This is a genomic window from Bacillus sp. F9_6S_D1_P_5 (assembly GCF_054823925.1).
The window spans coordinates 1-103,999 of the sequence record NZ_JBTREW010000018.1 but is presented as its reverse complement, the minus strand read 5'-3'; the positions used below and the strand labels follow the sequence as shown (position 1 = coordinate 103,999).

The window sequence follows — 103,999 nt, the reverse complement described above, 5'->3', positions numbered from 1 at the left end:
TTTTTTTCATGTTTATGATTTTATATGGTTTTCTTTCATTAAAATCATAAATATTCCAGAGTGTTGGGAACCCTAAAGGGTTTCCCAACACTCTGGAAAAGCCCATATGTAACATATGGGCTTTCTTTTACATTTCTTATTATTTCAAATTTGGTCAGGTCTCTACAGATCGCGTACATTCCAAACAATCTCACCGCGTTCACCAAACGTACTGTGATGCCGCTTAAATCCTATCTTCTCTAATACCCGGAAAGATGCAGTATTCCAAGCACCTACAGTTGACCAAAGTCTTTGGCGTCCCGTAGCAATCGCAGCCTCTAGCACCGCTGATGCTGCCTCTGTCGCATATCCCATGCGATGAGCACTGCGGAACAACTCGTATGCAATCTCCGGCTCTTCAAGCGTAGAACGACCGATAATTAAGCCACAGTAACCGATGAAATCGCCTTCGTCTCGTCTACGAATAGTGAGAAGAGAAATACCATTTTCAGCTGCTTTCTTGCGCTTCTCAATAAGATCGTTACGAACAGATTCAACGGTTGGCATTTCCACTCCACGTTCACCAATTAGTTCTCTAAGCCAGACTGCATCGGATTCCTCCCACATATTCAGGTCGAGTCGTTCCGTTCTCAGCTGGAACGCCATATCTTTAAATACAGATGTCATAGCGGTAACCTCCTATTTATATCACTGTACTGCACTATTCAATTTCTCTTATTGATTGCTATCGAGCTTTCTTACCATCTTTATAGTCAAGACAAGACACTTCAATTAATAACCCATTAAACATTGAAAAATAAAAACCATAACTACTACCTCTCATCCCATACGGTTCCTTGTCTATTTCAATACCGCCAGCTACTAAACGATTATATGCTTGATCAACTTCATTTGAAGTATCCACTAAAAAACCAATATGAAAAGCTTCTGGATACGTAACTTCCTTATTCCCCTTAAATGCTTTTGGATCGCTCAGCACAAGTATAAATCCACTTTCGTCACTCATCACTACTAGTGCCTTTCCCTTTTGCTCCAAAAATTGAAAATCAAAAAATGTTTCAAAGAAATGTCTCGCTTCTGATAAATCATCTACACATAAATTTAAATGATTTAACTTCATTCACTCATCTCCTTTTAATCAGAGGGTATGTAGACTCATTTTCATAACACTTAAATATGTAAGGTAAGATATTCAAGCGTTCCGTCTAAGACTATGCTTTATAGTCTAATACTTTTCTTCATAGCCTAGAACGTTTTTTATGACTGTAATTACATCAACCGTTCGACGTGAAATATTAATTTACCTATATAAAATAGCCTCATTATTTAGTTGTCATATTGTGTAAAACCCACTCAATCAGGAAATTTGCTGAAGGGATGCGCTCTGTTGTATTTCCTAAAAATAGTTTATTAAGTAACTCATCTAAATGAATTGGCTTATTCGGTAACGTTTGAATATACCTTAAAACAGACCCGGCTGGCGGTACTGGCTTACTATTAACAGCCCATATCCCTTCTAACAATGTCCAAGTTGAAGTTTGAACTATGTATGAAGCTTTTAACTCATCATTTACTTTCAAAGCAGATTGAATTTTAATTAACGAACTATGCAACCAATGAGAAATGCCTTTCACTTTTTCGCTAGAAACACGATAGTTTTCAAATTCATATGTAGCTATTTCCTTTAACTTTTTCAACTCACCACTTTTATCAAACAAAATTTTCCCTTCTAGAAATGAGTATAGTTCCATCGGATTGTTTTTAAAGTTTACTTGAATTTGATTAAAATCTGCACCCTTATATTCAACTAAAATATCTTCTCTCGTTTCAGAATGAAATTTCTTCTTTTGTCCTTCTTCTAAAAGAATATAAAAATCTAAATCCGAATCAGGATATGCGTCACCTCTTGCGACAGATCCGATAAGCATGAATCCATTTACCTTTTCCTTACATAAGGTTTCCGCTACTATTGTTTGCACTAATTTTTTATGTTTTTTATGTTTAATAAATATTTGTGCTTCTAACATTTGTAACCTCCACACACATTATTATAGAGTTATCCGTTACCTATATATATTACTTCTCTTATCCCTTTAATCTTCTACATACTTATTCAACAATTGTCAGTTCATATACAATTGCGTCTTTACTGCTTTTTGTTTTATCTTGAATGGTTACAATGTCTCCAACTTTTATTTTCGAAGAGTTCACTATTTTTACCATCTCTGGTGGAACACCCCCTCCATCGTTCTCTTTATTTAGCGGTAACCACTTTACTGATTTATTAGTTGCTTCTAAAATTTTATATTTAATTGTACCATCATACTTTATTTCACCAACAAGATCTTTTACTAATGTAGGTGTGTATTTGCCCTCCTCTTTTTCCAAAGAGATATAATCACCTATATCTGGGATACCGTTTCTTACAGGTGCCTTCCATTTTGTTGGATTTAAATCACTTAAACTTACTTTCACACTATCTTCTTTATTTGAGCTAGCATCTTTTAGAAATATTTCATAATAATTCTTATCAATAACGATATACTACTTCTGCTCTACTATTTTTGCACTGCTTTCACGTTTTTCTTCCTGATTGTTAGATACTTCTTCTTTCACATTATTATTACTACACGCTGATAATAATGTCGTTACTAAAGCTGCCATTATTAATATTCTTTTCACTTCATTTACCTCCATTTATAACTAAACAAATAAACATATATCACATCCATATTTTACTATAAATCAAAAAAAGAGGATATTTGTTTATTAATAAACAAATATCCTCTACCTTTACATATATATTACGACTGCTGATAAGCCGCTTTGGATGATTTCACATAATAAACCGCATGATCCACATTAATAATATGATCTGGTTTTGGTTTACCACGGCTTGCTCTATGTCCAGCTAAGTGTTCTTCACTAGTTTCCCAGTTTTTCCAAGCCTCTTCCGATTCCCAGCGAATCATAACGACTACTTCTTCGTCGCCGCGTCTTACTTTTTTCACAAGAACACTTAAATCGATAAAGCCTTCAAATTTTTCAATAATTCCTTCTCCAGTGAAACGTTCTACAACTATATTTGATGTACCTTCTTTTACTGTAAATGTCTTCGTTTCAATAAACATATAATCCACTCCCTCTTTGTAATACGAATACTAGTATTCTTCTATTATAGTTGATTATGATAATTATTTTCAATTATAAAGTTTTAATTTTTTGAATTAGGCTGATTTCTCTTCTATCACTTGATCTAAAAATTTGAAATACGGAAGTAATATTCCTATTAAAGAAGTAACACATATAATCGCACCGATGATCAAGTATAGTGCTCTCACTCCCCACATTTCACTCAGTATGCCTCCTAATAACACCCCTAACGGCATAGCGGATCGTATGAAAAATAATCGCACTGAAAATACTTGCCCTATCATATTGTTTGGTACTGTTTGTTGGCATATTGTTGTGTTATGAACATTAAAAAAGGCAATGCAAATACCGGCAACTACTTCAATTAACACCGCAATTACTATACTATGATTGAATCCTAGAGAAATGTAGGTGAGTCCTCCTAAAAACAATCCTCCAAGCATAAGCATACGCCGGCTTTTATATGTTACTTTGCCAACTAGTATAGATCCAACTACATAACCAAGCGGGAAACCGGCCATAAAATAACCAAACTCCGCATAGCCTGCGGACAACTCGTCTTTTATATAAGGAAGATTTGTAACCATCGTTACCCCAACTCCAAATTGCACGAAAGTAAGAAATAGACCGAGCCAAACGATAACTGGTTTTGTGAAAAAGTATGTAAAACCATGAATAAATTGTTCTAGCCACGTTTTTCTTATATCTGTTGTAGTTCTCTTTTCTTTTATATAAAGTAAGAAAGCGCCACTAACAAATAGACACATACATACGAAAGATAATGTAAGTTCTGTTCCAATTAAATGAATGACTCCTCCGCCTAATACAGGCGCAAGAAACATCATAAGACGAGTCATTCCATCAATATATGCATTTGCGTCTTGAAGTTGTTCTTTGCTTACAATACTCGGTGTAATTGATTGACTTGCAGGTGTATAAAGCGGTGTAATAAGTCCCACTACAATTTGAACAACATAAATGTGCCAAACTTCTATATTACCTGTAACTAGCATCGCCAAAGGTAATAAAAATACAGACGCGCGCACCCATTGCGAAAAAATCATAATCCACTTCCGGCTCCATTTATCAATAAATGGAGCGCTTATAAGTTGCAAAATGAGTGACGGGATAAAATATAGTAACCACATACTACTTAACGCTGTTTTTGACCCTGTTAATTCGTAAACAAGAATCGAATTACATAACGTTCCGAAGCTCCCGCCCAATTCTGAAATCGCGCTACCAATCCACATAAAAAAGAATGAACGATTTTTCAATACACTCTTCATATAGCCCACCAACTTTTCTATTAAATTCCTCCCTTTATGTGCATTCTAGTTGGATATTATCTATTTAAAAACGCATCCAATTCTTTCGCTAGCGACTGTACTGCTTTCTTTCTTAATACATATTTCCCTTCATGTATATCTACTAACTTCGCTGCACGTAACAATTTCAAATGGTGATGTACAGTCGATTTACCAAGTTGTAGCCTTTCCGTGATTTCCTGCAAGGTCCGTTCTTTTTCAAACAACATTTTTACAATACGTAACCTCGCTTCATCCCCAAGAGCTTTATGTTTTTGAACTAAAAAATAATTCGGTTCATACAGATCTTCAGGATGGATACTTTCGTTTGCGACTGGGTAATGAAATACTTTCGTATCTTCAATATCGGCCTCAATATTCCATGGTCTGTACGTCATTTGTGGGATAAGAAGTACATTATGAACACTTGGTTCTGGCATATAATTCACACCGCCAGTCGCCCATTCGATGAACTCTTCTGGTTTCATCTTTTTATTCATTTCATTTTTCGCTTCATAATCTCTTTGTAATATAGAAAGTATTTGCTCTTCCTCTTTCTGAATAACACTCTCATACCAACCTGTCATAACAGAAATCAAATGAGATTTTAGCACTTGCACATGAACATCACATATGAAACGAATATACGTAGAGAAAAACTGATGATCTTGTGTCAGTTCCTCTAGTTCATGTATTGCAGTTACGTCTCCAATTGCTGCTAAATGTCTTTTCTTTTCATGCTTCTCGCTTAAAAACGGTAAACATATATATTTCAAATCTTCTTCTGAAAGCGAATCGATTTTAGCGTGAAACTGTGATAAGTTCTGAAAATCCTCTGTATACAATAACTGAAGTAACGCTTTCCACGTATTATGTTCTTCTACAAACTGTAAGTGCTCTCTCATTTCTTCTGTTAATGATTCTTTAATTTCTTCCCATTCATTTTGACTCTTTTCAAGAGTATCGATTAACCTTTTATGAGTAATTGCCGCAATGCCAAGTGCGCATTCGAAAAGTATCGAATATTTCACTTGAACGTTATAAGTTTCCCTCTTTCTACTCGTTATGTGATAGACCTCCATTTTTATCCCCTCCTTGTTTGCTATATATTAAATTCTATTTTTATCGAATTTACCCTTCTATTTTTTTAGAATTTATAAAATATGAGTTGAAATACATTCATTCTAAATTAAGAAGAATAGGAGCTTTTTTATATACAAATAATAACTTTCAAGGAGTTGTTGACATGTATTTCATATTAAATATGTTAGGGATTTTCGTTGTTATATTAATCGTTTTCCTCTGTTCGCCTAATAAAAAACAAATAAAATGGAGACCAATCGTAATTCTAATCATATTGGAGCTCTTTATTACGTGGTTTATGTTAGGCACGAAGCTCGGCAGTATTATCATTAATAAAATTGCGTCATTTTTCAGTTGGCTACTAGCATGTGCGAATGAAGGGATTCGATTTGCATTTCCTTCTGCTATGGAAAACCAAACCGTTGATTTCTTCTTTAGCGCATTACTTCCTATCATTTTCGTTATCACGTTCTTTGATATTCTTTCTTACTTTGGAATCTTAACTTGGATTATTGACAAAGTAGGTGCAGTTATTTCAAAGATTTCTCGTTTACCAAAGTTAGAAAGTTTCTTTTCGATTCAAATGATGTTTTTAGGGAACACTGAAGCACTTGCAGTTGTTCGTGATCAATTATCTGTTTTAAAAGAAAATCGCTTATTAACTTTTGGAATTATGAGTATGAGTAGTGTCAGTGGATCCATTCTTGGCGCATATTTATCAATGGTACCAGCTACATATATTTTCAGTGCAATCCCTTTAAACTGTATTAACGCCTTAATTTTAGCCAATGTATTAAATCCTGTGGAAGTTACGAAAGAAGAAGATGTCGTATATACACCTTCAAAACATGAAAAAAAAGATTTCTTTTCTACTATTTCAAACAGTATGTTAGTCGGTATGAATATGGTTATCGTTATTTTGGCTATGGTAATTGGTTACGTAGCATTAACTGCATGTTTAAACGGGATTTTAAGTTTTTTCGTAACAGGTTTAACAATTCAAAAAATCTTCTCTATTATCTTTAGTCCCTTTGCTTTTTTACTCGGTTTATCGGGCAGCGATGCTATGTATGTAGCTGAATTAATGGGAATTAAAATAACGACGAATGAATTCGTTGCAATGATGGATTTAAAATCGAATTTAAAGTCGTTACAACCACATACGATTGCAGTTGCAACTACATTTCTAGCTTCTTTTGCTAACTTTAGTACAGTAGGTATGATTTACGGAACTTACAATTCATTATTTGGCGGAGAGAAATCAGCCATAATCGGTAAAAATGTGTGGAAGCTTCTTGTTAGCGGAATGGCTGTTTCCTTATTAAGCGCTATGCTTGTTGGGCTATTTGTATGGTAAAAACTCTTTAAAATAAAAGACACTCAAACGAATTGAGTGTCTTTTATTATTATTTTCGAATTTGTCCATTTCCACGAATCACGTATTTAGTAGAAGTTAATGCAGGTAGTCCCATTGGTCCCCTTACGTGTAACTTTTGTGTACTGATGCCAATTTCAGCGCCGAATCCGAATTCAGATCCATCAGTAAATCGAGTTGATGCATTATGATACAGTGCAGCCGCATCTACAGCTGTGAAGAATTTGCTGACGTTTTCCTCGTTTTCTGAAATAATCGCTTCGGAATGCATAGAACCATACTTATTTATGTGATGAATCGCTTCTTCTATAGAAGAAACTACTTTCACTGCCAGCGTGAGTGATAAAAATTCTGTACCCCAGTCTTCTTCTGAAGCAAGTACAATTGAAGAATCAATTGCCAATGCTTTCTGATCACCACGTAGCTCCACATCTTTTTCCTTCAAAGTAGAAAACAGTTCGCTACCAAATTGCTGCGCCCACTTCTCATGAAGTATAATCGTTTCAATGGCATTACATACAGATGGCCGCTGCGTTTTTGCATTTATAATAATATCAATTGCCATTTGTTTATCCGCTGTTTCATCAATGAAAATATGACAATTTCCCGCACCCGTTTCAAGTACTGGAACAGACGCTTCTCTCACTACAGTATCAATTAATTGTTTACCGCCTCTTGGAATAAGAACGTCTAGGTAATCATTCATTGTAAATAACTGCTTTGCGCTATCACGCGTTGTATCTTCTATAAGCTGTACACTTTCTGGAGGCAAGCTTGTTTCTTTGAGCGCCTCGTGAATAACAGCAACGATAGCTTTGTTAGAATGGATAGCAGAAGAACTACCACGTAATATAACTGCGTTTCCTGTTTTTAAACAAATTGTAGCAGCATCTACCGTTACATTTGGCCTTGCCTCATAAATCATTCCAACAACACCAAGTGGTACACGCATCTCCTGAATAAATAGTCCATTTGGCCGTTCCCATTCACTTACACATTCTCCAACAGGATCACATAATTCGATTAACTGCTTAATCCCCTCTGTCATATCAACAATTCGTTGTTCAGTTAGCATTAGTCGATCAAGGAGTGAATCAGAAAATCCTTTTGCCTTACCTTCTTCTATATCCCGTTTGTTTTCCTCTAAAATATAAGCTGCTTCTACTATTAACTGTTCAGCAATGGCAGCAAGTGCTTCATTTTTTTGACTTGTAGATTTTAGTACAAGTTCTCTAGCAATTTCTTTCGCTTTTTTTCCCTTTACCAACACTTCATTCATTTTTGTTTCCTCCTTTTTAACATCACTATTCTTAAAGTGAAACCCAATAATCTCTATGAATGACTTCATAATTATGTCTTTCGCCTCTTGCTTGAATATGTTGGCTTTGCATACCTTTTATCTCTCTTAATTCCTCTGCGCTATATGTGCATTGTCCTTTTCCTACTACGCGTCCTTGTTGCGTCATTACTTCTACGACATCGCCAACTTTAAAAAATCCTGAAACATTTGTAACGCCAGCAGGAAGAAGACTTTTACCATGCTGAATAATAGCTATAGCTGCTCCAGCGTCTATTTCAATTCGGCCGCTAACAAGTGAATGCAACGCAATCCATTGCTTGTTCATCTTCATTTCTTTTTGAGGAGCATTTCCGACATATGTTCCATCACCTTTTCCCTTCAAAACATCTACAAATTTCTCTTGTCCACGCCCTGTTCCGATAAATACACTCACCCCAAGAGAAAGTGCCGTCTTCGCAGCATCAATTTTTGATTTCATACCGCCAGTCCCAATTTTGGAACCAGCATCTCCTGCAAGAGAAGCAATCTCTTCTGTAACTTCAGGGAGGAAATAATATTTTTTCGCATCCGCATTTTTCTGAGGATTTTTATCATATAGACCGTTCACATCTGTAAAAATCATAAGCATATCTGCCGAAACAAGTCCGCTTACTAAAGCTGATAGCATATCATTATCACCGAACGTTAGCTCTTCTAATGAGATGGAATCATTTTCATTAATGATTGGAAGAGCAGAACGGTTTAGTAACTCTCCTAAAGTAGCGTAAGCGTTACTATATTGTTCTTTTCTAGAAAAGTCACTTCTCGTCAGCAATAGTTGCGCAGTAACGATGCCATATTTACGAAACTCCTCCGTATACGCCTGCATTAACAAACTTTGTCCGACAGCCGCAGCAGCCTGTTTTCCTTTAATTGTCACAGGTCTACTAGGATACCCTAAAGCTGAATAACCTGCAGCGACGGCCCCAGATGTAATTAACAAAACTTCATGCCCTTCCTCTTTCAATCGAGCCAATGCGGCAACGTGATCTGAAAGTTGTTCTTTAGAAATGCCTCCGTGACTATCTGCCAAGGAACTGCTACCAATCTTTACAACAATTCGTTGTTTTTTCACTTTTGTATCCCCCAAGTCTAAAATCAAAGTTTTTTATAAATTACACTTTTATTCATTCGGCTTGCAGCGATTTCCATTCTTATTAGTGCTGCCCCTAGCCTATTTAAGAGCAAAATAAAAATGACCGCTTCGCCCTTAATAAAATAAAAAGGACGAAACGGTCATTGTTCCGCGGTACCACCTTAATTGATATACATAGATATCCACTTGGCGCCTATAACGCAGGCGAACGCCTAAACTTTCATTTAAGACTCAGGGATAGGTTCGATATATTCTATACGAGGAATCTTTCAGCCGGTGAATTCCACTCTCTGTCGCAAGAAGACATATGTACTATTTCCCTTCAACGATTTACGGTTTAATTTTTTTATATTATGCGATATAGTTCGATTTGGTGTCAAGAGGTATTTTTAAAAATAAATAGAGCGGAAAGTAACTTGTATGAAATTAACCCCCTACTGAATGAAAATACAAATCGATATAAGATTAACTCATGTACATAAATATAAGCTCTTAAATTATAGTGTATATATTTACAGAATGTCGAATATAATTCATTTTTATCTTTTACTGTTGCAAAAAAGAATATATTCTCTTAGAATGTTTCCTTATATTGCACAGAGATGTTATTGTTATTTTAAGATAACAATTTCGAAATAATATAATTTATTAAAAAGGAGCAAGATTGAGTTATTATGGATAAACAAATTGGATTCATCGGATGCGGAAATATGGGAATGGCTATCATTGGCGGGATGCTCAACAAAAAGGTAGTGTCTGCAAATCATGTTATTTGTTCGGATTTAAACACTACGAATTTAAAACATGCTAACGAAAAATATGGGCTAACTACAACTACTGACAACAATGAAGTAGCTAAAAATGCTGATATTTTAATTTTATCAATTAAACCAGACCTATACGCATCAATCATTAACGAAATAAAAGAAGTAATCAAAAACGATGTTATCGTCGTAACGATCGCTGCCGGGAAAAGCATTAAAAGTACTGAAGAAGCTTTTGATAAAAAATTAAAAGTTGTAAGAGTAATGCCTAATACCCCTGCTCTTGTTGGAGAAGGAATGTCTGCATTATGCCCTAATGAAATGGTGACAGAAAAAGATTTAGAAGATGTGCTAAACATTTTCAATAGCTTTGGTCAATCAGAGATCGTAAGTGAAAAATTAATGGATGTTGTAACATCTGTAAGTGGTTCTTCACCAGCATACGTATATATGATTATAGAGGCGATGGCAGATGCTGCTGTACTAGATGGTATGCCTAGAAATCAAGCATATAAATTCGCTGCTCAAGCTGTGTTAGGGTCTGCAAAAATGGTACTAGAAACAGGAATACATCCAGGTGAATTGAAAGATATGGTTTGTTCTCCTGGCGGAACAACGATAGAAGCTGTAGCAACATTAGAGGAAAAAGGCTTACGCACAGCCATCATTTCAGCTATGCAGCGCTGTACGCAAAAATCTATTGAACTGTCTGGTCAAACAAAAAAATAAAACGATAAAAGAGATCACGGTTGCTATGAATTTAATTAGAAAATGGTGGATTACATACTTTCTCGCTTTCACTAAATGATAAACGGACAAACTCATATATACTTGAGTTGTCCGTTCTTTTGATTATACTGAAATAATTTTATTTAAATCCTCTTTTGATATTTTAGTTTTAACTCTTCTCTATTCCCTACTATGATTGTGTAATTTTATTAGAAACAAGTAATTTTTCAATGCATTTCGGCAACATATCTAATAACGTTTCAAAAGCGTAATTTACATCTAAACGTTCTGTCCATTGATGTGCATCTTTGCCTACCGGCCCCATATTTAATACTGGAACGTCAAACTCTTCTAATTCCTGAAGTGGGATCGAGTAACCTTTATCCCATAATGGCATATTGTCTACAAGTGAACTCATTGAATCTAGTGGATTCTGTAAGCCCACATAGCTCAAATCTGAAATTCCTCCAAAATAGTTTTGGTTTTCAAATGTAATGTTATGATTGTAATGTGCATACTTTTCCATTTCTGTAACTACTTCTTTAATTAACGGATTGTTGCGTGAACTTACAGCTGGATAATATGGTGGAGCAAAGAAAAGTACAATCATCGGCGCCATTTCTTTACATAAAATAGCTAGTTTATCTACTAAATCAATTGTTACCGCACGATCATCTTTCTCTTCTCTATTTTTTATTATACTAGATTGAATATCATCTATTTTCTCTTGCCCATGTTGTTCAACTGCATAAGCGATAAGCTCTTCATACGTTAATACATTTACTTTCAGATTAGGCGGTATAAACGGATTATATTTAGAAAAACGATATGCTTGCTTTTCATATTTCTCTTCTATTTTCTCTGCTACTTTCGTTACTTTTTGACGTAACAATGAAACGACATCTGTCATTGATTTTTCTAATAAAAACAAATTAAATAATGTGACGGCACGATGCGGAATTTGGACAGAATAATCCTCCTTTAAGTCCCGTTGAAGTAAGTTAGTTGGCGGAGGACTCGCTTCCCCTTCTACAATATCACAAAGGTCTGTATTCAACTCTAATTCTGCTGTGATTAATGACGCCATATAACTACCATTTAAGCCCGCAAAAGGTTCACCTACATGTGTTTCTTTACCATAGCAAAGAAAACCAGGTAATACTTTACCAATAGAACCAGTGTAAATATACTTATTTTGGTCACCAGGGTGTCTTGCAAACATAGGCTCTGAATTTAGAACTGTTTTATAATTTAAATCATGTTCTCTTGCTAACTCAAGTAATCTTGGAACAGCAGCCCTCATCCCCACCGAATTTACTTCTTCATCTGGAACGGCTAATAAAAGAACATTTCCATCAAATCTTCCTTCACAGGCCTGCTCAATCATTGCCATTTGTAACGTGAGGCCGCATTTCATGTCCATTGTTCCTCTACCAAATAGCCAATCTCCTTGTTCTATATCTTCACGTACATGGCCTGGTAGTTCATCTTTATGAGAATAAAACATAGACGTTAACTTTTTAGGATTGAATGCATCCTCTTTCCACACTCCGTAATCTTGTACATCTACAACATCAAAGTGACTAACTAGAATTACGGTATTTTTTGTACAATCGCTTTTCTTTACGAGCGCTGTAACAAAATATCGTCCGTCCCCCGTCGGATTTTTTTGCAAATGATGCGGGTTTTCTTTGAAGTACTGTAAATCAGATAATTGTTCCACAACAAAGTCTGGCAATATTACTTCAGCTTCTGTACCTGTAATACTAGGAATTTCAACTAGACTACTTAATAATTGAATCAATTGTTCTTTTGATTGCCACTTTGACATATAAATCCCCCTATTTTTCCGCATTATGAAAATGAATTCCAGTATATGAATAAAAAATGACGACAGTTATCAAAATTATAGTTCTGATGTACTGCCGATTTTTATTGATATTTCATGAGCTGCTTGTTTTACCTTACTAATAAGAAAAGATAGTCGATCATCATTAATGCGATGACTAATTAACCCAACACTTAATGCTCCTACTACTTTATGATTAAATCCGATAATTGGTGCAGCGACTGAAGCCGTCCCTTCTGTTTTTTCACCATAACTTACCGCATATCCTTCATTTCTTATATGCTTTATTTGCTCTAAAAGAATGCGCTTTTGTTCTGGTAAAGAAGAAAGCAACTGTTCTACAATATGTTCCATTTCATTCGTTTTCATATTGGCAAGCATTGTTTTATTTGCAGCACCAATTGAAAGTGGAATCTGTTCTCCTAGATTATCGATAACTCGAATTGTTAAAGGACTATCAATCCTTTCAATAATAATAGAATGTGTTCCATTTGGAATATTCAAATACACACTTTCTTCTACTTCAGTAGCCAAACGTTTCATCACTTCTCTTGCAACTGATCTGTAGTCTACTTTCTCCAATTGTCGTAATCCTATTTCCATCCACATTGGCCCAATTTTGTACTGCTTCGTTTCTGAAATTTGCGTAACTAACCCATGCTCGATTAGAGAATTAAGTAATCTATGTACTGTACTAACTGGGAGATGTGTTCTGTCCGCTATATCAGAAATAGCCCAATACTCTTTTTCATTAGTAGAATTTAACAACTTTATTATACTTATCGCTCGATCAATGGACTGTACCATAACTCACCTCAACTTGACTTGTAATATGCTAGTACGCTCAATTACCTATCAATTTATCAAAAATTCAAAATGAAATCAATCTATTTATTCAATTTTCTAAAAATAAAAATATGTTGCTAATAATAAATTGAAAGCGCGAACAAAAAAATATTGACTTTTCCTTTTAATTATCTGAAAATTATAACAAGATTTCACATCACGGAATATATTCCACAATACGGAAAAACATCAAACTTTATTCTATCAACTACGAAAGTGAGGAAAACAATGTCGCAAGTAAGCAATACAAACAATGAATTAAAACGTACGATGAAAAGTAGACACTTATTCATGATTGCACTCGGTGGTGTGATTGGAACGGGGTTATTTAACGGATCTGGCTTTATTATAAGTCAAGCTGGACCTGGTGGATCCGTACTTGCCTTTATGGCTGGTGGATTATTAATGTATTTCGTTATGCTTTGTCTTGGTGAACTTGCTGTAGCTATGCCTGTTTCAGGTTCTTTTCAGGAATATGCAACTAAGTTCATCAATCCTGCAACTGGATTTACAATCGGATGGTTATATTGGTTAAGCTGGGCAAATACGACCGGTCTTGAATTTACAACGGCCGGCATTACAATGCAGCGCTGGTTCCCTGATATTCCTGTTTGGGTTTGGTGTTTAATATTTGGTGTTACAATCTTCACTATTAACGCATTATCTGCTCGTAGTTATGCAGAAACAGAATTTTGGTTTTCAAGCATAAAAGTATCTGCCATTATAGCTTTTATTATCCTTGGTGGCGCCGCTATGTTCGGTTTTATTGATTTAAAAGGCGACGAACCAGCCCCATTATTATCAAATTTCGTAAATCATGGCGGTTTATTCCCAAATGGGCTTGCAGCTATTCTATTAACTATGGTTACAGTTAATTATTCCTTCCAAGGTACTGAACTTGTCGGTATCGCAGCAGGTGAAAGTGAAGATCCAGCAAAAACTTTACCTCGTTCTATTAGAAATATTATATGGCGCACGATGTTTTTCTTCGTCTTAGCAATCTTTGTACTCGTTGCTTTAATTCCTTGGGAAGAAGCAGGATTAACAAAAAGCCCGTTCGTTGCTGTTTTTGATAATATTGGTATTCCATATGCAGCTGATATTATGAACTTTGTTATTCTTACAGCTGTTCTTTCTGTTGCAAACTCTGGACTGTACGCTGCAACCCGCATGCTTTGGTCATTATCAAAAAATGAAATGGCTCCAGCCTTTTTAAAGAAATTGTCATCGCGCGGAATACCTTTAAACGCTTTAATTATGACGATCGCTATTTCTGCTTTTTCTCTTTTGACAAGCGTTGTAGCTGCTGAAACGGTTTACTTATGGTTAATTTCCATTTCTGGCGTCATTACAATCATCGTTTGGATGTCAATTTGTGTCTCTCAATTCTTTTTCCGTAAACATTATTTAGCAGACGGTGGAAGATTAGAAGACTTAAAATTTAAAACTCCACTTTATCCACTTGTACCTATTCTTGGTTTTGGATTGTATGGCATTATATTAATCAGTCTTATCTTTATTCCTGAACAACGACTTGGAATCTATTGCACTGTACCATTTATCATCTTCTGCTACACATACTATCACTTTAAAGTTAAGAAAAGAATTGCTACTAACACTCGTAGTGAAAGTAAAATTAGCGAGACTATGTAATACTATACTTATATATAAAAGACCGCACATGACTTTCACTTCATGTGCGGTCTTCTATCATTCTAATTCGCTTTAAAATTATATAATGGCTTAATAATGTGCTTTATATCTATTGTTTCTTTCGTATTTTCGATAATTTCATCCATTGGCTTATATACCATTGGTGCCTCATCAATTGTGCTCTCTACCACCGATGTAGTCCACACCTCTGTCATCGTATTTTGAAATCCCTCTAGACTCAATGATTCTTTAGCCTTCTTACGACTCATAATACGTCCTGCCCCGTGCGGACCTGAAAAGTTCCAGTCTGGATTACCTTTACCAAATGCAATAATTGAACCATCTCTCATGTTAATTGGAATAATGACTCGTTTATCTTTCTGAGCTGAAATAGCACCTTTTCGTAGAATCATATTTTCCATGTCAATATAGTTATGTATTGTAGTAAATTGATCCGTAATTTTCCAGTCCATTTTCGTAACAATTTCATTAATCATTGCTTTACGATTTAACGCAGCATACTTTTGGGCAATATTCATGTCATTCATATAATCTTTGAATCCTTCTCCTTCTAAATAAGCTAGTTCTTTACGAATATTAGGCTTCTGAATTCCTCGTAAAGTTTCTTGTATTTCTTTTGCTCTCCCTTCTTCAGTTAATCTCTTAATAATCTCAGCCTTCATTGATGTAACATCAATGAGTTGTTCATATGCGAAGTTTTGGTAATACTCTGCTATTTGTTTACCTAAATTACGTGAACCACTATGAATGACAATATATACTTTACCTTTATCGTCCTCATTCAATTCGACAAAATGATTTCCTCCCCCAAGTGTACCAATACTTTTTTGAGCGCGTTGTAATGTAAATGGAGCTCTCACATCATCAAAATCAATCATTTTTGAGAATCGATGTTCTTTATCTCGTATACGAAAACCACTTGGAACGAATTTACGAATTGTTTCGTCTAAACAATCGAAATTAATTTCTTCTTTTTTCTTATCAATCACAACAACTTCCATCCCACACCCAATGTCTACCCCTACAAGATTAGGAACAATTTTATCTTGTATTGTCATTGTTGTCCCAATCGTACAACCTGCTCCTGCATGTGTATCTGGCATAATACGAATTTGACTATCCTTTACGAATTCTTGGTTACAAAGATCAATAATCTGCCTAGTCGCAGTCTCATCAACGTTATTCGTAAATACTTTCGCTTCATTGTATTTTCCTTGTAATTTCATCATCTTTCATGTCCCCTTCCTTTTGAAAGAATTATTTTATTACGTTATTTCTGTTCTAATAATTTCTATCGTCCACCTTCTGCTTACCATTATATATGTACGATATCCTTCACAATAATAAAAAATTATGATGATTTATCTTGTTTACATAATATAATTACCGTATCCTTAAATTTATACGTACACATCGTCCTCGATATCAGTTATATATAACAAAAACTCCCCTTACATCAAAAATGATTAAGGGGAGTTTTATAGCCGATGAAATTATAGTTCCGATTTCACCCGAACAGAAACATTATTTTTAATTATATTTTTGACATCTTTAAAGCTAACAAAATTGTTATTTTTCTCATCCCAAAGACGGAAGCGAAGTGAACGTAAGCTTGTAGCAAGAGTAATTGTTGGTACATTTTTTAACGGAAGCGTATTATTGTGTGCCTCTTCTAATTTATAGTTAGGTACTCTTGGACTTAGATGGTGAACATGATGGAATCCAATATTACCAGTTAAGAATTGCAAGATTTTTGGAAGTTTATAAAATGAACTTCCTTCCACGGCCGCTTTCACATATTCCCAATCTTTATCTTCTTCAAAGTAAGAATCCTCGAATGTGTGCTGTACGTAAAACAGCCAAATCCCTACTGAACCTGCTATTAAGAATATCGTACCATGTACTAACAGAAACGATTGCCACCCAATTGCCCAGCAAAGTATAGCTACTACAGCAACGATTATTATATTCGTCAAATAAGTATTCATACGTTCTTTCTGTCTAGCACCTTTTCGGTTAAATCTATTTTTAAGCAAGAAAACATAAATCGGGCCTAATCCAAACATAACGAATGGATTGCGATATAAACGATATGCTAAACGAAGTCTAAATGGCGCAGCTACATATTCATCCACTGTAAGCGTCCAAATATCTCCTGTACCTCGCTTATCCAAATTACCACTTGTAGCGTGATGAATAGCATGCTCATGTCCCCATTGATCAAATGGGAATAATGTTAACACACCCATACATGTCCCTACTATTCTATTGGCAGGTCGACTTTTAAAGAATGAATAATGGGTACAATCATGAAAAATTATGAAAATTCGCGTCATAAAACCAGCAGCTAACAGAGATGGAACTAATGCTAACAAATAAGAAACAGACAAACTTTTATAAGCAAGGTACCATAAAATAATAAATGGCACGACTGTGTTAATAAGTTGCCACACACTTTTTTTAATCGTTGATTTTTCATAAGGAGCAACTTGTTTTTTTAAATTTTTAGTATTTTCTAATGTCATTGTTTTAATTCCTTTCCTTTTTGTTGCTAATTCATATTATAGCACACTATTAGTATCAGGTGTTAAAAGTAGATATAATAAATATTTTATACTATAAAAATCTCTTTTTTCTTACTCATTACTTACAAATTACTTACGTCTAAGATAGTTTTTATATAGACAAGTTTAATCCAAACAAAAAATTGCCAACTACTTACCCTAACTATGGTAAGTGGTTAGCAATTTTTTAACGAGAATGTTTTCTAAATAGATGAATTGCTTCTTCTGGTACATAAACCTTTCCATTACTCTTTACTACAACGCTTCCTAATTCATACTCTTTACCATTGATACGAATAATATTTTTATTAACAAATAATTTAGCTTCTACGTTTTTTCGCTTTACTACAAGCACTGGATTTGCTATATCCGTATTATCTATTGTTACTGTTGCTCCTTTTCGTTTAAAAGCTGATTCACTCTCTACAAATAACTTATTTGTTACTTCTTCTAAATTAAAACCCATTGCTTTCGCCATCGTCTTCGCAACGTCTGTGTTTTGGATCAAACCGTATGGCTTTTTAGGACCGTAAGAATATAAAAATACATCCTCACCTGTATGCCCTCCTGTCGTGAAGCCAATATTTGCACGGTTAGCTAGTAATGTAGTAAGTATTGGACCAATATCCGTTTTCTTTTGTACAACTTTCAATTTTTCCTTTTCACCTTCAGTTAAGTTATTTAAACCGTAAAGTGCAGCTACTTCTTCTTTATTAGATAAATCATTTTTTAGTTTTTCTGTAGCACCTTCGAGTGTCATTTTCGCTTTTTTTAATGGTTCTATGTAAGCATGCACTGGTTTTGTTTTATACCCTTTTGTCGTATTCGTATTTCCAATAGAAATCCCGCTATTACCATGGTCAGTTAAAGCGATAAGCAGTGTATTCTCATCATTTTTTGCAAATTTTAATGCTTCTGCAACTGCATTATCAAATGCTAATACATCACTAATCATCCCTATTGGATCATTCACATGAGCTGCCCAGTCTGGCTTACTTCCCTCTACAAACAAAAAGAAACCATCTTTATCTTTTGATAACACTTGAATTGCTTTTTCAGTCATTTGAGAAAGTGTTGGTTGCTTTGGATTTGTTGCTTCACGATCCATATCAAACGCTAAGGCATTATGTGAAAAGGATCCCCAAATTTTATTAGATTTAGAGTTCAATAATGCATCTTTCGTTTCAACAAAATCATATCCTTTCTCTTGAATCACCTTTACTAAATCTTCACTATCTTTTCTTTTTTTAGGTAGCAGTGCCGCGTTTCCCCCGCCTAATACGACATCTATATTTTGATACACTTGTTGCTCCGCAATTACGTCAAAATGCTTGCGGTTTACATGGTGAGCGGAGAATCCAGCAGGAGTAGCATGCTGAATTTCAGCTGTAGCAACAATTCCAGTTGCGCGGCCAGTACGTTTGGCGCCTTCTAAAACATTGGCAACTGGCCGTAACTTGTCCTCTTCTTTTATTGATTTTAAGCCAGGTGAACTTACAATTGAAGGTAATACACCTACATATCCAGAATTCGATTTATTCCCCGTCGCTAAAGCTGTAGCTGCTGGGGCTGAGTCTGTTATAGCTGATTCAGCCGAATATGTACGAACACCTCCTGTTACCATTTCGTCTAATGCAAGTGGTTTCCCTTTATACAAGCGAGCTAATGTAGTTGCTGAAGAACTCGTTCCGTCCATAACCATTATGATTACATTTTTCGGTTGACGTTCTACTTTTTTCACTTTAGCTTCCACTGTATGATAATTCACCAAACTTTCAGTACATAACATACTTATTGTGATTGTTCCTAATAACAACAATCTCTTCATCTTTAAAGCTAATTCCGACATTATTGCGCCTCCATTTATTTCACATTCATTTACATACAAAGGTCTGATTTTCCTTTACTTTTCACAACCTACATATGTTTTATTAGTTCCCAATTCTTATAAAGCTAACAATCGTAACTTTCTCATTCATTACATGTCGTTATAGTTCATCTATCTTAATAAAGAAGATTTTTCATTATTAACTTGTTTAACAATAAATCCCCAACTGAAATAAATAAAAATTTATTGTTAAACAATAAATTTCATGGTAAATTAATAAGATATTAAATAAATGAGGTGCTTTTTATGAAACAAGGATCAACACTCTTCCTAAAGACAGCTGTGATTCTAATGGGTATCCCTGTTCTTGCTATGTGCATTTTTTTAGTCCCTAAAATAGGAAATTTCGCTGCAGAACTATATCCTGATATTGCATATATTAAATATCTTGTATTTATCAACTTATACGCAACAGCAATACCTTATTATTTTGCGTTGTATCAAACATTTAAGCTTTTAAACTATATTGATAAGAACAACGCATTCTCAGAGTTATCTGTTAAAGCTTTAAAAAATATTAAGTACAGTGCACTAGCAATTAGTGTATTATATGTATTAGGTTTGCCACTTTTCTATCTTGTGGCAGAGAGAGATGACGCCCCTGGCATTATTATTATTGGAATGATTATGATTTTTGCTTCAATGGTAATCGCGGTCTTTGCTGCCGTTCTCCAAAGACTATTAAAAGATGCGATAGATATAAAATCAGAAAATGATTTAACGGTCTGAGGTGAATAATATGGCAATTATTATTAATATTGATGTAATGTTAGCGAAAAGAAAAATGAGCGTAACAGAGCTTTCGGAGAAGGTTGGAATTACAATGGCTAACCTTTCTATTTTGAAAAACGGAAAAGCAAAAGCAGTTCGTTTTTCAACTTTAGAAGCCATTTGTAAAGCATTAGAATGCCAACCAGGCGATATTTTAGAATATCAACCAGAAGAAAGTGAATAAAAAGAGTCCTTCTCGTATGAAGGACTCTTTTTTTCGCTATTACGGCGCAAAACTAACTCGACCAGTCAAAACTAAAATAATCGCAATGATCCAAAATATAAAGAATGATAAGGACAGTATGAATGAAAGAATAGCAATTCCCTTCTTCTCGTTTTTTTCGTCATCGTAATGACAGAAAGTATAATACCTGCTACTGTGAGGGCAACTGTAATATAATCTCCCACTATATTACCTGCATTCGCTATCCTTGTCGGGGTAATAAAAACGAACAAAAAACATAAAATGCCGATGAGTAAAGATATATAACTTATTATACTGTACTTCCTTTTAGGAACTATTTCAGTTTTCATACTAACCCACCCCTCTCTATAGCTATGTGTTTATATTAGCATGAATAACCATAATTTGGTTAAAACAAAAAAACAGATACAGCGGAGACTTCCACTGTATCTGTTTTTATTTAATAAATAAACCTGCTATTTCTTCTTTGTCATTATAAGTTATAATATATGTCCGTTGTTCCTTACTATATTTCGCTACAAGAATCACAGTGTATAAACCATCTTTTTCTTCAATCGATTTTTTCTCAATTTTTTCGAACGTACCGGCTTTCTCTATTACAGGTGTAAGATCTTTCATTTTTTCTTCTGGTAATCCGGCTTTCATTTTACTATCAAATTTTTCATGCACTTCTTTATACTTCGCTTCATTTAATAATGATACAATCTCTTCCGCCTTTGGAATAAACTTTTTTGACGTACTTTCATCTACTTTATTACCGGTACATGCTGCGAGTGCGAACGCCGCAATGGCACTTATCATAATAAGTAACATTCTTCTCATTTTAATACACCCTTTCTTTTTAAAATGAAACTATAACTAAAAACGAGTAAAGCACAAATTGCTATTGAAACTTCTGACATAATGATCCCGCTTTTCCCTTGTACATATAGCGATATAATGACAGCTAATGCATTTGCAGTCCCATGGATGAGAATTGCATATACAACATAACGAAATTTCTTTTGGACGACAGCTTGCAATACAATGAAGGAAAGCCCAATATGCAATATCATCGCAAACATGCGCTCAATACCTCCGAAATAATAACTGTCACCATTTTGAATGACTGTTTGTGACAATAATAGGGATATTACCGGGATGCCAACTATTAACACTGCCTCAATACCACCATGCCCTGCTCCAAATAAAAAACCAGACTGCCAATCTCGTTGCTTCATAAAATAACGCATTGCGATAAAACGAGCTATTTCTTCAAATATTCCAGCTGATAAACTAAGCAAAAGTACAAATAGGACAGGCTGCATAACAGAAAACATTTGAAAATCAGTGCTAGTTCCATTTACATAATTCAGTATTGGTATGCGAATCAATATTTGTGATACAACAAAAGCCAATACACCTAACATATATGGAATAGAGCGTTTCTTCCAAACAGCATATAAAAGTGCTACAAGCGGTAAACCAAAGCTAATCATTGTTGTAAAAATAAGACCATTCATCTCGCTTCACCTCTTACTTAAAGTGTATATAAACGAGTGAAGGAAGTATGTAGTTCTTTCCTATTCGGTTTCATTTTCATCATAGATGGTCATTTCATCTCTTTTAATATGAATGTTTGCGTGAAATAAGGACTTACATAAGTTGTTTCTAACGTCGCGTTATTTGTTTTATCCATAATCCGTTTTAATGAGAATAGCCCGTATCCTCTCGCTCCTTCTTTACTTGAATGGTTTTTCTCATAAATTTTTTGCAAATCAATCTCTTCACTCTTTGAACTATTACGCACAATAAAATATTGTCGTGCGTCCATTTCAAAGAATGCGATTTGCAATATCTTTTCCTCACTATGCACCGCTTCTTCAATTGCATTGTCTACTAAAACTGAAATGATGCGAATAAATGAAATAATCGTCATCGAAACACTTTCAATGTTCTCCGGTATATCAAGCATTACTTTAATTTGTTGCTGCTGGGCAGTGCCAACTTTCGCCCTTAATACACTTCTCACTTCAGGAATATGTATGCGAGATAATTTCGCAATATCAAGTTCATGATCATTTATTGTTTTTAACGTAGGAGCTATAACGTCATAATACACTTGCTCAATTTCCTTCACATTTTTTGTACGTATGCCCTCTTCTAACGATAGTAATACATTCATATAATCATGACGGAAACTAGCAAGCTCATCGTGCATATCCTCTAATTTCTCTACATAATCTAATAACTCTTTATCTAAACGTTTTTCATGCTCTTCTCGTAACTTTTCTTTTGATAAGTGTGAGCTTATTAGCATAATGATTAGTAATAATAAAAATATAATAATCGCTGAAATATAACTTACTTCACTGTATTGTTGATTTAATTGTGCTAATAGCGCAGAAGATGGTTGAGTTAAGATTAGTTCAATAATAAATCCGGCAATTAATAATATATAAGTTACATAGTATAGCGGACTACCTACTATATATTGAGCAATTTTTCGGATTCTTTTGCGAGCTACAAAAATACCTATAAAAGTAATTGTCGATACGATAAGATGAATTATGCTACCCGTCCATAAATATAAATTAAATGGCGTTAACATAAAGATTTTCATTCCTAAATCGAAAAGCAACATCTTTACTAACGTTATAATAACCATGCTCACTAGTGCAAAATATACATTATGCTTAAGTTTTAGTTCATTTTGCATTAGTCCTAAACTTATTAAAAATAACACAATCGTACTATTCAATTCTGGATATCTCGTTACTGTTACGACAATCGCAAGTAAAATAATAAATACCGCACTTAAAGCTATTAACATTCTATATGACAATCTATTGTACCGGATTAATTGAATGTATAAAAACGTATGGCTCATACTAGTAAGCAGTATTGCAAATAAATCATAAATATACATTACATCTCACCCTTTAACATGTTACGTACTTTACTCACTAAACGCCGTGATACTGGAATGCGTTTCCCACTTTTTAAAACTATCATTTTCTGCTTCGCATCATAAGCAGACATTTGCTTCGTATTCACGATATATGATTGATGACAACGAAATAAACGTTCATCTATTATTTCAATTTCTTTTAAAGTCCCGTAAAAAGAAACGATTCGATCTAACGTCACTAATGCTAAACGGTGTGGTTCATCGGTCATAACATATTCAACTTCATGAAAAGGAACCCGTACAGTCGCATTACTATTTTCAACGATAAAATCATCAGATGGAATGATGTGCTTATTACGCGCTTCATATTGGAGTAAACATTGTTCAAAAACGTTACGCCTCTCCTCGTATGGCAACCCTTTATCAATAAAAGTTAAAGCTGATACCATGTATTGATATGAAATAGGTGCAAATTCAGAATGCGTCGTTACAAAAACAATAATTCCTTGCGTATCATACTTTCGTATCTCTTGTGCCACTTGTAACCCTTTACGCTCTTCTCTTTTTATCTCTATATCTAAAAAATAGATTGGAACATACTTCGCCTTAGGAATGTTAGTAATGATGTTTTCACTTTTACTAGTCACCTCTATAAAATCAAAAGGCAACATATATTTCTCGCAAATCTCTTCAACTAGCCGCTTTATTTGCTGCGCTTGTATGACATCATCTTCTAAAATAAAAATACTCATGTGATCACTCGCTTTATAGAAATCTTCTTATTTATAAATTTATCTATAAACATATATTTCAAATCATTATGCCAAGCTCCTTCTAAATTCTTGAAAGTATTTAATTTATTTTCTTTCGTTTTTATTAAGCATAGAAAACAACCTCTACTTTTCTCTTGAAAGTAGAGGTTTTATTTAATTTTTTTATAAAATAACCTCTCTATCCATCACTATCTTAAAAAATTCCGAGTAATGTGATAAAGAATAATCCGCTACATCACAATTCCCTTGAAACATACATGTTGAAATACCTAATTCTTTTGCAGGTATTAAATCTAACTCCCTGTCTCCAATAGCTAGATGAATACTGTGCTTTTTATGCAAATAATCATAAGATAAAGCGTTCGGTTTTCGGGGGAAACCATCGTCAATTGTAACCATGTCTACGAAGTATTTGTCCCATCCGTAATGATTTAATATAGATAATACCCCAGCTCTATCTTTATGAGTCATAATTACATTTTTATCGGCAAACTTTAAAACCTCTTCCACTTTTTCAAATGGTTTTATATCTTCTATCATAATGCGACTCTCTAATACATCAATTTCACTCAATTGTTTTTTAGTTATTTCATAATAATTAATTGCATGTGAAAATGAAATCTTTAACTTTGCATAGATTTCTTCTTCACTTATTTCCTTCCCTAAAACTTGAGAAAAAATCTTTGTATAAACTGGATACGTATCAAATAACGTACCATCAAAATCCCATAAAATATTCATTCTGTTCACCTTCTAATTTCCAATCATTGTATGATTAAATCCGCTTGCTCCTTCGGTAATTCCGTTTCTAAGTAATAATCCTCTGCTTTCCAATACCTATTTTGAAACTTCGAAAGTTTCTGTTGAGTCTCTTCGCTTTCCCGCAGAAACCGTGTCTCTCTTGGACAATCCAAGTACACTATATAATGAAAGAAATCTCTCCATTCTTTTCGTTGTAAAAAAACACCTTCAATTACAATTACACCTACTATGGGAATCTGTACTTTTTTCATTTGGCATGAATCTGCCACATCATTATAGAACGGTAAATTCAGTTTTGTTTCGGTTTGTAACTTTTGAAAAAACTTCTGCTGAAGCCACTCAATATCCCATTGTAAATAATAATACTCATGCCATTCTTCAAATCCTGTGTCATAGCGTTTATTACGCTCTACTATGTGATCATCCATATGGAAAATATGAAACGGAACGCTTTCTTGTTTCATATTTTCCTTTAAGTTTGTTACAAATGTTGTTTTTCCTGATCGACTTAAGCCATCTATACCTAAAATGAACCTATTTTCTTTATGTTTCTTCATGACATTTATAATTTCACTCGTACTCATTATTTCTTCCACTCTTCTTTTAATAACGAGTATAAAATCGTATCATGAGCAATTCTATTTTGAATCATATGTTTTCGAAGTAAACCTTCTTCTTGAAACCCTGCTTTACTTAATAATTTTTGAGAAGCTTTATTTTCTACATATACAACAGCAGCAATTCTTATAAGTTGCAATGTTTCAAATCCGTAAGTTAAAATCGCCTGTAACGCTTCCGTTGCATACCCTTGTCCCCAAAATGTATCGTCTAATTCATAACCGATTTCAGCTCGCTTATGATGCCTGTTTACTAAATGAAATCCGCACGTTCCGATTAATTGGCCCGTCCCTTTTTTCTCTATTCCCCAGCGAAATACACTGCCCTCTTCATAACGATTTTTAAACGTTTGAATCGTCGTTTTCGCTTGCTCAATATTTTCGAAAGAATCCATTCCGAAATAACGTATAACAGATTCTTTTGAAAAATAACGGAACATCGTTTCTGCATCTAACAGTGTTAGTTCTCTTAATTGTAAACGTTCTGTTTCTAGTTTCGGAAACCCCATCACTTTTTCTCCTTCTATTCTAATGAACTGCAAATTTCAATATAATTCCCATCTGGATCGGCAATGTATGCAATTGTTTGTCCCCACGGTTTCACAATTGGTTCAACTAAAATCTTAATTCCTTGCTCTCTAAATTGCTCAATTGTTTCTTGTACATTTTCGACAACGAATCCCAATTCAAAATGAGAAGATTGTAACTCGCCTTCTGTAAGTGGTAATCCTGTTAATTCTTTTACGTCTTGCCGGGTATTCATCGCTAATATGGTAGTTCCCGTATTAAATTCAATATATGTACCATGCTCTGCTTTTATAGGTAACTGTAAAATATCTTTATAAAACTTTAAACATTCTTCAAACTTTTCTACATATAAAATGATATACTTCATTTTTAAATTCATTTTACATCCCCCTTTATATCCATCCCTAAAATTTCGACAAAAGTCTCATAAAAACCTTGTTTCCTATAGTAACGAGCACAAAAAAATGAGGCCGATTTCTCGGCCTCCCAGCTTATTGGCATAAAACAGGAGATTTGGTTTGGACATAACCAGTTCGTACTCTTATTATATTTTATTTTTTCTGAATTTTAAATACATTAAATACCTATTTATATTGAGAAAGTTTTTTGCTTGCATAAAATTAAAGAATTTAAGAAATGCTACAAATGGAGGTGTATACATATGGAACCAATGCTATGTCCAAGTTGTAAAACGAACCGTACTCGCTTTAATATTCTTGAGCAACAAGTAAAACCAGTCAAGTTAAATCCACAAACTGGTCAAGTAGAAGAAGAATACACAAATGAAAATATGAATACTTTTCATATGGCCTATCAAGGACCAACTTACCGCGTCCAATGCGCTGTATGCGGACTTGTTGAAAACCCGGAGCAATTTATTAAACCTGCGCAAAATCAATCTTTTTCTTAAATATTATTATTACCCCCTACCGATTTTTTGTAGGGGGTTTATCGATTTAATATGGTAATCATAAAATGTTTTTCTTTCTTATTATAAATTACACCCCACACCTTCTTTGTCATCTTTTATTTTTTGATCCTCAATATGGATCGTTTTTTCTTCATTTATTATTTTTGGGTTATGTGTGTCTTCATAACTGTTACTTCTGTGCCTTTATACAGATTTTTATTATATAAAAAAGAGTGAACAAAAATACAATTATATAGAATCAAAAGAAGTTGATCCTGGATTTCCCTACAACATCAACTTCTTTTTAACTCTACTTTTTATTATAATATTTCACTTTTTAATTCCTTAATTTTCCAAGAGATTCTTATAAAGAAGTATATCCACATACAACCTGTAAGACCCGTCATAGCTTTCGCCCACATTGGCACTCTTGATTCCATCGGGCTTAAAAATAGGTTATAAGTTGATGGTAATATACTTGCTGATATAATAACAAGGAATAGTAATAACTCATTTAGTTTTTGTATCCTCGTCTCCTTTTCTGAGTAAATATCAGGCAATTCATTTACTTCTTCTACTTCTTTACAAAAATAATTCCATCTTGTGAAACTTGTTACGCGTTTCCAACCTGACATTTCGTATATTTCGAAATACTCTTGTCGTTGTTCTTTCGAATCTCTATAAACTAATCTAAAATCAGCTTTGTATATTACATCTTTTGGCTCAGTTTTCTTAAACGTATACATTAAATTATATTTTTGTAATGCCCAACCTTGTTGATGCATCTTTCGTAAAAAAGCTTCTTCTTTTTCTAAATTCCATGCCGTAAAAAACTTAAATACCCTTTTTGTCTCCATCTTCCATTCACTCCCCTAATATACTATTCCCATTCCTTACAGATCTCTGCAACCTGTTATACTCTAGCTCTAACACTTCTCTACCAAGTGGCGTTAACTCATAACACTTCTTTCTATCTGTAGAGGCAACTTCAACAATTATTTTTTCTTTTAATAACTTCGTCGTATTCCCGTATAAAGTACCTGGACCGAGCTTTACTTCTCCATTTGTCATCTCTTCTACCATTTGCATAATTCCGTAACCATGCATTGGTTTCACTAGTGATAACAATATGTAATATGTCGCCTCTGTTAACGGAATATATTTTTTCGCTTTCGCATTCATTATAACCACCTCCGATACATCGCTTCCTGATATATCCACTCGCGATACATCGTATATCGATATTGTATAACTACATTCCAAAATATGCAAGTATAATTTAATAACCGGATATTTATTTCTTTGAATTGAAAAATCATATAAATTTTCTGAATAATTTGTTAAAATATAGAAATATCCGTTTATATTTTGAAAGGAATGATACATATGATAAATAAATTGAAAGAAAACATAGGATCAGTTTTTGTCGGTAAAGAAAATGTTATAGATTTATTACTCGTTTCATTGCTTGCTGATGGACATGTACTGCTTGAGGATGTGCCTGGTACGGGGAAAACGTTACTTGCGAAAACACTATCTAAAAGTATAGGTGGTAATTTTTCTCGCGTCCAATTTACACCGGATGTACTTCCGAGTGATGTAACAGGTATTGAATATTTTAATCCGAAAACGAGTGGATTTGAGTTAAGACTTGGACCAGTTATGACCAATATATTACTTGCAGATGAAATTAACCGCGCTATGCCGAGAACACAGTCTAGTTTATTAGAAGCTATGGAGGAACGACAAGTAACACTTGAAAAACAGTCTACTCTTCTTCCAAAACCGTTCTTTGTTATTGCGACGCAAAATCCAATTGAATCACAAGGAACGTTTCCTCTTCCAGATGCACAGCTTGATCGTTTTTTAATGACCATTTCAATTGGTTATCCTGATCCCGAAGATGAGTTAAAAATGATGCGTCGTTTCCGCAACGATACGCCGTTAGAAAGCGTCAAATCTGTTATTTCTTTAGAAGACATTTTAGAAGCACAGAAGCGTGTAAAAGAAATTTTCGTATCTGAACCGTTAGAACATTACATTATTAAACTTGCTCATGCTACAAGAAATCATAATTACATCGCTAACGGTGTAAGTCCACGTGCTACACTTTCCTTAGTGCGTGCAGTTCAAGCGTTAGCCTTTTTACGCGGAAGAGAATATTGCACGCCTGAAGATATACAATTTTTAGTTCCTTCCGTTTGGAAGCACCGCATTGTCTTATCAATGGAAGGCGCATTACGTACGACAAAAAATGAAATTATGCAGAGGATTTTAAAAGAAGTTGACGTACCAGTGGAGATTGAGCAAGCATGAATGGACAGCGCGTTGTAACTGTACCGTTATTTTTCCAACTCCATATTATTCAACTAACTGTCCCAGGCGCTATACTATTTACATTTTTTATGCCGCAACGAATTATTATGTTTCTCTTTTTCATCTACTATTTATTTGCGATTTTCATTTATAAATATGTCGCTTACATAGAGAAAAAGTTTCAAGTGATAAACGAGAAACAAACAACTCGGCTTTTTCCTGATGAACCTGGACAGTTTTTCATTCATTTAAAAAACGGAGCAAATATACCACTCGTTAACGGTGTTTGTTATTTTCATTTAAATCCGTCCCTTCTCCCACAAAAAGATCAAGGGATTGAACAAATATCAAAAACGCTATTTTCTTTCCCGTTTTCACAACCTGCACATTCAGCGCAAAAGTGGGATTTAACATTAATCGCAACGAAGCGTGGTGTGTTTCAAATTGAACAGTTCGAATGTGTCTTGAAAGATCCTTTTCACCTTTTAACTGTACATTTACCCATTTTTGATAAATTACGGACTGAAATTATTGTGTACCCTTCTCCTAAAGAAGTAGCAGGTTTACAAGAACTTCAGCAACTTTTAAACGGATCTTATCGAACGAATTTTTCTTTTTACAATGATGAAACATCTATTATTGGAGTTAAACGATATGAACGTGAGTCTTTCCGTTCTATCCATTGGAAAGCATCTGCTAAAATGCAGGAATTACAGGCGAAGCAATATGAACCTGTTAAAAATTATAGTTGGACAATTTGTCTTTCATTAGCTGCTGATCGCGGATTTGGTTGGAAAGATAATATAGAAGACCTTATTTCATTTGCTACATACATTTGTCAATACGCAACGAAGCATCAAATACCGTTTGAATTATTTATTAGTGTATTAGCAGAAGGTGGTCCTCTGCATTTACCATTAAACGAAGGGCAAACACATTATGGAATATCTTTAGAGGAATTAGCACGTATTTCAGATGATAGTACGTTGCTTCCGAAACAAGGGTTCCTTCATTATGTAGAGAGAAAAAGAGAACGATCGTCTACAATGATATACATTGGTTTACAGAGAAATGAACTCCCTCTTCTCTCTCAGCCTACGTTTCTCATTACTAACGAAGGGATGGTGGAAAAGCTTGAAAACTTGGCTCTATCACGTTAATGACTTTATTCTGCTGCTCCTCCTTTCGTTATTAACGGAAAGAGATGAGCTTGTTGCTGTTGCTATATTTTTAGCAACGGGCTATATTGGTGTATTTCTAATCCATACATTCATGAAGAAAAAAACAACAGGTTTTGTCATGCTATTAATGACTCAAATAATTGGTTGTTTTATCTTTCTCCCTTTTTCGCTATTTAGCACAATTATGTTACCGCTTTTCTTCTTTATCGTACATGTAGTCGGGCCTGGATATCCAGTTCAAAAATCGTTAGGCGGCATAGTTTGGTTTGGTATTTCAGCTATATTTTATGCGCCCTTTCCGCCTTTGTGGAAACTATTACTTTTAGTTTTACACATTATGATTACTTTTTGGTTAACTGGGGCTAATCGTAATCAACAATTATTACGTTTCGCTTCTATTATTACAATTGTTGTAATGAGTACCATACTTGTTCTAGTTTTCCCTTTTATTCGTCTTATTTTTAGTCTTATGACAGAAGTAGTCGCATTAGGGGTCGGTTATGTTATAAATCCATTTCTCATAGCAGCTGAATTGAAAGATACTGAGGGAGTTTGGGCAAGTAAAGGGCATCTCTTAAAACCACAAATTGAAGATGGGAAAACACCTCCTGATTTTGATCCAACTCTTATAAATAGCATGACCATAATAGCTTGTGCTGCTATTGCTATTTACGTCGTTTGGAAAATAATAAAAAGACGAAAACAATTCAGTTTACCAAATATGCCTGTCTTCGAATCTACTATCATTACTGATAAAGAAGGAATGAGCCAAAAACGTTTGAAACGAAACAAACCGCCACAAAACGAAATTCGAAAAGAGATTTTTAAACTGGAGAGTAAATTAATTCCTCCTTTAAATAGAAACCGAGGAGAACCTATTGAAGCATGGTTAGAAAGAATAAATAGTGAAGAAGATGTAAATATTGAGAGTCATATTATTATAGATGCTTATAATACAGTGCGTTATTCAAATGAGGAAAATACCGTACAGTTACATGAATTTAAGGAAGAGATCAATAAGCTCTATGCATATCAGAAGAGTTTGAAGAAAAGAAAGAAATAACACAATAAAAAGACTCCTATTTTCATAGGAGTCTTTTTGTACTTCTACGTTACTTTTTAAATTGAAGCGTTTTTCCCTGCTTCAATTTCTAATGACTCTTCATGCCACCAAAGTGTTTCTTCAGGGTCTTCTTTAGCAATTTGGTGTGCTTCTTTTTTCGTTTCTACTGTAGGATATGAACCTTTTAGCGCACGTCCTGATGTTGTAACGAATAGTACACTAAACACAACTAATCCAATAATACTTACACCCGCTAAATAAAATGCCGGTGCAAGCGGGTTACCGGTTGCATGAACTAAGTATGAACATACGAGTGGTGTTGTTCCACCGAATATTGATACAGAAATATTAAATGAGATCGAAAGTGCTCGATAACGTACATCGGTGAAAAATAGTGATGGTAATAACGAAGGTAATGTTCCTTCGTACACACTTAAGAAGAAACCTAATACGAAAATACCTGCAAATATAGCTGCAATATGTCCGTTACCTATTAGTAAAAATGCTGGGATTGCAAATACAGTTAAACCGAGTAAGCCGATTTGCACGACGCGTTTATTACCAATTTTATCACTTAATTTACCGAAATAAAGTGCTAGTGGAATCATAAGTGCCATCGTAATAGAAATAATTAATAAGCCAGTTGTTTCTTTGACTTTAAGTACTTGAGTTAGATAAGAAGGAATATACGAAAGAATCATATAGTTCGTAATATTAAAGAAGGCGACAATTACTGTGCTTAATAAGAAGTCTTTTTTGTGATATTTCATAATATCCATAAATGAAAATTGTTCATTGTCTTCAGATTCTTCTTGTGCTTTTTCCATCTCTTCAAAGATTGGAGATTCATCTAGATGACGACGTAAATATAAACCGACCAAACCAATTGGTGCAGCTACTAAGAAAGGAATACGCCAGCCCCAGCTGAGCATTTGCTCATCTGTTAACAATAACGTCAAAATGGTAACAATTACCGATGCAGCAATGTAACCTGAGAGTGTTCCAATTTCAAGACCACTACCGAGTATACCACGCTTTTTATCTGGAGAAGATTCTGCGATATAAACCATTGCACCTGAATATTCGCCGCCTGTAGAGAAGCCTTGAATCATTCGGGCAACTAAAAGTAGTATTGGTGCCCATACACCAATTTGTTCATAGGTTGGTAGTAATGCGATGAATAATGTAGAAAGTGCCATTAAAATAATAGTAGTACTTAACACGATTTTTCGGCCGTACTTATCTCCTATTCTACCAAAGAATACACCTCCGATTGGTCGAACGAGAAAGGCTGCTGCAAATGTACCGAATGTAAGTACAAGTTGCAATCCACTATTATCAACACCTGAGAAGAATAACTGACTTAAGATAACCGCTAAATACGCGTATAATCCGAAGTCAAACCACTCCATTGCATTCCCTATACCAGTAGCAATTACTGCTTTCCTGGCTTGCTTAGGATTGACAATATTAACGTCTTGAGGTTCAAAATTTAAATCATTATTTTGTTGCATATAATAAAACAGCTCCTTTTTTAATTTAACTTCTTTAAGCACACCTTCTCTTATTGAATAAAATTAATTCGAAGCACTTAAGGAAAAGCAACGTCTCCTTTTCTATTATTATTATTTCACATAATTAATTATTTGTCCAATTAAATGCTCTTTTTGTATAAATTTACACCCTATTTAACTTTTTATAAAATGAAGTTTAGGCTATATAATATATATCTTTACACTACAAATGAACCTTTCATTTATTTATATTTATAACGTTTCTATAATTGATTTCTCTAACTTAGAAATCAGTAACTTTTACTTAAGATTTGCATATATTTAAAAAGTGAACTCATTAGCTCGAATTCTGTTTTATTACATTTAACTATAATATTATTATAGTTTTAAAGGAGGCTCTTTTATGTTGGAAATAATACTTTTACTTACTACTGTTTCTTTTCTCTTAATTATTTCTGGATTTTTCATTACCTTAAAACAATATAAAGAAATTAAAAATATAAAGACTATATTAGCTACAAAAAAAGAAAATGAGAAAACTCCATCCGAAAATTCCATCCCTATGCAATTAGACCTTAGTGTTCTCAATAATTTACTCGCTTCTGGAATAAATAAAAACTCTAATTCAAGTAATGAAAATTGTGAATCTGATAAAAACAAATGATTGTTATGCTTATAACAAAAAGAAAATATATCTCCTATTTTATCTAATCTTATTAACAACTACCTCTGATTAAAAAGGAGACTGCTTATGTGTAAAAATTCAATTTCTATTATTATCCCCATACAACATAAAATAAAAAATTTACCTAAAATTTTGGAAGCATGTGAACAACTACAGCCTTTAGAAATTATCCTTACTATTAACGGACATACTCAGGATTCAATTGAGAGTGCAGATTCCTACAATTTTGAAATTATTACACTAGAAGAACCGATAGAACCTACTAATTTTTATGTAATTGGCGCAAAAAAAGCAAAGGGGCAGTACCTCTTATTTTTAGATGAAAATTACATGATTCCCCCCTCCTCACTTATACAATTTCTTCAACCATTACGAAATGGATCTGCTGACGTCGTATTAAATAATTTAGATGATTTTTTTTATCAAAAACAACAGCCAAATATAGCAATGATTTGGCAGCAAGTTACGAATCATTTTTTTCATCGCCCAGATTTAAATATTAACTCCTTATTATTTCCTCCCTATGCAATGACAATAGAAGTGCTTGAGGTAATTACTCCAGATAGTTTATCAAATCCAATATTGGCCCAAATGAAAATTATTGAACATAATTTTCGGATTTGCGATCAATTAAACATTCCTATCCCTCAAGTTCCCTTTTTTCCTTCAACTCAACTCATTCATTATCATCTTGAAGCCATTGCAAATTGGATCAATATATTGCGAGATCAAAGAGGAAACTATACCGATAGTAATCGAAAGCGGGATATTATTTTAGGGCTTCAAAACAGTGAACAAAGTTCTATTCCAAAAATAATTACAGGTAAAGAGTTTTATTCAAATACTTATGGAGATAAACAATTATCAATTATTATCCCTGTTCAAAATGAAGAAAAAACGATAGAATCTGTCATTTTTGAGGTACTGAAATTAAAACCTTTAGAAATTATCGTTATTGTTAATGGATCAACAGATAAAACAGAGGAATTGGCGAAGGGTTGCGGTGCAACAGTTATTAGTTACGAAGAAGCACTTGGAAATGATACGGGACGTGCTGTTGGTGCCTTTTTTGCAAAGGGTGACATATTATTATTTATAGATGGAGATTTTTTAATTTCTAGTTATGATTTATTACCATTTGTACAATCTATTCAAAATGGTACGGACTTAGCTTTAAATAAACTAGAGTACTACTATATGTATCGTCTCCCCTATTCTATCGTCACCGCATGTAAATATGCTATCAACTTAGCATGTAATCGAAAAGATCTAGGGATGGGTTCCACAATTGCTGTCCCTCATGCTTTTAGTCGAAAATGCATTCATACAATTGGGTTTGATTCCCTTCTTTCACCAACCTTAAGTCAAGTTAAAACACTTTTAGCAGGCTTCCATGTGCAAAATGTCCATTCTGTCGACGTTGATAAAATGAATCGTGTTCGACCAGAAAAACACTTCTCTGAGAAAGGTTACCTTTCATTAGCAACACAACAAATCATTGGTGATCATATAGAAGCAATTTCTTACCTGATCGAACAAAAAGAGTACTTTTAATTATACATCCTGCCTACTAAATGATATGTTATCCCATTTTTAATATATGACAGAATAAAAAAGATGGTTTGTAACCATCTTTTTTATTTTTACATCAGTTCAAAAGAAAAGTAGAAGGCAGGCTTTTCATTTCTGTATCTTCTTACGAAGTTTGAAAAGAGAGGCTTGTTAATGAAGATACAACACTTAAATCATCATTTAGTGTAATTGAGAAACATGCAACTAATGGTAAAGTAATAACAATTGATCCACTAGGACTAATTACAATCGTAGGACTTGTCCCACATGCGCCCCCACAATCCACTACTGCATCAATTCCACTACCAGGGGTAATTGTAATTTTAAGACACACATCTAAACAAACATTATTCGTAGTACATGCCATAACTCTCCCTCCTTTCTTGTAACAATATATGCAGTTAGTTAAATTTGGACACGACTCTCTTACTAAATTTTATAAATTATATATTATTTTAATATTAGATTTTTAGAAAATTAACGTTTTATTAAACTATCTAAATCAACTAAAAAACTCAAATCATCCTTTACTGAAATAGAAACACATGCAATAAATGGTATTACATTAAAATTAGATGAACATTCATCATTGCACCTTACGAATATTTCTGCTCCACCATTTGGATTGACTTTAGTTTCTAAACAAATGTTAAAACAACTTTTATTGATGCAAGACAAAGTATTCCCTCCTTTCTTGTACCTAATATTAATTTATGTAAAAATAAAAATATCGTTACCGCTTTATTTACTCTTTACTTTATATACTTAAAATAAATTGAAATAAAAAAAGTAAAAACCTCTTCATGTATTTGAAGAAGCTTTTACTTTTCACTTACACCTGAACCAAAAAAGTAATTTTTTAAATTTTGTTTTCATTCCAATACGTAACTCATACTCTATTCATTGCTATTTCAAGCTGATTAATAAAGTAGCTTCAAAATTAAAATAAATCTTTAAAATCCCTATTTTTTAGTAAATAAGAAAGCCCTTCTACATGATCGCCGGTAATTCTCAATACAGCTGGTGGATGTCCTACTGTTGCAAAGTGCTCATTTGGACGAATACGATTTGGTTTCATTACATCTACAAAATGGACACATTCGACTTTATACCCGTCTAATATTGCCTTTACTTGCGCAACACACGCTGTGTGAAGAGTGTCCCATCCGATTCCCTCTAAACATTTTCTACTAATAGCATGGGGAACAGCAATTGTAGATCCTACCCCTAAATCTCTACGATTACAAGCAATATTCAACATATATTTATATAAATTTACAATATATAGAGGAAATCTAAGATTTAAATTTAAATCGTTTAAAACCATATCAACCCCATCCGCAACAGCCTGCGTTAACGGATGAAGATCTTTTGCTGGAATAGCAAAATCAGCATCAATAAAGAGAAGTATATCCCCTGTGGCTTCCTTTGCACCAATTGCCCGTCCTACATCATGCCCTAATGTTTCTTCATAAACAATTACGGTTGCTCCTAATTGCTTAGCGATTACTTCTGTCTGATCTGTTGACCCATTAATGACAACAATTATTTCTTTCGGTTCAACTTTTCTTGCTTCAAGAATAACTTCTTTAATCGTCGCTTCTTCATTTTGTGCTGGTATAATTATTGATAACTGTTTTCCATTATAAATTGATGAATTCATTCCCCACCCTTTATGGAAACGCGAATTATTCTTTTGCTTTTTTAGTTGCTCTATAATTTCTCTTTTTCTTCCTCCATCTGTATAGTTCCCTCTATCATCTTTTCGTTGTAACCAACTTTCCAAAGCTTTTACATTCTCTTTAATCTCACATACTTCTAATTTAGTTAATTCATTTTTATAGAAAGAGGTTTTATTTGCGGGTATATTATTCAAAGAGGTGTTAGTGATAGCTGACGAGGATTGTAGTCGCCACCCTTTCTCAATAAGAGATATTTGAGATAGAACCGGATTATGCAAGGTGTCATATCCAATGTCTTCAATTGCTTTTTTAGTAATAGCATATGGCATAGATAACATCGAATCATATTTTAAATCCATACGTCCCAATACATCGTTTACTATTTTTCTATACACCATAGCAATACTTGGCCATTCTACTCTCATCTTTTCAAAACATACGGAGTCTATGTTATTTAAGATTACATCCTGTTCCTTTTTTAGTAGTGGTTCTATAAATCGTTCTAATTCTACCGAAAAGATAATATCTTCTCCATCTAAAAATAAAACTACATCTCCACTGGCAATTTTCGCCCCATGAACTGGTGCTTTCCACTTATTTTTCTCCTCAATCACAACAACGTTACTTTCAACAAATCTAGGTATACATTGTATAGCACTCATTCTATCATCAGCTACAATAATAATTTCTAGTGGTTTTATATGCTGCACTTTGCTTAAAATTTGATTCAATTTCGATTTTTCTTCTCCTAAAACTATAACGACTGACAAATCCACTTCTTCTTGTTCTTCTTTCATAGTCGGATTAGGCCTTACTTTTTTTATATATTCAATTGTTTCATACTTTCCTACAGCTGCATGCCCTGCTTTTTTATCGAAATATAAATCTATTACAATTTGATTTATTTCCGTATCTTTATCCAGTTGTTCTAACTCAGAAATGAATGGTAGTAAATGATTTTGCACATCAAATTCACATGCGAAATTTTGCAAAAAATAAATATTCGGTACATATTTAATGTGATTAAAAAATTTCACAACATTAATTCTTTCCCCAAATTTCTCCTCAACTTCTTCTCTTGATAAACCTGGATAAGACAAATCGAAAACTAGATTTATTGGTACAGGTATCCATTTTAATAAATTTGTTTGAGGATTATTAATGAAAGCTGTGGAGCCCTTAACGAATCCAGCTAAAATTAAAGACATAAACCCTCCCCCGGAACTGCCATAAAACAACACATTTTTCGAATCAATTTTTAACTTTGTAAATACTATTTCTAAAATATTTGCTATATCTTGCAAGTAAAATCTATCTAACTCCCCCTGCCCCCAACCTAAAGATAATTTTCCGAGATATAATGTAGGATCATTATAATATATAACAGTATCTTCAAATTCATCCATCCATGAATGTCGATGAAAAATAGGCGGACCAATTGGCTGTTCTTGAAATCCACCTGCTCCAGATCCAAAAACAATAGTGTTGGAAGCATTAGGCTTAATACGAATTAAAAATTCATACGTTACTTTATCCCAATCAACCTTGAGTATAAATGGTTCCGTAGTTTGAAAATCTAATTGCCATAATTCTTCATATGAAATGTTAATTTTTTTGTACTGCTCTAACAGTTTAATCACCCTTTCCATCCATTTTAAGATGTTCTATTAAGTAAGAGAGAGCTTCAACGTGATCACCAATTATTCTTAATACCGCTGGAGGATGTCCATTGTGACTTACATTCTCCATTAAACGAATTCTATTCGGTTTTACAACATCAACGTAATGTACACATTCTACTCTATACCCTTGTAATATAGCTTTTACTTGTGCAAGACTAGGGCATAGTAAACTTTCCCACCCTATTGCATCTAAGCATGATCTACTCATAGCATGTGGAATTGCTACTAATGAGCCATTACTTAATTCTGGACGATTATATGCTAAATTAAGCATATATTTTACGATGTCTACAACATAAAACGGAGGATGTAACATCGGATTTAAATCATTTAATGCTATGTCTACACCAGCTGAAACTGCTTTTGTGAAGTGATGCAAATTACTTCCTGAAACACTGAAATCACCATCAATAAATAAAAGAATATCTCCTGTAGCTTCAAGCGCTCCAATAGCACGTCCAACATTATGACCAAGTCGTTCGTTATATTTAATAATAGTAGCACCAAGTCTTTTAGCGATATTGGCCGTTTGATCTGTCGAACCATTTACAACGACAATTATTTCTAGCGGTTCTATTTTTCTTGCCTCAAGTATTACTTGTTCTATAGTTTCTTCTTCATTTTGCACTGGTATAATGACAGAAAGTTGCTTCCCGTCATAAATTGATGAATTCATACCCCACCCTCGATGATAAGAAGGATATCGCTTGCATTCACCTAACTTTTGAATAATATCTCTTCTTTTTCCTGCATCAGTAAACCCTACTCTTTTTCCCTTTTTCTCTATCCATTTAGAAATACCGATTAAATATTTTCCCAATTTCCCCTTTTCATTTTCTGACAATTCTTTTTTAACTAAATAACCTTCCTCTTTTAACGTTTCATCTCTAGATAACGTTTTTATTGCATATTGATCGTTAATCCGCCAGCCTTGATCCACTATGTTCATATGAGCTAGAACGATATTTTTCATATAATCAAAGCCGATATTTACTACTACTTCCTTCGCAAGTGCATATGGTAATGAAAGTATTGAATTGCTTTTTAAATCTGGTCGACTTAAAATTTCATTTAACATTTTTCTCCATACAATATCCATATTTGGACATTTACCAACTTCTACAAATTTATCTATTTTGTTTAATACTACATCAGCCTGATTTGTAACAACTGGTTCAATAAATTTCTTTATCTCATTTGTAGATATTGAAAAATTACTATCTACAAATAACAAAACATCTCCTTTTGCTTCCTTTACAGAAGCTTCATACCCCCCATAATACGTACTATATTTATCTATCAAAACAATATGGCATTTATTTTTCTTTGCTATTTCATACAAATTACTTCTATCGTTAGGAACTAAAATTATAATTTCAAGAGGATTTAGCTTCCATATAGATTGAATTGACTCTTCTAATATTTGCTCTCTTTCACTATACAAAATAATAACCGTTAACGATTTCATTACACGCCCCCTTTACACATCATGTGACATAAAGTGAAACTTTAATCAGTGGGGGTTTTCTTCATCCCCCCCACTGATTATTAGCCCTCACCAATCGGACTTTAATGGGCAGCCCGACCCCCACCTAAATTCTTTGCTTTCGCTGAATTTTGAGGTGGGGTTTTACTGCCCATAAAAGCGGGATAAAATATTAAGTATTACCATTTCCTTTGAATTTGCTACTTTATTAACATATTCAAAAGTGAATTATACTGTGTAAAAACAACCGTCTATTTTTGAAAATATAAGTTCTACACTCGTTCCCTTCCTCTTATCATTATTTGTTACAACTCTCACCATTTAAAAACAAAAAAAGCCCTAATTTCTTTAGGACTGTTTTAAACTAATTTATTTACATTATTAATTTTATATACTACCTTTTTCCATGTTATACCTCTATCTATTGTAGTAAATATTTCTTTTTTATTACACGCCCAACCTTTACGCCGATTAAAAAAATGCAAACAGAATACATTTTTCAACAATGGATTACTTGATACTTTTATCCATTTTGATCCTTTTTTTATTATTTGATATACACTTCCATTTTCACTATTTATAACCCAGCCATAATAGGAACTAAAAAACGAAACAGCCACTTTACTAGTATTTATTGTTTTGTTTGAAGTATGCCATGAATTCCCTTTATCAAATGAGTAATTCATTAAAAATACATCATCATTCAGTTTAATTGGTATTACTAATAAATTATTTTTATAGATTGCTTTATAAGCCATAGTAGTCCCATTATTAATTCCTTCAAGACTTGGAATATCTTTTATAGGATGCCAACTTTCCCCACCATTTATTGTTTTAAATACCGTTGATGTTTCATAATGTTTTTGTAATGAAATAAACCCAATTAGATCGTTTATAAATGTTATCCCTGAAATACTATCACTAATACTTATATTTTTTATTACTTTCCAAGCTTTCCCTTTCGTTTTCAAATAGTATAAATTATGTTCAAATTTATTTGATGCAAGCTTTCTAGATAATACAATCCATATACTGTCCATATTCGTAGCATGCAATTGCACTTGAACATCAGTCGATTTCTCCCAATCTTCTTCAACCGGTAAAATAAACTCACTCCATCTTTCTCCTCTATTAACTGTATAAAATATAGCTGGCAATAAATCCTCATTCGTTTTTGTTAAACCATATGCCCAAGAGCTTCGAGCATCTAATGGATATGCAAATAATACAATTGAATTTAGAGGATTAACAACATCCCATTCTACTCCTCCGTTTCGAGTATATAAGATGGCCTGCTTTTTATTTGTATATTGAATACCAGCCCAACCATATTTATCCGTTCTCATTTGTAAAGAAGTAAATTGAATATCATTATTTTCCAATATATCACCTCATTCTTATTATTTATATATTCGTATGCTACTATTTTCAAAACGTTCTATCATTAGTTGTTAGTACCACTCGTTTATCTACTATCTTTATATTTACTTTCTCTTTTCTTCAACAGTAAAATATCATTCAATCATGTATCAAATCTAATAAAATCCATTCTAATTCTTGCTATTATTATTTAATAACAACTGTATTTTATAAAGTGAAACTTTAATCAGTGGGGGTTTTCTTCATCCCCCACTGATTATTAGTTGAACCAATCGGACTTTTATGGGCAGTTGATCCCCCACCTAAATTCTTTGCTTTCGCTGCATTTTGAGGTGGGGGTCTTACTGCCCGTTAAAGCGGGATAAAATTCAATTATAAAAAATGCACCCCAATTGCAAAACTATTTTTAACAATTAGGGTGCACTTTATATAAAATATAGCTTTTAATTTTTAAGCACTTACTACAGCTGCAACTTTATCCATACAAGAAATAAATTGATTAATAAATGCATCAATTTCTTCTTTTGTAATTATATATGGAGGAAGTAAACGAATGATGTTCCCTTGTGTAACATCAACTAATATCCCATTCTCCATTAGCTCTACCTGTAATTTCTTCACATTTTCATTTGTATCATTCAAACTAATTCCAAACATCATGCCAGCATGACGTACTTCCTGAATATAATAAGGATTTTCTTTCTGAATTTCTTGCAATTTATCATTTAAATATAGTGACGTTTCATACGCTTCTTGCATTAAATCATCGTCAATTAATGTGTTTAATACCGTTAATCCTAACGCCGTTCCCATTGATGAATGAGCAAATGTTGTGCCGTGATCTCCTGGTGCAAATACATCACATAACTTTTCACCAACAATAATTCCACCTAGTGGTATCCCGCCTCCTGCTCCTTTACCAATTTGAATAATATCCGGTGTAATATTGAAATTTTGATAAGCAAATAGTTTACCAGTTCTCCCCATACCACTTTGAACTTCATCGACGATAAGTAGTACATTATATTTCTCACATAAGTTTTGAACACCATGTAAATATTCACTTGATAAAGGGTATATCCCCCCGCTACCTAATACAGGCTCTAGCATAATCGCAATTGGATTTTCATGAATAATCGTTTCTTCTAATTGCTCTATATTCTCGCGCTCTACTTCATATACAGGAATCGATGTTTTAGGGAAATTTTGATATACACTTTCTTGTCTCGTAAAATGAAGTGCTCCCAACGTACGCCCGTGGAAACTGTTCTTCAGCACTATAATTCCTTCACGTTTTTCATTCGTATTAAATCTATATTTATCAATTAATTTCAACGTCGTTTCTGTCGCTTCCGTACCTGAGTTTGTAAAAAAGACCTTTCCGTTTTTTAATGAGCAATCCACTAATTTCTTTGCATACTCAATCGCAACTGGATTTAAAAAATGAAACGGTAGATGCAACGATTTTGTAACTTGTTCCATTGTCGTTTGCACAATTTTCGGATGATTATACCCTAATACGTTCACTCCGACACCAGAAAATAAGTCTATATACTCTTTACCATTCACATCATAAAGCTTGCATCCTTCTCCTCTTTCTATTGCAACTTTCGTACGACAATACGTAGACATCATATATTCTTTATCTAATTGAAACCAATCCGACATTTTAAATTCCTCCTAGTTATTTTCCCTGTTTATTTATGTTTATTCTCTATAAAGTCATGTATAAATTCATTTTTAAGATTGTAATTTTAATAGTAATTTTCTTCTCGATATCCATTTTTCCATAATTTCTTCTATTTCAACAGGTCCACTACATGTGCGTTTTTTTCATCTAGCGGTCTGTTACTACTTTGCATATCATACATAATCAAGGCTATGAAATCATATTTAGTAACAATGGACAAAAAAGATTTGGAGGCTATATCGATGAATGAAAACTATGATAAACAGGGGCAATCTTTACTAGGCAAAGGCTTTAATGTAAATGAAGAACGTAATGAGCAAGCTCCACTTCACTCTCAAACAGTTGGTTCGCGTGGACCTGTTCTAGAGCAAGATAGTGCACTTCACGAGACGTTACAAGAATTTATTCACGAAAAAATTTTAGAAAGACCTGTTCATGTAAAAGGATTTGGTGCGTTCGGTTATTTTCAAACGATTTATCCCATGTCTGAACATACGAAACTAAGCTTTCTACAACATTCTAATGAGAAAGTTCCCGTTATGGTACGATTTTCATTAGCTGTTAGTACGAAAGGCACACCTGATACTTCTAGAAATGTACGCGGTTTTTCTACAAAGTTTTATACAAAGGAAGGCATTTTCGATCTTTTATGCAATCACATCCCTGTCTTTTCCGTTCGTGATCCAATGCGCTTCCCAGAAACGATTCACGCGTTGTTACCTTCGCCTAAAAATAACTTAATAGATCCTAATAGGTTTTGGAGCTTTGTCGCTAGAGCACCTGAATCCATTCATTTCGTTGTCCATTTATATTCTGATGCTGGTACGGCCAAAAGTCTTCGCCACATCCCAGGACATAGTGTAAATACATATGTTTGGAGAAATACAGAAGGTAACCAAAAGTATGTAAAGTATCATTGGTACCCATTTGAAGGTGTACAATACATTACTAATGAGGAAGCGAATAAACTGGCTGCCGAAAACCCTGATTATAGCGGGAAAGATTTATATGATGCAATTGCAAATGGTAAACCAGTAGAATACGGATTATATGTCCAGCTCATGGACCCGAAAGATGAAGCACATCTTGCTTATGACCCTTTAGATGATACAAAAGTATGGGATGAAAAGGTGTATCCTCTTATACCAATAGGCAAAATGGTATTAAATAAAAATCCTGAAAATTATATGGAAGAAGTAGAAAAAGTCGCCTTCTCCCCTTCTAATTTGCTAGACGGTGCAGAACTATCAGATGATAAAATGCTGCAAGGGCGAGCTAACATTTATAGTGATTCTCAAAGGAGAAGAATTGGACCTGAATTCCGCAAATTAACGATTAACCAACAACGAAATTGGACAACTGCTAATCAAATAACGAGCGGTGACGGAAGATACGTTGAAGGTACACTTGAAAGAACTTCTATAACGAAACAAGATGACTTTACGCAGCCTAGTGAATTTTATGCGAAGTTAAAACCGATACAAAAAGAACATCTTGCTGAAAATTTAGCTGGTGATTTGAAAGTTATCTCCGATGATATTAGAAAGATCGTTTTAGGGTATTTTCATAAAGTGTCAGCTGATTTGGTGAAGAGGATTGAAAGTGCGATGCAAAAGCTTTAAGTATATAAAAAACGTCATTTTTAAAATAAAAAATGACGTTTTTTATGGCGAAATCACTAGAAATTTCTACCACTTCATTTACAATTATTAACGAATTTTTCCACACTTAAAATTCCGTTATTTCATTTTAGATTATGGTACTCATTTCTCTTTTTCATATAATCTTTTTCACATTGCAACGGCTTGAATTTTACTTTTTTCCCTTTCTTCTTTTTCGTTTTTATAACGAGCCATTCCCCTTTTTCAACATCTAGTTTTAGGCGTTTCATTACATTGATATTATCTTTTTCTTTATAAAGTAAAAATGCTTCTTGAGCCCTCACAAATAAGCTAGGCTGCTCGCTAAATCCACCACTATCATAAATTTTAGTTAGCGAATTATAATAAGAATCATTTTCTCTTCCACCATACATCAAATGGGCCGCATCCAGGTCTCTTTTACTTACTTCCCAAAAACTATGTTCATCAATTTTTAAATTAAATGTGGATTTAATATCACTTATTATATTCTTCACATGCTTGTCATCTCGAATTTTCCTTTTTTCAAGACAATCAGAAGATAATTCTGGTGCATCTGTTTGAGAATGTACAACTTGTTGAATAGATACACATAATATAAATACAGTTAAAATATACAATATTTTTTTCATACTTATGTTTCACCTCAAGTAATTTAGATACTTATATTATTTGAGGCTCACAATATTCTTATGCTAACAATGTAAAAGGCCCTATAAATTGGACTTTTATAGAGCCTTTCATTTTAATATTGCTTTATCAACTTCACTGGTAAGTTCAGTACCTTACTACTTTTTACGTCATATAGTCCTATAGGCGTTACCCGTATAAAAGGTAAGTGCGTCGCAGAAAAGAATAAAATGGTAAATGCCGGATCGTCATACGCGTAACCACGCTCTTGGAGTAGTTTCACCATCTGTTTCTCTTCCTGTATTAAATCACTCATTTTTAAATTAGACATAATCCCGAGCAATGGTAATGCGATTTCGTGTAATACTTCATTCTTTTCAGCTAATACCATTCCCCCGCCAAGCTCTTTTACTCTATGAAAAGCTGTTAGCATATCTTCTTTATTCTTCCCAATAAGAATGATGTCACCGGTACCAGAATATGAGCTAGCAAGCCCACCAAGTTCTTTCGCAAAACCTTTGACAACTGTATTCACTCGCCACGTACCGTCACGAGCAATCATCATAAGAAAACACTCATCATGATTTAGAGAAAGTTCATCACTGTTTAAATCAATATGAGTCGTGTATGGTTTTGTTATAACGTTATTTAATAATTGTATTCCTATTTTATTAGCAAAAACCATATCCTCTTTTTCTATAGACCAGTCTAATAATAATGGAGTTACTTTGAATTTACTCCATTCTATAAGTAAGGATTCATTTTTATTTATTCTGTCACGCTTCACCCATTTCCCCTTTGCAATTACACTTATTGGAACCGGGTTTTCTTTACTTTCCAAAATATTAATATTAGCAATTCTACCTGTCGCAATTGAACCATGTAGATGTTCCATATTGTAATAACGAGCGATATTATAGCTTGCCATATGATAAGCATCTATTACTGGCACTCCTTGTTTTATCGCGGTAGATATCATTACGTTTGTCATTCCATTTTCATAAAACGAAGGATGTGAGCCGTCTGTCGTAAGAATAAATCTATCAAACTGCTTTACTCCTACTTCCAACAATTCTTTCAGTAACACTTCTAAATCTGGACGGATTGAAGAATTCCTAAGAGAAACTGTGTAACCTTGCATAAGACGGGCAAAAGCTTCCTGCCCTGTCATCGCTTCATGATCACAATCTGTACCTAAAAGCTTTAACTTTGCTAAAGTCGTTTCAGATGCTCCTGGAAAATGCCCTTCTACTTTTTTATGTAATCGTTTCGTTTCCTGTACCCAATGTAACATTTCATCATCGCCATGTAATAACTTTGGCCACGCTGTTAGCTCGCCGCCTTGAAGAACTGCGTCACGCTTAAGCCACTCTATTATTTCTTCACGATTAAATAAAGATTCCCCGTTTTGCAATTCAGTTTGTCCATCAAAACGACACCACCAATACATACTTGATGGAATCTTTTCAAATTCATCTAATAAACGAAATGCTTCTTCACGTTGTAATGTGAAAAATAAAGTTAAATTATCATTAATAAAAGTCGTTGTCCCAAACTGCATCGCATAATTCGCTAAAGTTTCAGGATTATATAATTGATATGGATGTGCATGCGGTTCTATGTAACTTGGAACTACATACTTTCCATCACAATCAATAACTTCACATTCATGCAGTTGCGCTGGCAATTTTTCGCCTACATATACAATCCGGTCATCGTAGATCCAAATATTTGCTTGCACCCACTCGCGCATATAGGAATTTAAATAAGTTGCATTCTTACATAAAATATGCGGACTTCTTTTGCCATCTATTACTTCAACATGTTCTCTTAATTGCTTGTTACTCCATCTAAACTGATTTTCTCCCAATGAATTTCACTCCACATCTAGTTACTATTATTTATTAAAATAAAAATAATCAACAAACTAAAGTATTATCCATTCATAACTCCCCTGTATAACCCCTATCCCCTTCATTATATGGAATGATTTTAAAAATAACAATTTTCAGAATAAAAATACACCTCTTTGCTCAACAATAAAAAAGGATGTCGTGTAACTGACATCCTTTTTTATTGTTGAATTACACTTGATGTCATACTAGGAATGCTAATACTGTCCTATACAACAGAATGCCATTCGCTTTCTTTTCATCTATTTCTTAAATTCAATTTGCATCATTTTATTAAATTGTGGAACAATATCGATCCCACCTATAGAGTTAACACTGATAGCCAATGTATGTTTGCCTCCCATTACTCCACTAGCAAAAGTTGTAAATCCAGGAATTCCTCCTCCGTGCCCCCAAACTGATACACCGTTAGGAAGTTTAGTCTCATAGATACCAAGGCCATATCCATCCCCAACCTCTTTTCCTTCTACAGGAACTGTAGTAAGCATTTCTTTTAGCTCGCGTTGCTTTAGTAACTTACCACCGAGTAAAGATGAAAAGAACTTATTTAAATCGTCCGCATTAGAAATCATATCTCCAGCTGCATTAGCTAAACTCGGATTATAATCAGTCATGTCTTTCAACTTACTTTCCCCGTCAATTTTCACATATCCCCGAGCATGATTCTTTCCTGGGATGACGGGTGAATTACCTGGTAAAAACGTATTTGATAGGTCCAAAGGCTCAATAATGCGCTTTTCAATTTCTTCTGCATAACTATTACCAGTTATTTTTTCAATTAGCATTCCTAGTATTACGTATCCTGTGTTTGAATACGACCAACCTTTACCTGGCGAAAAATCTGGAGGTAGAGCGAGTCCTATCTTTACTATTTCTTCTGCTACATACGTTTTCTTCGAATTCATTATGTCAGCGTCTTTTGATTTTAAGTATTCAGCTATACCACTCGTATGATTCAAAAGTTGACGTATCGTAATTTGATTGCCATCATACCCATTTCCTTGAATGAGGCCTGGCAGCCACTTTTCAATTGAATCGTCAAGTTGCAAACGATTTTCACCTACTAATTGAAGAACAGTCGTAGCAGTAAAAGTCTTCGTCACACTACCAATCCGAAAGCGATAGTCCGATTTCATCGGTTTCTTTGTACTTAAATCTGCAACGCCAGCAGTGTAACTACTAGTTTTTCCGTTATTATACGCCTTAGCTAGTATCCCTGTAGCGCCAAGCTGTACTGTTTCCTCCATTACTCGTTTCAAACTATTTCGATTCTTTTGATTATGCACTTGTGATGGACTAGAAATATTTTGAGCTGAATCTGCCTTCAAAGTAAAACCAGGTGCGAATATAGTAGTACCCGCTAATAAAACTGTCAAACTCGCTAACTTAATTGAATTACATTTTTTCATGATCTTCTCTCCTCTATTCATATCGTATTGATTCAAGTTATACTTTCATCCTAAATGATAAAACTCTCTTTTTTCTTATCCATTCCTTACGAAATACTTACTTTCAAAATTTGGCGACCAGATGAGAAAAAATTATGTATGGAAATAAAAAAAGAACGTGTTTTCATTTATAAACACGTTCTTTTAAGCACTCTATTAACTTTTACCATCCTGCACTAGCGTTCATACCATTTCCTATAATAGTAAGAAGTAGTGGCCACAGTACTGGTACTAACGTAAGAAATAGATTAAACAGTATAAGTATTCTATATCTTCCAGGAATATTATAATTTTTACGATTAACAAATAATACAAAAACTAATAATATTATAGTCGTTACAAACAAAAGTAACACTAACAACCAATACCAAACCATTAAACTGAGACTCCATGGCTGTAATAGCTCGTGTACAATGCCAAAGGTGATTCCCAATACTGCAAAACTAAAAGTAGTAACTGTTGCTTTGGTTAACTACCCCCACTGAGATGAAACGTTTCAGTGGGGGCTTGAGTTAGAACGCTAGGTCTTTTCGTCTATCACTAGACAGTTGACGCTCTAGCATTCATGCCACCTTATGGTAACACCCCAAGTATGTTTTTGGTTGGTACTGGCAACGAACGATTGCTTTCCCACTTGCACCACCCTTTCGAAAAAGAGCAGTTCTTCCTTATGAAAGAAGCCACCACTCAGATGACTCCGGCGTGTGCTACAAGCCCCGACAAGTCGAGTACACATGGATGGTTGACGCACCCACTAAGCTATGCGCGAAGCAACAGCCTTACGTTTTTGCACTTCTAATAGAATCGGCGTTTTCACTTTAAGATTCTCTTCCAATTCTATAACTTTTGATTTTTTCAAGGTATTCAATGCACCGTTAATATCCGCATGAATACACCTTCCTGCTTTACTTTGGTACAGACCACGAGTCATTCGTTTGCCACTAAAGTGATAATACGTCTTATCATCCTTAGTCCAAACTGGAACCGGATCTTTATCAAGAAAACTAGCTTTTGAAGTATAGCTTTCTTCTTGTTTGAAAAATCGGATACCTTCTTTTATACATTTATTCTCAATCGCTGCAATCAGTTTATAAAACGGGATTTGAACAAATTTTTGGTTATTCTTTTTTCCCATATTAGATTTTTGTTTCCAACCAGTGTTATACCCTACGACAACCGTATCTATATTACATGCGTTCACTTTTTTAAATAACAGGCCTACCGTTTGTGAAATGTAACCATTTATTTGTCGTTCCCGTTTATGCCAAAGTGCAGCCATTTGATTCGTTACAACTCGTTTTGAAATTCCGTTTTCAATATTTTTCTGCTGGAGATTACATATCATTTTGTTGAAGTACTGGTTAATGGATTTTAGTTTTTTTCCATCAATTAAAAATGCATCACCTGTATTTGTCACGCAACTTACTAATCTATCTACACCTAAATCGCAACTCAAAGCGTTACTCGTAGTCGTGGATGGTTTCTTCATTTGAGAAACGTGCATCTCATATGTATAATGCACCTCAAAGAACCGACCTTTTTGCTTCGGTACAATCTCAATGTAAGAGATTTTTTTATGTCTTAAGTTTTTTGGCATACGTATTTTAATGGAACCAAATTTTTTTCTAAATGCCACATTCATCGGAATCATCCAATACCCGTTATTATCCACTTTTGGCACTTGATAGATTTCAATGATTCGTTTGTCAGTTGAACGAGAATAATTCGGAAACTTAGGACGCCCTGTGAACTTCTCAGGATTTTTCTTCCACTGTTCCAAGGCTTTAAAAAAGCTCTTTACTTCTGCATACAAGGCTCTACGAATGGCTTGGACAGAGTTTGATTGAATGCCCCAGTAGTTCATATCGACTTGCATGGCGGTGTCTATTTCTTTTACAGTGGCAATTTTATTATGGGTCAAATAACTTTGTTTCATCGTGTACAATCCAACATTTCGCAATGCTTTTGAACTATGTGACATACGCTGAAGTAAACGAAATTCTTTTGCAGTCAAGCAAGCTCGCCCAACATTCTGTTTCTGCGTGAATCGTTTCATAGTTTCTCTTTTCTTTTGTTTGCGTAATACTTTCACTGCTTTCTTTCTAGCCATTGTTTTCACCACCTTTCTTAGAGAGTTCATTAAAATTACTTTTCAATCAAGTAACCAAATGATTATATTATCCAATTTCGTTGTCCTACGATATATTCCCTCCTTATCCAGGGGCAGCAGATTGCATCGCAAGACAAAAGAAACAAATATTCGCCCTGGTAAATTTATTATGAACGAAACAAAAGTGTTCAGCCTACCTTCTGACGGCAATTCATCTCCACCTGAATTGCCGAAAAGGATAAAAAAAGATGACCCTAGTACTATAAGCTAAAGTCATCTTTTTCATCAAATTATTTTACTAAATCTCCATTGTAAGCTTTTATATCTAGAGGAGCAGTTAAAAACTGTTTTACTTTACTAACGAAAGATGTAAAGTGTTCACTCGTATTATGACTCGCAACTGCCTCTGCATCTTTCCATACTTCTACCATCGTATACACATTTTCTTTTTCTGTATCTTTATAAAGGTCATAAGATACATTTCCACTTTCTTCTCTTGAACTATGAATGAGCGGACGAATGTCTTCTAAAAATGATTGTTGTTTTGCTGGATCTACTTGAAATATTGCGTGAATAATAATCATGGTGTTTCCCCTCTCATATTCCACTTATTTCTTTGAAATTACTTCCACTCTGCAACTTTTTCAATTGGAAGACGAACTGATTGGTAACCACTGTCAGCAGCTTTTCCGATTGAAATTAACATAACTGGTACGTGACGTTCTTTATCTAATCCAAAAGCTTCTGCGATTTGGTCTTTTTCAAATCCGCCAATTGGGCAAGTGTCATAACCGTGAGCACGAGCTGCTAACATAAATTGCATTGCTACAAGACCACCGTCAATTAGTACTGTATCTTTCATGACTTCTGGTGTAACCATTGAGAAGTAAGCTGAAAGTTTTTTCATTTGATCTTCTTTTACTTCAGCTGGCATTAAACCGCGCTCTACTGCTGTACCGTAAATTTCTTCTGCGTTATCAAAGTTGTTTAAATCACCAAATACAGCAATCATCGCTGAAGATGTTTCTACTTGAGATTGATTAAATTTCGCAAGTGGTGCAAGTGTTGCTTTCGCTTCGTCACTTTCAATTACTAAAAATCTCCATGGTTGCATGTTTACAGAAGATGGCGCAAGTGTTGCTTCTGTAAGAATTTCTGTCATTTCTTCTTTGCTAATTTTCACTGATGTGTCGTATTTACGAATTGAACGACGTCCTGTTAAAATTTCGTTAAAATCATTTGTTTTTACTGAGTTAGTCATAGTTGTATTCTCCCTTTTTTATAATTCTTTTATATTTTTTTGAATGCGGTCTAACATTGTTAAAAGATTATCGCGCTGTTCTTCACTTAATCCTTTAAATGCAGATGCTGCAAAACGTTCTTTTTCCTCCTGATACACTTGAATTTTATTTCGTCCCTCTTCAGTTAGAGAAACTAACGTAATTCTGTTATCATCTGGATTTTTACGTCTTGTAATCATCCCGTTTGCTTCCAACTGTTTTAAATGCCTCGTAATCGCAGCATTATCAATATTCACTTCTTGCTGAAGTGCTTTTTGGCTAATTTCACCTACTTCATATAACTGAAGTATAAGTTCTAGTCTAGATTGACTCATACCCGTACACCCTTCAAATTTCGAACTTACTTCTTTATTTAGAAAGTGTAATTTATATAAAATAATTGCTTCTTTTGAGCATGAACTTGTCAAATTACCCCTCCTTTACATCCAATTCAAAAACATTTGATGTATCAATAGTTGATATGTCAATTAATATAATCTATATCGATTTAGAATGCAAGCTTTTTGTTTTTCCTATTTATTTTTTTAATGTTCGCCTATTAATATTTTTCCAAAACAAGGGACTTTATCACATTACAAAAAATGTTAATTGCATGATAACGATAATAACTTAAGATGACTGGAGAGTGATTTTGAGACTCCCACGACTAAAGTCGCAAGCCCGAATCCTGACAGATTTACGGGTGGGATCCTTGAATGACTAAGCGTTCTCAGTCCATTTCTGTTTTGAACAGCCTTCAAGATGAGGGCATCTCATTGCCCCTCCTCAACCAGACCATATAGGTGCTTAGGCTGATTGACTATTACCATCAATCACAGTTGCGTAGCGAATATTCATCGCCCCAACGATATCACGGTGTGTCTCAAACCCACATTGACACTTGTACTTTCTGTCTTGTGCCCTGTTCTTTTCAGCACATTTCGGACAGTTTTGACTTGTATACGCTGGATTCACATATTCAACCTGAATACCAGCTAGCATTGCTTTATACGAAATAAATTGTGACAAACGATAGAATGACCAAGTGTGTAGATTTTTTTGTTTTTACGGCTTGTTCTTGCCGTCTGTCTTATATTCGTTAGTTGTTCTAATCGAATGACAGAAATATGATTATCAATCGCAAAATCAATGATTTCCCGACTTATTTTGTGATCTTTATCTTGCATCCATCTCTGCTCTTTATCATCTAATCGTCGAATCGCATTCACTTTTTTGGCTTTTCCTAATTTCTTACGAATGCACCGAAACTTACGCTTCTTACATTTGTTTTGCCTACCATTTCCAAAAAAACGAACCTTATCATCATCTGTGATTGCTACAGCGGGGACTTTGAGACCTAAGTCTACTCCTAAAATTTTCGTTCCCACCGTTTCATTTTTAGGAAGCGTGACAGCTATTTGGGCCATCCACTTGTTCGATTTCTTTGTGATACGAAGTGTACCTAATTTATGTTTTAACAGATTCAGATTGCTATTATTTTTATCTGTTAATAAAGCTCGAACCTTTAAACGAGTTGACTTTCCATTTACCATAAATGGAATGGAAATATGAGTACAGTCAAATGAATAATTTTGATTGTTCCATATACAAACAAGTCTTTTTAGAATCGGAATGATTTTATAATGGCTTTTCTTTACTTTTGTAGCAAACAAACTTTTCGCGTCTTTAATCGCTTGATTCTTCACCGCACTTGGGATATTTGCTTCAATATCTTTTGTGCTTTTTTTCGTACTCTCTTTTGCTTCAACCATTTCCGATATAAGTGTATTTATAACTTTGATATATTCTTGACTACTTTGTTCTAATAAACGGATTTGTCCTTTTGTTGGAATCAATTTCACTTTCACTGTTAGGGTCTGTGACATACGTTTCATCCCCTTGTTTTTTGATTTTCAACATCGTGTTCATTTGATACATTTCTAGCAATAATAACAAAACTAGAACGTGCTTATAAAGTTTACAACTGCATGAAACAAAGATATTTCCCTCTCAAACACTTTGAAATATTCTTCTATCATCATTTATTTTAGTTATATCATTTATCTTCAGAATATTCCAATAAATACACCCGAATAAACTCCCTATAATTTAGATACTTTAAGTACCACGAACCTTGTAATTTTTAGTGGTACTCCATATCCAACCTCACTTTCATCTCATGCCAAAGACGATAGACTTTCTCGTTCGGGAAGGGCTGTAATGTGGGAATACGCAAACTGACTCAATGGAATTAGAGAGACAAAGCGGAATTACGATTAAAGCTTCTGTCGTTTCTTTCTGTATCAATGAATTAATAGTAAATGTCATTGATACACCTGGACATACTGATTTTATCGCTGAAGTGGAGCCATCATTCCGCGTTTTAGACAGTGCAATTTTAGTTATTTCTGCCTTGGAAGGTGTGCAAGCACAAACAAAAATTTTGATGTAAATATTCCAGCAACTTTTAGCGAGCCTATATTACACAATGATTCTTACCAGTTAACAGGCTCATTACCTGTTACGAAAACAGAGCATTTTAAGCGAATACTCCATTCATTTACAGAAGGAGACGGTATATTTACAGTGAATCCAACTGGTTACACAAAACTGAAGGCTCCCTTCCCTATTCGAAAACGTGTTGATTATAATCCGCTGAATCGTAAGAATCATTTACTTCATGTGTTGAGAGCTTATTAAATAAAAAAAGAGGTGCAAATTGCACCTCTTTTTTGCATGTATCGATAAGTTAGTTTGTCCTAATAACTTCTTTAAGTTTTTCTATTATATTTGCTATCGCCTCAATTGAATTCTCTGTTTCATATTCCCCAACATTTAGAGAATGATTTGCATTTTTAACAACATCGATCGTTAAATTCGTTTTATGTAACTGATCGATTTGATCTGCATTATATTGGTGATCATTATCTCCAATTACTAAAAGTCCTTCATGATGGCTATGCAGGATCGAATCAAAAATGGAATCCAAGGTTAGTAAAGGTGTAAGTAGTATCATTTTTGACTGTAAAAACTCTTCTCTCTTCATTAAATCATTTGCAATCGGAATTGTTCCGAGTGACTTGCCTAAAAACATCGTATGATTGTATTGCTCACCTTTTAATACTTCCTTCATTAAAGGATTAACATCATCCATCATTATTTTTGTTACTTCTTCCATCGGTTTATTCATTACTTGTTCGTCATAAGAATAATGAATATGTACTACATCTATTTTATTTTCGAGCATAAGCATCGTCGCATAATAGAATAACGGTTTATCGTAATTGTATCCTGAACCTGAGAACATAAGACAAACTGTATGAGAGCCTTTTTCAATATGTGTATACGGAATTACCTTTCCTTCTATAAGAATTTCTTTTTTAGTTCCCTTCACCTTATCCCCTCCGCATACATTTACTTTTGTAAAACGATATGTTCTGTATGAACTAATACATCCTTTACTTTCTCTTTTATAAACGCTGGCTGTACGTTATATGTATGTAATTCTTCTACAGGCACCCACTTAAAGAAATATGTTCTACCTTCTTCTTCAAGAATATACTTGTCTGCTCCATTTGCAGGTAATTGTTTCAGCTCTACTTCATAGTAAAAACTAATTTCATGAAACTTTCGTTCAGAAAGTGTAAAGAAATTTTCTACCGACCATATTAATCTCTTTACCCCAATAGGAACCGCTAACTCTTCAGCAAGCTCTCGCTTTAACGCATCTTCACTATTTTCTAGCATTTTCACTCTTCCACCTGGTACGTACCAAAAATCTTCACCATCACCTTGCAGAATGAGTATTTTATTATCATGTTTACAAATTGCTCCGACGCGGTAATTAAAACATGTTTCCTCTACTTTAAACGTAAGATCCACAACAAACCCCTCCAATGTATCATTACAAAACTATTATTTATGTGCTGTACAAATAAGATTACTAAATTTTTCTATTTCATTCAATAATTTCCGAACTTTCCGAAAAAAATACGCATCATTTGTCATCACAAGTATAAATACATATGTCACAATCACTGCACACACTAGAGAAGCATTATGGGGGACGAATGGAAACATTATCAATACATAAAACTGAAAAATCGAATATTTTTAAATAATCATTATAAAAGATAAAGTAAAAACTTTAATAAATGGAGTTTTTATCTTTACCCTGTTGTTTTTAAATATTGTTAAGACATTATTAAAAAAGACGCAAGGTCAACTTATGTGCTAATTAATTCTTTTTCTAGAAAAAGCGTCTTTTATTGCACTTGTTAATACATTTAGGAATAATAAAATAGCCATAACTACCGTTAATACGTTAAATTGCTTTGTTTTATAAGGAGCGAACCATTCCGTAAAGAACTCTGAATTAACGAGACGCTCCCCAACTCCTCCTTCCTTGAGGTTCGGTATCCACGAATTCATATCAAGGTTGATAAAAATTAGTTGCATAACGAAAAATGCTCCAATAGTTTTCAGCCAATTTCGTATTCGAATAGGATGGCCTTTTTGATGTCATTTAAATGATCCTCCTTTTAGAACTTGCTATTAAAGAGCCTTGTTCTGATAGATACGAATAGATAATATCCATGAAACCCCATAGCACCCCACTGCTATGACAGCAAATATAAGAAATAATTTCAAATCTGAAATCTCTTTTAAAAAGGTCAGTACGCCATTAGCATATTTATTTAATAAATATGGAGTATTTCGCATTAAATATATAACTCCAATAGATAAAAATATAAAAACTGGTACAAGTGTTTTCACTTTAAATGCAACAAAAAATGGGATGTAAAATGCAGTAATCAGCATGACTGCCAAGAAGCCTAGGATGTAACTTTCTAAGGAAAGTTGAAATTCCATGCTGTCTAAAATAAAATATTTTCCAATTAAGCAAAATGGGATGATTACTATTGTAAAAAATAAGGTTCCAACGTATTTTGAACTTATAATTTCCTTCCTAGTATACGGTAATGAGTTTACTAAAATATTAGCATTATCTTTATCATCAGATTGATATGTGTTAATTACAAAAACGGCACTACAAATGATTATGACATATGCTACATCCATGCCAGCCCACAAATAGGTAACTAGAAATAAGAGATAAGCAGGTAAAAAAGTTTTTTGTAAAATCAAATCCTTTTTAATTAAATTAAGCATCTTGACTCCCCCTTTTTCATGAAATACATAATATCCTCTAAACTTGGTTTTTCAATCACCACTTCTTTATTAAATAAAGTTTCGATAGAATTTACATTTTCAATCAATCCCTCGAAACCTGTATTTGCCTTACATACAGATATAAACTCACGCTCAGTATCAAAATCTAACATATCTAGTGGCCCTTTGACCAAAATATAATCTTCTGCAATGGCATAAATATCTTTTGTAAAAATATGCTTCCCATTTTGAATAAATGTAATATAATCGGCAATGCGGTCTAAATCCGTTGTAATATGAGATGAGAAAAAGATAGTTTTCTCACCATCCTGCATAATATTTTGTAAAACATCCAATAATTCTCTTCTAAATACCGGATCGAGTCCGGAAGTAGGCTCATCCATAATAATTAGTTCAGCATGATGTGAAAGGGCAATTGCAAGAGAGGCTTTCATTTTCATTCCTTTGGAGAATGTTTTCATTTTTTTATTTAATGGTAATTCGAACAGATCTTTATAATATGTAAATTGGTTAAAATCCCATTTTTTATAAGCTGGCGCAATAATTTTAGTAATTTCCTTTAATGTGAGTTCATCATAAAACACATTATCGTCATAAACGAAACCAATTCTTTCTTTAATTCGCTTCGCATCAGTCGAATAGTTCATGCCAAATAAGGAGACATTTCCACTATCCGGGTTCATTAGATTCATAATCATTTTAATCGTTGTAGATTTACCTGATCCATTTCCCCCAATAAAACCCGTAACAAATCCTTTTTTTACTTCCATCGAAAAATTTTTAATTTGAAATCCTTTAAAAGATTTACTGACATTTTGAAGTTCTATTACGTTTTCCAAGAGTTTTCCTCCTCGTATAAAATTGTAAGCATTTCTTTTAGATCATTTAAAGAAACATCCATTTGTTTAGCATTTTGAATCGCTTCACACAACTTTTCTTCAACTGTCTTTAATTTTTTTTCTTTCATAGTTTCAATGTTTTGTTCTGCTACAAAGGACCCCCTTCCGACAATTGAATAAATAAAACCGTCTTTTTCCAGTTCTTCATATGCTCTTTTCGTTGTAATAATACTTACTCTTAAATCTTTTGCTAACTGACGCATTGAAGGAAGAGCATCTCCTTGCTTTAAATCACCTAGTAAAATAAGTTTTTTTATTTGGACACCAATTTGTTCATAAATAGGTTCCTTTGAAGTGTTCGTAATAACGATTTGCATGCAAATACCTCTTTTTAAAAATATTGTATATATACTTTATATACAATATATACTATCGTACATTGTAAATCAACAGAAAATTTCCAAAATATAGTCACAAACACAATCTAATAATAAATGTAATTCATACAACTTATTTTTACGGGTCTTCCTCGTATTTGCTCGATTTTGAGGTGGATGTCTTACTGCTATCTAATGCGGTATAAAGACTACGTTGTGTTTTACGGAGAAATTGGCACAGCTGGTATTGTGAAAGCAAAAGAGTTTGAAACAGAAGAACAATCTGAGGAAGTTGATATCAAGTTAGACTGGTATGAAGATGACGAGGAAGGATTGAAAAAGATGTTTCCTATGCTATGGGAAATGTATGGAGAAAAACCGATTGAGTGGTAGATTTATATACGAAAAACGCCTTGTTTCTTTATTAACAAGGCGTTTTTCATGATACTATGTTTAAATTGTTATCTTCCCACTTTCCCACCACTTCATGAAAGTGTCTAACGAAGGAGCAACCCAAGTTCTACTATCATTTTCATGATTCCATACATATATATCATCTCTTTGCACGATTCCGTTCAAAATGGAATAACCAAACAAATCACCATTTCCGCCATCAGCAAAAAATAATAAACAGTCAAAAGGCATATATAAATCCTTGAAATCAACTATATTTCTCATATTTATATTTTCAGTTTTAATTTTTGAAGCAGACCATATAAAGTCCCCGTATTCACCTTCTACACCGTTTGTTTCCTGTAATAATTGATGTAAATCATTCGGCAACTCCACATGTAAACAGTTTTGTATATCAGTTAGTTCATCCGTCATAGCTGGTTGTTTCAAACTTAAGTTTGGTGAGATACTGTGAATGGTGTTTGTCCACATCACCTTTTCTCCTCCTTATGTGCAATCAAGTATATTCAAAGAGCTCATCTAAATTTATTGATACCACTTTTCTAACAACTCTTTCTCCCTCTCGCCTGAAATACCTGCTTTTAATTCCCATTCGTCCACACTCTTCACCCACTCATACACGTCTGTAACTGTATGTTCTAACCTTCTAAAAGTAAGCCCTTCTTTCACAGCACTATCTATACTAATAGAAAAACCACCTTTCCACGGCTTCGTTTCACCTTCTAATGAAAAAGTTTCTGGAAGCCATAAAGGCATCTCTGTCCAAGGCTGCACTTTATGCTCATTCATAAACGATTCATCTACCCAAACGAATGCAGCATCACTATTCGTAACCTTTTTGCACGTACTTAATAGCTCTTCCATCGTCAATTCATAATTTGGACCTGTAACATTGAATGTTCCTGCTTTATTGTTTTCTGCCATGTTTAGTCCCCAGTTTGCGACGTCTTTTATATCAACTACCTGCACTGGGCGGTCTTTTCTTCCTGGAACTAACACTTCTCCTCCCTTTGCTACACGCCCAATCCAGTATGGAAGCCGGTCTGTATAATCAAACATACCTGAAAGAAGTCCTGCTCTTACGTGTAAAACACGCTCCGGCCAATACTTCTCTGCTTCTTTTTCACACAATACTTTCAGCGCACCGTAATGCTCATAAGGAGAAACTTCACCATTCTCCACAGCCTTTATTTGATCACCCGTAGGTTCAGGTTGTAATATATAATCTTCTTTTATTTGATGCGGAATCCAATCTTTATATACGGAAAGACTTGAAATGAATATATAATGCTTTATATTATTCTGTAAAACTTCTCCGATATTTCTAATGTGATGTGGAGAAAATCCACACGTATCGACTACCGCGTCCCATTTTCGATTTATTAAACTTGAAACATTATCATTTCTGTCACCGATTAACTGCTCTACTTCAGGAAAAATTTCTTTATTCGTTCCGCGATTAAATAATGTAACTTCATGCCCTCTTTTTAAAGCCTCTTCTACAAAAGCTCTTCCTAAAAATCGTGTACCACCTAGAATTAGAATCTTCATAGTTCTCCCCCATTCGTGATTGAAAATCCTTACTTTTGTTAAACGAATTTTTGCTGTGGAAAGTTACGGGGTTAGTCTAACTTTTTCTACAAGTTCAACATATGTGATTTCCATTTCATATATAATTAAAATATCGGATATTTGATTAATCACTTATACATGTAAGTAGGTGAACAATATGAATAGAAACATAGTTTATCATTCAACATTATGTATGTATTGCCTCACATCGCTTGTATATATCATCTTACTGAACATAGAAAATGGTCGCAATTATTTAGGGTTTACGATGATTGTTCCGCTTTTGGCTGTTATTTTATATCAGAAATTATATAAGAAACAAAAAATAGTTCATACATTTGGAATTTCACGTCCAAAAATAAAAACATTAATTTTCTCCATTTTATTCCCAATACTTCTAGGTCTATGTCTACATTTCTATTTTTATATTTATAATATAAAATTCTTATTTCATCATTGTAATGAATTGGGACTTCTCCTACTCATTGGTCTTACAATTGCTGCTTTGTCTGCATTTTTAGAAGAAATCATATGGCGTGGAAATTTCCATTACCATTTACGAAAAAAATATTCATTAAAACAAACAGCAATCATTACTGCATCGCTTTGGTCTTTATGGCATTTACCAGTATCAATCTTTTATAAAAATTATGAGTTTCAGGTTGTAGGAATATTAAGCTATCTCTCGTTATTATTTATATTATCTATAATTTTGACGTATACGAGAGAGTATAGCCATTCTGTGATAACACCTGCAATTTTACATGGTATGTTTAATGTATTTTATTTAACAGATGGATTAGAAACAAAATGGGATATTAGCCTAATGGAATTAATTAAATTTATCTTGCTGGTAATTGTGTTTGGCATGATGTATCTAATACATCGAAAAGTTAAAAGTACCTAAACAAATTATAAAGTACTTCAACACCTATTCAATAATCGTATAGGTGTTGAAGCTTTCTAATCTTAGTTGCTCAACTTAGTTAATACAACACTTTTTTCTATCATGAAGAACAAAACAAGTTTAACTAAACCTTTCATTCTTGTTTTTATAAAAAGAACTATATTAATCTTTTAAACAAGGAAGTATGCACTCTTTAATTAACTTCCATCTATCCTCTGCATTCGGTATGACTTCAGAAGCAATCGCCACCACCAGTTCCTTCTCTGGTACGCAGCAAATCACATTTCCACCATCACCCATGGCACAGTATGAAAAGATTCCATCCTCTTCTCGTAACCACCATAAGTAACCATATTGATTTTGGTTCATTTCTGTCGATTCTTTTATCCATGATTTTGATAGTATTTGCTTTCCATTATGAATACCTTCATTCAAATACAACTGTCCAAACTTAACCATATCTTTAACTGTTAACGTAAGTCCCCAACCGCCTGTCGAATTACCATTTGGATCATGAACCCATCCCTTTACATCTTTTCCGAATAAGTCATCAAATCCAAATGCTTTCATATTATAGTTTGGAATTTCTCTCATGCCGAGTGGTTGAAATAAGTATTCATTCGCAAATTCACGTGCATTTTTTCCTGTTACGCTCATTATGATTGCTGATAATAAATGAGCTCCTGCAGATGAATATTTAAAAGCTCCAATTTCTCCGCCTTGTCCAATTCTATTCAATGTATACTTTACCCAATCTTCTTGTGTACATAGTTCTTCTAATGGTTCCTGCCAGTCTACGAAAGGATGTGGAGCTGTCATAGTAAGAAGATGCCCTACTGTTATTTCAGATGAATTAACGTTATATTCCGGGAAAAATTCTATTATTTTTTGATCAACGCTTTTTATATAGCCCTTATCTATACATATCCCAATTAACGCAGAGATTATCGTTTTTGTAACTGACGCTATATGAAATGCATCAGTTGGACCGTGACCGTTATAATATTTTTCAAAAATAACATTACCTCTCTGCACTACTAACATACCATTAATATTTTTGTATTCTTCTTTTATAATCTGATCTAATTTTTCAGCAGTTTTCATTATTCATTCCCCTTTAATTCATGATTAAAAAGGTTCGATAGGTACATATATATCAACTATATGTTTATTTTCCGGGTGCTGCCTTGGGTCATTTTTATACACTTCAAAAGGATACGAATCTCTCGGTTTATATCCGCTATTAGGAAGCCACTCACCGTATAAGAAATCCCATGCTCCTTTATATTCATCCTGGAATATTTCAAAATGACCTATCGCATACTTTCCAGAAGGTATTACCATTATTCCAATGTCGTTCGTTTCTACTGCGGACTCATTCGGAATTGTTATGCATAAACTAGTTCTTAAATGATTGTCCTCAGTAAATTCATGATGATCGTGGTAAATGGTTAATACTTTCGTATCCTCAAATACATAATAGTTTTCCTTCGCTGCGTAATGAAATAATTTCTCTATCATTTTTGGAAAAGCTATCGTTAACTCTTCATATGTACCGATATGCCTTATGTATGCGACGTGTATATCTTCCGCTGTTACAATTTCAACATTTCCTCGAACCTTCTTACACTCATTGTATTGAGAAGCTCTCCTTATGTCTTTGCAATTCTTGCTATTATCGTTTCGATATTGAGACGGACTTACACCGTAATAATTTTTAAATGTACGGGAGAAAACTGCTGAATCGGTGAACCCAAAGTGATACGCAATATTTGTAATCGTCATATCTGTACGATATGTAAGTAGATGCGTTGCCCTTTCTAACTTCAATCGGTTTACATACCTTGATAATGGCTCGTCTACTATCCCCTTAAAAATCCGATGAAAATGAAACTTTGAAAATCCCGCTACATCTGCTAACTCTTCAATTGAAAGTGAATCATTTATGTGTGATTCTATATAATCTTGCACCTTATAAATGCGTCGTAAGTACTCATTTCTACTTTGTTTACTCTCCATATTTCTATCTCCTCACAACAAAAAGGCTAACGTTAAGCTAGCCTACTTTTACACATTTTTCAAAAACAAAACTCTACTACCGCCGTTCCCATCATAATTTGTATGTACTGATACACCCTCTATCTCATCATCCCCGGCATCAATTCGAAAACCGATTTCTTGATGAAACTGTATCGACTTTTTGTTAATTGGTGACGTAATTGCTTTTACAACTTTACGATTATTTGCACGAGCGGCATCAAAGAAGTAAGAATACAATGTCGTTGCGATTCCTCTTCTTCTATACTTCGGATTTACACCGATAAAATGAACATACGCTTCATCTTTATATGTTTGTGAAAAGAATCCGCATAAGAAACCTAACGTTTCGCCATCTTCTTCAATGATAAAACTCGTTTCTTGAAAATGAACGAAGAACAGTTTTGGCAACATAGCAACCATATCTCTCCCGCCCCACCAATCATTTAAAACAGAATGAATCTTTACATAATCTTCCCCTTGGATGTTTCTTACTTGCATATGTTTCTCCCTCTCACTCACTTCATTTTTTCATAAATTTTAATTACAGTTTCTACTAAGAGAATGAATACCCAAATCCCGCAAAATACAAGAACAGACTGGAATATAGAACCTAACATAACTATACTTATTAAACCTAATTCTGATCCTGAAATTGATATTTCATCAAACCCCATATTATGTATAAATGGACCGGTTGAAAAAGCCATTAAAATTGATCCTATTAAATAAATCACACTCATTATTTTTAATATTTTTATAGAAAGATAAGAAGTTTGTTCTTGCTCCACTTATGATAATTCGATTTCTCCGCTCGCAATTCCTTTTTGCAAACAGTCTTCACATAAAAATTCTGTATTTATTTTTTTACCACCGTGCAGCGTACCTGTTATTTCTTTACATCTTGCACATTTTCGATTTATCATGTTGTTACCACTCCAATCTATTAAGATTATACTTATATCATTCTTTGTTTACCTTAATATTCCTTTTATGTATTTTATAGAGAAAGGTCGTGTTTTATGCTTTCGAAACTCACATTTGGCTCGAAAAGATCTACCGTTCATTATGTATTAAGACCTAGTTGTTATGCGATTATTTTCCATTCATCTTCTTCAAAGATTGCTGTTATCCAAAAAGGAGACCGTTACTTTCTACCTGGTGGCGGTATGGAAGGTAATGAAACAAAAGAAGAATGTTTGCACCGTGAACTACTAGAGGAATTAGGATGGGCAATTGAAATTGATCAATATATCGGTAATGCAATGCGATATTTTTATGCTGAAAAGGAAGATACATATTATTTAAATGATGGGTTCTTTTATATTGCGAACATGGCTCAGAAACAAACTGAAAACTGTGAGGAGGATCATGTTTTAAGATGGATGTCTCCCTTATTTGCTGTAGAGCTTCTCCTTCATGATCATCAAAAATGGGCCGTTGAACAAGCGCTTTTATTACGAAATAAAAAATGATCTCCTTCTATATGAAAGAGATCATTTTTACTACTAACTTACTTTTTTCAAATTGAGAGCAGGCTTTTTCATTCCGCCTTTTTTCACAACATATAAGCCGATAAAGATAATAAGACCGCCAACGAGTTGCATCATATTAATTTGCTCCCCTATTGTTACTGCTGCAAAGATAACTGCGAACAACGGTACAAGATACATATAAACCATTACTTTTGTTGAGCCTATTTGACTGATGCCGATATACCACATTGCTAGTCCGAAGATGGTCGCAAAGATGATTGAATATGCTAGTGATCCCCAGCTTGGTGTATCTACTGGCCACGTTAAAGTATTTACGTTGAATAAACAGTATATAACTAGCGGTACAATTCCAATTAAAGTAGACCATGATGTGACTCTCATTGCGGAGTATTTTGTAATAAGAGGTTGCGCTAATATTGGATACCATCCCCACGCAATTGCTGCTACTAATCCAATTACATTACCAAGCCACGCATATTCATAAGTAGCTCCTCCTGTATGTCCTGTTAATAAAACGAATGCTGCACCAATAAACGCTACTATTGAACCAATTTGTACTTTCATCGAAAAGCGTTCTTGTTTGTGTAATACTGCTAATATCCCTGTAAATATAGGTGACATCGCAATTAATAATGAGGCGTTCGTTGCGGAAGTGTGTTTCACAGATAGCATAAACATCGTTTGATACATCGCCGTACCAACGATACCGACTGCTACTAATCGTAACCAATCTTTTCTTTCAATACGTAATGAACGTTCCATCATAAATGTAATAAGTAATAATACCGGTGATGCTACTAAAAATCGTAAACTATTAAATTGAATGGATGACATATATGCCACGCCATACTTTCCAATTGTATAATTCGCTCCCCATACTAATGCTACTGATACTAGGAGCCATTCCATTTGCCATCTTTTCATCCGAATCTCCCCTTCCATATTTAGCATAGTAAAATTGGCTGGATATAACACCGTCCAATTGGCTGTTTTTTTACCCAGCCAATTTGTTATACTTAATGTATATAAGAGATGCGGAGGCGTTTGTATGGAATGGAAGCTAGATAACGACAGTAAAATCCCTATTTATCAGCAAGTTGTTGACTTTATTGAGAAACGTATTACATTCGGAGAACTTCCTCCAGGTAGCTTCCTACCTTCCGAACGGAAATTAGCTACACAGTTAAATGTAAATCGAAGTACGGTAACGACTGCTTATAATGAACTACGTGCTATGGGAATTGTAGAAAGTACGACTGGTAAAGGTACACGTGTAAGTACACATATGTGGGGCGTTTCTCCAACATTAACGCCGAACTGGAGAAATTTCGTAGAAGGTGGTACTTTCTTACCAAACTTACCGTTACTTCGCCATATTCGTGCGGAAGTACAACAAAATGAAAACATCATTGATTTCGCAAATGGAGAGCTCGGTTGTAATCTCTATCCTCACGATCAACTACAAACGATTTTACGAGAACAGCCGTTAACACATTCATTAAGTTACGATCATCCGCAAGGCTATCTCCCGCTAAGACAAGCGGTAGTAAAATATATGAAGGAATATTTAAAAGTTGAAGCGACTGAACAATCTATTATGATTACTTCTGGCGCACAACAAGCACTTCACCTTATCGTGCAATGTCTATTAAATCCAGGTGATGCAGTCGCTTTCGAAAGTCCTTCACACTGTTATTCCTTACCGTTATTCCAATCAGCAGGTATTCGTATTTTCCCGTTACCTGTCGATGAACATGGTATTAATCCGGATGATGTGCAAGAATTATATAGAAAGCATCGGATTAAAATGATTTTTTTAAATCCAAACTTCCAAAATCCTACGGGAACTATGCTTCATCCAAACCGTAGAAAAAAACTGTTATCACTTTGCGCAGATTTACGAATTGCGATCGTTGAAGATGATCCATCTAGTTTACTTACGCTAGAAAAGAAACAACCTTGCCCTACTTTAAAATCAATAGATGAAAATGGGACAGTCATTTATGTACATTCCTTATCTAAAATGATTGCACCAGGTTTACGAGTTGGCTGGCTTGTCGCCCCGCAGTCTGTAGTAGAAAGGTTATCCGACGCAAGGCACCAAATGGAATTAGGTATGAGTATTTTCCCGCAGTGGCTTATGCAGCAATTTTTCGAAACTGTACCATTTCAGACTCATATCGTACCGTTACGAAAACAATTAGCAGAAAAAAGAGACGTTATCGTTCGCGCCTTACATGAGCAACTTCACGATAAAATCTCTTTTTCTAATCCTACTGGTGGTATATACATATGGGGAAAATTAAAAGAACCGATAAACGAAAAACAACTTATTATGCAAAGTTTAAAACAAGAAATCGCATTTATGCCAGGTAGTATTTTCGGTGCGAAAGATGGTTATATTCGTTTATCTTACGGAAAAGTGAATATTAATCAAATTGAGGAAGGTATTTCTCGTTTGCGAGAAGCTATTTTAGTTTGTGGAAAATGACTTTACATAAAGCTTTATCGTTTGACAAAAGAAAAATCTACCATTATTATCAACACGAACCTAGTTATAGGAGTGATAAAAATGAAAATTTACGTTGATGCAGATGCTTGTCCTGTAAAAGATGTAATTATTTTTGAGGCTACGAATGCAGAAATCTCTGTAACCCTCGTTACTAGCTTTTCTCATTATTCTAATGCTCAGCAACCAAAAGGTGTGGAAACAATTTACGTTGATTCTGGAGCAGATGCTGCCGATTACCGGATTATGCAGTTAGCCAATAAAGAAGATTTAATCGTAACACAAGATTACGGTCTTGCTTCGCTTGCATTAGCAAAAGGCTGTATCGTTCTACACCATAAAGGCTATAAGTATACGGATGACAACATTGAACAATTGTTACAAACACGGTATTTAAGTGCAATGGTTCGAAAAAGCGGTAAGCGTACAAAGGGACCGAAACCATTTACAGCAGAAGATAAAGAGAAATTTAGAGCGCTCTTTAAAAGTATGATCCCCCATTAAAGATGAACCTTCTATTCGCAAGGAAAACTTCGCAAAACAAAGAAGAGAATATCCAAATGAACATTCTCTTCTTGAGGTTTACCCTTTTAAAATGAAGGTAAATTATCTAAGTTATTTTCTTTTATTCCATCCGGTTCACTACGTATAATATCTCTACCATACTTATGAAATACGTCTACATGATTTAACTTACCAGATTTCGCCTCACTAAGAGCAGTCATATAATCTAACTCTCTCCCGCTACTTGTTTTAAACGCTATTAAATCCCCATCATCATTTTTACGAACGGCAACAATTTGTTCTGCTCCTGAATTGACTTCATTGTCTACTTCAAATTGAGCTTGCTCTTCTCCTTGATGTAAGTAATCATTATAAACTTTTTCAAAGTCTTTATTGTCCATAACATTCACCTCCAACACATTTTTTAGTATGGTTGGGAGGTGTTGGTTTTATGTATTTTTCTCTAAACTTTAGTATTTTCAAATGAAAACATAGTACCCTCACTATTTGATTGTACAGTGTATTTTATGTCGAACATCTTTGATATATCTTCAATATTTTTCAAACCAAGTCCCATACTTTTACTATTTATATCAAACCCAATCCCATTATCTCTAAAGGAAACAACATCTTCATCTATAATAATTTTGAGTTTTTTAGCTTTAGAATGTTTAAGGACATTTTGAAAAACATTATCAAATAACCTTTGAATCCATAACTCATTACTATTCCATATCAACTCTTTATCTTGTGGATTATATACTAATTCAATTTTATGAATGCTATACAAATAGCTCCATTTTTTAATCATATTTTCTATTAAATTATGTATATTAACTTCATCATTCACAATATAAGTATTCTCTAAAGTCTCTGTAGATTGAATATTAAATTCGTTAGTTAAATCACTTATATATTGTATCTGCTCATACAGTGATTCAAGTACTGGTGCTTGTTCCTTGTACTCACCTTCTAAATAATATAATTGTAATCTGACCGCTGTTAAAGGTGTATTAATATCATGCCGTAATTTATTTAATAGTTCCTTTTTTATTTGTTCCTGTTGTTGTAGTTCTAATTCTCGATAAGTTGTTCTTTCTATAAGCAAGTTCATTGATTTAATCAGCTCTCCCATTTCATCATCGCTTTTAACATTTATTATATTAGGGATTTTTTTATCACTAGCTAAATCTCGAATCGTTTGATTTAATACATTAATTTTATTTAATACTGTGTTAATCGATTTTGAAAATACAAAAGCTAATATTAATAGTGATAATAAAAATATGATTAACATCGTAGGATATGCATAGGATTCGTGAAAAGGAATGTTCTGATTTTTAGTTTTAAAGACAACATTATAAATAACTGATACAAAGATACTAATTGACAACAATAACAGTGGTACGCTAATAATAGCGGAGAATAATAGTAACTGATATTTTTTCTTTAAGTTCATTTCTTCAGATAGGTATTTAATCTATACCCTTCTCCATATATGTTCTGAATAATATCACCTGTTTTATCATCAATTTTGGTTCTGATTTTCTTTATATGTACGTTCATGATATTTTGATTTCTATCTTCGAGTTGCCATAGGTAATCATAGAAGTGTTCTTTAGATAAAGTTCTATCTCTATTTTCATATAAATAGAAGAATATTTTTCGTTCAATTGCTGTAAAAGCAACTTCATTACGCAAATCATTAATAAAAACTCTTTTATATTCTGCATCTATAAATAAATGGTTAATTTGCGTGAACGTACCATATTGATTATCTAACATTTTCTGAATCCTTAACAACAACTCTCTAGGGTCAAAAGGTTTTATCATGTATTCTTCTCCAATGGTCAAACCTATTAGTTTACTATCCATATCATTCCTTGCTGATAGAAATATAATTGGAATATTTAATCCTAGATTTTTTATTTTCTTTGTAATTTGATAACCATCTTCGCCTGGTAACATAACATCCATTACGACTAAATCTATTTCATGAATTATATCAAGAACTTTCCTTCCCTCTTTCTCCCAACGCACATTATACTTCTCACGCTGTAAAATTTTTTGTAATAAATCTCCTATAATCAAATCGTCTTCAACAATTAATATGTTATATACTTTCATTATGTAGACCTTTCATCGCTAAAGTTACAATTGTTTAGTTCTTCACTACTTTATTCTTAATAAAATCCATAGCAATTTTGTATATTTCATCAGGAGCATATAAATAAATACTATGTGTACCTTCAATTATTTTTACATCAGCTATTAATAAGTTGCTAGTAAACTCCTTATAATCTTCGTTTTTTTGCTTTGTATACTTCGAATCTTTATATTGCCTAGCAATCGCATCTATAAATAACATAGGTGTTTCTTTTGGGATCGATAAAGAATTTGATTTTTTACCGTTATTGTAGCTTTGTAAAAGTTCTTGCTTCATATCATCATTAAAAGCCCTCTTATACGTAAGCGCTTTATAAATATCTTTTTCCTGTTCGTTTAAAAAAGATTGACGAATGACTTCGGGATTATAAGTAATAGAGGGAGCTAATCTCTGAAAACCAATTTTCGTTAAAATATTCATCCCTGTTATTTTTAATGAATCAACCATACCTATTTTATTAGTCACGTACTGTTTAGGTAAACCAATATCTAATGCAATAATCCCTTTTACTTCACTTGGATATTTTTGTGCCCAATAAATAGCCTCTATACCCGATAGAGAGTGTGGTACTAAAATGTAAGGTGGTTTATTTCCACTTCGTATAAGCGCTTCTCTCGTTTGTTCTAATATCGTATCAATATCTCTATCATCTTGAAAAACATCACTGTATCCATAACCGGCTCTCTCAATTACAGAAATCTTGTTTTCTTTCGAAAATTTACTATATAGGCCTTTCAATTCATAAACAGGAGCGGCAATTCCAGATCCGGCCATAAATACAAACGTATCCTCCCCGCTCCCCTCATTATAAACATTCACTTTTTTATTATCGAAATTAACAAATTTGCCTTCATTCTTCATTAATTTCGATTCCATTTTTAATTGATAGTTATGATATATAAATACAACGCCTGTTCCAAAGAAAATCATACTAACACTCATTAAAAATATTATTTTCACTGACTTTAATAATTTTTTCATTTGACACCCCTTTCAACCTATAATGAAAGGGTACAATATAAAAATAAATTTCTAATAAATTTTCAAAATTAATATCTATTCATTGTTTCTAAGGATGGACCATTTTTAATACCTACGCAAACCCTTCAAAGTCTCCAATATATCATCTGTAAAGGCTGTACTGCCTTCTGTCTCTAAAACTCTAAAATATAAACTTCTTAAGAAAGCTCTAATATTTTGTACTAAAATATCATACTGAGGATGCGGGATGTCTTCAACAATTGCTATACTATGTAGCCAGTTGCTCCACTCTTCTTCAGTTAAAAGATTTTGGTTACGTAACGACATAATTGGCGCTACTAATCTCTCATCTTCAAAGTGGATATATACGTAGTCATGTAAGCGAACCTTCTGGCGAACAGCAGCTAATATTGCATATGAAAACTCACGATTTTGTATAGTACGTGCTAAAGCATCGAGTGCATCAGCAGCGTGTGCTGTAGAATGTGCCCACCCTTTTCCTTCTACGTAGCCTCTTACATCTTCTTCCAAATACACATATTCCAGTACTTGTTCTGCCACACTGTACAGTTGTTCTTCCGATAACAACGGCTCTCTTTCATGAACAGATAAAATAAGTGGCGGAATTAATACAGAGAACGCACGTTTAAATACAGAATCTGTTCCCTTTTCACCAATTTTATAAAATAAATAATCAGGGCTAATTGCTTGTAACATTAATCCTCGTAACTCTTTTTGTCTAAATACATCATTTGTAATCCATTTATGAAGCGTACTATAAATTAAATCATCACGTAATTCAGCATCAGGTGAACCGATATAATCTAGCATCCACTGCGCATATGGATATGCATCTACGTCTTCTGGTACAGCATAATTATTATTTTTAATTTGTAGTAGTTCTTCTTTTAGTTCTAGTACTTCATTCATTATATTTCCTGTCCCCTTTTTACTTTATTAACATATTTTCGCCTTATTCCCTTTAATTTTTTTCATAAAATCAAGTCGATTTTTAGAATCGTTTTTATACCTATCTTTCTATGAACTTGATTCAATTATATATAATTTATCCTGATAAATAAAAGGAAATACATTAGAACATCGCAGTCTTTCACTTGGTTTACATGCATTTCCTGTCAGTTTAAGTTATAAAATACAGTATGTTTTTTCTTTTATATTCAAACGTATTTACAATCAAAAATTAAATCATTTTAGAACTTGTTTAATAAAATCTGTTTTAGCTTTTGTGTAGGCTTCTCTATCTTCTTTAAATCTTTTAGCTAAATCTTGTTTAAGGTTTGAATACTCATAAACTAATTGTGGATTTTCTCGTAATCGGTTACGAAATAAAAGTTGTTGCTCCCATCGCTCAGTTCCTTTAACCATTAAATGCAGGTGCGCTACACGTCTATTATTCTTAACTTTCACAAAGAACCTTCTCCAAGGTCTTTCATCTAATTCTGGGCTTACATAATGCCAATTATACATGGCTAATTTCGCTGAAATATATAGTACTCTATTAAATGAGTCTATTTCAGCCATTAAATCAATGATAGGTTTTGCCGGTAAACCAGGGATGGATGTACTTCCTATATGTATTACTTTGCTTATACCGAGAGGAGCAAGCAGTTCATAAAGTTGCTGTTCTTCACATTGGCCTTTATCTTGCCAATCAGGATTTGCATTAACTATCTCTACTGACTCATTCGCCCACACAGGCCAATCGTTCGGACTATCTTTTTTATCCATCCAAAACATCTCCTTTCACGATTTTTTGCTATGTAAACGATTTTAAATTCCTTTAAATACAACTACGGGATCATGAAAATCACTATTCTGAAATACAACATCCGCACAACTTTTCGGATTATGCTCATCTATATACATCTTACAGGCAGCATGATATCTGTTCAAAAACATTTTTTCAGCTTCTTCATAACTTCCGAAAGCCTCCGTCTCGCGCTCTACACCACGTTTTCTCGCAATTTCAAAATCTGTATCTACAAAGATTTTGTAATCAAATAAATACTCAATGTCTTTTTTTCAATAGAAACGTTCCATCTACTATTAGCACCATATTGGGTTGAGCCATTAACGGCTCATTATGTACAGGAACATCCGTTTTTAAATTATGAGAAATCGTTTCATATTGTAAATTCCCGTTAGGTCCTAAAGGTCTTAATAACCTTTCTTTGAAAGCTGTATAATCGTGTGCATCTTCATAATACCCTCTTGCAGATTCTTTTCCTTTTGCATAGCGAATCACTCTAGGATTATGAAAATCGTCAATGCTAGCGCGTGTTACTGGCAACCCTCGTTTTTTATTTCTTCCGCTAATTCGTTTGCAAATGTTGTTTTTCCTGACGCTGTAATACCGCTTACTCCAACTCTAGTTGGATGCGTTAAATTTAACATTAAAATATGATTAACAATTTCTTTTATACGTTGTTCTCGGTTCATGATATTTTCCCCTCCATTTAGTTTACATAACAAAATTACAATTAACTTTTTACGTCACTATTTGTCGGTAAATCGATATCCTTTGTCGAATCGTTGATATATTGAAAAAATCGTTGATATATTTTAAGTTACGATAGATATATTTGAAAAATCGTTGATATATTATGATTGCCTTACTTTCCCTTAAACCCTCGATATAAAGCAGTCCGTAATTCTTGTTTGTATTCTTCAATTTCTGGCATATCGAGTTCTTCTGCTAGTCTGATAGCTAATTCAATATCATACGGTACACGTACGAGTTGAATAGAAAAGCTTGCGGCTTCTTTTTCATTGTAAGTTCCTTCGAATATTAAATAAGAAGCTTGTGTAATTTCAAGAGGATTACCTACGCTACCAGCATTACATAACGTTTTCCCTCTGAAATTTTGAACGAATGCTTGGTGAACGTCACCGTAGCAAACGACATCGGGTTTTCTTTCCCCTTCTATATTCTCTGTGAGCTCACTGTTTTCAAACATACTAATACGCTCTTCTCTTGCAGCGTGTGGTTGAATTCTTTCATATAAACTTCTAGGTGAAGCGTGGAACATACGAATCAATTTGCCGCTCATATAAAATTCGATTGAAAATGGTAAGCTTCTTAAATAGTCATTTTGTTCTTCCGATAATTGTTTTTGATGCCATTTTAACGCTTCAAATTCAGTCGGTTTTGTAATAAAATCATCCCAGTTCCCCATTACAACTCCATCACATTCTTTACGAATGATTTCAATTACTTCGCTAGAATGAGGACCTTTTCCGACTAGATCTCCAAGACAAATAATGCGCTCAATCCCTCTTACTTTAATATCTTGTAGCACAGATTCTAATGCTGGAATATTACCATGTATATCAGAAATTACCGCTATTTTATCCATATGAATCCCTCCATTACTTATAGTTTATTATATCCGCATGTTGTGATTGATACCATTTTGGAATATAGGATGAAAAATGATTATGATCTTCTAAAATTCCGTTCAATCTTTCCTTCATATCATTTACTAAATGCGGTGTGCTTCGGTTTGTCCATACGATATCAGCTGGGAAGGTCATTGCTGCATATAATGAGTACAGTTTCCAAAAATGAAGCGATGGTTCGCCTCCGCAATAACCGTGAACTTGTCCAACCGCAAATGATTTACTTATTCTTATAGTAAAAATCGCTACGTTATAAAAATCGTGTATTGGATCGCCAAAATCATATCCACCAAAATCGATAACGATAAATTCCTTATTATGAATCATACTATTTGCTGGATGGAAATCATCGTGTAAAAAAGTGATTGGACGATTTTTCAATAAATACTTATGATTTTCTACAAAGGTTAATACGGGCTTCAAATCAAGGAAGTCTATTTCATAGTTTGCTAACGCTTCTACGTATCTTTCGTATTTATTCCATCGAACCGTTCCCCATTTATTACTTGCACTTTCTTTCTCAATGGAATGAATCCTCTTTAATACTTCCCCTGCTTTTCTCCCTGCATAATACTGTTCTTCCACCGATAGCTTCTCTAAACCTTCTTCACCATTTACACCTTGGATCCATTCAAATACTTGAACACATTTATTTAATTCCTCAAGTTTTATGAAATGAATTAACTTTGGCGTTGGAATATGTAATGACTCTAATTGTTTCATATACGTATATTCTTCTTGTTTACGTTCAAAATGAATAGCATTACATACTTTTACAAAATATGTTACTCTGTTTTCTAATTCTATTTTATATTTCTCTTCATGTGAAAAACCTTTTGAAATAGCTGTACACTTTACGATACGAGGCCATTCTAGTTTTCTCTCTATCTCTCTAAGCATTTCCTTCACAACGTTCACCTCTATCAATATATGTACAAACTATCTAACACTTCATGCTCTCGTTTATTTTCCCCTTTAAACTCCACCGCAAAAGGATATTCGCCATGATGATTCAAATGTTCTAGTACTAGCCCTTCTCCAATTGATTCACAAAACTGCACATGAATGTCACCAAACGATACACTTTGACATTCCGCATTCCATTCTTCATTTTTCACGACCAGGCTTGCAGTTAGCTCCATAACTTCTTTCCATTTCCGTACTGTTTCTCGAACATTTTTCACTGCGTAATGAATCGTTTCAATTTGTTGTACTTTATTTTTATGTTCAGTGATTGTCCCTATATTACGTAAGTCGTTTCTTCTTTCTTCGTCCGTTTCATTCCACTGTATAAAGAAAGGTAATTGCGGTCCGTTTTTCTCTTGCTTTACAAATAACATTTTCCATTCTAAAAGGCGGCCATCTTCTCTCATTCGTTTCCCTTCAAATGGGCCTATCGTATGTAAACCGTGTTTACTAAACTTAACTGCTAGCTCTTCAATGGCATCTGTTCGAATTGCAATTTGTAACATTCCTTCTCCGTCTTGTAATTTTACTACTGTTTCTTGTACTAATGGATTTTCTGCTTTCTTCGCTTTATCTTCATGCTGAACTGCTAAAAATTCTATATATGATAAATCAAAATAACATAAACTATTCCAAGTACCCCAAGTAGTATGCTCTCCGCCTAGTACAGTATGAAATCCAAGCTCTTGCATTTGTTTTGCCGCTTCCTCCGGTGTACCATGTACTGCGTGTACGAGATGATCAAATCGTAACATGTCTTTCTCCCCTTTCTCTCCATCCTTTTATTGTATATTTTATTTTTCTTTCATTCAATTCAAAAAACTTTAAAACCTAGTTGATTTATACGATTAATATGTATTATAATGAAACAAATTTAATTATTGCTGATTGGAAAAACCAAAGGCACTTTTCTCATACGGGAAAAGTGCCTTTTTCATTTATTATTACAGGGGGATTTTTTATGCAGAAATTAATTGTCTTTGCTATTATTGGATTTTTCGCTCAATTGATTGATGGAGCACTTGGAATGGCGTACGGGGTAACATCTACCTCGCTATTATTAATGTTTGGTATCGCACCGGCTGTAGCTTCCGCATCTGTTCATTTAGCTGAGGTCGTTACAACCGCCGCTTCTGGTGCATCCCATCTCAAATTTGGAAACGTTGATAAATATACCGTTTCCAGACTTACATTACCAGGAGCAATTGGCGCATTTATTGGGGCATGTTTTTTAAGTAATTTACCTGGCGATGTAATTAAACCGTACATTTCCGTATTTTTATTTACTTTAGGGGTTTATATTTTATTACGATTCCTCATTCAAAAACAAATTGTTACTTCAAATAAACGTATGTCTGCTAAACAGCTTGTTCCGCTTGGCTTATTTGCTGGATTCGTTGATTCAACTGGTGGTGGTGGCTGGGGTCCGATTACGACGCCTGTACTTTTAGCAAGAGGAAATGAAGCTAGAAAAGTTATCGGATCTGTAGATACGAGTGAGTTTCCTGTTTCACTCGCTGCAACAATCGGGTTTTTCATTTCACTTGGATGGGAACAAGTAAGTTGGGTTTGGGTATTTTCTCTCATGCTCGGTGGTATCGTTGCGGCACCAATTGCTGCATGGCTAGTGCGCATCGTTCCTTCTCATTTACTTGGCGTATTAGTTGGTGGCCTTATAATCTTTACAAACATTCGTACACTGCTTACTACATTTAAAGTGGATCCAACTATTATTTCACTTTCTTACGTGGCAGTTGGTCTTGTCGTTATTATTTCTATTTTCATTGCTGTTCGCAATCATTCCAATCTTTCTAACGCACCGACAGCTGGATATCCGAATGATCAAAAACAAATGCTACCATAACGATAAAAATACCGCCCGATATACTTCGAGCGGTATTTTTTATTTTTCTATTTTCCAATTAATCATCGTTTCTGTAGTGCCAGTTCTCTTCATATGTAATTTCTCTAATACACGAATCGAGCTAATATTTTCAAAAAGTGTCTCTGCAATAATCGTTTCTACCTTTTCCGTTTGAAAAGCCCAATTTATTAACTCTCTTACAGCTTCTGTCGCATACCCTTTATTCCAATATTTCTCAATAAATCCGTAACCAATTTCTACTGTATGTTCCTCATTTGGTTTCCCTTTAAATCCTATATCACCTAGAACGATGTCACCTTCTTTTCGAATGACATACCACGCTCCCCAAGGCAATAAATCCTTATTTTGTTTTACATTTTCTACATGCCCTACAATATGCGGACCACTGTTATATCCTTGCTCGTTAGCAACTTGCATACTCTCTTCTGTACACGGTACTATATAGAGTCTGTCTGTTTCTAATTTCATATTGATTTCCCCTTTTCAATTAAACAATACTTCAATTTTATCAGAAATAAAAAGAATATTCATTCTATTCGTCGGATTTATACTTATTCTTTGAAACGAATTTAAGGAATAATCCTCTTTTGATAGTTATGTCGAATTATATTTTCAGAATTTTCTTTTATTTTTAAAGGGTTTTTTATTATTTTTTGCGAAACATTTGTATAACAATTTCTTTCTTTATTTTTTGTTACATAACAGTAGGTTCAGGTGGAGTTTTGCAAGCGTTTCCTATACAATAACCGATATTTTTTGACTTTTCCTAACAAAATATCTTGCAATATATTCAGAAAGTCATTACAATTGCCATATATTAAAAATCTTAGCAATATATCAAATCCTCATCAATCCGATGAGGTAGAGGTTGCGACTTTTAAGAGTAAAGCGGACGAGACATAGAGAATGTCACCGACTCCGTTTGAAAGGAAAAGTTGCCGAAGTTTATATTTCTTCTCTGGAAATATGAGCTGGGGCTGTCTCCGAAAGGAACAGAACTGTCACGTTTACAAAATTACCGTGTAAACGTGGGGTGCTATCTTAACGGAAGGGTATGATGGGGTGGTTATTTGTGAAACGTTCCGCCAAATTCCTTTGGCGGTTTTTTGTATTTTTCTCCCCCGTTCCTTCCTATCTTACAAGAAAAGGAGTGTTGAACATGAATAGCGCAACGAATCAAACTACCTCTGAAACACAAACTACAAAAGGAAAAGGTGAATTAAAACGTAGTTTAAAATCAAGACACCTTACGATGATTTCTCTCGGTGGTACAATTGGTACCGGACTATTTCTTGCCAGTGGTGGTGTCATCCATTCAGCTGGGCCTGGTGGTGCATTAGTTGCATACGCCGCAATTGGAATTATGGTTTACTTTTTAATGACAAGCTTAGCTGAACTCGCAGCTTACATGCCTGTTACGGGATCTTTTAGCACATACGCAACAAAATTTGTTGATCCATCCCTTGGCTTTGCACTTGGCTGGAACTATTGGTATAACTGGGCAATTACAATTGCTGCTGAACTCGCGGCTGTAACATTAATTATGAAATTTTGGTTCCCAGATACCCCTTCCCTCATTTGGAGTGGATTATGTTTAGCTATTATTTTCCTTTTAAACTATTTATCTGTTAAAGGGTTTGGTGAATCTGAATATTGGTTCGCACTTATTAAAGTAGTTACTATTATTATCTTTTTAATTGTCGGCTTTATGATGATTTTCGGAATTATGGGCGGCGAATCCGTTGGGTTTAAAAACTTCACTGTTGCAGATGCACCATTTAACGGCGGCATCATGGCAATTATCGGTGTATTTATGGCAGCTGGTTTCTCATTCCAAGGTACTGAATTATTAGGAGTTGCTGCTGGTGAAACTTCTGATCCAGAGCGTAATATTCCGAAAGCAATTCGTTCTATCTTTTGGCGTATTCTTTTATTCTATATCCTTGCAATTCTCGTTATCGGTTTATTAATTCCTTATACGACTGAAAGCCTTGCTGCAAGCGATGTAACAGTAAGTCCATTTACACTTATTTTTGAAAAAGCGGGCGTTGCCTTTGCTGCTTCTGTTATGAACGCTGTTATTTTAACGGCAGTACTATCTGCTGGTAACTCTGGTATGTATGCATCAACTCGTATGCTTTGGGACTTAGCTCGCCAAGGTAAAGCACCAAAATTCTTAGGGAAATTAGACAGCCGCGGTGTACCTGTTAACGCATTAATCGCAACGTCAATTGTCGGTAGTATCGCTTTCATTGCTTCTTTATTCGGTGACGGCGTTGTATACATTTGGTTATTAAACGCATCTGGAATGTCTGGCTTTATCGCATGGGTCGGAATCGCAATTAGTCATTATCGTTTCCGTAAAGCATATATCGCACAAGGTAAAGATTTAAAAGACTTACCATATAGAGCAAAATGGTTCCCATTCGGTCCAATCTTCGCATTTGCACTTTGTGTCATCGTAATTTTAGGTCAAAACTACGGGGCATTTATGGGTGAATCAATTGATTGGAACGGCGTACTCGTTTCTTATATCGGTTTACCACTCTTCTTAGTACTATGGTTAGGATATAAATTTACGAAGAAAACAAAAGTGATTCCGCTTGATAAATGTGAATTGAAATAAAGTGAAAAGAGCAAACAAATTTGTTTGCTCTTTTTTTATTCCGATGCTTCTCCCTTCCCTATTGCTCCTGTTTTTGCAATAATAAAGGAAATATAAATAAAGGTTGGGATACGATGAACATTCGCATTACTGATGAAGCAAAAGCAGCTATACATAGATTAGAACGTAAAGACAAAAAAATCATTCGCATTAGAGGAACAATGACAAACTCTTGTAGTATTTTCGTTGATGTGGATTTAATTTGGGATACATATAATGCAGATGACGTTGTATATGAAGATGCTGATTTTATCGTACAAATGGATTCATTTACGAAAGACTACACTGGTGATACGGTGAAACTTGATTATAAGACGACTGGTTTTAGTATTACGACTCCGAGTGAGACTTTGGTTTATGGGTTGTCGATTAAAAAATAAAAATTGTTTTCAGCTGACCAATGAGGTGAAAAAATGGGTAAATATGTTCCGTTAAAATTTTTATTTAACGAAGAATCAGCAAAAAATATGGCCGATTCTATTTGTAAGCACGATCCTACTTTCCCTAAAAGAAACTTCGTATCTTCCGTAACATGTAAAGTTGAAACTTTAGAGTTAAAGCAGCGTATTGAAGTAATAGCAGATGAATTACATCATGCATTACAAAAAGATTTTAATGAAGCAATCCATATTTTACTGAAAACATTGGGACCAGAAAATACTACAGAAGTAGGTACATTTACAAACGGATATATGTACATGCCTATTGCAAAATACGTTGAAAAATATGGGCTTAACGATTTTGAATCCTCATTTAACGCCATGTATGAAATAACAAAAAGGAATACTGCTGAATATGCTATTCGGCCTTTTCTTGAGACATACCATGAAGATACACTAAACATATTAGAACAGTGGATTCATGACGAAAACAGCCACATTAGAAGATTGGTTTCAGAAGGTACAAGACCAAGACTTCCTTGGGCAAAAAAAACAGGAGCTCTGAAAGGTGACTTTAAGAACAATTTACAGCTTCTTGAACCATTAATGAATGATCCTTCTAAATATGTCCAAAAATCAGTAGCCAATCATATTAACGATATTACGAAAGAAGATAAAGAACTCGTTTTTCAATGGTTACAGCAATTACGTGATAAACAGCATCTTGTTAACCCTTGGATTATAAAACATGGGTTAAGAACGGTGATAAAAAATGGTACTTTACCAAAAGATTTTTGTTTTTAAGTATTTTTAAATGAAAACGGCCTAAACAAAAACGCTTATGCTTCAAGAATGAAGTATAAGCATTTTTTCTCTTTAAAACATTATCCCTGCCTTAAAATATTTTGAAACATTTCCGGTTTATTTTGTTTAAAGCTCTCTATTATTTCTTTTCCAAATATCGTTATACTCTTCTCCCAAGGATGGCCTAAATACCCCCACTTAAAGTCTTTCTGAATAAAGAAATAGTAATCACCATTCGGAAATATTGGTATACTCCACTCATAAAATTCATTTCTTTCAAACTCTAAGTGTGGATTCACCCAATAACACTCATGTTGCCAATCCAGTGCCATCATATATTCATTCGATGCTGTATTCTCTTTGAAAACTTTTAATGCTTTTTCCTCAAGTTCATCATATACATTTAAATCTACCAACTCTCCAAAATAATGAGAGATGTCATATGTGATAAACGGTCCCGGTACTTTAAACGATGGAAATATTGAAACACTTGGTGAAAACTCATAATCACTATATACTTTATCCCAAATTCGATCGTACTCTTTATCTGTAAACTCAATCCAATTTTTCATTAAATATCTACCTTCTCTTTATATTTCAAAGGAATTCCACTCAAAAATCCCGAATATATAAATAATCATTCTCGCAAGGAGCGAATTTATATGCATCTATTCGAACACGAAACGTAAATCTGTTTCACTTTTATAAGAGGTCCTCCTTTTTACTTTTCTCATCATATCATTCATTTACAAAATAGGAGGGTACAATTATGAAACGTGATCCATTATTTTTAACTTTATTAGACAGTGCAAATACAAATTTTAGCGGCTGGGATTTTTCTTTCATTTCAGAAACGGGTCGAATGAATAGTGAGCCTTTATCGTGGTCGTACGGTAGCACTGCTTTCCAGCTTATACAACACGCAAAATCAATGCTAGATATGGGCACTGGCGGTGGAGAGCTTTTATCTATGTTACAACCGTTCCCGCCAACTATTTATGCTACTGAGGGCTACGCCCCAAACGTGCCAATTGCCCGAAAGAAATTAGAGCCTTTAGGGGTTATTGTTGTAGAAGTAAAGGATGATGATGCCCTACCGCTTCAAGATGCTCAATTTGATTTAATTGTGAACCAACATGAATCCTATGCTGCTTCTGAGGTAAACCGAATCCTTTCTCCTAATGGAATATTTCTTACCCAACAAGCTGGTGGTCTTGATTGCGCAGAACTTAATAAGCAGTTTGGCACACCACTAAATAGCGAATTTGCAAGTTGGTCACTCGAAACTGCATGTAATGAGCTAAAGGAAAATGGATTTACTATTTTAGAAGAAAAAGAAGAGTTCCCCTTTCAACGCTTTTATGATATTGGCGCTATCGTATATTATTTAAAAGCGATTCCGTGGCAAATTCCTGATTTTACTGTCGAAAGGTATTATGAGGAATTATATCGCATACATGAGATTATGTTGCAAAAAGGCTATTTTGATGTGAAGCAACATCGCTTTATCATTAAAGCGATTCGCAACTAATCATGGAGTATATGAAAATGAAAAAGAGATGGATCTACCATCTCTTTTTTATTTCCACTCAATATTTTATATATTCAAAAACTTAGTTTCGCAGTAATATCCTTTGCCGCCAACATAAACCTTTTCTATTTTATTGTTGCTGTTGATTGCTAATTTAACTAATATTTCGGAAGGCGATTGTAAAGAATAACCTTGTTCAAATACATAAACTTCTTTTTGTAAGTAGTGCTGTTCATATAGATAGCAAGCTAATGCACCGTTTGAAGTTCCCGTCGCTGCTTCTTCATTGATGTCATATAGTGGAGCAAAGTTTCTGCATATTATTCGATTGTCATTAAAAGTATATAGATGCATCCCGACAACATTATAATACTTGCTGATTTCTTTAATTTTTTCAAAATTAGGTTGCAGTGTATGTAATTGTGTTTCGCTTTTTATAGGAATTAAAATATCTTTTAATCCCGTGGAGACAATTTGAATTGGGTATGTATTGTCTATAGCCTTAATATCAAAACAGTCAATGAACTCGTTTGGAGATACAACATCATAAAATATTGGTTCGTTTTGCTCCATAAATATGATGTCATCTTTTATGGTAATAGTAAGAACACCGCTGTTCGTTTCAATCGTATAGCGATTCCTGAAAAGTTTATTTACATGCATTAGTATCACGAAAGAGCCAATTGTCGCATGACCACATAAATCAACTTCCTCTTTTGGTGTAAAATACTCAATTTTATAATCAGCAATTTTAGATTCTGATATAAATGCGGTTTCCGCGTAGCCCAGTTGTTTAGCTATTGCCATTTTTTGAGTAGTGGTCAATGTATTCTCCATAAATACCACTCCTGCTCTATTTCCACCTTTATGATCCTTACTAAATGCACTTGCAACATAAACGGATATTTTCATAAGACACCTTCCTTCCTCACTTATAGTAAATTGTAGCATAGAACATACTACGTATATATATCGTTGGATAAATTCGCCATAAAGCAAAGGACAAAATATTTTTTAGCATCTAAACTCTCCAAAAATATTTTGTCTACAGCCTGAGAGATGGATCTACCATCTCTTTTTCCCCGTTTATTTTTTAAAATTTTGTGGTGGCTTCTAGATTGTTAAGTACGTTCACGTCTCGCAATCGCATCAGCTAATGTGATAAATTGCTCATACGTTATCTTTCCTGTTACCTTCGCTTTAATAATCTTTTCCATTTCTTTTGTAATAATCCTACCCTCTATCGCTAGACTTGCTTTAGCTTCTTCGATAGCTTCATTTAGTTCTTCCTCACTTTTGAATGCTATAATTTAAGTTATCTCCTTCACATCATTTTATTTACTCTTTCAATATGAGAAAAGTAATACCCCTTTTCATCCTTTGCGTTACTCATCATACTTTGACCATCTACATCTATCTTACTAATCTCATTTCCTTTCTTATCATACGCATATATGTAACCACCATCTTTCATTGCATTTGAATACGAAACAAGATAATCCGCTTTTGGAATATTTTTAAGTTCTTTCTCACTTTTAGAACAAGCTATAAAAAGGAGCATCGTACATATAACAGTTATGCCTAATGAAATGTATTTCTGGAATATTTCATCACCTCGCATATAAAATGAGAGCAATCAACATAAAAATGCTGATTGCTCTATTAAAATAATCTCTACTAGATTATAAGAGTGATTATTTTTATACTTTTCTATTGAGAAACAAGTTGTTTTTCATACCGTTTGTTCACTTCATCTTCCGTTAAACATGCAGTTGTGTAATTAATAATATTCCGGTTATCATATGTGAATATATGTTCCAACTTATTTTCTTCTTTTAATATTATCGGTAAGTATTTTTGTAAATTGCTAACTACACCTCTATTATCACGATTTAATATCCAATCAATTTCTCTCCATTCTAATAATCCTTCCGCCGTACTTAATGGTGTATTCATATGTACTCCATCTGGCAAATCAGCAAGGAATACATACATTCCTTCACTACCCCGAGGCTCGTCCTTACTTTTAAAAACTACATTCCCCTTATACATTACACTTGGAAGATCTATGCCTGTTTCTTCAAGCGTTTCTCTAATTATCCCTTCATATGGCGTTTCATTGTCTTCAATTTTTCCACCAACACCATTCCACATTCCCATATTTGACTTTTTATTTCTATTCAATAAGAGTATTTTATTTCCCTTTCTAATGAAACAAATTGTGTACTTATACATACATTCCTTTCCTTTTCCCCCAAGTTACAGATTTCAACTGTAACTGAGGGGAAAAAGTTTTTTATTATACAAACAATTCGTTTTTAATGAGGTATTTTGCTCAATTTTATTAAAAAACATTCTCCTTACAATCATATCTCACATAATATATTGTACAACTTTCGTTTCCAGAAAGGAGTGTTCAAAATCGATAACATAAGCAGCGAATTTTTAAAACAATTTTACGATAGTCGCGTCTGGTTATATGATACACATTGGCTTGGGGTCCCCATTCTCAAACTTCCCTCTGATCTTTTTTTGTATCAAGAAATGATTTACGAATTAAAACCCGATTTAATTATTGAATGTGGCACTTGTTATGGTGGTAGCGCACTGTATTTAGCTTCCATTTTAGATTTAATTGGAAAAGGTCATGTTCTTACTATTGATATATTTCCACAACCAAATCGTCCATCCCATGATCGCATTACGTATTTAACAGCTTCTTCTGTTTCAGTAACCGCTGTGCAAACAATATTAAGTATGCGTAAACCTAATGATGTGATTTTAGTTATTTTAGATTCAGATCATAGTAAAGAGCATGTAGCAAAAGAATTGTTGCTTTATAAATCTATCGTTACCACTGGTAGTTATATTATTGTAGAAGATACATCTATTAATGGAAATCCTGTTTCTCCCGATTGGGGTCCTGGACCGATGGAAGCGGTTGAAGAGTTTTTAGCTAAAAATAACAATTTCATAATCGATGAATCTAAGCATAAGTTTTTCATTTCATTTAATCCAAAAGGTTTTTTAAAGAAGATAAAGTGAAACTTTAATAAGTGGGGTTTTGTATAACCCCACCTATTCTATGATCTTCATTTTTGAAAAAGGATAATATACAAATTCTACTTTGCCTATTATATTATCTTCTTCAATATATCCTAAGCCATTTCGACTATCTCTACTAAGCTCACGATTATCTCCCATTACAAATAACTTATTTGGCGGAATTTTTGTCTTTTGAAAGTTATAAAATACTTGCGTATTATTGAATAAATCTTTATTTGTATACGGTTCTTCTTGTTTTTTATCATTTACATACACTGATCCATTCGTTATGTTAATTACGTCACCAGGAAGTCCTATTACTCGTTTTACATAATATTTCGACCCATCCTCTTCCTTTATAATAACAATTTCTCCGTGCTCTAAATTAGAAAAATGTACTGCTGCTTTATTTACAAATACGTAGTCTTCTTCATATAAAGTCGGTTGCATCGATTTCCCTTCCACTTTACATAAAGTAAAAGAATGATAGGCTACTATCAAAACAAACACAAACAGTATGTATTTTCCCCATCCTCTTTTAATCTCCTCTTTCATATCCATTCCCACCTTATTTAAACGCTTTTTAACTCAAAAAATATATCACTGCACAATGTGTTTCCATGCAGTGATATTATTTTTACTGGGCCTTGTTCGGTTGTTCTACTGGGACTGGATTTTCACCCGCTCTTTTCGCTTTCAATTCAAAATACGCATCCAAAATCTCTTTACCAATCGCGGAATTAATTCCTGATTTGTCATCATTCACCCAAGGTACAACAACTGAAAAAGCTACTTCCGGATCAGCATCATATGGTGCATAACCGGCAAGAGTTAAATTATAACATTTTTTCCGGTTATAGTTTTCATCTCTTCCAATATCACTTTCTCCACCATATACAGTTTCAGCTGTTCCTGTTTTTCCAGCTGGTTTATACGGTAATCCTTTAAACGTTGCAGTACCTGTCCCGTCAGTTTCTTGAAAAACTCTTCTAAATCCTTCTTTTACATGATTAATGTATGAAGTGCTCATATCCACTCGATTTAAAATAACTGGTTCAATAGACCGAATAACTTTTCCAACATCCTCTGGTCTATGTGGTTGCTCTCTCACCTCTTGCACAATTTGCGGTTTCATTCGGTAACCACCGTTTGCAATGGTTGAAATATATTGAGCAAGTTGAAGCGGCGTATATGTATCGTATTGTCCAATCGCATAATCAAGTAAAAAACCAGGTATGGTATCCGTTCTACCCATTTGACCAATCGATTCATTCGGCAAGTCAATACCAGTCGGTACACCTAAGCCAAATTGTCTAAAATAGTAGCGCATTTTATTAAATGTCTCTTGTTTAATGTCTAATGGATTGTTTGGCACATAATTTATACCTGCCATCTTTAATGCTGTATTAAACATATATACGTTTGATGAAACTTGTAAAGCTCTTAAATCATCAATATCACCAAAGTCTTTCCACGATTTCTTTGGCTTAGAACTTCCTTTAAAATACATTGGTGCATCAAAGAAATGTGTATACGGCTTAATTGTGTCAGTTTGATAACCGGCTAATAATGTAGCCCCTTTCACAGTTGACCCTAACTCATAAGAACTTGTCATCGTTCCTAAAGCATAGTCTTCTATTTGCATCCCGCCATCTTTATTTACAATTTTCTTTCCTGCCATCGATAAAATTTGACCGTTTTTCGGGTTCATCATTACAACGAATGCACGATCCATCATCGGCTCTGCAGAATGAAATGCTCGTAAATTCTTTTCAAGACTTTCCTCTACTTTTTTCTGTAACTCCATATCTACTGTTAACATTAAATTATTTCCACTTTTTCCTTCGGTCACTTTTTCTGTCCGGATTATATTTCCTGCTTTATCTGTAATGCTTCTAGACTGCTCTTTCGTTCCATGTAATGCGTCTTCGTATTGCTTTTCGATGTAACTCTTACCAATACGGTCATTTCGGTTATAATCACGTACTAAGTAATAATCTAATTGTTCTCTTGGCAATCCTTCATTTTCAGTAGAAACGCTACCAAGAATAGAACGAAGTATTTTATCATTTGGGTATTCACGTTCCCAGTCCACTGTCGTATCTACTCCAGGCAAGCTTGCCAATCTTTCACTTACGACTGCATATTCATTTTGACTTACATCTTTTTTAACGATTTGCGGCGTCATTTTATATCCCGCATTCATTTTGCTTTTAATAGCTAGTACTTCTAGGTCTTCTTTTGAAAGTTCGCTTAATTCTTCTTGTGTAATTCTTTCCCTACGTAACTCTTCAACTTTTTTATCTAATTCTTTCCCTTCTATCTCTTGCTTCCTAAATGTATTCTCATCTTCTTTTGTCACTTTTGCCGCTGCTTGCTTTTCATTTAACTGCATCCAAAAATCTTTTTTATCTGTTTCTGTTAACTTGTCTATATCCTCTGGCGACATTTCAATTAACTGGGCTAACTGTCTTGCTACTTGTAAAACTTCTTTCGAATCTACCCCTTTCATTTTCGTATATGTAACGGTTCGTAGCGGTTTGTTATTTACAATCACTTGACCTTGCCGATCAAACATTTTCCCTCTAGGAACAGGTGTGCTTACCGTTACATCTTCCTTTTTGTTCACTTCATTTCTATACGTTTCTCCATCAATGATTTGTACTTTACCTAATTGAATTATAATAGCTGAAAATAAAAGAAAGACGATAAAAAATAGTACATTTAATCGAAATGGAATATGAGTCTTTTTCTTTTTCGATTGTTTCTTCTGCTCCTTTTTCTGTCTCATTTCGCTCCCTCGCTTCATTCTATTAACATTTCTACATAGAACCATTATGTATCAAATTTATTTATATGATATATATAGAATTTTATATTAATTACTAAAGAAATAAAAGATTTAATTTTCAGTTTTTTAATTTTATATCCTATTTATTACCATTCCCTTTAATACGTCATAACATGAATTTTCTTCAAACAAAAAACTGAGGTGCTCTCTTTACACCTCAGTTTTTTCAATAACTTATTTCATTGAAGATAACCCTTCAACAAACTCACCAATCTTATTTTGAAAAACAAAATCAAAGTTATATTCTTGCCCTGTTAACTCTTCATTTACTAAAATTGTCGTTGCCCCGATTTCCCTCTTTGCGATTTGTGGGAATGAAGCGACAGGTTGTACTTTTAATGATGTTCCCATAACGATAAGCACATCTGTTTCATATAAACGTTTTATCGCATTTTGATATTGCGGCAATGTATCTCCGTATAAAACAACGTCTGGATTTAAGATGAAATTACACTTCTCGCAGCGAGGTACTTCATGATCAATCATATACTGCAAATCATATCCCGCTTTACACTTCGGACAATGTGCTGTTTGAAGTGTTCCATGTAAATCAATGACATGTTTACTACCACCTAATTGATGTAAACCGTCAATATTTTGCGTTAAAATCGTAATATCTTTCCCTTGTTCTTCTAATTCAGCTAAAAAGCGATGCCCTCGATTTGGTTTATATTGATGAAACGTATTAATTTGAAAGATTTCCTTATAATGCTTCCAAAATTCTTTCGGACTTCTATTATAATATCCTCTTGATAAATACATCTCCACATTCGCATCAGCATACAATCCATTTGCTGAACGAAAGTCTGGAATACCACTTTCCGTACTTGCTCCTGCACCTGTTAACACTGTAATTTTCTTCGCTTTTTCTAAAATTGAACGTACTTCTTCAAATTGTTGCACAAAAATCACCTCTATGTATATTGCTATACTTATTATACCAGTTGTTTACAGGAGGTGTCGTACGATTCGTTTTATTTAATGCGTCGCACCCCCAATTTCCACTATATCCACCTCAACTGTCGTCGTTACCTCTACTGCCAATTCTATTCCTTTACTAATAGTAGAAAGTGACATACTCGGTTGACCTGAATAATTGCTCGCTTGTTCTGGTAAAAACGGAATATGAATAAATCCACCTTTTATTTTCTTATCACGTTTCACTAGTTCATGCATGAGACCGTAGAATAAATGATTACAAACGAATGTACCTGCTGTTTGTGAAACGGAAGCTGGTATGCCTTCTTCTTGCATTCTTTTTACAATTGCTTTCATTGGAAGTGTAGACCAATAGGCAGCTGGTCCTTCTTCTACAACCGGTACATCTACCGGCTGATTCCCTTCATTGTCAGCAATTCTTGCATCATCAACGTTAATTGCGACACGCTCTATCGTAATATCTGGTCTGCCTCCTGCTTGTCCGATACATATAATCATTTCAGGGTTTAGTTCTTCTATATATTCTTTTAAAACTTGTATTGATTTATGAAATACAGTTGGTACTTGTTTACTAATAATCTTGTATTCTCCCACTATTTTTTCATGCAAACTCTTTGCGACTTCCCAAGCTGGATTGATACTTTCTCCGCCGAACGGATCAAATCCTGTTAGTAATACTGTTTTCATAGTTTTTCCCTCCTAATTAGAAACGATATACAAGACCATACATAATAAACATATTGATAATAAAGATTGAAAGAGCAATTGGTACTTGTGCTTTAATAACCGCATTTTTATCTTTTAGCTCTAATAGCATCGCCGGAACGATATTAAAGTTCGCTGCCATTGGAGTAAGCAATGTTCCGCAGTATCCAGCAAACATTCCAAGTGCCGCCATAATTGCCGGATTTCCTCCGTGCATTTGTACAATTAAAGGTAAACCAATTCCGCCAGTAATAACCGCAAACGCTGCGAATGCATTTCCCATTACGACTGTAAAGAGCATCATTCCTAAACAATATGCCATAACAGCAACGAACGGATACTCTGTCGGTAACACTTGGCCGACTAAATCTGAAACGACTTGTCCAACACCAGACTTCGCGAAAATACCGCCAAGTGCTGCTAACATTTGTGGTAAAATGACAGCCCAGCCGACAGCTTGTAATAGTCTGCTTCCTTCTTGAACAGGCGTTGTTATTTTCGATTTTGTAATACGCATCGCCGCAACGAATGCGAGTAATGCTCCTAGTGCTAATGCAACTAATGTTACTTTATCTGGATCAACAAGGGATACATTCCCCCATTTGATTTTCCCTAACGTTAACGTACCGATAATTGTAAAAATAGGAATTAATAGTGCAGGCATAAAAATTTTATTTTTTAATTTCTCCGCATGTTTCACACGTTCTTGTACTGGTACTTCTTTCTCCTCTGACTTTGTTACTTTATTTAATGAAGCTAACACGACCATAGCGAGCACGATACAACCAACGTAAAACGAAGGTATTACATTTCCGAATAAAAACGTAATGGCAAATAACGCCCAAAATAAGCTAGAACCAAATCGATTTGGATGTTCACGATCAAATGCAATACGAACAGCGATAAAGGCAACGATTATACCTAATACGTAATAAATTGTATCCATTGTGATAATGTTCATTTTATATTGCCTCCTTATCCTCTTTTTCTTTTGATGTCATCGTTTTAGCTATATATTTATCAAATCTTCTAAATCTGATCCAGCTTACGATAAGTGCAGATATTGCAGTTGGAATACCCCAAAGAGCCATATCCCATACACCGACATGCATACCTACTGAATCGAAGAATCCTTTCATTAATAAAATAGCTCCAGTCGCGATAAATATATCCTCTCCGAAAAACCAAGCTGTATTTTCCGCAGCTGCTGCGTTTGCTTTAATTTTTTCTCTTAACTTTTCTGGGAGTTTACCATATCTTCCTTGCGCAGCTCCCTCTGCCATCGGTGCAACGAGTGGTCTTACTGTTTGTGCATGACCACCAATGTTCAGTCCAAGTGCTGCCGATGATTCTCTTATCGTAAAATATGACATTAATACTCTTCCAGTTGTTGCACCTTTTGATTTCGTAATAAGTGCTTCTGCTCTTTCTTTTAAACCGTAACGCTCTAAAATTCCGATTACCGGTAAAGTTAATATAATTGGCATAGACATATATCTATTTTCTATGAAAAATTTACCGAACATACTGATGACATCATAAAAGCTTAATCCTGAAACCATACCAGTAACAATACCTGCAACCATAACTACTAATAGTGTATTTAATCTAAATAAAAAACCAACTGCAACAAGTAGTATCCCGATTAATTTAATCATCCCAGCACTTCCCCCTATTTTTTATCCCGCATTAACGGGCAGTAAAACTCCCACCTCAAAATTCGACTAAGGCAAAAAAATTTAGATGGAAAGTCAACTGCCCGTAAATGCTCGATTGGTTCAACTAATAATCAGCGGGGGAGAACCTCCCCACTGATTAAAGTTTCACTTTATTTCGGTGCACAAATAGAAATATCATTAAGTTCGAATGTTCTGTATATTTTTTTCACAAATTGCACTGCTTTCTCTCCATCACCATGCAAACAAATGGTTTTCGCTTGAACTGCTACTTTCTCTCCGCTCACCGCTTTTACATAGCCTTCTTTCACTATTTGTAGCACTTGCTTTATCGCCTCGTCTTCATTTTTTATGAGCGCATTTTCTTCTGTCCGGCTCGTTAATGACCCATCTTGCTTATACGTACGATCTGCAAAAGCTTCTTGTACGAGAGTTATTTTGTATTTTTCTGCAGCCTGTATAAACGCCTCGCTATTTGCTAATCCGTAAAGTAATAGATTGGGATTACTATGATAAATTGCTTTTGCAATTGCATCTGCAATTTCCGAATTAGTCGCGGCCATATTATATAGAGCCCCATGCGGTTTCACATGATGCATCTCCCCGCCAGCTGCTTTCACAAAAGCGTCTAATGCGCCAATTTGATATAAAACGTAATCGTATACTTCACTTGCTGAAACGTTCATATTTCTTCTTCCAAATCCAATTAAATCAGGAAAACCAGGATGCGTGCCAATTGCTACGTTATGCTGCAGTGCCTTTTCAACCGTTTTCCTCATTACAACCGGATCACCCGCATGAAAACCGCAAGCAACGTTTATAGAGGAAACGAACGGAAGAATTTCATCATCATTCCCCATCTTATAAGCTCCAAAACTTTCTCCCAAATCACAGTTTAAATCGATTGTCGTCACGATATTTCCCTCCTAATTTCAGCTTCGTAAAGCGATGAATTTCTTTAATAGGTTCATATTGATTTCTTGTTCTATGTACAATTGTTCCGCTTCTTCCAGCGTAATTTTCTCAAAAGAAACGTAATCCCCTGGTTTTAACTGAGCAAGAAGAGGTAAATCTACTGAAATAATATTTCCCATTCTCGGATATCCGCCCGTCGTTTGCCTATCTGCCATTAATATAATCGGTTGTCCACCATTTGGAACTTGAATGGTCCCAAATGTAACGGGACTCGATAAAATCTCTTTTTCTTCCACTCTATTTAAAACTTCTCCTTCAACCCTATATCCCATGCGATCAGCGTAATTAGATACTTTATATTCTTTCGTAAAAAACGCCCCTATACTTTCTTCTGTAAATTGATCATATTCAAAATTAGTTATGACACGAAGCTTAGTATATTTCTTATACTTTGGCAGTACACTGCTGTTAATTGCCCATTTCGTTTTGATTCGTTCATCCTTTTGTAAGTCTTGAATGAAACGACTCGCCATTTCCGTGTGCGTACCAATTTGAAAATAATCTCCTTTTTTCAGCATTCTCCCTTCAATACCACCAATCGCTGCACGTATGTAAGTACTTTTGCTTCCCATCGTGCGATCAATATGTATACCACCTGCAAAAGTCACATACGCTCTGCAACCACTTTTCACTTTCCCGAAGCAAAGCATGCTACCTTCTTCCGCTAAAATGGGACGCCATAATGGAATACGCTCCCCATTCAGTAACGGCTCCATATCCGCTCCGCCAATCGCAAGTAAAGTCGTTTTCTTTATTAACAATTTAGGTCCCATAATCGTCATTTCGAGTCCCGCTTCATTCTCTTCATTACCGACTAACATATTGATCATCCGAAGTGCACTTTGATCCATTGCCCCGCCAACTGGTACACCGTATTGTTGATAGTGAGATCGTCCTAAATCTTGGACTGTTGTAAGCATTCCCGCATGCAAAACTTCTACATCCATTCTTTAGCCCCCTCAAGTGATACATACTCTTCCTTCGTTATTGGGATAAACCGTAAATACATACCGCTTTGAATATATGTTGGTGTTTCTTCTTCTGGATTAAATAATGAAATAGGAGTTCGGCCAATAATATTCCATCCTCCTGGTGTTTCAAGCGGATATATACCTGTTTGATTTCCGCCAATACCTACTGAACCAGGAGGTATTTGTAACCGTGGCGTTTCTTTTCTAGGTGTTTCTAGCTCTTTTGATAATCCCCCCAAATACGGGAACCCTGGTGTAAAGCCTAACATATACACAAAATATGTTGTTTCACTATGTATACGAATCACATCTTCCGCTCGTAATCCTCTACACTGCGCGACTTTTTCTAAATCAGGTCCATATTCTCCCCCGTAGCAAACCGGTATAGAAATATGTTTCACATCTTGGTTCACTTCTTCTTTATACGAATCACACAGCTCTTTTATATATTGGCAAACGTAATGATACGGCCCTTCACTTCTCCCATTTCGCTTCCATACTTCGTATACATTGTAATAGACCGCTAATGAAGTAAAAGATGGCACACACTCAACCATTCCTGTAAACGGATGCCTTCTCAACGCTTGAAACAATCGCTGCACTTTTTCGTATGTATCCATCCCAATCTCTTCACCAAATGTAACAATAATTGCTTGATCCCCTAACGCAGAAAATTTCATCCCACTCCCTCTTTCTATGACAAAAAGCCGAGTTCTTTCGAAATGCGATGTGCTGTCTCTTTCACTTTCGCAATAAAATATGCAATATTACTTTCGTTATACTCAATTGCTAATCCCGAAATACTAATACCTGCTACAACCGTTCCATCGCTTGCGTAAATGGGCGCCGCTATAGCCGCTGTATGATTTTCTAACTCAGAGTAGCTAATTGTGTGACCTTCCTTTTTCGCCATTTGTAACACTTCTAACAATTGCTCCTTATCCACGATTGTTCCATCTGCAAACTGTTTTAAATCCGTTTCCTCTACATATTTCCGTTTCTCTTGCTCTGAAAAATACGATAGTAAAATTCTCGGACATGCCCCCGCATAAAGTGGCGCCCTTCTTCCAACCGCTGTATACACGCGTACAGGCTGAACACCTTCCATCTTTTCAATATAAATCGCGTCATTACCATCTTGAATAATTAAATTAACTGCCTGCCCTAAACTATCTCTAAGCTCTTTCATATACGGAATCGCAATATTTCTTACTGATAATCTTTGTGAAACGAGTTGACCAAATCGTAAAAAAACGACTCCGAGACGATACTTTCCTTTCTCGTTTTTTTGTAAAAACTCCATTTCTTCTAACGAGCCAATTAAACGATAAACAGATGTTTTCGGCATACTCGTAAGCTGAACCATCTCTGTTAAACTTAGCTCTTCATGCTCATAAAACAACTCTAAAATATCCATTGTCTTAACTGCCGTTTTATTTATACTCATTCTATCTCCCTCTTGTTCCGAATTCCGGAACTTAAATTCCGTTTTTCGAAACAAATATATAATTTAAAATTATAAAATATTCTTTTAATTCAATCAATATTTTTTTAAGCGTATGACTCGATATATTTGTCCGTAATTTAAAAAACGTAAATAATCCAATGGATTTGTAAATTTTTACATAAAAATATCACATTCCTAATATATTTCAATTATTATGATATATGTAAAACAAAATGTAAGGAGTGTTTCTTTTGAAAAAGTTGCTAGTGATTCCCGCCATTATGTTATCTTTTTGTATAGGTTATAATGTGACTTTTGCAACAAATGAGGATACTCATTCAACCGCTAAAGTTGCCCAACATTATAAAATAGCGAACGAAGAAATCCATTTCTTCGGATCAAGTATTTCTAGTTTTAACTATTCTCACGGTGATGAATTAAGCCTTTTTGTAAAAAATATAGGCGATTCTCCTTTTAGCTATACTTTATATAACGTTAAAGGTTCTTGGATGATTGACAGAACTTTAAAACCTGGGGAGCAAGCGATTAATGAATTTAGTATCAATTGGAGTGATTGGCTTCCTGAAGGTGAATACAAAATAAAATTTAGAAATAATGACGGTTCTCTTTCAAAAGTTCAAGTTATAGCAAAACCAAACATTTAAATAAGGCACAAAAAAAGTATGGAAGAATATTCTCCCATACTTTTTCTTTATAACGCTCTTACTTGTTTCAACGGCCAGAAAACAGCTTGTCCTTTTCCGACAATCTCATCTTCTGAAATGAATCCAAACATACGACCGTCTTTCGAAACTTCACGATTATCTCCTAAAACAAACACTTGACCTTCTGGCACTTTCGTTTTTCCTGTGATTTGTTCTAACGTAAAGTCTGGAGTTAATACACGGCCTGCTGCTTTTTCTTTAAACTCTTTTAAATACGGTTCTTCCATCGCTTTTCCGTTTACATATAACACATCGTTTTTATACTCAACTGTATCGCCTGGTAAACCAATTACTCGTTTTACTAAATCGTACCCTTCTTTACCGTGGAAGACGATAATATCAAAGCGCTCTAATCCACTTATACTATAGCCAATCTTATTCACAAGCACTCGCTCGTTATTTTCTAAAGTAGGCATCATCGATTCACCTTGTACTAATGAAGGTGTAAATAAAACACCGCGAATAATAGCAATTAATACAAGAGTAAATCCTATCGTTTTAGCCCATGAGAATAATTCTTTCTTCGTATTTTCCTTCATCGTTTCTCCTCTTTCTTACGTGTTTATTGTATGATTTGAACTAATTCTTGCACTAAATTAAGATCAATTTCAGAAAAACATGATTTCCCTTCTCTTACCGCTGTACCGACATGTGCTTGCGTAATTCCAGTTTCATCTAGCAATTGCTTTATATTTCCTTTCGTCACGCCAGCTCCAGCAACAAGTTGAATTTGACCATCGCTTACTTTTTGCATTTCTGCAAGCACCGGTATATTCTCTACTATATTTCCTTGTCCACCTGAAGTTAAAACGTGAGTCACTTTATGAAACTTCTTTAAAGTTCTCATCGCTTCTACTGGATTTTCTATGTCATCTATCGCACGGTGGTACGTTACATTTATTCCTTCTACAACAGATAGTAGATCGGCTAATTTTTCTTCATCCACTTCATTTTGTTCGTTTAGTACACCTAATACAACACCAGCTGCACCTAACTTCTGCGCGATGATAATATCTTCCTTCATCATTTCAATTTCTTCTTCCGTATATGTAAAAGACTTCGCATGCGGACGAATCATAACGTGAACCGGTATATGTACTGCTTCTACCGCTTTTTTAATAAATGCATAACTCGGCGTTAAACCGCCTTCTGTATAAGATGAAATTAATTCAATTCGCTTCCCGCCAGCTCTTTCAATTCGTTTCACATCTTCTAAACATGTTGCAATAACCTCTAGCATGAGATGACCTCTTTTCGTGCTTTTTTCTTATTATAACATTAGTAAAAATAAGAAACCTAGCTTTCTCCTATAAAACTGTAAAAAGAAGAATGAAAAGAAAGATTTTTTTATTGATTGCCTTCATTGTTAATATTATATTCTACTAAAAAAGGAGTAATCCCTAGCACTTCTGACTAGGTATCACTCCTTTTTATTTTAGTTATTTTTCTTTGTTACTTCATTATAATAGTGGCTAAATGCTTCTACTAATGCGTCAACTGACGCATACAATTCTTCTGGTGTATTATCAACGCCTCCCATTTCAATAAGTAATGCATTCGGAGAAAGGTCTTGATTATATACTCCGTTCCCGCTTTTACGATCTTTAATAAAAATCCCTCGGCTTAAACCGTAATACTTCTCATCTAAATATGAATTTATTGCCGTTACTATTTTTTTATTTTTTTCATAGTTAGGATTTTCTCGTCCTAAAATAAAATAGAGCCGTGCATAATTCTTTCCATTAATATTTTTTGTTGTAATATTTTTTCGGGCATCATCTCTATGAAGGTCCATCGGAAACATAATATTTTTATCTTGCGCTAATTTATCTTGTAATATTTGACGGGACCCTTTGTAAGATTGGGCCCAATTTAAATTTTTATTTCGCAGAAAATCCCTCATATTTGTCGTATCATGTGAAACACCTATTCCTTTTTCTTCTAACTTTTGTTTTAAATAGTTTCCAACAAACGTAATATTCACTTCATTATTTGTACTGGAAGCATCATCGGGCACAGTAGCACCTGGAATAAGAGGAATAAACGCTTCCCAACTATGTGTATGATAAATAAAAACTTTATTTTGTGTATTTGAATTTTCATCAGTAGAATTGTTTTCTTTCCCACTCTTTGGGTGTTCAATAGCAGTACCTTTATCTTTAATTTTATCTAAAGGAATACTGGATTCTTCAGGAACATTCGTATAATCTGTTCCTTCCCCAGCAATTAATATTTCTGAATAAAATTGATTCATATTAGGAAGTTCTCGAGTTAATAAACTTCGCAGATCATTTACATTAATATTTGTAGAAAGTGACAGTAAAAAAGACTTCAAAGACGCTCGTCCTTTTTCTTTATGAAATTCTTCTGCAAAATAACGATTTTCACTTCCTATCATATACATAAGGCCTTTAGTAGAATTCGTTCCTAATAACTGATTCATATAAAATGATTTAAATACGCTGGAATTACTAGAAATGAAGAATGAAGTGAGGATACATATAATAGTGAATAAAATACATATCACTACATATCTTACATTCAATACTTTCAGTTTAATTTTATTCATTTTATATCTCCCTTCATTTACTATATTCTTACGCTTAATTTTTAAGTAATATGATTACTAATTTAATAGAATTGCCTCAATTACTATGTTCTCATTTAAGCTCTTGCCGTAAAGCAAATGAGGTTAAAGTTGCCGTGCGCAAATACCCTCAAAAATTTTAAAAGAAATTAAATAACCTGAGTCTATATAAATATAGAACTCAGGTTATTTAATACTGTTTACTCGACAGAAGACACTGTATTTTGATGGACTTTTTTATTCTCCATGTCAAGACCTAATTGATCTTTCAATAACTTCATACCTTTTTGTGTAAGATGGACAGCCCGACTCTTATCCGTTTTTGTAATCCATTCCTGTTCAAAAAATAGTTTTGCTATTGCAGATCCTAACCAACCAGAAATATGGTAGCGTCGTTCACTCCAATCAAGACAAGGTTTTGCAAATACCCTCCTCTTTATATGTGCCGTTTCAATATTTATTCCAAAATTCAGAAACCACTGCTTACCTTGTTCCGTTACAATGTATTCTCCTTCCTCTAAAATTAGAAATTCCTTATGTAGTAATTTTTCGGTTATCTCTACACCGAGTCTGCCTGCAAGATGATCATAGCAAGTTCGAGCGTAACGAACTTGTTTTAGTTGATTCGATTGTTTTAAAGAACGAACTTGGACTGTTGGTGCGATTGTTCCTAACTTTTCAAGAACTTCTGCTACCTCTTGATTAGCAAGTCGATAGTAACGATGTCTACCATGTTGTTCAACTGTAAGTAGATTCCCCTCTATTAATTTAGAGAGATGAGAACTAATCGTTGGATTTGAAACTTTCGCCATATAAGCCAATTCGCTAGCAGGTAGTGCCTGGTTATTCATTAAACAATCTAAGATAATTGCTCTTGTAGGTTCAGCAATTAGTTTAGCTATATATGAGATATTCGGATATACATTCATATTTCGATGATACCCTAACTATTAAACTGATACAATTATTTTAAGTTTAATAGTAAAGGAGAATGTATTATGAACGCAATTGATCTTAGTATATTAAATTTGAAAGAAACGAGAAGGCGCTCAGAAAAATTATGGAATTCTCTTCCTGACAATTTTCTTAATTGGAAGCCTGATCATGAAGCTATGTCATTTGGTGAAATGATTCGTCATGTATGGAGTTCAACTTTTTACTATCATATGATTTTAAAAAACAACGGTTCAATAAATGATATACATTTCCCGTATGATGACGAGCCGATTACTTGTGTAAAAAAAGAAATTGAATTGGCACAAGTATACTTTACTGACTTCATAGAATATGTACAATCAATAAGCATAGCCGAGCTAGATTCAACCCTTATTGATCGAAGCGATGTTGGCTATCAACGATATTTAGGCGACATGCTATTACGAATTGCCTATCATGACGCGGTCCATGCAGGGCAATTTTTACAATATTTACGAATGGTAAACTTGGAAAGACCTTTAATATGGGATTAAAAGTTGCCAAACGAACATTACAATAAATATTCTTTCAGCCAATAACAATCCAAAATCATGATAACAATTTCTATTAAAAATCTCATCTCAATTTGGTACGTCGTACACATAAAAAGCACGGGTTTGATTACTAATCAAACCCGTGCTTTCGAAACAACTATAATATCCATAAACAATAAAATGTAAGCTTTAAAAATTACGACCGAAACGCCGCATCCGCCAGCATAGATAGTGTTACATCATCCATCGGCGGATTATGCAATCCTGCCCTGACGTTTAAATAGTAACGATGAAGCGGATTTTTTTCTGATAAACTTTTTGCTCCTACGATGCGCATTGCTTTATCAACAATTGATATCGCCGCATTCGTTACGGCATATTTCACTGCTGCTAATTCTGCTTGCAATGATAGTTTATCCTCTGCCTCATCGTACTTTTTCGCAATTTGATATAAAAAGACGCGAGCTTGCATAAGCTCAAGTTCTAATTCTCCAACTAATTTTCTAACATTCGGCAATAAACTAATAGAATGATTTAAACTATTTGGCTTGTATGATCCCGCAAACTGAACTGCATAATTTCTTGCTGCTTGTGCAATTCCTAAATAACATGCTGGTATATGTAGCAACCAGCCAATACCCTTTTGTTTCACTTTTCCGCCCTTTATATCTGTAAATAAGCGGTTTTCTATCTCCACATTTTGTAAGACAAGGTCGTGACTAGCAGTTCCTCGCATTGCAACGCTATCCCACGTTTCTTCAATGGATACACCGAGTGTATTTCTTGGAATAACAAACTCACCAACTTCTTCTCGGCCTTCCATACTCGCTGAAATAATAAAATAATCAAGTATTGGGGCCATCGTTGTAAAGGTTTTCCTTCCGTTTATAACCCACTTCTCGCCTTGTTGAACCGCTATTGTTTCTGGTTTACCGCCACGCGTCGGACTCCCTGTTTTTGGTTCTGTTGCTGCTCGGTTAAAGAGCGCACCGTTGCGCACTTCTTCGCAAAACCATTTGAACATCTCATCATTCCAAGAGCGATTTTCCGCTAGCTCTTTCACAATGCCAAGATGCCAGCCAATCGATAATGCAGTAGCTCCGCAGCCTTCCGCGATTTTCTCTTGAAATAAAACGAAGTCATATAAAGAAATCGCACTACCATCAAATTCCTTCGGTAACGTTAATTTCGTATATCCGATATCTTTCAAATCACTTATATTTTCATACGGAAATGATCCTAATTCACTTAGTTGATGCTCCCTTTCCATGAACTTCGGAATCAATTTATTTATTTGTGCAATAATGAAAGATTGTTCTTCTGTTTCAACAAATGAGAGTGCCATACTATAATCTCCTTTATGTTCGATTCATCAACCGCTCACTTTTTCATTATGATTATATGAAGCTACCTCTCTATTGTTTCACTATTCCGATAAAAATACAATGTTTTTGACTAATAAGAAAAGTTCCTATTTAAGGATAGGTTCTTTTCTTATGTTAGTCTCCCTTCAATGCCTTTAATGGCAAAGAGGTTACATATCCAATATACGAGAATAATTCTTTAAAGAAGAATGGAATTTCTGTGTCTAACGTTTTATATGCTGATGTCGGCGTTGGTGAAGCATACGCTTCAATATTAATATGTTTTGCGATTCTCATTGCGCGTTTCATATGAAGTGGATCACTTACAATCGTGTATGTGCGTATTCCGTTCTCTATTCCAACTTCCTTCGCATTCTTTAAGTTTTCTTCAGTGAAAAGGGATTTTGTTTCAATTAAAATATCTTCGTCTTTTACACCTTGTTTCATTGCATATACTCTTGCAGTACGCGCTTCCTCAAGTTCTGCCTCGAACTTTGTACCACCTGTAAAAATAATCTTTTTAATGTTTCCGTTCTTATATAAAGAAATCGCATGATTAATTCTTTCTTTAAATACAGGGGATGGTTTTCCGTTCCAAGAAGCCGCTCCTAGTACGATACCAGCATCCGTTTTCACACTATCATCTGTTTTAAAACGATAGCTCCAAATATCGTAAGCTGCATAACTTACATATAAAATAGCAGAACAAATCATTAGTAAAAATACTTGAAAGATTCGTCTTTTCTTACTTTTCTTATTTTCTTTCATTTGTAATTGCCTCCGTACATCATCCATACTTCTATAAAAAAACATTTATATCAAATCGTTTTGTTTGAGTTTATTTAAAAGAAGGAACTTTACTTGTTATTTATGTATAAAAGGGTTTTCATTTAAAATTGAGGATTATCAATTCATTTTCATTTGCGGTTTTCATTACATGTTTTAAATTCATAAGTTTATTACCATACAACTACATTGTAACGAATTTTTTCTCAGAAGGGAACGATGAAACAAAAGTAATTAAAATAAAGTAGCATTTTGTAAGAAAAAAGGTATATTTTTCATGTATTACGAACAATATACCTTCCAAAACACGAATTATAACTTTTCTTTATACAATTCTAATTTTTCTAACAGACGTGCTTTCACAACTGGCCATTCGCTTGCGATCATACTATACACAACCGCATCTCTCACATGTCCACTTGGCAATTTTCTTTCATTTCTAAGCACACCTTCTTTAACTGCACCTAACCTTTCAATTGCTCGTTGTGCTTTTTCATTTCTTGCATCCGTCTTAATTTGCACCCTGAGCATATGCAATTTTTCAAAAGCATACTGGAGAAGCATATACTTACACTCTGTATTAATACTCGTACGTTGCACACTTGGATGATACCAAGTCTGCCCTAACTCTACTGTTTTATCTTCTACTGAAATATTATATAGACGTGTACTTCCTACAATTGTATTCGTCTGTTGATCCACTACAACGAAAGGTATTTCAGTACCCCTTCCATAACCCTTTATCGCTTTTTGAACATATTGCTGCATATCTTGCGCAGTATCCATTTTAGAGATTAAATACGCCCAAATATCCCGATTTCCTTCTACAATCGAAAACAAAGTTTCGACATCATCACTATCTATTAACCGTAACTTTGCTCTTTCGTGAATCATTTCCATTTGTAAGCCCCCTTTGTTGTTACTATATCATATGTAACAGAAACGTTTTATAAGAATAATAGAATATTTTTAAAAGAATTCCTTTTCAAATATATTCTTCTCGTATAAGGTAGAAAGGCTCATCAATAACCTTTAAAAAGGAAAATTTTGATAATTACCAATAAATACTATATAATGATGAACGGGAGGGGATAAAAATGCTAGATCAAATTACTTGGGGAACCCCAGGCAGCTTATTATGCTTAGGATTCTTTTTTGCAGGACTAGGAATTTTCTTAAGAAGCATGACATCATATTCAAAAAATAAATAAAAGCATCCCAAAAACATAAAATAGTACATTTTCATGTTTTAGGATATTTGATTTTCTTAGCTTGATAGTGATGTGGGAATACCTCGCTTTTAAACAAAAAAGCCTTCCTTTTGGTCTTATCCCTGTCAAGTAGACAGTATTAAAAAGACTAAACAGCCATCGAGATTCGATATTCTATCGGAGCTCGATGGTTGAGTCGTTTTTGG

The 103,999-nt window shown here is 34.2% G+C and carries 108 protein-coding genes, 7 pseudogenes, 1 riboswitch and 1 other annotated feature; of the genes and pseudogenes, 27 read left to right on the top strand and 88 right to left on the bottom strand.

Features of this window, described 5'->3' with window-relative positions; translation table 11 throughout:
• Nucleotides 1-162: 162 nt before the first annotated feature.
• The 7 genes and pseudogenes from ACUXEY_RS20735 to ACUXEY_RS20705 form a co-directional block, all read right to left on the bottom strand.
• The gene (locus ACUXEY_RS20735; RefSeq protein WP_048555034.1) at nucleotides 163-666 is read right to left on the bottom strand and encodes a GNAT family N-acetyltransferase; all 504 of its coding nucleotides are present in this window, start codon (nucleotides 664-666) and stop codon (nucleotides 163-165) included.
• A gap of 58 nt (nucleotides 667-724) precedes the next feature.
• A complete protein-coding gene (locus ACUXEY_RS20730; RefSeq protein ID WP_063225346.1) occupies nucleotides 725-1,120 on the bottom strand; it encodes a VOC family protein in 396 nt (131 codons plus the stop codon).
• Nucleotides 1,121-1,322: 202 nt separating this feature from the next.
• Nucleotides 1,323-2,027 carry a nucleotidyltransferase domain-containing protein gene (locus ACUXEY_RS20725; protein ID WP_461301510.1) on the bottom strand — a complete coding sequence of 235 codons (705 nt, stop codon included), beginning with the start codon at nucleotides 2,025-2,027 and terminating at the stop codon, nucleotides 1,323-1,325.
• Between the two features lie 82 nt (nucleotides 2,028-2,109).
• Nucleotides 2,110-2,697: pseudogene (locus ACUXEY_RS20720) on the bottom strand (hypothetical protein).
• A 107-nt stretch (nucleotides 2,698-2,804) separates the two neighbouring features.
• Entirely contained in the window at nucleotides 2,805-3,131 is a 327-nt protein-coding gene (hmoA, locus tag ACUXEY_RS20715; protein ID WP_000469503.1) for a heme-degrading monooxygenase HmoA, read from the bottom strand.
• Between the two features lie 96 nt (nucleotides 3,132-3,227).
• Nucleotides 3,228-4,442: an MFS transporter gene (locus tag ACUXEY_RS20710; RefSeq protein WP_166704662.1), complete on the bottom strand. Its 1,215-nt coding sequence runs from the start codon at nucleotides 4,440-4,442 to the stop codon at nucleotides 3,228-3,230.
• A 56-nt stretch (nucleotides 4,443-4,498) separates the two neighbouring features.
• Nucleotides 4,499-5,542: an ArsR/SmtB family transcription factor gene (locus ACUXEY_RS20705; RefSeq protein WP_461301509.1), complete on the bottom strand. Its 1,044-nt coding sequence runs from the start codon at nucleotides 5,540-5,542 to the stop codon at nucleotides 4,499-4,501.
• Between the two features lie 164 nt (nucleotides 5,543-5,706).
• On the opposite strand from ACUXEY_RS20705, the gene ACUXEY_RS20700 reads away from it, so the two are divergent.
• Nucleotides 5,707-6,900 (top strand): NupC/NupG family nucleoside CNT transporter, encoded by a 1,194-nt coding sequence (locus ACUXEY_RS20700; protein ID WP_166704660.1) that lies wholly within the window; start codon nucleotides 5,707-5,709, stop codon nucleotides 6,898-6,900.
• 49 nt (nucleotides 6,901-6,949) lie between these two features.
• On the opposite strand, the gene ACUXEY_RS20695 is transcribed toward ACUXEY_RS20700, so the two are convergent.
• Together ACUXEY_RS20695 and proB are read right to left on the bottom strand one after the other, a co-directional pair.
• Nucleotides 6,950-8,197: a glutamate-5-semialdehyde dehydrogenase gene (locus tag ACUXEY_RS20695; protein ID WP_461301508.1), complete on the bottom strand. Its 1,248-nt coding sequence runs from the start codon at nucleotides 8,195-8,197 to the stop codon at nucleotides 6,950-6,952.
• Between the two features lie 31 nt (nucleotides 8,198-8,228).
• A complete protein-coding gene (gene proB, locus ACUXEY_RS20690; RefSeq protein ID WP_461301507.1) occupies nucleotides 8,229-9,332 on the bottom strand; it encodes a glutamate 5-kinase in 1,104 nt (367 codons plus the stop codon).
• A gap of 145 nt (nucleotides 9,333-9,477) precedes the next feature.
• Nucleotides 9,478-9,688 (bottom strand) — a binding site (T-box leader).
• Between the two features lie 339 nt (nucleotides 9,689-10,027).
• Between proB and proC the strand changes: the two genes are divergently transcribed.
• Nucleotides 10,028-10,846, top strand: coding sequence for a pyrroline-5-carboxylate reductase (proC, locus tag ACUXEY_RS20685; protein WP_461301506.1), 819 nt, complete (start codon nucleotides 10,028-10,030; stop codon nucleotides 10,844-10,846).
• 190 nt (nucleotides 10,847-11,036) lie between these two features.
• Here proC and ACUXEY_RS20680 read toward each other — a convergent pair whose 3' ends face one another.
• The gene (locus ACUXEY_RS20680) at nucleotides 11,037-12,677 is read right to left on the bottom strand and encodes a M20/M25/M40 family metallo-hydrolase (RefSeq protein WP_461301505.1); all 1,641 of its coding nucleotides are present in this window, start codon (nucleotides 12,675-12,677) and stop codon (nucleotides 11,037-11,039) included.
• Between the two features lie 75 nt (nucleotides 12,678-12,752).
• Nucleotides 12,753-13,502 carry an IclR family transcriptional regulator gene (locus ACUXEY_RS20675; protein WP_429602061.1) on the bottom strand — a complete coding sequence of 250 codons (750 nt, stop codon included), beginning with the start codon at nucleotides 13,500-13,502 and terminating at the stop codon, nucleotides 12,753-12,755.
• Between the two features lie 267 nt (nucleotides 13,503-13,769).
• Between ACUXEY_RS20675 and ACUXEY_RS20670 the strand changes: the two genes are divergently transcribed.
• Nucleotides 13,770-15,194 carry an amino acid permease gene (locus tag ACUXEY_RS20670; RefSeq protein ID WP_461301504.1) on the top strand — a complete coding sequence of 475 codons (1,425 nt, stop codon included), beginning with the start codon at nucleotides 13,770-13,772 and terminating at the stop codon, nucleotides 15,192-15,194.
• A 62-nt stretch (nucleotides 15,195-15,256) separates the two neighbouring features.
• Here ACUXEY_RS20670 and ACUXEY_RS20665 read toward each other — a convergent pair whose 3' ends face one another.
• From ACUXEY_RS20665 to ACUXEY_RS20655, 3 genes are all read right to left on the bottom strand, one after another.
• Entirely contained in the window at nucleotides 15,257-16,444 is a 1,188-nt protein-coding gene (locus ACUXEY_RS20665; protein ID WP_461301503.1) for an RtcB family protein, read from the bottom strand.
• Between the two features lie 264 nt (nucleotides 16,445-16,708).
• The gene (gene desA, locus ACUXEY_RS20660; protein ID WP_461301502.1) at nucleotides 16,709-17,740 is read right to left on the bottom strand and encodes a Delta(5) desaturase DesA; all 1,032 of its coding nucleotides are present in this window, start codon (nucleotides 17,738-17,740) and stop codon (nucleotides 16,709-16,711) included.
• A 226-nt stretch (nucleotides 17,741-17,966) separates the two neighbouring features.
• The gene (locus ACUXEY_RS20655; protein WP_461301501.1) at nucleotides 17,967-19,628 is read right to left on the bottom strand and encodes an alkaline phosphatase; all 1,662 of its coding nucleotides are present in this window, start codon (nucleotides 19,626-19,628) and stop codon (nucleotides 17,967-17,969) included.
• Nucleotides 19,629-19,913: 285 nt separating this feature from the next.
• Here ACUXEY_RS20655 and ACUXEY_RS20650 point away from each other — a divergent pair, with 285 nt between their 5' ends.
• Nucleotides 19,914-20,396, top strand: a complete 483-nt coding sequence (locus ACUXEY_RS20650) for a DUF2975 domain-containing protein (RefSeq protein WP_166704644.1) — start codon at nucleotides 19,914-19,916, stop codon at nucleotides 20,394-20,396.
• A 10-nt stretch (nucleotides 20,397-20,406) separates the two neighbouring features.
• The gene (locus tag ACUXEY_RS20645) at nucleotides 20,407-20,622 is read left to right on the top strand and encodes a helix-turn-helix domain-containing protein (protein ID WP_000974621.1); all 216 of its coding nucleotides are present in this window, start codon (nucleotides 20,407-20,409) and stop codon (nucleotides 20,620-20,622) included.
• A 39-nt stretch (nucleotides 20,623-20,661) separates the two neighbouring features.
• Here the strand turns inward: ACUXEY_RS20645 and ACUXEY_RS20640 are convergent.
• The 9 genes and pseudogenes from ACUXEY_RS20640 to ACUXEY_RS20600 all read right to left on the bottom strand — a co-directional run bounded on the left by ACUXEY_RS20640 (nucleotide 20,662) and on the right by ACUXEY_RS20600 (nucleotide 26,592).
• Nucleotides 20,662-20,972, bottom strand: a pseudogene (locus ACUXEY_RS20640) (hypothetical protein).
• A gap of 106 nt (nucleotides 20,973-21,078) precedes the next feature.
• Nucleotides 21,079-21,465, bottom strand: coding sequence for a DUF3887 domain-containing protein (locus ACUXEY_RS20635; protein WP_461301500.1), 387 nt, complete (start codon nucleotides 21,463-21,465; stop codon nucleotides 21,079-21,081).
• Nucleotides 21,462-22,145, bottom strand: coding sequence for a YhfC family glutamic-type intramembrane protease (locus ACUXEY_RS20630; protein WP_461301499.1), 684 nt, complete (start codon nucleotides 22,143-22,145; stop codon nucleotides 21,462-21,464). The genes ACUXEY_RS20635 and ACUXEY_RS20630 overlap by 4 nt, the downstream gene beginning before the upstream one ends.
• A gap of 89 nt (nucleotides 22,146-22,234) precedes the next feature.
• The gene (locus ACUXEY_RS20625; RefSeq protein WP_461301498.1) at nucleotides 22,235-23,551 is read right to left on the bottom strand and encodes a GHKL domain-containing protein; all 1,317 of its coding nucleotides are present in this window, start codon (nucleotides 23,549-23,551) and stop codon (nucleotides 22,235-22,237) included.
• Nucleotides 23,551-24,285, bottom strand: a complete 735-nt coding sequence (locus ACUXEY_RS20620; protein ID WP_461301497.1) for a LytR/AlgR family response regulator transcription factor — start codon at nucleotides 24,283-24,285, stop codon at nucleotides 23,551-23,553. The genes ACUXEY_RS20625 and ACUXEY_RS20620 overlap by 1 nt, the downstream gene beginning before the upstream one ends.
• A gap of 183 nt (nucleotides 24,286-24,468) precedes the next feature.
• A complete protein-coding gene (locus tag ACUXEY_RS20615) occupies nucleotides 24,469-25,047 on the bottom strand; it encodes an HAD-IA family hydrolase (RefSeq protein ID WP_461301496.1) in 579 nt (192 codons plus the stop codon).
• A gap of 23 nt (nucleotides 25,048-25,070) precedes the next feature.
• Nucleotides 25,071-25,652 carry a kinase gene (locus tag ACUXEY_RS20610; RefSeq protein ID WP_461301495.1) on the bottom strand — a complete coding sequence of 194 codons (582 nt, stop codon included), beginning with the start codon at nucleotides 25,650-25,652 and terminating at the stop codon, nucleotides 25,071-25,073.
• On the bottom strand, nucleotides 25,652-26,194 hold the full coding sequence (locus ACUXEY_RS20605; protein WP_461301494.1) for a GNAT family N-acetyltransferase: 543 nt from the start codon (nucleotides 26,192-26,194) through the stop codon (nucleotides 25,652-25,654). The genes ACUXEY_RS20610 and ACUXEY_RS20605 overlap by 1 nt, the downstream gene beginning before the upstream one ends.
• A 14-nt stretch (nucleotides 26,195-26,208) precedes the next feature.
• Nucleotides 26,209-26,592 carry a glyoxalase/bleomycin resistance/dioxygenase family protein gene (locus ACUXEY_RS20600; RefSeq protein ID WP_001049849.1) on the bottom strand — a complete coding sequence of 128 codons (384 nt, stop codon included), beginning with the start codon at nucleotides 26,590-26,592 and terminating at the stop codon, nucleotides 26,209-26,211.
• 282 nt (nucleotides 26,593-26,874) lie between these two features.
• On the opposite strand from ACUXEY_RS20600, the gene ACUXEY_RS20595 reads away from it, so the two are divergent.
• Nucleotides 26,875-27,123, top strand: coding sequence for a DNA alkylation repair protein (locus ACUXEY_RS20595; protein ID WP_461301493.1), 249 nt, complete (start codon nucleotides 26,875-26,877; stop codon nucleotides 27,121-27,123).
• 320 nt (nucleotides 27,124-27,443) lie between these two features.
• On the opposite strand, the gene ACUXEY_RS20590 is transcribed toward ACUXEY_RS20595, so the two are convergent.
• Complete coding sequence (locus ACUXEY_RS20590) at nucleotides 27,444-27,980, bottom strand: DUF2812 domain-containing protein (RefSeq protein WP_461301492.1); 537 nt, start codon at nucleotides 27,978-27,980, stop codon at nucleotides 27,444-27,446.
• 7 nt (nucleotides 27,981-27,987) lie between these two features.
• Nucleotides 27,988-28,305: a PadR family transcriptional regulator gene (locus tag ACUXEY_RS20585; RefSeq protein ID WP_461301491.1), complete on the bottom strand. Its 318-nt coding sequence runs from the start codon at nucleotides 28,303-28,305 to the stop codon at nucleotides 27,988-27,990.
• A 204-nt stretch (nucleotides 28,306-28,509) separates the two neighbouring features.
• Here ACUXEY_RS20585 and ACUXEY_RS20580 point away from each other — a divergent pair, with 204 nt between their 5' ends.
• The 3 genes from ACUXEY_RS20580 to ACUXEY_RS20570 are packed head-to-tail and all read left to right on the top strand — an operon-like array spanning nucleotide 28,510 to nucleotide 31,683.
• Nucleotides 28,510-29,439 (top strand): AAA family ATPase, encoded by a 930-nt coding sequence (locus ACUXEY_RS20580; RefSeq protein WP_461301490.1) that lies wholly within the window; start codon nucleotides 28,510-28,512, stop codon nucleotides 29,437-29,439.
• The gene (locus tag ACUXEY_RS20575; protein WP_461301489.1) at nucleotides 29,436-30,599 is read left to right on the top strand and encodes a DUF58 domain-containing protein; all 1,164 of its coding nucleotides are present in this window, start codon (nucleotides 29,436-29,438) and stop codon (nucleotides 30,597-30,599) included. The genes ACUXEY_RS20580 and ACUXEY_RS20575 overlap by 4 nt, the downstream gene beginning before the upstream one ends.
• Entirely contained in the window at nucleotides 30,574-31,683 is a 1,110-nt protein-coding gene (locus ACUXEY_RS20570; RefSeq protein ID WP_461301488.1) for a DUF4018 domain-containing protein, read from the top strand. The genes ACUXEY_RS20575 and ACUXEY_RS20570 overlap by 26 nt, the downstream gene beginning before the upstream one ends.
• Nucleotides 31,684-31,739: 56 nt before the next feature.
• Here the strand turns inward: ACUXEY_RS20570 and ACUXEY_RS20565 are convergent, their stop codons facing one another.
• Complete coding sequence (locus ACUXEY_RS20565) at nucleotides 31,740-33,197, bottom strand: MFS transporter (protein ID WP_461301487.1); 1,458 nt, start codon at nucleotides 33,195-33,197, stop codon at nucleotides 31,740-31,742.
• 403 nt (nucleotides 33,198-33,600) lie between these two features.
• On the opposite strand from ACUXEY_RS20565, the gene ACUXEY_RS20560 reads away from it, so the two are divergent.
• Nucleotides 33,601-33,861, top strand: a complete 261-nt coding sequence (locus ACUXEY_RS20560; RefSeq protein ID WP_461301486.1) for a hypothetical protein — start codon at nucleotides 33,601-33,603, stop codon at nucleotides 33,859-33,861.
• Nucleotides 33,862-33,948: 87 nt separating this feature from the next.
• The gene (locus tag ACUXEY_RS20555; protein ID WP_461301485.1) at nucleotides 33,949-35,436 is read left to right on the top strand and encodes a glycosyltransferase; all 1,488 of its coding nucleotides are present in this window, start codon (nucleotides 33,949-33,951) and stop codon (nucleotides 35,434-35,436) included.
• A 142-nt stretch (nucleotides 35,437-35,578) separates the two neighbouring features.
• Here ACUXEY_RS20555 and ACUXEY_RS20550 read toward each other — a convergent pair whose 3' ends face one another.
• From ACUXEY_RS20550 to ACUXEY_RS20525, 6 genes are all read right to left on the bottom strand, one after another.
• Nucleotides 35,579-35,821, bottom strand: a complete 243-nt coding sequence (locus ACUXEY_RS20550; protein ID WP_042512571.1) for a hypothetical protein — start codon at nucleotides 35,819-35,821, stop codon at nucleotides 35,579-35,581.
• Nucleotides 35,822-35,931: 110 nt separating this feature from the next.
• Nucleotides 35,932-36,132: a hypothetical protein gene (locus ACUXEY_RS20545; RefSeq protein WP_001277651.1), complete on the bottom strand. Its 201-nt coding sequence runs from the start codon at nucleotides 36,130-36,132 to the stop codon at nucleotides 35,932-35,934.
• 262 nt (nucleotides 36,133-36,394) lie between these two features.
• A complete protein-coding gene (locus ACUXEY_RS20540; protein WP_461301484.1) occupies nucleotides 36,395-38,785 on the bottom strand; it encodes a glycosyltransferase in 2,391 nt (796 codons plus the stop codon).
• Nucleotides 38,769-40,286 (bottom strand): glycosyltransferase family 2 protein, encoded by a 1,518-nt coding sequence (locus ACUXEY_RS20535; protein WP_461301483.1) that lies wholly within the window; start codon nucleotides 40,284-40,286, stop codon nucleotides 38,769-38,771. The genes ACUXEY_RS20540 and ACUXEY_RS20535 overlap by 17 nt, the downstream gene beginning before the upstream one ends.
• 377 nt (nucleotides 40,287-40,663) lie before the next feature.
• Nucleotides 40,664-41,686, bottom strand: coding sequence for a WD40/YVTN/BNR-like repeat-containing protein (locus ACUXEY_RS20530; protein ID WP_461301482.1), 1,023 nt, complete (start codon nucleotides 41,684-41,686; stop codon nucleotides 40,664-40,666).
• Nucleotides 41,687-42,134: 448 nt separating this feature from the next.
• Nucleotides 42,135-43,352: an aspartate aminotransferase family protein gene (locus ACUXEY_RS20525; RefSeq protein ID WP_461301481.1), complete on the bottom strand. Its 1,218-nt coding sequence runs from the start codon at nucleotides 43,350-43,352 to the stop codon at nucleotides 42,135-42,137.
• A 264-nt stretch (nucleotides 43,353-43,616) separates the two neighbouring features.
• On the opposite strand from ACUXEY_RS20525, the gene ACUXEY_RS20520 reads away from it, so the two are divergent.
• Nucleotides 43,617-44,996 (top strand): catalase, encoded by a 1,380-nt coding sequence (locus ACUXEY_RS20520; protein WP_461301480.1) that lies wholly within the window; start codon nucleotides 43,617-43,619, stop codon nucleotides 44,994-44,996.
• Between the two features lie 122 nt (nucleotides 44,997-45,118).
• Here ACUXEY_RS20520 and ACUXEY_RS20515 read toward each other — a convergent pair whose 3' ends face one another.
• The 5 genes and pseudogenes from ACUXEY_RS20515 to ACUXEY_RS20495 form a co-directional block, all read right to left on the bottom strand.
• Nucleotides 45,119-45,646, bottom strand: a complete 528-nt coding sequence (locus ACUXEY_RS20515; protein WP_166704631.1) for a hypothetical protein — start codon at nucleotides 45,644-45,646, stop codon at nucleotides 45,119-45,121.
• A gap of 113 nt (nucleotides 45,647-45,759) precedes the next feature.
• A complete protein-coding gene (locus ACUXEY_RS20510) occupies nucleotides 45,760-47,514 on the bottom strand; it encodes an adenine deaminase C-terminal domain-containing protein (RefSeq protein ID WP_461301479.1) in 1,755 nt (584 codons plus the stop codon).
• A gap of 285 nt (nucleotides 47,515-47,799) precedes the next feature.
• Nucleotides 47,800-48,966 (bottom strand): serine hydrolase domain-containing protein, encoded by a 1,167-nt coding sequence (locus ACUXEY_RS20505; protein ID WP_461301478.1) that lies wholly within the window; start codon nucleotides 48,964-48,966, stop codon nucleotides 47,800-47,802.
• A 202-nt stretch (nucleotides 48,967-49,168) separates the two neighbouring features.
• A pseudogene (locus tag ACUXEY_RS20500) lies at nucleotides 49,169-49,477 on the bottom strand (DUF3902 family protein); the annotation flags it as partial.
• Between the two features lie 282 nt (nucleotides 49,478-49,759).
• Nucleotides 49,760-51,115, bottom strand: a complete 1,356-nt coding sequence (locus ACUXEY_RS20495) for an RNA-guided endonuclease TnpB family protein (RefSeq protein ID WP_429602087.1) — start codon at nucleotides 51,113-51,115, stop codon at nucleotides 49,760-49,762.
• A 121-nt stretch (nucleotides 51,116-51,236) separates the two neighbouring features.
• Here ACUXEY_RS20495 and ACUXEY_RS20490 point away from each other — a divergent pair, with 121 nt between their 5' ends.
• Entirely contained in the window at nucleotides 51,237-51,386 is a 150-nt protein-coding gene (locus tag ACUXEY_RS20490; RefSeq protein ID WP_166703183.1) for a hypothetical protein, read from the top strand.
• A gap of 19 nt (nucleotides 51,387-51,405) precedes the next feature.
• On the opposite strand, the gene ACUXEY_RS20485 is transcribed toward ACUXEY_RS20490, so the two are convergent.
• The 4 genes and pseudogenes from ACUXEY_RS20485 to ACUXEY_RS20470 all read right to left on the bottom strand — a co-directional run bounded on the left by ACUXEY_RS20485 (nucleotide 51,406) and on the right by ACUXEY_RS20470 (nucleotide 54,281).
• Nucleotides 51,406-51,699, bottom strand: a complete 294-nt coding sequence (locus ACUXEY_RS20485) for a putative quinol monooxygenase (protein WP_166703182.1) — start codon at nucleotides 51,697-51,699, stop codon at nucleotides 51,406-51,408.
• Between the two features lie 38 nt (nucleotides 51,700-51,737).
• Complete coding sequence (locus ACUXEY_RS20480) at nucleotides 51,738-52,376, bottom strand: nitroreductase family protein (RefSeq protein WP_000185402.1); 639 nt, start codon at nucleotides 52,374-52,376, stop codon at nucleotides 51,738-51,740.
• Between the two features lie 18 nt (nucleotides 52,377-52,394).
• Nucleotides 52,395-52,823: a MarR family winged helix-turn-helix transcriptional regulator gene (locus tag ACUXEY_RS20475; RefSeq protein WP_461301477.1), complete on the bottom strand. Its 429-nt coding sequence runs from the start codon at nucleotides 52,821-52,823 to the stop codon at nucleotides 52,395-52,397.
• A 379-nt stretch (nucleotides 52,824-53,202) separates the two neighbouring features.
• Nucleotides 53,203-54,281, bottom strand: a pseudogene (locus ACUXEY_RS20470) (RNA-guided endonuclease InsQ/TnpB family protein).
• Nucleotides 54,282-54,619: 338 nt separating this feature from the next.
• On the opposite strand from ACUXEY_RS20470, the pseudogene ACUXEY_RS20465 reads away from it, so the two are divergent.
• Nucleotides 54,620-54,841, top strand: a pseudogene (locus ACUXEY_RS20465) (GTP-binding protein); the annotation flags it as partial.
• A gap of 303 nt (nucleotides 54,842-55,144) precedes the next feature.
• Here the strand turns inward: ACUXEY_RS20465 and ACUXEY_RS20460 are convergent.
• The 6 genes from ACUXEY_RS20460 to ACUXEY_RS20435 all read right to left on the bottom strand — a co-directional run bounded on the left by ACUXEY_RS20460 (nucleotide 55,145) and on the right by ACUXEY_RS20435 (nucleotide 58,804).
• A complete protein-coding gene (locus ACUXEY_RS20460) occupies nucleotides 55,145-55,789 on the bottom strand; it encodes an alpha/beta family hydrolase (protein ID WP_461301476.1) in 645 nt (214 codons plus the stop codon).
• A gap of 20 nt (nucleotides 55,790-55,809) precedes the next feature.
• Nucleotides 55,810-56,277 (bottom strand): NUDIX hydrolase, encoded by a 468-nt coding sequence (locus tag ACUXEY_RS20455; RefSeq protein WP_461301475.1) that lies wholly within the window; start codon nucleotides 56,275-56,277, stop codon nucleotides 55,810-55,812.
• Between the two features lie 351 nt (nucleotides 56,278-56,628).
• Nucleotides 56,629-56,898: a YfzA family protein gene (locus tag ACUXEY_RS20450; RefSeq protein WP_461301513.1), complete on the bottom strand. Its 270-nt coding sequence runs from the start codon at nucleotides 56,896-56,898 to the stop codon at nucleotides 56,629-56,631.
• A gap of 51 nt (nucleotides 56,899-56,949) precedes the next feature.
• Entirely contained in the window at nucleotides 56,950-57,567 is a 618-nt protein-coding gene (locus ACUXEY_RS20445; protein WP_098649230.1) for an ABC-2 transporter permease, read from the bottom strand.
• The gene (locus ACUXEY_RS20440) at nucleotides 57,555-58,427 is read right to left on the bottom strand and encodes an ABC transporter ATP-binding protein (protein WP_000432454.1); all 873 of its coding nucleotides are present in this window, start codon (nucleotides 58,425-58,427) and stop codon (nucleotides 57,555-57,557) included. The genes ACUXEY_RS20445 and ACUXEY_RS20440 overlap by 13 nt, the downstream gene beginning before the upstream one ends.
• Nucleotides 58,415-58,804 (bottom strand): GntR family transcriptional regulator, encoded by a 390-nt coding sequence (locus ACUXEY_RS20435; protein ID WP_001167593.1) that lies wholly within the window; start codon nucleotides 58,802-58,804, stop codon nucleotides 58,415-58,417. The genes ACUXEY_RS20440 and ACUXEY_RS20435 overlap by 13 nt, the downstream gene beginning before the upstream one ends.
• Nucleotides 58,805-58,999: 195 nt before the next feature.
• Here ACUXEY_RS20435 and ACUXEY_RS20430 point away from each other — a divergent pair, with 195 nt between their 5' ends.
• Entirely contained in the window at nucleotides 59,000-59,197 is a 198-nt protein-coding gene (locus ACUXEY_RS20430; RefSeq protein ID WP_461301512.1) for a hypothetical protein, read from the top strand.
• 60 nt (nucleotides 59,198-59,257) lie between these two features.
• Here the strand turns inward: ACUXEY_RS20430 and ACUXEY_RS20425 are convergent, their stop codons facing one another.
• Both ACUXEY_RS20425 and ACUXEY_RS20420 read right to left on the bottom strand, forming a co-directional pair.
• Nucleotides 59,258-59,689 (bottom strand): SMI1/KNR4 family protein, encoded by a 432-nt coding sequence (locus ACUXEY_RS20425; RefSeq protein WP_461301511.1) that lies wholly within the window; start codon nucleotides 59,687-59,689, stop codon nucleotides 59,258-59,260.
• Nucleotides 59,690-59,743: 54 nt separating this feature from the next.
• The gene (locus tag ACUXEY_RS20420; RefSeq protein ID WP_461301474.1) at nucleotides 59,744-60,769 is read right to left on the bottom strand and encodes an SDR family oxidoreductase; all 1,026 of its coding nucleotides are present in this window, start codon (nucleotides 60,767-60,769) and stop codon (nucleotides 59,744-59,746) included.
• A 169-nt stretch (nucleotides 60,770-60,938) separates the two neighbouring features.
• Between ACUXEY_RS20420 and ACUXEY_RS20415 the strand changes: the two genes are divergently transcribed.
• Nucleotides 60,939-61,697 carry a CPBP family intramembrane glutamic endopeptidase gene (locus ACUXEY_RS20415; protein ID WP_461301473.1) on the top strand — a complete coding sequence of 253 codons (759 nt, stop codon included), beginning with the start codon at nucleotides 60,939-60,941 and terminating at the stop codon, nucleotides 61,695-61,697.
• A gap of 162 nt (nucleotides 61,698-61,859) precedes the next feature.
• On the opposite strand, the gene ACUXEY_RS20410 is transcribed toward ACUXEY_RS20415, so the two are convergent.
• The 5 genes from ACUXEY_RS20410 to ACUXEY_RS20390 are packed head-to-tail and all read right to left on the bottom strand — an operon-like array spanning nucleotide 61,860 to nucleotide 64,660.
• On the bottom strand, nucleotides 61,860-62,801 hold the full coding sequence (locus ACUXEY_RS20410; RefSeq protein ID WP_461301472.1) for a serine hydrolase domain-containing protein: 942 nt from the start codon (nucleotides 62,799-62,801) through the stop codon (nucleotides 61,860-61,862).
• Nucleotides 62,802-62,825: 24 nt separating this feature from the next.
• Entirely contained in the window at nucleotides 62,826-63,716 is an 891-nt protein-coding gene (locus ACUXEY_RS20405) for an AraC family transcriptional regulator (RefSeq protein ID WP_461301471.1), read from the bottom strand.
• Nucleotides 63,717-63,764: 48 nt separating this feature from the next.
• Nucleotides 63,765-64,235 (bottom strand): GNAT family N-acetyltransferase, encoded by a 471-nt coding sequence (locus ACUXEY_RS20400; RefSeq protein ID WP_429602098.1) that lies wholly within the window; start codon nucleotides 64,233-64,235, stop codon nucleotides 63,765-63,767.
• A 17-nt stretch (nucleotides 64,236-64,252) separates the two neighbouring features.
• A complete protein-coding gene (locus tag ACUXEY_RS20395; protein WP_461301470.1) occupies nucleotides 64,253-64,525 on the bottom strand; it encodes a DUF3980 domain-containing protein in 273 nt (90 codons plus the stop codon).
• A complete protein-coding gene (locus tag ACUXEY_RS20390) occupies nucleotides 64,526-64,660 on the bottom strand; it encodes a hypothetical protein (RefSeq protein ID WP_461301469.1) in 135 nt (44 codons plus the stop codon).
• Nucleotides 64,661-64,756: 96 nt separating this feature from the next.
• Here ACUXEY_RS20390 and ACUXEY_RS20385 point away from each other — a divergent pair, with 96 nt between their 5' ends.
• A complete protein-coding gene (locus tag ACUXEY_RS20385; RefSeq protein ID WP_327960298.1) occupies nucleotides 64,757-65,209 on the top strand; it encodes an NUDIX hydrolase in 453 nt (150 codons plus the stop codon).
• Between the two features lie 33 nt (nucleotides 65,210-65,242).
• Here the strand turns inward: ACUXEY_RS20385 and ACUXEY_RS20380 are convergent, their stop codons facing one another.
• Entirely contained in the window at nucleotides 65,243-66,154 is a 912-nt protein-coding gene (locus ACUXEY_RS20380) for a DMT family transporter (RefSeq protein WP_461301468.1), read from the bottom strand.
• Between the two features lie 124 nt (nucleotides 66,155-66,278).
• Between ACUXEY_RS20380 and pdxR the strand changes: the two genes are divergently transcribed.
• Together pdxR and ACUXEY_RS20370 are read left to right on the top strand one after the other, a co-directional pair.
• Nucleotides 66,279-67,721, top strand: coding sequence for a MocR-like pyridoxine biosynthesis transcription factor PdxR (pdxR, locus tag ACUXEY_RS20375; RefSeq protein ID WP_327960300.1), 1,443 nt, complete (start codon nucleotides 66,279-66,281; stop codon nucleotides 67,719-67,721).
• Between the two features lie 81 nt (nucleotides 67,722-67,802).
• Complete coding sequence (locus ACUXEY_RS20370) at nucleotides 67,803-68,243, top strand: YaiI/YqxD family protein (protein ID WP_461301467.1); 441 nt, start codon at nucleotides 67,803-67,805, stop codon at nucleotides 68,241-68,243.
• Between the two features lie 86 nt (nucleotides 68,244-68,329).
• Here the strand turns inward: ACUXEY_RS20370 and ACUXEY_RS20365 are convergent, their stop codons facing one another.
• The 10 genes and pseudogenes from ACUXEY_RS20365 to ACUXEY_RS20320 all read right to left on the bottom strand — a co-directional run bounded on the left by ACUXEY_RS20365 (nucleotide 68,330) and on the right by ACUXEY_RS20320 (nucleotide 76,532).
• Nucleotides 68,330-68,644 carry a DUF3892 domain-containing protein gene (locus ACUXEY_RS20365; protein WP_461301466.1) on the bottom strand — a complete coding sequence of 105 codons (315 nt, stop codon included), beginning with the start codon at nucleotides 68,642-68,644 and terminating at the stop codon, nucleotides 68,330-68,332.
• 62 nt (nucleotides 68,645-68,706) lie between these two features.
• Nucleotides 68,707-69,702: a sensor histidine kinase gene (locus tag ACUXEY_RS20360; RefSeq protein ID WP_461301465.1), complete on the bottom strand. Its 996-nt coding sequence runs from the start codon at nucleotides 69,700-69,702 to the stop codon at nucleotides 68,707-68,709.
• Nucleotides 69,699-70,370, bottom strand: a complete 672-nt coding sequence (locus ACUXEY_RS20355; RefSeq protein WP_461301464.1) for a response regulator transcription factor — start codon at nucleotides 70,368-70,370, stop codon at nucleotides 69,699-69,701. Before ACUXEY_RS20355 ends, ACUXEY_RS20360 begins: the two co-directional genes overlap by 4 nt.
• Nucleotides 70,371-70,404: 34 nt before the next feature.
• Nucleotides 70,405-71,391, bottom strand: coding sequence for an alpha/beta fold hydrolase (locus ACUXEY_RS20350; RefSeq protein ID WP_461301463.1), 987 nt, complete (start codon nucleotides 71,389-71,391; stop codon nucleotides 70,405-70,407).
• Nucleotides 71,392-71,496: 105 nt separating this feature from the next.
• Nucleotides 71,497-72,321 carry a DUF2785 domain-containing protein gene (locus ACUXEY_RS20345; RefSeq protein ID WP_098390094.1) on the bottom strand — a complete coding sequence of 275 codons (825 nt, stop codon included), beginning with the start codon at nucleotides 72,319-72,321 and terminating at the stop codon, nucleotides 71,497-71,499.
• 276 nt (nucleotides 72,322-72,597) lie between these two features.
• A complete protein-coding gene (locus ACUXEY_RS20340) occupies nucleotides 72,598-73,140 on the bottom strand; it encodes a GrpB family protein (protein ID WP_461301462.1) in 543 nt (180 codons plus the stop codon).
• 42 nt (nucleotides 73,141-73,182) lie between these two features.
• Nucleotides 73,183-73,851, bottom strand: a pseudogene (locus ACUXEY_RS20335) (hypothetical protein).
• Between the two features lie 173 nt (nucleotides 73,852-74,024).
• Nucleotides 74,025-74,768 carry a metallophosphoesterase family protein gene (locus tag ACUXEY_RS20330; protein WP_166703165.1) on the bottom strand — a complete coding sequence of 248 codons (744 nt, stop codon included), beginning with the start codon at nucleotides 74,766-74,768 and terminating at the stop codon, nucleotides 74,025-74,027.
• Nucleotides 74,769-74,781: 13 nt separating this feature from the next.
• Nucleotides 74,782-75,720, bottom strand: coding sequence for an aminoglycoside phosphotransferase family protein (locus tag ACUXEY_RS20325; RefSeq protein ID WP_461301461.1), 939 nt, complete (start codon nucleotides 75,718-75,720; stop codon nucleotides 74,782-74,784).
• Nucleotides 75,721-75,734: 14 nt separating this feature from the next.
• Nucleotides 75,735-76,532: a VOC family protein gene (locus ACUXEY_RS20320; RefSeq protein ID WP_461301460.1), complete on the bottom strand. Its 798-nt coding sequence runs from the start codon at nucleotides 76,530-76,532 to the stop codon at nucleotides 75,735-75,737.
• Nucleotides 76,533-76,630: 98 nt separating this feature from the next.
• Here ACUXEY_RS20320 and ACUXEY_RS20315 point away from each other — a divergent pair, with 98 nt between their 5' ends.
• Entirely contained in the window at nucleotides 76,631-77,641 is a 1,011-nt protein-coding gene (locus ACUXEY_RS20315; protein WP_461301459.1) for a sulfite exporter TauE/SafE family protein, read from the top strand.
• A gap of 39 nt (nucleotides 77,642-77,680) precedes the next feature.
• Here the strand turns inward: ACUXEY_RS20315 and ACUXEY_RS20310 are convergent, their stop codons facing one another.
• The gene (locus tag ACUXEY_RS20310) at nucleotides 77,681-78,130 is read right to left on the bottom strand and encodes a GNAT family N-acetyltransferase (RefSeq protein WP_429602108.1); all 450 of its coding nucleotides are present in this window, start codon (nucleotides 78,128-78,130) and stop codon (nucleotides 77,681-77,683) included.
• A gap of 386 nt (nucleotides 78,131-78,516) precedes the next feature.
• Nucleotides 78,517-78,709, top strand: a riboswitch (Lysine riboswitch).
• 112 nt (nucleotides 78,710-78,821) lie between these two features.
• Here ACUXEY_RS20310 and ACUXEY_RS20305 point away from each other — a divergent pair.
• The 3 genes from ACUXEY_RS20305 to ACUXEY_RS20295 all read left to right on the top strand — a co-directional run bounded on the left by ACUXEY_RS20305 (nucleotide 78,822) and on the right by ACUXEY_RS20295 (nucleotide 81,511).
• Nucleotides 78,822-80,288, top strand: coding sequence for an amino acid permease (locus ACUXEY_RS20305; RefSeq protein WP_429602109.1), 1,467 nt, complete (start codon nucleotides 78,822-78,824; stop codon nucleotides 80,286-80,288).
• Nucleotides 80,289-80,401: 113 nt separating this feature from the next.
• Nucleotides 80,402-80,707 (top strand): iron-sulfur cluster biosynthesis family protein, encoded by a 306-nt coding sequence (locus tag ACUXEY_RS20300; RefSeq protein ID WP_461301458.1) that lies wholly within the window; start codon nucleotides 80,402-80,404, stop codon nucleotides 80,705-80,707.
• Between the two features lie 33 nt (nucleotides 80,708-80,740).
• Nucleotides 80,741-81,511 (top strand): DNA alkylation repair protein, encoded by a 771-nt coding sequence (locus ACUXEY_RS20295; RefSeq protein ID WP_097890277.1) that lies wholly within the window; start codon nucleotides 80,741-80,743, stop codon nucleotides 81,509-81,511.
• Between the two features lie 80 nt (nucleotides 81,512-81,591).
• On the opposite strand, the gene ACUXEY_RS20290 is transcribed toward ACUXEY_RS20295, so the two are convergent.
• Entirely contained in the window at nucleotides 81,592-82,083 is a 492-nt protein-coding gene (locus ACUXEY_RS20290) for a DUF2716 domain-containing protein (RefSeq protein ID WP_097890279.1), read from the bottom strand.
• A 197-nt stretch (nucleotides 82,084-82,280) separates the two neighbouring features.
• On the opposite strand from ACUXEY_RS20290, the gene ACUXEY_RS20285 reads away from it, so the two are divergent.
• Complete coding sequence (locus tag ACUXEY_RS20285) at nucleotides 82,281-83,042, top strand: class I SAM-dependent methyltransferase (protein WP_097890281.1); 762 nt, start codon at nucleotides 82,281-82,283, stop codon at nucleotides 83,040-83,042.
• Between the two features lie 66 nt (nucleotides 83,043-83,108).
• Here the strand turns inward: ACUXEY_RS20285 and ACUXEY_RS20280 are convergent, their stop codons facing one another.
• From ACUXEY_RS20280 to ACUXEY_RS20265, 4 genes and pseudogenes are all read right to left on the bottom strand, one after another.
• On the bottom strand, nucleotides 83,109-83,954 hold the full coding sequence (locus ACUXEY_RS20280; protein ID WP_429602111.1) for a PhzF family phenazine biosynthesis protein: 846 nt from the start codon (nucleotides 83,952-83,954) through the stop codon (nucleotides 83,109-83,111).
• A gap of 209 nt (nucleotides 83,955-84,163) precedes the next feature.
• On the bottom strand, nucleotides 84,164-84,349 hold the full coding sequence (locus ACUXEY_RS20275; protein WP_097890285.1) for a hypothetical protein: 186 nt from the start codon (nucleotides 84,347-84,349) through the stop codon (nucleotides 84,164-84,166).
• 47 nt (nucleotides 84,350-84,396) lie between these two features.
• Nucleotides 84,397-84,648: pseudogene (locus ACUXEY_RS20270) on the bottom strand (hypothetical protein); the annotation flags it as partial.
• 104 nt (nucleotides 84,649-84,752) lie between these two features.
• Nucleotides 84,753-85,277, bottom strand: a complete 525-nt coding sequence (locus tag ACUXEY_RS20265; RefSeq protein ID WP_461301457.1) for an NUDIX hydrolase — start codon at nucleotides 85,275-85,277, stop codon at nucleotides 84,753-84,755.
• A 177-nt stretch (nucleotides 85,278-85,454) separates the two neighbouring features.
• Here ACUXEY_RS20265 and ACUXEY_RS20260 point away from each other — a divergent pair, with 177 nt between their 5' ends.
• On the top strand, nucleotides 85,455-86,087 hold the full coding sequence (locus ACUXEY_RS20260; protein WP_073530858.1) for a CmcI family methyltransferase: 633 nt from the start codon (nucleotides 85,455-85,457) through the stop codon (nucleotides 86,085-86,087).
• 33 nt (nucleotides 86,088-86,120) lie between these two features.
• On the opposite strand, the gene lepB (ACUXEY_RS20255) is transcribed toward ACUXEY_RS20260, so the two are convergent.
• The 10 genes from lepB (ACUXEY_RS20255) to ACUXEY_RS20210 form a co-directional block, all read right to left on the bottom strand.
• Nucleotides 86,121-86,642 (bottom strand): signal peptidase I, encoded by a 522-nt coding sequence (lepB, locus tag ACUXEY_RS20255; protein WP_097890292.1) that lies wholly within the window; start codon nucleotides 86,640-86,642, stop codon nucleotides 86,121-86,123.
• 82 nt (nucleotides 86,643-86,724) lie between these two features.
• The gene (locus tag ACUXEY_RS20250) at nucleotides 86,725-88,878 is read right to left on the bottom strand and encodes a peptidoglycan D,D-transpeptidase FtsI family protein (protein WP_097890294.1); all 2,154 of its coding nucleotides are present in this window, start codon (nucleotides 88,876-88,878) and stop codon (nucleotides 86,725-86,727) included.
• Between the two features lie 234 nt (nucleotides 88,879-89,112).
• Entirely contained in the window at nucleotides 89,113-89,841 is a 729-nt protein-coding gene (locus tag ACUXEY_RS20245) for an NAD-dependent protein deacylase (RefSeq protein ID WP_429602114.1), read from the bottom strand.
• 75 nt (nucleotides 89,842-89,916) lie between these two features.
• Complete coding sequence (pcp, locus tag ACUXEY_RS20240) at nucleotides 89,917-90,564, bottom strand: pyroglutamyl-peptidase I (protein ID WP_429602115.1); 648 nt, start codon at nucleotides 90,562-90,564, stop codon at nucleotides 89,917-89,919.
• A gap of 16 nt (nucleotides 90,565-90,580) precedes the next feature.
• Nucleotides 90,581-91,543, bottom strand: a complete 963-nt coding sequence (locus ACUXEY_RS20235; protein WP_327799685.1) for a DUF979 domain-containing protein — start codon at nucleotides 91,541-91,543, stop codon at nucleotides 90,581-90,583.
• A 1-nt stretch (nucleotide 91,544) separates the two neighbouring features.
• Entirely contained in the window at nucleotides 91,545-92,240 is a 696-nt protein-coding gene (locus ACUXEY_RS20230) for a DUF969 domain-containing protein (protein ID WP_429602117.1), read from the bottom strand.
• Nucleotides 92,241-92,410: 170 nt separating this feature from the next.
• The gene (pxpA, locus tag ACUXEY_RS20225; RefSeq protein WP_461301456.1) at nucleotides 92,411-93,172 is read right to left on the bottom strand and encodes a 5-oxoprolinase subunit PxpA; all 762 of its coding nucleotides are present in this window, start codon (nucleotides 93,170-93,172) and stop codon (nucleotides 92,411-92,413) included.
• An 18-nt stretch (nucleotides 93,173-93,190) separates the two neighbouring features.
• Complete coding sequence (locus tag ACUXEY_RS20220; RefSeq protein ID WP_429602119.1) at nucleotides 93,191-94,180, bottom strand: 5-oxoprolinase subunit C family protein; 990 nt, start codon at nucleotides 94,178-94,180, stop codon at nucleotides 93,191-93,193.
• Nucleotides 94,171-94,884, bottom strand: a complete 714-nt coding sequence (gene pxpB / locus ACUXEY_RS20215) for a 5-oxoprolinase subunit PxpB (RefSeq protein WP_461301455.1) — start codon at nucleotides 94,882-94,884, stop codon at nucleotides 94,171-94,173. Before pxpB ends, ACUXEY_RS20220 begins: the two co-directional genes overlap by 10 nt.
• A 14-nt stretch (nucleotides 94,885-94,898) precedes the next feature.
• Nucleotides 94,899-95,651 (bottom strand): IclR family transcriptional regulator, encoded by a 753-nt coding sequence (locus tag ACUXEY_RS20210; RefSeq protein WP_429602121.1) that lies wholly within the window; start codon nucleotides 95,649-95,651, stop codon nucleotides 94,899-94,901.
• A 251-nt stretch (nucleotides 95,652-95,902) separates the two neighbouring features.
• Here ACUXEY_RS20210 and ACUXEY_RS20205 point away from each other — a divergent pair, with 251 nt between their 5' ends.
• Nucleotides 95,903-96,316 (top strand): hypothetical protein, encoded by a 414-nt coding sequence (locus ACUXEY_RS20205; RefSeq protein WP_461301454.1) that lies wholly within the window; start codon nucleotides 95,903-95,905, stop codon nucleotides 96,314-96,316.
• A gap of 47 nt (nucleotides 96,317-96,363) precedes the next feature.
• Here the strand turns inward: ACUXEY_RS20205 and lepB (ACUXEY_RS20200) are convergent, their stop codons facing one another.
• The 4 genes from lepB (ACUXEY_RS20200) to ACUXEY_RS20185 form a co-directional block, all read right to left on the bottom strand.
• Entirely contained in the window at nucleotides 96,364-96,915 is a 552-nt protein-coding gene (lepB, locus tag ACUXEY_RS20200; RefSeq protein WP_000662493.1) for a signal peptidase I, read from the bottom strand.
• A gap of 23 nt (nucleotides 96,916-96,938) precedes the next feature.
• Nucleotides 96,939-97,616: a copper homeostasis protein CutC gene (locus ACUXEY_RS20195; RefSeq protein ID WP_166703157.1), complete on the bottom strand. Its 678-nt coding sequence runs from the start codon at nucleotides 97,614-97,616 to the stop codon at nucleotides 96,939-96,941.
• Between the two features lie 195 nt (nucleotides 97,617-97,811).
• Nucleotides 97,812-98,945: a stage II sporulation protein P gene (locus ACUXEY_RS20190; protein WP_461301453.1), complete on the bottom strand. Its 1,134-nt coding sequence runs from the start codon at nucleotides 98,943-98,945 to the stop codon at nucleotides 97,812-97,814.
• A gap of 218 nt (nucleotides 98,946-99,163) precedes the next feature.
• Nucleotides 99,164-99,892, bottom strand: a complete 729-nt coding sequence (locus ACUXEY_RS20185) for an ArsR/SmtB family transcription factor (protein WP_461301452.1) — start codon at nucleotides 99,890-99,892, stop codon at nucleotides 99,164-99,166.
• Nucleotides 99,893-99,961: 69 nt separating this feature from the next.
• Between ACUXEY_RS20185 and ACUXEY_RS20180 the strand changes: the two genes are divergently transcribed.
• Nucleotides 99,962-100,432 (top strand): DinB family protein, encoded by a 471-nt coding sequence (locus ACUXEY_RS20180; protein WP_098096437.1) that lies wholly within the window; start codon nucleotides 99,962-99,964, stop codon nucleotides 100,430-100,432.
• A gap of 196 nt (nucleotides 100,433-100,628) precedes the next feature.
• On the opposite strand, the gene ACUXEY_RS20175 is transcribed toward ACUXEY_RS20180, so the two are convergent.
• The 3 genes from ACUXEY_RS20175 to ACUXEY_RS20165 form a co-directional block, all read right to left on the bottom strand.
• Nucleotides 100,629-101,777 carry an acyl-CoA dehydrogenase family protein gene (locus tag ACUXEY_RS20175; RefSeq protein ID WP_461301451.1) on the bottom strand — a complete coding sequence of 383 codons (1,149 nt, stop codon included), beginning with the start codon at nucleotides 101,775-101,777 and terminating at the stop codon, nucleotides 100,629-100,631.
• A 154-nt stretch (nucleotides 101,778-101,931) separates the two neighbouring features.
• The gene (locus ACUXEY_RS20170) at nucleotides 101,932-102,564 is read right to left on the bottom strand and encodes a YdcF family protein (RefSeq protein WP_016717896.1); all 633 of its coding nucleotides are present in this window, start codon (nucleotides 102,562-102,564) and stop codon (nucleotides 101,932-101,934) included.
• A 330-nt stretch (nucleotides 102,565-102,894) separates the two neighbouring features.
• The gene (locus ACUXEY_RS20165; RefSeq protein ID WP_429602126.1) at nucleotides 102,895-103,482 is read right to left on the bottom strand and encodes a GNAT family N-acetyltransferase; all 588 of its coding nucleotides are present in this window, start codon (nucleotides 103,480-103,482) and stop codon (nucleotides 102,895-102,897) included.
• Nucleotides 103,483-103,999 lie beyond the last annotated feature (517 nt).

Bases quoted from the DNA above. Each gene is read 5' to 3' on its own strand.
- ACUXEY_RS20735 (WP_048555034.1), bottom strand. From the start codon at position 666: ATGACATCTGTATTTAAAGATATGGCGTTCCAGCTGAGAACGGAACGA.
- ACUXEY_RS20730 (WP_063225346.1), bottom strand. From the start codon at position 1,120: ATGAAGTTAAATCATTTAAATTTATGTGTAGATGATTTATCAGAAGCG.
- ACUXEY_RS20725 (WP_461301510.1), bottom strand. From the start codon at position 2,027: ATGTTAGAAGCACAAATATTTATTAAACATAAAAAACATAAAAAATTA.
- hmoA (WP_000469503.1), bottom strand. From the start codon at position 3,131: ATGTTTATTGAAACGAAGACATTTACAGTAAAAGAAGGTACATCAAAT.
- ACUXEY_RS20710 (WP_166704662.1), bottom strand. From the start codon at position 4,442: ATGAAGAGTGTATTGAAAAATCGTTCATTCTTTTTTATGTGGATTGGT.
- ACUXEY_RS20705 (WP_461301509.1), bottom strand. From the start codon at position 5,542: ATGGAGGTCTATCACATAACGAGTAGAAAGAGGGAAACTTATAACGTT.
- ACUXEY_RS20700 (WP_166704660.1), top strand. From the start codon at position 5,707: ATGTATTTCATATTAAATATGTTAGGGATTTTCGTTGTTATATTAATC.
- ACUXEY_RS20695 (WP_461301508.1), bottom strand. From the start codon at position 8,197: ATGAATGAAGTGTTGGTAAAGGGAAAAAAAGCGAAAGAAATTGCTAGA.
- proC (WP_461301506.1), top strand. From the start codon at position 10,028: ATGGATAAACAAATTGGATTCATCGGATGCGGAAATATGGGAATGGCT.
- ACUXEY_RS20680 (WP_461301505.1), bottom strand. From the start codon at position 12,677: ATGTCAAAGTGGCAATCAAAAGAACAATTGATTCAATTATTAAGTAGT.
- ACUXEY_RS20675 (WP_429602061.1), bottom strand. From the start codon at position 13,502: ATGGTACAGTCCATTGATCGAGCGATAAGTATAATAAAGTTGTTAAAT.
- ACUXEY_RS20670 (WP_461301504.1), top strand. From the start codon at position 13,770: ATGTCGCAAGTAAGCAATACAAACAATGAATTAAAACGTACGATGAAA.
- ACUXEY_RS20665 (WP_461301503.1), bottom strand. From the start codon at position 16,444: ATGATGAAATTACAAGGAAAATACAATGAAGCGAAAGTATTTACGAAT.
- desA (WP_461301502.1), bottom strand. From the start codon at position 17,740: ATGACATTAGAAAATACTAAAAATTTAAAAAAACAAGTTGCTCCTTAT.
- ACUXEY_RS20655 (WP_461301501.1), bottom strand. From the start codon at position 19,628: ATGTCGGAATTAGCTTTAAAGATGAAGAGATTGTTGTTATTAGGAACA.
- ACUXEY_RS20650 (WP_166704644.1), top strand. From the start codon at position 19,914: ATGAAACAAGGATCAACACTCTTCCTAAAGACAGCTGTGATTCTAATG.
- ACUXEY_RS20645 (WP_000974621.1), top strand. From the start codon at position 20,407: ATGGCAATTATTATTAATATTGATGTAATGTTAGCGAAAAGAAAAATG.
- ACUXEY_RS20635 (WP_461301500.1), bottom strand. From the start codon at position 21,465: ATGAGAAGAATGTTACTTATTATGATAAGTGCCATTGCGGCGTTCGCA.
- ACUXEY_RS20630 (WP_461301499.1), bottom strand. From the start codon at position 22,145: ATGAATGGTCTTATTTTTACAACAATGATTAGCTTTGGTTTACCGCTT.
- ACUXEY_RS20625 (WP_461301498.1), bottom strand. From the start codon at position 23,551: ATGTATATTTATGATTTATTTGCAATACTGCTTACTAGTATGAGCCAT.
- ACUXEY_RS20620 (WP_461301497.1), bottom strand. From the start codon at position 24,285: ATGAGTATTTTTATTTTAGAAGATGATGTCATACAAGCGCAGCAAATA.
- ACUXEY_RS20615 (WP_461301496.1), bottom strand. From the start codon at position 25,047: ATGAATATTTTATGGGATTTTGATGGTACGTTATTTGATACGTATCCA.
- ACUXEY_RS20610 (WP_461301495.1), bottom strand. From the start codon at position 25,652: ATGAGTACGAGTGAAATTATAAATGTCATGAAGAAACATAAAGAAAAT.
- ACUXEY_RS20605 (WP_461301494.1), bottom strand. From the start codon at position 26,194: ATGGGGTTTCCGAAACTAGAAACAGAACGTTTACAATTAAGAGAACTA.
- ACUXEY_RS20600 (WP_001049849.1), bottom strand. From the start codon at position 26,592: ATGAATTTAAAAATGAAGTATATCATTTTATATGTAGAAAAGTTTGAA.
- ACUXEY_RS20595 (WP_461301493.1), top strand. From the start codon at position 26,875: ATGGAACCAATGCTATGTCCAAGTTGTAAAACGAACCGTACTCGCTTT.
- ACUXEY_RS20590 (WP_461301492.1), bottom strand. From the start codon at position 27,980: ATGGAGACAAAAAGGGTATTTAAGTTTTTTACGGCATGGAATTTAGAA.
- ACUXEY_RS20585 (WP_461301491.1), bottom strand. From the start codon at position 28,305: ATGAATGCGAAAGCGAAAAAATATATTCCGTTAACAGAGGCGACATAT.
- ACUXEY_RS20580 (WP_461301490.1), top strand. From the start codon at position 28,510: ATGATAAATAAATTGAAAGAAAACATAGGATCAGTTTTTGTCGGTAAA.
- ACUXEY_RS20575 (WP_461301489.1), top strand. From the start codon at position 29,436: ATGAATGGACAGCGCGTTGTAACTGTACCGTTATTTTTCCAACTCCAT.
- ACUXEY_RS20565 (WP_461301487.1), bottom strand. From the start codon at position 33,197: ATGCAACAAAATAATGATTTAAATTTTGAACCTCAAGACGTTAATATT.
- ACUXEY_RS20560 (WP_461301486.1), top strand. From the start codon at position 33,601: ATGTTGGAAATAATACTTTTACTTACTACTGTTTCTTTTCTCTTAATT.
- ACUXEY_RS20555 (WP_461301485.1), top strand. From the start codon at position 33,949: ATGTGTAAAAATTCAATTTCTATTATTATCCCCATACAACATAAAATA.
- ACUXEY_RS20550 (WP_042512571.1), bottom strand. From the start codon at position 35,821: ATGGCATGTACTACGAATAATGTTTGTTTAGATGTGTGTCTTAAAATT.
- ACUXEY_RS20540 (WP_461301484.1), bottom strand. From the start codon at position 38,785: ATGGAAAGGGTGATTAAACTGTTAGAGCAGTACAAAAAAATTAACATT.
- ACUXEY_RS20535 (WP_461301483.1), bottom strand. From the start codon at position 40,286: ATGAAATCGTTAACGGTTATTATTTTGTATAGTGAAAGAGAGCAAATA.
- ACUXEY_RS20525 (WP_461301481.1), bottom strand. From the start codon at position 43,352: ATGTCGGATTGGTTTCAATTAGATAAAGAATATATGATGTCTACGTAT.
- ACUXEY_RS20520 (WP_461301480.1), top strand. From the start codon at position 43,617: ATGAATGAAAACTATGATAAACAGGGGCAATCTTTACTAGGCAAAGGC.
- ACUXEY_RS20515 (WP_166704631.1), bottom strand. From the start codon at position 45,646: ATGAAAAAAATATTGTATATTTTAACTGTATTTATATTATGTGTATCT.
- ACUXEY_RS20505 (WP_461301478.1), bottom strand. From the start codon at position 48,966: ATGAAAAAATGTAATTCAATTAAGTTAGCGAGTTTGACAGTTTTATTA.
- ACUXEY_RS20495 (WP_429602087.1), bottom strand. From the start codon at position 51,115: ATGGCTAGAAAGAAAGCAGTGAAAGTATTACGCAAACAAAAGAAAAGA.
- ACUXEY_RS20485 (WP_166703182.1), bottom strand. From the start codon at position 51,699: ATGATTATTATTCACGCAATATTTCAAGTAGATCCAGCAAAACAACAA.
- ACUXEY_RS20480 (WP_000185402.1), bottom strand. From the start codon at position 52,376: ATGACTAACTCAGTAAAAACAAATGATTTTAACGAAATTTTAACAGGA.
- ACUXEY_RS20445 (WP_098649230.1), bottom strand. From the start codon at position 57,567: ATGCTTAATTTAATTAAAAAGGATTTGATTTTACAAAAAACTTTTTTA.
- ACUXEY_RS20435 (WP_001167593.1), bottom strand. From the start codon at position 58,804: ATGCAAATCGTTATTACGAACACTTCAAAGGAACCTATTTATGAACAA.
- ACUXEY_RS20430 (WP_461301512.1), top strand. From the start codon at position 59,000: ATGCGGTATAAAGACTACGTTGTGTTTTACGGAGAAATTGGCACAGCT.
- ACUXEY_RS20425 (WP_461301511.1), bottom strand. From the start codon at position 59,689: ATGTGGACAAACACCATTCACAGTATCTCACCAAACTTAAGTTTGAAA.
- ACUXEY_RS20420 (WP_461301474.1), bottom strand. From the start codon at position 60,769: ATGAAGATTCTAATTCTAGGTGGTACACGATTTTTAGGAAGAGCTTTT.
- ACUXEY_RS20410 (WP_461301472.1), bottom strand. From the start codon at position 62,801: ATGAAAACTGCTGAAAAATTAGATCAGATTATAAAAGAAGAATACAAA.
- ACUXEY_RS20405 (WP_461301471.1), bottom strand. From the start codon at position 63,716: ATGGAGAGTAAACAAAGTAGAAATGAGTACTTACGACGCATTTATAAG.
- ACUXEY_RS20400 (WP_429602098.1), bottom strand. From the start codon at position 64,235: ATGCAAGTAAGAAACATCCAAGGGGAAGATTATGTAAAGATTCATTCT.
- ACUXEY_RS20390 (WP_461301469.1), bottom strand. From the start codon at position 64,660: ATGATAAATCGAAAATGTGCAAGATGTAAAGAAATAACAGGTACGCTG.
- ACUXEY_RS20385 (WP_327960298.1), top strand. From the start codon at position 64,757: ATGCTTTCGAAACTCACATTTGGCTCGAAAAGATCTACCGTTCATTAT.
- ACUXEY_RS20380 (WP_461301468.1), bottom strand. From the start codon at position 66,154: ATGAAAAGATGGCAAATGGAATGGCTCCTAGTATCAGTAGCATTAGTA.
- pdxR (WP_327960300.1), top strand. From the start codon at position 66,279: ATGGAATGGAAGCTAGATAACGACAGTAAAATCCCTATTTATCAGCAA.
- ACUXEY_RS20370 (WP_461301467.1), top strand. From the start codon at position 67,803: ATGAAAATTTACGTTGATGCAGATGCTTGTCCTGTAAAAGATGTAATT.
- ACUXEY_RS20365 (WP_461301466.1), bottom strand. From the start codon at position 68,644: ATGGACAATAAAGACTTTGAAAAAGTTTATAATGATTACTTACATCAA.
- ACUXEY_RS20360 (WP_461301465.1), bottom strand. From the start codon at position 69,702: ATGAACTTAAAGAAAAAATATCAGTTACTATTATTCTCCGCTATTATT.
- ACUXEY_RS20355 (WP_461301464.1), bottom strand. From the start codon at position 70,370: ATGAAAGTATATAACATATTAATTGTTGAAGACGATTTGATTATAGGA.
- ACUXEY_RS20350 (WP_461301463.1), bottom strand. From the start codon at position 71,391: ATGAAAAAATTATTAAAGTCAGTGAAAATAATATTTTTAATGAGTGTT.
- ACUXEY_RS20345 (WP_098390094.1), bottom strand. From the start codon at position 72,321: ATGAATGAAGTACTAGAACTAAAAGAAGAACTACTACAAATTAAAAAT.
- ACUXEY_RS20340 (WP_461301462.1), bottom strand. From the start codon at position 73,140: ATGGATAAAAAAGATAGTCCGAACGATTGGCCTGTGTGGGCGAATGAG.
- ACUXEY_RS20330 (WP_166703165.1), bottom strand. From the start codon at position 74,768: ATGGATAAAATAGCGGTAATTTCTGATATACATGGTAATATTCCAGCA.
- ACUXEY_RS20320 (WP_461301460.1), bottom strand. From the start codon at position 76,532: ATGTTACGATTTGATCATCTCGTACACGCAGTACATGGTACACCGGAG.
- ACUXEY_RS20315 (WP_461301459.1), top strand. From the start codon at position 76,631: ATGTATTATAATGAAACAAATTTAATTATTGCTGATTGGAAAAACCAA.
- ACUXEY_RS20310 (WP_429602108.1), bottom strand. From the start codon at position 78,130: ATGAAATTAGAAACAGACAGACTCTATATAGTACCGTGTACAGAAGAG.
- ACUXEY_RS20305 (WP_429602109.1), top strand. From the start codon at position 78,822: ATGAATAGCGCAACGAATCAAACTACCTCTGAAACACAAACTACAAAA.
- ACUXEY_RS20300 (WP_461301458.1), top strand. From the start codon at position 80,402: ATGAACATTCGCATTACTGATGAAGCAAAAGCAGCTATACATAGATTA.
- ACUXEY_RS20295 (WP_097890277.1), top strand. From the start codon at position 80,741: ATGGGTAAATATGTTCCGTTAAAATTTTTATTTAACGAAGAATCAGCA.
- ACUXEY_RS20290 (WP_097890279.1), bottom strand. From the start codon at position 82,083: ATGAAAAATTGGATTGAGTTTACAGATAAAGAGTACGATCGAATTTGG.
- ACUXEY_RS20285 (WP_097890281.1), top strand. From the start codon at position 82,281: ATGAAACGTGATCCATTATTTTTAACTTTATTAGACAGTGCAAATACA.
- ACUXEY_RS20280 (WP_429602111.1), bottom strand. From the start codon at position 83,954: ATGAAAATATCCGTTTATGTTGCAAGTGCATTTAGTAAGGATCATAAA.
- ACUXEY_RS20265 (WP_461301457.1), bottom strand. From the start codon at position 85,277: ATGTATAAGTACACAATTTGTTTCATTAGAAAGGGAAATAAAATACTC.
- lepB (WP_097890292.1), bottom strand. From the start codon at position 86,642: ATGAAAGAGGAGATTAAAAGAGGATGGGGAAAATACATACTGTTTGTG.
- ACUXEY_RS20250 (WP_097890294.1), bottom strand. From the start codon at position 88,878: ATGAGACAGAAAAAGGAGCAGAAGAAACAATCGAAAAAGAAAAAGACT.
- pcp (WP_429602115.1), bottom strand. From the start codon at position 90,564: ATGAAAACAGTATTACTAACAGGATTTGATCCGTTCGGCGGAGAAAGT.
- ACUXEY_RS20235 (WP_327799685.1), bottom strand. From the start codon at position 91,543: ATGAACATTATCACAATGGATACAATTTATTACGTATTAGGTATAATC.
- ACUXEY_RS20230 (WP_429602117.1), bottom strand. From the start codon at position 92,240: ATGATTAAATTAATCGGGATACTACTTGTTGCAGTTGGTTTTTTATTT.
- ACUXEY_RS20220 (WP_429602119.1), bottom strand. From the start codon at position 94,180: ATGGATGTAGAAGTTTTGCATGCGGGAATGCTTACAACAGTCCAAGAT.
- pxpB (WP_461301455.1), bottom strand. From the start codon at position 94,884: ATGAAATTTTCTGCGTTAGGGGATCAAGCAATTATTGTTACATTTGGT.
- ACUXEY_RS20210 (WP_429602121.1), bottom strand. From the start codon at position 95,651: ATGAGTATAAATAAAACGGCAGTTAAGACAATGGATATTTTAGAGTTG.
- lepB (WP_000662493.1), bottom strand. From the start codon at position 96,915: ATGAAGGAAAATACGAAGAAAGAATTATTCTCATGGGCTAAAACGATA.
- ACUXEY_RS20195 (WP_166703157.1), bottom strand. From the start codon at position 97,616: ATGCTAGAGGTTATTGCAACATGTTTAGAAGATGTGAAACGAATTGAA.
- ACUXEY_RS20190 (WP_461301453.1), bottom strand. From the start codon at position 98,945: ATGAATAAAATTAAACTGAAAGTATTGAATGTAAGATATGTAGTGATA.
- ACUXEY_RS20185 (WP_461301452.1), bottom strand. From the start codon at position 99,892: ATGAATGTATATCCGAATATCTCATATATAGCTAAACTAATTGCTGAA.
- ACUXEY_RS20180 (WP_098096437.1), top strand. From the start codon at position 99,962: ATGAACGCAATTGATCTTAGTATATTAAATTTGAAAGAAACGAGAAGG.
- ACUXEY_RS20175 (WP_461301451.1), bottom strand. From the start codon at position 101,777: ATGGCACTCTCATTTGTTGAAACAGAAGAACAATCTTTCATTATTGCA.
- ACUXEY_RS20170 (WP_016717896.1), bottom strand. From the start codon at position 102,564: ATGAAAGAAAATAAGAAAAGTAAGAAAAGACGAATCTTTCAAGTATTT.
- ACUXEY_RS20165 (WP_429602126.1), bottom strand. From the start codon at position 103,482: ATGGAAATGATTCACGAAAGAGCAAAGTTACGGTTAATAGATAGTGAT.